General features: G+C 72.3%; 99 protein-coding genes (1 of these 99 cut by a window edge). 57 read left to right on the forward strand and 42 right to left on the reverse strand.

Going from position 1 to position 110,295, the window contains the following annotated elements; genetic code table 11:
- Positions 1–2,194 carry the 5' portion of a Tn3 family transposase gene (locus ACIHCX_RS32940; RefSeq protein ID WP_400036065.1) on the reverse strand. It extends 1,016 nt beyond the left edge of the window, so 2,194 of the gene's 3,210 nt are visible here — the first part of the coding sequence; its start codon is at positions 2,192–2,194; its stop codon lies off the left edge, out of view.
- A gap of 28 nt (positions 2,195–2,222) precedes the next feature.
- Here ACIHCX_RS32940 and ACIHCX_RS32945 point away from each other — a divergent pair, with 28 nt between their 5' ends.
- Entirely contained in the window at positions 2,223–3,287 is a 1,065-nt protein-coding gene (locus ACIHCX_RS32945; protein ID WP_400036067.1) for an amidase family protein, read from the forward strand.
- A gap of 30 nt (positions 3,288–3,317) precedes the next feature.
- Positions 3,318–3,914 (forward strand): hypothetical protein, encoded by a 597-nt coding sequence (locus tag ACIHCX_RS32950; protein WP_400036069.1) that lies wholly within the window; start codon positions 3,318–3,320, stop codon positions 3,912–3,914.
- 27 nt (positions 3,915–3,941) lie between these two features.
- Here ACIHCX_RS32950 and ACIHCX_RS32955 read toward each other — a convergent pair whose 3' ends face one another.
- Complete coding sequence (locus ACIHCX_RS32955) at positions 3,942–4,811, reverse strand: alpha/beta fold hydrolase (protein WP_400036071.1); 870 nt, start codon at positions 4,809–4,811, stop codon at positions 3,942–3,944.
- A gap of 1,152 nt (positions 4,812–5,963) precedes the next feature.
- On the opposite strand from ACIHCX_RS32955, the gene ACIHCX_RS32960 reads away from it, so the two are divergent.
- Entirely contained in the window at positions 5,964–6,662 is a 699-nt protein-coding gene (locus ACIHCX_RS32960; RefSeq protein WP_400036073.1) for a hypothetical protein, read from the forward strand.
- Between the two features lie 140 nt (positions 6,663–6,802).
- Here the strand turns inward: ACIHCX_RS32960 and ACIHCX_RS32965 are convergent, their stop codons facing one another.
- Positions 6,803–7,660 (reverse strand): alpha/beta fold hydrolase, encoded by an 858-nt coding sequence (locus tag ACIHCX_RS32965; protein ID WP_400036075.1) that lies wholly within the window; start codon positions 7,658–7,660, stop codon positions 6,803–6,805.
- Positions 7,661–7,737: 77 nt separating this feature from the next.
- On the opposite strand from ACIHCX_RS32965, the gene ACIHCX_RS32970 reads away from it, so the two are divergent.
- Complete coding sequence (locus ACIHCX_RS32970; protein WP_400036077.1) at positions 7,738–8,646, forward strand: helix-turn-helix domain-containing protein; 909 nt, start codon at positions 7,738–7,740, stop codon at positions 8,644–8,646.
- Between the two features lie 39 nt (positions 8,647–8,685).
- Here the strand turns inward: ACIHCX_RS32970 and ACIHCX_RS32975 are convergent, their stop codons facing one another.
- Positions 8,686–9,327 (reverse strand): superoxide dismutase, encoded by a 642-nt coding sequence (locus ACIHCX_RS32975; RefSeq protein ID WP_400036079.1) that lies wholly within the window; start codon positions 9,325–9,327, stop codon positions 8,686–8,688.
- 76 nt (positions 9,328–9,403) lie between these two features.
- Positions 9,404–10,567 (reverse strand): HoxN/HupN/NixA family nickel/cobalt transporter, encoded by a 1,164-nt coding sequence (locus ACIHCX_RS32980; protein ID WP_400036081.1) that lies wholly within the window; start codon positions 10,565–10,567, stop codon positions 9,404–9,406.
- 257 nt (positions 10,568–10,824) lie between these two features.
- On the opposite strand from ACIHCX_RS32980, the gene ACIHCX_RS32985 reads away from it, so the two are divergent.
- The 3 genes from ACIHCX_RS32985 to ACIHCX_RS32995 all read left to right on the forward strand — a co-directional run bounded on the left by ACIHCX_RS32985 (position 10,825) and on the right by ACIHCX_RS32995 (position 12,663).
- Positions 10,825–11,127 carry a hypothetical protein gene (locus ACIHCX_RS32985; RefSeq protein WP_400036083.1) on the forward strand — a complete coding sequence of 101 codons (303 nt, stop codon included), beginning with the start codon at positions 10,825–10,827 and terminating at the stop codon, positions 11,125–11,127.
- Between the two features lie 177 nt (positions 11,128–11,304).
- Positions 11,305–11,475 (forward strand): 50S ribosomal protein L32, encoded by a 171-nt coding sequence (rpmF, locus tag ACIHCX_RS32990; protein ID WP_400036085.1) that lies wholly within the window; start codon positions 11,305–11,307, stop codon positions 11,473–11,475.
- A gap of 6 nt (positions 11,476–11,481) precedes the next feature.
- A complete protein-coding gene (locus ACIHCX_RS32995; RefSeq protein ID WP_400036087.1) occupies positions 11,482–12,663 on the forward strand; it encodes a GTP-binding protein in 1,182 nt (393 codons plus the stop codon).
- 19 nt (positions 12,664–12,682) lie between these two features.
- Here ACIHCX_RS32995 and ACIHCX_RS33000 read toward each other — a convergent pair whose 3' ends face one another.
- Positions 12,683–12,901, reverse strand: a complete 219-nt coding sequence (locus tag ACIHCX_RS33000; protein ID WP_400036089.1) for a YozE family protein — start codon at positions 12,899–12,901, stop codon at positions 12,683–12,685.
- Between the two features lie 213 nt (positions 12,902–13,114).
- Between ACIHCX_RS33000 and ACIHCX_RS33005 the strand changes: the two genes are divergently transcribed.
- Together ACIHCX_RS33005 and ACIHCX_RS33010 are read left to right on the forward strand one after the other, a co-directional pair.
- On the forward strand, positions 13,115–14,215 hold the full coding sequence (locus ACIHCX_RS33005; RefSeq protein ID WP_400036091.1) for a Dyp-type peroxidase: 1,101 nt from the start codon (positions 13,115–13,117) through the stop codon (positions 14,213–14,215).
- 19 nt (positions 14,216–14,234) lie between these two features.
- Positions 14,235–15,071, forward strand: a complete 837-nt coding sequence (locus tag ACIHCX_RS33010; RefSeq protein WP_400036093.1) for a family 1 encapsulin nanocompartment shell protein — start codon at positions 14,235–14,237, stop codon at positions 15,069–15,071.
- A gap of 58 nt (positions 15,072–15,129) precedes the next feature.
- Here ACIHCX_RS33010 and ACIHCX_RS33015 read toward each other — a convergent pair whose 3' ends face one another.
- From ACIHCX_RS33015 to ACIHCX_RS33030, 4 genes are all read right to left on the reverse strand, one after another.
- A complete protein-coding gene (locus ACIHCX_RS33015; protein ID WP_400036095.1) occupies positions 15,130–15,447 on the reverse strand; it encodes a sulfurtransferase TusA family protein in 318 nt (105 codons plus the stop codon).
- Complete coding sequence (locus ACIHCX_RS33020) at positions 15,444–16,649, reverse strand: cysteine desulfurase family protein (protein ID WP_400036097.1); 1,206 nt, start codon at positions 16,647–16,649, stop codon at positions 15,444–15,446. The genes ACIHCX_RS33015 and ACIHCX_RS33020 overlap by 4 nt, the downstream gene beginning before the upstream one ends.
- Positions 16,646–17,314: an ArsR/SmtB family transcription factor gene (locus tag ACIHCX_RS33025; protein ID WP_400036099.1), complete on the reverse strand. Its 669-nt coding sequence runs from the start codon at positions 17,312–17,314 to the stop codon at positions 16,646–16,648. Before ACIHCX_RS33025 ends, ACIHCX_RS33020 begins: the two co-directional genes overlap by 4 nt.
- Positions 17,315–17,462: 148 nt before the next feature.
- Positions 17,463–18,725 carry an MFS transporter gene (locus ACIHCX_RS33030; protein WP_400036101.1) on the reverse strand — a complete coding sequence of 421 codons (1,263 nt, stop codon included), beginning with the start codon at positions 18,723–18,725 and terminating at the stop codon, positions 17,463–17,465.
- A gap of 300 nt (positions 18,726–19,025) precedes the next feature.
- On the opposite strand from ACIHCX_RS33030, the gene ACIHCX_RS33035 reads away from it, so the two are divergent.
- Positions 19,026–19,544 (forward strand): GNAT family N-acetyltransferase, encoded by a 519-nt coding sequence (locus tag ACIHCX_RS33035; protein WP_400036103.1) that lies wholly within the window; start codon positions 19,026–19,028, stop codon positions 19,542–19,544.
- A 247-nt stretch (positions 19,545–19,791) separates the two neighbouring features.
- Complete coding sequence (locus tag ACIHCX_RS33040; protein ID WP_400036106.1) at positions 19,792–20,019, forward strand: hypothetical protein; 228 nt, start codon at positions 19,792–19,794, stop codon at positions 20,017–20,019.
- A gap of 168 nt (positions 20,020–20,187) precedes the next feature.
- Here ACIHCX_RS33040 and ACIHCX_RS33045 read toward each other — a convergent pair whose 3' ends face one another.
- Positions 20,188–21,525 carry a dicarboxylate/amino acid:cation symporter gene (locus ACIHCX_RS33045; protein ID WP_400036108.1) on the reverse strand — a complete coding sequence of 446 codons (1,338 nt, stop codon included), beginning with the start codon at positions 21,523–21,525 and terminating at the stop codon, positions 20,188–20,190.
- 740 nt (positions 21,526–22,265) lie between these two features.
- Here ACIHCX_RS33045 and ACIHCX_RS33050 point away from each other — a divergent pair.
- Positions 22,266–22,790 carry a transglycosylase SLT domain-containing protein gene (locus tag ACIHCX_RS33050; protein ID WP_400036110.1) on the forward strand — a complete coding sequence of 175 codons (525 nt, stop codon included), beginning with the start codon at positions 22,266–22,268 and terminating at the stop codon, positions 22,788–22,790.
- Between the two features lie 280 nt (positions 22,791–23,070).
- Positions 23,071–24,333, forward strand: coding sequence for a glycoside hydrolase family 3 N-terminal domain-containing protein (locus ACIHCX_RS33055; RefSeq protein WP_400036112.1), 1,263 nt, complete (start codon positions 23,071–23,073; stop codon positions 24,331–24,333).
- Positions 24,334–24,405: 72 nt separating this feature from the next.
- Here the strand turns inward: ACIHCX_RS33055 and ACIHCX_RS33060 are convergent, their stop codons facing one another.
- The 3 genes from ACIHCX_RS33060 to ACIHCX_RS33070 form a co-directional block, all read right to left on the reverse strand.
- Positions 24,406–24,537 carry a hypothetical protein gene (locus tag ACIHCX_RS33060; RefSeq protein WP_400036114.1) on the reverse strand — a complete coding sequence of 44 codons (132 nt, stop codon included), beginning with the start codon at positions 24,535–24,537 and terminating at the stop codon, positions 24,406–24,408.
- 126 nt (positions 24,538–24,663) lie between these two features.
- Positions 24,664–25,287, reverse strand: a complete 624-nt coding sequence (locus ACIHCX_RS33065; protein WP_400036116.1) for a LysE family translocator — start codon at positions 25,285–25,287, stop codon at positions 24,664–24,666.
- A 122-nt stretch (positions 25,288–25,409) separates the two neighbouring features.
- Complete coding sequence (locus tag ACIHCX_RS33070) at positions 25,410–26,531, reverse strand: diaminopropionate ammonia-lyase (protein WP_400036118.1); 1,122 nt, start codon at positions 26,529–26,531, stop codon at positions 25,410–25,412.
- A 135-nt stretch (positions 26,532–26,666) separates the two neighbouring features.
- Between ACIHCX_RS33070 and ACIHCX_RS33075 the strand changes: the two genes are divergently transcribed.
- Complete coding sequence (locus ACIHCX_RS33075; protein WP_400036120.1) at positions 26,667–27,614, forward strand: LysR substrate-binding domain-containing protein; 948 nt, start codon at positions 26,667–26,669, stop codon at positions 27,612–27,614.
- 102 nt (positions 27,615–27,716) lie between these two features.
- Positions 27,717–28,445 (forward strand): MgtC/SapB family protein, encoded by a 729-nt coding sequence (locus tag ACIHCX_RS33080; protein ID WP_400036122.1) that lies wholly within the window; start codon positions 27,717–27,719, stop codon positions 28,443–28,445.
- Between the two features lie 82 nt (positions 28,446–28,527).
- Here the strand turns inward: ACIHCX_RS33080 and ACIHCX_RS33085 are convergent, their stop codons facing one another.
- Entirely contained in the window at positions 28,528–30,180 is a 1,653-nt protein-coding gene (locus ACIHCX_RS33085) for a phospholipase C (protein ID WP_400036124.1), read from the reverse strand.
- A 154-nt stretch (positions 30,181–30,334) separates the two neighbouring features.
- Here ACIHCX_RS33085 and ACIHCX_RS33090 point away from each other — a divergent pair, with 154 nt between their 5' ends.
- The 5 genes from ACIHCX_RS33090 (at position 30,335) to ACIHCX_RS33110 (ending at position 33,604) form a co-directional block, all read left to right on the forward strand.
- Positions 30,335–30,883, forward strand: a complete 549-nt coding sequence (locus ACIHCX_RS33090; protein ID WP_400036126.1) for a DsrE family protein — start codon at positions 30,335–30,337, stop codon at positions 30,881–30,883.
- A gap of 80 nt (positions 30,884–30,963) precedes the next feature.
- Positions 30,964–31,350, forward strand: coding sequence for a hypothetical protein (locus tag ACIHCX_RS33095; RefSeq protein WP_400036128.1), 387 nt, complete (start codon positions 30,964–30,966; stop codon positions 31,348–31,350).
- A 73-nt stretch (positions 31,351–31,423) separates the two neighbouring features.
- Positions 31,424–31,906 (forward strand): hypothetical protein, encoded by a 483-nt coding sequence (locus tag ACIHCX_RS33100; RefSeq protein ID WP_400036130.1) that lies wholly within the window; start codon positions 31,424–31,426, stop codon positions 31,904–31,906.
- 79 nt (positions 31,907–31,985) lie between these two features.
- Positions 31,986–32,747, forward strand: a complete 762-nt coding sequence (locus ACIHCX_RS33105) for a DsbA family protein (protein WP_400036132.1) — start codon at positions 31,986–31,988, stop codon at positions 32,745–32,747.
- Positions 32,744–33,604 carry a cytochrome c biogenesis CcdA family protein gene (locus ACIHCX_RS33110; protein ID WP_400036134.1) on the forward strand — a complete coding sequence of 287 codons (861 nt, stop codon included), beginning with the start codon at positions 32,744–32,746 and terminating at the stop codon, positions 33,602–33,604. Before ACIHCX_RS33105 ends, ACIHCX_RS33110 begins: the two co-directional genes overlap by 4 nt.
- 16 nt (positions 33,605–33,620) lie before the next feature.
- Here the strand turns inward: ACIHCX_RS33110 and ACIHCX_RS33115 are convergent, their stop codons facing one another.
- A complete protein-coding gene (locus ACIHCX_RS33115) occupies positions 33,621–34,199 on the reverse strand; it encodes a restriction endonuclease (RefSeq protein ID WP_400036136.1) in 579 nt (192 codons plus the stop codon).
- Between the two features lie 238 nt (positions 34,200–34,437).
- Here ACIHCX_RS33115 and ACIHCX_RS33120 point away from each other — a divergent pair, with 238 nt between their 5' ends.
- Positions 34,438–34,770 carry a putative quinol monooxygenase gene (locus ACIHCX_RS33120; RefSeq protein WP_400036138.1) on the forward strand — a complete coding sequence of 111 codons (333 nt, stop codon included), beginning with the start codon at positions 34,438–34,440 and terminating at the stop codon, positions 34,768–34,770.
- 52 nt (positions 34,771–34,822) lie between these two features.
- On the opposite strand, the gene ACIHCX_RS33125 is transcribed toward ACIHCX_RS33120, so the two are convergent.
- Positions 34,823–36,715, reverse strand: a complete 1,893-nt coding sequence (locus tag ACIHCX_RS33125; RefSeq protein ID WP_400036140.1) for an exo-alpha-sialidase — start codon at positions 36,713–36,715, stop codon at positions 34,823–34,825.
- Between the two features lie 256 nt (positions 36,716–36,971).
- Here ACIHCX_RS33125 and ACIHCX_RS33130 point away from each other — a divergent pair, with 256 nt between their 5' ends.
- A complete protein-coding gene (locus ACIHCX_RS33130) occupies positions 36,972–37,850 on the forward strand; it encodes an endonuclease/exonuclease/phosphatase family protein (RefSeq protein ID WP_400036142.1) in 879 nt (292 codons plus the stop codon).
- 23 nt (positions 37,851–37,873) lie between these two features.
- Here ACIHCX_RS33130 and ACIHCX_RS33135 read toward each other — a convergent pair whose 3' ends face one another.
- A complete protein-coding gene (locus tag ACIHCX_RS33135; RefSeq protein WP_400036144.1) occupies positions 37,874–38,596 on the reverse strand; it encodes a CBS domain-containing protein in 723 nt (240 codons plus the stop codon).
- Positions 38,597–38,809: 213 nt separating this feature from the next.
- Here ACIHCX_RS33135 and ACIHCX_RS33140 point away from each other — a divergent pair, with 213 nt between their 5' ends.
- Positions 38,810–39,859, forward strand: a complete 1,050-nt coding sequence (locus ACIHCX_RS33140; RefSeq protein ID WP_400036147.1) for an aldo/keto reductase — start codon at positions 38,810–38,812, stop codon at positions 39,857–39,859.
- A 30-nt stretch (positions 39,860–39,889) separates the two neighbouring features.
- On the opposite strand, the gene ACIHCX_RS33145 is transcribed toward ACIHCX_RS33140, so the two are convergent.
- Positions 39,890–41,032, reverse strand: coding sequence for an acyl-CoA dehydrogenase family protein (locus ACIHCX_RS33145; RefSeq protein WP_400036149.1), 1,143 nt, complete (start codon positions 41,030–41,032; stop codon positions 39,890–39,892).
- A 271-nt stretch (positions 41,033–41,303) separates the two neighbouring features.
- On the opposite strand from ACIHCX_RS33145, the gene ACIHCX_RS33150 reads away from it, so the two are divergent.
- Together ACIHCX_RS33150 and ACIHCX_RS33155 are read left to right on the forward strand one after the other, a co-directional pair.
- Positions 41,304–42,509 (forward strand): CaiB/BaiF CoA transferase family protein, encoded by a 1,206-nt coding sequence (locus ACIHCX_RS33150; protein ID WP_400036151.1) that lies wholly within the window; start codon positions 41,304–41,306, stop codon positions 42,507–42,509.
- Positions 42,510–42,645: 136 nt separating this feature from the next.
- On the forward strand, positions 42,646–44,070 hold the full coding sequence (locus ACIHCX_RS33155; protein ID WP_400036153.1) for a purine-cytosine permease family protein: 1,425 nt from the start codon (positions 42,646–42,648) through the stop codon (positions 44,068–44,070).
- A gap of 25 nt (positions 44,071–44,095) precedes the next feature.
- Here ACIHCX_RS33155 and ACIHCX_RS33160 read toward each other — a convergent pair whose 3' ends face one another.
- Positions 44,096–45,367: a helix-turn-helix domain-containing protein gene (locus ACIHCX_RS33160; protein WP_400036155.1), complete on the reverse strand. Its 1,272-nt coding sequence runs from the start codon at positions 45,365–45,367 to the stop codon at positions 44,096–44,098.
- Between the two features lie 301 nt (positions 45,368–45,668).
- Positions 45,669–46,592, reverse strand: coding sequence for a LysR family transcriptional regulator (locus ACIHCX_RS33165; RefSeq protein WP_400036157.1), 924 nt, complete (start codon positions 46,590–46,592; stop codon positions 45,669–45,671).
- Positions 46,593–46,816: 224 nt separating this feature from the next.
- Here ACIHCX_RS33165 and phnA point away from each other — a divergent pair, with 224 nt between their 5' ends.
- The 3 genes from phnA to ACIHCX_RS33180 all read left to right on the forward strand — a co-directional run bounded on the left by phnA (position 46,817) and on the right by ACIHCX_RS33180 (position 50,750).
- Positions 46,817–48,061: a phosphonoacetate hydrolase gene (gene phnA / locus ACIHCX_RS33170; protein ID WP_400036158.1), complete on the forward strand. Its 1,245-nt coding sequence runs from the start codon at positions 46,817–46,819 to the stop codon at positions 48,059–48,061.
- 144 nt (positions 48,062–48,205) lie between these two features.
- Positions 48,206–49,546 carry an MFS transporter gene (locus ACIHCX_RS33175; protein WP_400036160.1) on the forward strand — a complete coding sequence of 447 codons (1,341 nt, stop codon included), beginning with the start codon at positions 48,206–48,208 and terminating at the stop codon, positions 49,544–49,546.
- A gap of 70 nt (positions 49,547–49,616) precedes the next feature.
- Positions 49,617–50,750, forward strand: a complete 1,134-nt coding sequence (locus ACIHCX_RS33180; RefSeq protein ID WP_400036162.1) for a TIGR03364 family FAD-dependent oxidoreductase — start codon at positions 49,617–49,619, stop codon at positions 50,748–50,750.
- Positions 50,751–50,837: 87 nt separating this feature from the next.
- Here the strand turns inward: ACIHCX_RS33180 and ACIHCX_RS33185 are convergent, their stop codons facing one another.
- The 5 genes from ACIHCX_RS33185 to ACIHCX_RS33205 form a co-directional block, all read right to left on the reverse strand.
- The gene (locus ACIHCX_RS33185) at positions 50,838–52,295 is read right to left on the reverse strand and encodes an aldehyde dehydrogenase family protein (protein WP_400036164.1); all 1,458 of its coding nucleotides are present in this window, start codon (positions 52,293–52,295) and stop codon (positions 50,838–50,840) included.
- A gap of 160 nt (positions 52,296–52,455) precedes the next feature.
- Positions 52,456–53,553, reverse strand: coding sequence for a P1 family peptidase (locus ACIHCX_RS33190; RefSeq protein ID WP_400036166.1), 1,098 nt, complete (start codon positions 53,551–53,553; stop codon positions 52,456–52,458).
- 102 nt (positions 53,554–53,655) lie between these two features.
- On the reverse strand, positions 53,656–56,517 hold the full coding sequence (locus ACIHCX_RS33195) for a SpoIIE family protein phosphatase (RefSeq protein ID WP_400036168.1): 2,862 nt from the start codon (positions 56,515–56,517) through the stop codon (positions 53,656–53,658).
- 223 nt (positions 56,518–56,740) lie between these two features.
- Complete coding sequence (locus tag ACIHCX_RS33200) at positions 56,741–57,886, reverse strand: winged helix DNA-binding domain-containing protein (protein ID WP_400036170.1); 1,146 nt, start codon at positions 57,884–57,886, stop codon at positions 56,741–56,743.
- An 80-nt stretch (positions 57,887–57,966) separates the two neighbouring features.
- Positions 57,967–60,147, reverse strand: a complete 2,181-nt coding sequence (locus ACIHCX_RS33205) for an MMPL family transporter (protein ID WP_400036172.1) — start codon at positions 60,145–60,147, stop codon at positions 57,967–57,969.
- Between the two features lie 210 nt (positions 60,148–60,357).
- Between ACIHCX_RS33205 and ACIHCX_RS33210 the strand changes: the two genes are divergently transcribed.
- The 9 genes from ACIHCX_RS33210 to ACIHCX_RS33250 all read left to right on the forward strand — a co-directional run bounded on the left by ACIHCX_RS33210 (position 60,358) and on the right by ACIHCX_RS33250 (position 69,812).
- A complete protein-coding gene (locus ACIHCX_RS33210; RefSeq protein WP_400036174.1) occupies positions 60,358–61,482 on the forward strand; it encodes a sensor histidine kinase in 1,125 nt (374 codons plus the stop codon).
- Complete coding sequence (locus tag ACIHCX_RS33215) at positions 61,479–62,141, forward strand: response regulator (protein ID WP_400036176.1); 663 nt, start codon at positions 61,479–61,481, stop codon at positions 62,139–62,141. Before ACIHCX_RS33210 ends, ACIHCX_RS33215 begins: the two co-directional genes overlap by 4 nt.
- Before the next feature lie 396 nt (positions 62,142–62,537).
- On the forward strand, positions 62,538–64,268 hold the full coding sequence (locus tag ACIHCX_RS33220) for a CoA transferase (RefSeq protein WP_400036177.1): 1,731 nt from the start codon (positions 62,538–62,540) through the stop codon (positions 64,266–64,268).
- Positions 64,265–64,531, forward strand: a complete 267-nt coding sequence (locus ACIHCX_RS33225) for a hypothetical protein (RefSeq protein ID WP_400036179.1) — start codon at positions 64,265–64,267, stop codon at positions 64,529–64,531. The genes ACIHCX_RS33220 and ACIHCX_RS33225 overlap by 4 nt, the downstream gene beginning before the upstream one ends.
- Positions 64,521–65,525, forward strand: coding sequence for a UbiA family prenyltransferase (locus ACIHCX_RS33230; RefSeq protein WP_400036181.1), 1,005 nt, complete (start codon positions 64,521–64,523; stop codon positions 65,523–65,525). The genes ACIHCX_RS33225 and ACIHCX_RS33230 overlap by 11 nt, the downstream gene beginning before the upstream one ends.
- 130 nt (positions 65,526–65,655) lie before the next feature.
- Positions 65,656–67,248 (forward strand): class I adenylate-forming enzyme family protein, encoded by a 1,593-nt coding sequence (locus ACIHCX_RS33235; RefSeq protein ID WP_400036183.1) that lies wholly within the window; start codon positions 65,656–65,658, stop codon positions 67,246–67,248.
- 154 nt (positions 67,249–67,402) lie between these two features.
- Positions 67,403–68,080 carry a TetR/AcrR family transcriptional regulator gene (locus ACIHCX_RS33240; protein WP_400036185.1) on the forward strand — a complete coding sequence of 226 codons (678 nt, stop codon included), beginning with the start codon at positions 67,403–67,405 and terminating at the stop codon, positions 68,078–68,080.
- Entirely contained in the window at positions 68,031–68,825 is a 795-nt protein-coding gene (locus ACIHCX_RS33245; protein WP_400036187.1) for a maleylpyruvate isomerase family mycothiol-dependent enzyme, read from the forward strand. The genes ACIHCX_RS33240 and ACIHCX_RS33245 overlap by 50 nt, the downstream gene beginning before the upstream one ends.
- A 153-nt stretch (positions 68,826–68,978) precedes the next feature.
- On the forward strand, positions 68,979–69,812 hold the full coding sequence (locus ACIHCX_RS33250; protein WP_400036189.1) for a maleylpyruvate isomerase family mycothiol-dependent enzyme: 834 nt from the start codon (positions 68,979–68,981) through the stop codon (positions 69,810–69,812).
- Positions 69,813–69,865: 53 nt separating this feature from the next.
- Here ACIHCX_RS33250 and ACIHCX_RS33255 read toward each other — a convergent pair whose 3' ends face one another.
- Positions 69,866–71,674, reverse strand: a complete 1,809-nt coding sequence (locus ACIHCX_RS33255) for a glycoside hydrolase family 35 protein (RefSeq protein ID WP_400036191.1) — start codon at positions 71,672–71,674, stop codon at positions 69,866–69,868.
- A 244-nt stretch (positions 71,675–71,918) separates the two neighbouring features.
- Between ACIHCX_RS33255 and ACIHCX_RS33260 the strand changes: the two genes are divergently transcribed.
- Together ACIHCX_RS33260 and ACIHCX_RS33265 are read left to right on the forward strand one after the other, a co-directional pair.
- Positions 71,919–72,959 carry a LacI family DNA-binding transcriptional regulator gene (locus tag ACIHCX_RS33260; RefSeq protein WP_400036193.1) on the forward strand — a complete coding sequence of 347 codons (1,041 nt, stop codon included), beginning with the start codon at positions 71,919–71,921 and terminating at the stop codon, positions 72,957–72,959.
- A 253-nt stretch (positions 72,960–73,212) separates the two neighbouring features.
- Positions 73,213–77,265 (forward strand): endo-alpha-N-acetylgalactosaminidase family protein, encoded by a 4,053-nt coding sequence (locus ACIHCX_RS33265; RefSeq protein ID WP_400036195.1) that lies wholly within the window; start codon positions 73,213–73,215, stop codon positions 77,263–77,265.
- 62 nt (positions 77,266–77,327) lie between these two features.
- Here the strand turns inward: ACIHCX_RS33265 and ACIHCX_RS33270 are convergent, their stop codons facing one another.
- A complete protein-coding gene (locus ACIHCX_RS33270; protein WP_400036197.1) occupies positions 77,328–78,602 on the reverse strand; it encodes a DUF418 domain-containing protein in 1,275 nt (424 codons plus the stop codon).
- Between the two features lie 196 nt (positions 78,603–78,798).
- On the opposite strand from ACIHCX_RS33270, the gene ACIHCX_RS33275 reads away from it, so the two are divergent.
- On the forward strand, positions 78,799–79,467 hold the full coding sequence (locus tag ACIHCX_RS33275) for a response regulator (RefSeq protein WP_400036199.1): 669 nt from the start codon (positions 78,799–78,801) through the stop codon (positions 79,465–79,467).
- Positions 79,464–80,576, forward strand: coding sequence for a sensor histidine kinase (locus tag ACIHCX_RS33280; RefSeq protein ID WP_400036201.1), 1,113 nt, complete (start codon positions 79,464–79,466; stop codon positions 80,574–80,576). The genes ACIHCX_RS33275 and ACIHCX_RS33280 overlap by 4 nt, the downstream gene beginning before the upstream one ends.
- A 108-nt stretch (positions 80,577–80,684) precedes the next feature.
- Here the strand turns inward: ACIHCX_RS33280 and ACIHCX_RS33285 are convergent, their stop codons facing one another.
- The 4 genes from ACIHCX_RS33285 to ACIHCX_RS33300 all read right to left on the reverse strand — a co-directional run bounded on the left by ACIHCX_RS33285 (position 80,685) and on the right by ACIHCX_RS33300 (position 84,507).
- Positions 80,685–81,323, reverse strand: coding sequence for a hypothetical protein (locus tag ACIHCX_RS33285; RefSeq protein WP_400036203.1), 639 nt, complete (start codon positions 81,321–81,323; stop codon positions 80,685–80,687).
- Between the two features lie 97 nt (positions 81,324–81,420).
- Entirely contained in the window at positions 81,421–82,695 is a 1,275-nt protein-coding gene (locus tag ACIHCX_RS33290; protein WP_400036205.1) for an ATP-binding protein, read from the reverse strand.
- 102 nt (positions 82,696–82,797) lie between these two features.
- A complete protein-coding gene (locus ACIHCX_RS33295; protein WP_400036207.1) occupies positions 82,798–83,673 on the reverse strand; it encodes a class F sortase in 876 nt (291 codons plus the stop codon).
- Positions 83,674–83,811: 138 nt separating this feature from the next.
- The gene (locus ACIHCX_RS33300; RefSeq protein WP_400036209.1) at positions 83,812–84,507 is read right to left on the reverse strand and encodes a hypothetical protein; all 696 of its coding nucleotides are present in this window, start codon (positions 84,505–84,507) and stop codon (positions 83,812–83,814) included.
- A gap of 456 nt (positions 84,508–84,963) precedes the next feature.
- On the opposite strand from ACIHCX_RS33300, the gene ACIHCX_RS33305 reads away from it, so the two are divergent.
- Positions 84,964–86,208 carry an FAD-dependent oxidoreductase gene (locus ACIHCX_RS33305; protein ID WP_400036211.1) on the forward strand — a complete coding sequence of 415 codons (1,245 nt, stop codon included), beginning with the start codon at positions 84,964–84,966 and terminating at the stop codon, positions 86,206–86,208.
- 19 nt (positions 86,209–86,227) lie between these two features.
- On the opposite strand, the gene ACIHCX_RS33310 is transcribed toward ACIHCX_RS33305, so the two are convergent.
- Complete coding sequence (locus ACIHCX_RS33310; RefSeq protein WP_400036213.1) at positions 86,228–86,716, reverse strand: MarR family winged helix-turn-helix transcriptional regulator; 489 nt, start codon at positions 86,714–86,716, stop codon at positions 86,228–86,230.
- A gap of 193 nt (positions 86,717–86,909) precedes the next feature.
- Between ACIHCX_RS33310 and ACIHCX_RS33315 the strand changes: the two genes are divergently transcribed.
- From ACIHCX_RS33315 to ACIHCX_RS33375, 13 genes are all read left to right on the forward strand, one after another.
- Complete coding sequence (locus tag ACIHCX_RS33315; protein WP_400036215.1) at positions 86,910–88,274, forward strand: pyridoxal phosphate-dependent decarboxylase family protein; 1,365 nt, start codon at positions 86,910–86,912, stop codon at positions 88,272–88,274.
- A gap of 139 nt (positions 88,275–88,413) precedes the next feature.
- The gene (locus tag ACIHCX_RS33320) at positions 88,414–89,892 is read left to right on the forward strand and encodes a glutamate-cysteine ligase family protein (protein WP_400036217.1); all 1,479 of its coding nucleotides are present in this window, start codon (positions 88,414–88,416) and stop codon (positions 89,890–89,892) included.
- 274 nt (positions 89,893–90,166) lie between these two features.
- A complete protein-coding gene (locus tag ACIHCX_RS33325) occupies positions 90,167–90,895 on the forward strand; it encodes an MgtC/SapB family protein (RefSeq protein WP_400036219.1) in 729 nt (242 codons plus the stop codon).
- On the forward strand, positions 90,892–91,170 hold the full coding sequence (locus ACIHCX_RS33330) for a hypothetical protein (protein WP_400036221.1): 279 nt from the start codon (positions 90,892–90,894) through the stop codon (positions 91,168–91,170). Before ACIHCX_RS33325 ends, ACIHCX_RS33330 begins: the two co-directional genes overlap by 4 nt.
- A gap of 461 nt (positions 91,171–91,631) precedes the next feature.
- Positions 91,632–93,557 carry a DUF2264 domain-containing protein gene (locus ACIHCX_RS33335; protein ID WP_400036223.1) on the forward strand — a complete coding sequence of 642 codons (1,926 nt, stop codon included), beginning with the start codon at positions 91,632–91,634 and terminating at the stop codon, positions 93,555–93,557.
- A gap of 445 nt (positions 93,558–94,002) precedes the next feature.
- Complete coding sequence (locus ACIHCX_RS33340) at positions 94,003–95,205, forward strand: ATP-binding protein (RefSeq protein WP_400036225.1); 1,203 nt, start codon at positions 94,003–94,005, stop codon at positions 95,203–95,205.
- A 17-nt stretch (positions 95,206–95,222) separates the two neighbouring features.
- Positions 95,223–96,047: a roadblock/LC7 domain-containing protein gene (locus tag ACIHCX_RS33345; protein WP_400036269.1), complete on the forward strand. Its 825-nt coding sequence runs from the start codon at positions 95,223–95,225 to the stop codon at positions 96,045–96,047.
- The gene (locus tag ACIHCX_RS33350) at positions 96,044–96,421 is read left to right on the forward strand and encodes a DUF742 domain-containing protein (protein ID WP_400036227.1); all 378 of its coding nucleotides are present in this window, start codon (positions 96,044–96,046) and stop codon (positions 96,419–96,421) included. The genes ACIHCX_RS33345 and ACIHCX_RS33350 overlap by 4 nt, the downstream gene beginning before the upstream one ends.
- 3 nt (positions 96,422–96,424) lie before the next feature.
- A complete protein-coding gene (locus ACIHCX_RS33355) occupies positions 96,425–96,985 on the forward strand; it encodes a GTP-binding protein (RefSeq protein ID WP_400036229.1) in 561 nt (186 codons plus the stop codon).
- Positions 96,986–96,998: 13 nt separating this feature from the next.
- Positions 96,999–98,357, forward strand: a complete 1,359-nt coding sequence (locus ACIHCX_RS33360) for a cytochrome P450 (RefSeq protein ID WP_400036231.1) — start codon at positions 96,999–97,001, stop codon at positions 98,355–98,357.
- A gap of 89 nt (positions 98,358–98,446) precedes the next feature.
- On the forward strand, positions 98,447–99,694 hold the full coding sequence (locus tag ACIHCX_RS33365; protein ID WP_400036232.1) for a cytochrome P450: 1,248 nt from the start codon (positions 98,447–98,449) through the stop codon (positions 99,692–99,694).
- Between the two features lie 5 nt (positions 99,695–99,699).
- Positions 99,700–100,479, forward strand: coding sequence for an enoyl-CoA hydratase/isomerase family protein (locus ACIHCX_RS33370; RefSeq protein WP_400036234.1), 780 nt, complete (start codon positions 99,700–99,702; stop codon positions 100,477–100,479).
- A 229-nt stretch (positions 100,480–100,708) separates the two neighbouring features.
- Positions 100,709–101,638: an SGNH/GDSL hydrolase family protein gene (locus ACIHCX_RS33375; protein ID WP_400036235.1), complete on the forward strand. Its 930-nt coding sequence runs from the start codon at positions 100,709–100,711 to the stop codon at positions 101,636–101,638.
- Positions 101,639–101,714: 76 nt separating this feature from the next.
- Here ACIHCX_RS33375 and ACIHCX_RS33380 read toward each other — a convergent pair whose 3' ends face one another.
- Complete coding sequence (locus ACIHCX_RS33380) at positions 101,715–102,569, reverse strand: EamA family transporter (protein WP_400036236.1); 855 nt, start codon at positions 102,567–102,569, stop codon at positions 101,715–101,717.
- Positions 102,570–102,643: 74 nt separating this feature from the next.
- Between ACIHCX_RS33380 and ACIHCX_RS33385 the strand changes: the two genes are divergently transcribed.
- Positions 102,644–103,525 carry a MurR/RpiR family transcriptional regulator gene (locus ACIHCX_RS33385; RefSeq protein WP_400036238.1) on the forward strand — a complete coding sequence of 294 codons (882 nt, stop codon included), beginning with the start codon at positions 102,644–102,646 and terminating at the stop codon, positions 103,523–103,525.
- A 23-nt stretch (positions 103,526–103,548) separates the two neighbouring features.
- On the opposite strand, the gene ACIHCX_RS33390 is transcribed toward ACIHCX_RS33385, so the two are convergent.
- Entirely contained in the window at positions 103,549–104,085 is a 537-nt protein-coding gene (locus tag ACIHCX_RS33390) for a DUF2269 domain-containing protein (protein ID WP_400036240.1), read from the reverse strand.
- A 197-nt stretch (positions 104,086–104,282) separates the two neighbouring features.
- Here ACIHCX_RS33390 and ACIHCX_RS33395 point away from each other — a divergent pair, with 197 nt between their 5' ends.
- Positions 104,283–104,501: a hypothetical protein gene (locus tag ACIHCX_RS33395; protein ID WP_400036242.1), complete on the forward strand. Its 219-nt coding sequence runs from the start codon at positions 104,283–104,285 to the stop codon at positions 104,499–104,501.
- Between the two features lie 171 nt (positions 104,502–104,672).
- Here the strand turns inward: ACIHCX_RS33395 and ACIHCX_RS33400 are convergent, their stop codons facing one another.
- From ACIHCX_RS33400 to ACIHCX_RS33430, 7 genes are all read right to left on the reverse strand, one after another.
- Positions 104,673–106,079 (reverse strand): FtsW/RodA/SpoVE family cell cycle protein, encoded by a 1,407-nt coding sequence (locus tag ACIHCX_RS33400; protein WP_400036244.1) that lies wholly within the window; start codon positions 106,077–106,079, stop codon positions 104,673–104,675.
- Between the two features lie 158 nt (positions 106,080–106,237).
- Positions 106,238–107,155, reverse strand: a complete 918-nt coding sequence (locus tag ACIHCX_RS33405; RefSeq protein ID WP_400036246.1) for a serine hydrolase — start codon at positions 107,153–107,155, stop codon at positions 106,238–106,240.
- Positions 107,156–107,352: 197 nt separating this feature from the next.
- Positions 107,353–108,330, reverse strand: a complete 978-nt coding sequence (locus ACIHCX_RS33410; protein ID WP_400036248.1) for an ion transporter — start codon at positions 108,328–108,330, stop codon at positions 107,353–107,355.
- 201 nt (positions 108,331–108,531) lie between these two features.
- Positions 108,532–109,194, reverse strand: coding sequence for a zinc-ribbon domain-containing protein (locus ACIHCX_RS33415; protein WP_400036251.1), 663 nt, complete (start codon positions 109,192–109,194; stop codon positions 108,532–108,534).
- A 208-nt stretch (positions 109,195–109,402) separates the two neighbouring features.
- A complete protein-coding gene (locus ACIHCX_RS33420) occupies positions 109,403–109,588 on the reverse strand; it encodes a DUF5808 domain-containing protein (RefSeq protein ID WP_400036253.1) in 186 nt (61 codons plus the stop codon).
- Positions 109,589–109,683: 95 nt separating this feature from the next.
- Positions 109,684–109,827 (reverse strand): hypothetical protein, encoded by a 144-nt coding sequence (locus ACIHCX_RS33425; RefSeq protein ID WP_400036255.1) that lies wholly within the window; start codon positions 109,825–109,827, stop codon positions 109,684–109,686.
- 96 nt (positions 109,828–109,923) lie between these two features.
- Complete coding sequence (locus ACIHCX_RS33430; protein ID WP_400036257.1) at positions 109,924–110,130, reverse strand: hypothetical protein; 207 nt, start codon at positions 110,128–110,130, stop codon at positions 109,924–109,926.
- Between the last annotated feature and the right edge of the window lie 165 nt (positions 110,131–110,295).

A 110,295-nucleotide genomic window follows, 5' to 3' on the forward strand; every position in this document is an offset into this window, starting at 1 on the left:
AGATGTCGAGCTCGGCGTGAGCGTTGACGACGTCGGCGATGGCCTCGTTCAGCAGCGCGATGGAGAAGTGCCGGTTGGCGGCCAGCGACAGCTCGTGCCCGCTGACGCCGGGGATGTGCTTGGCGGCCTCGTACGGGCCCATGTTGGTGCCTTTGGTGAACGTGGTCAGCACGTACCGGCCGAAGGGGTCCTTTAACTTCGGTTCCGCTCCGGAGGCGGGGCCGAAGCGCCTCCACCACTCCACCCAGTACGCCGTCCGCGCGGTGATCCCCAGCAGCGTGCGCTCCGGCATCCGTGCCTTGATCGCCTCCTCCAGCCGCTTCGCCGAGGGCGTCTGCCCGTCCGCGTGGTGGCGTTTCAGCGATGGGATCCCGGTCTCCGGGTCGATGACCAGCCCCTCGTTGTCGGGGTAGCCGGCATCCGCTCCGACCGCCGCGGCGGTCAGCCTGTCCTGCAGCTGGGTGCGGAAGCTCGCCGCGTCGTACGACATCTCCTCGCCCGGCTCGGCCAGGCCGACCTCGGCCAGGAAGGCGGGCAGTTTCGCCTTCACCACGTCCATCGGCAGGAGCTGGTCGTTCCAATCGGCGTGATCCTCGGAGCCGGACACCGCCACGTCCCCGGTCCGCAGCGCTTCGGCCAGGGCGTGGAAGACCATCGCCTCGAAGTGCCGGCGTACGAAGCGGCCAGGCCGGTTCTTGTCCCGGATCGCCTTCTGCCAGTTCTTCGTGGCGAAGGAAACATCGACCTCCTCGCCATCCGCAGTGGTGTCGGGGATGAAGTCCCGGGCGAGCTTGTGCAGCCGCGCGTGCTCCAGGGCGTCCAGGACCTTCGTGTCGTCGGTGGTGGACACCAGCTCCACCAGCTTGGTGAAGTCGTACATCACCGCCCGGTCCTTGCGCAGGTGCCCGTACAGCAGCACTTCCCAGTAGTCGCCGTGGTGCGCGGAAACCTTCTCGATCTGCTCGTACTGCCCGTCGAACCCGCCGAAGCTGTCCACGGCCCGCAGCACCGCCGCCAGCCCGCCGGCCTGCGTGGTCACCGCAGCCGCCAGCGCATGCAGTGCGGGCGCCACCGCGCCGCCGAACTTCTCCGCCACCTGCTTGGCCCCGGTGTCCGCCTCGATGTCTCCGAGCACCTTGAGCACCTCGGCGGAAAGCTGCCCGGCCTTGGTCTTCGCCTGCTGAGCCGGGCCATCTGCGTCGACGTGCTGCAGCAGCGTGCGGTAGTTGACGATCAGCGCCTCGACCATGGCCTGCTGCTTCTCGTGTAGCTCGGCCAGCTCCTCCTTGGCGCGCTTGACCTGCAGCGCGACCCGCTTGGTGAACATCGCGGTCAGGTCGTCGCGGGCCCGCATCTGGGCCTTGCGTACCAGGCAGGCCAGCAGGGCGGCCCTCTTGAGGGGCTCGTAGTCGCGCATCCCCGGTGCGTCCGCCGCCTCGGCCTCGCCGGCGAAGTCATTCACCTTCGCCGCGGCCACACCGTCCAGCCACTCGGCGGTGGACCCGAGGCCGTCGACCCAGATCAGCTGTTCCTTCTGCTGGCGAAAGTGCGACCAGGTCGGCGACTTCGCCGGCTTCTTCAGCCCGTTGTGCTCCGTGGTGCCGTCCGAGAGCCGGTTGTCCAGCAGATCAGCCATGCGCTGGCTGCCTTCGGGTCCCATCCGCTCGTGGAGGCGGGCGAAGAGCGAGCCGTTCACCTCGGCGCGGATCCGGGCTGCCGCCCGGTCCAGCATCGAAAAGCCCGGGATCTCCAGGCCGGCCTCCACCACCTTCTCCAACCCGATATTGATCAGATCGGCGGGGCGGTTCTTCGACGCCGCCGCGTCCCGGATCGCCTCCTCGGCGACCTGCCGGGCCCGCGCGGGTTCGTAACGCGCGTCCAGACGACGGCGTACCCAACTGCGCTGTCGCTCCGCCGTGCGGCCCGTCGCGGCCGGCACGGTCCCTTCCGGGAGCTCCACCGCGCGGCGGACGAAGTCCACCACCGCCTCCGGATACTCCTGCGGCTTCGGGAAGCAGCCCATGCGCTGGTACGACTTCAGCGCCAACAGCAGCGCGAGCTGGTGCCCCTCGGAGTCCGTACGATCCGCCGCCCAGGCCGCCTCCTCACGGCTCGGCGCGAAGAACAGATGCAGCTCATGCGCACTGATCAGCCGCTTGAACCGCGGATACGCAGTCCGCTCGATCGAAGTCACAGCCCACCCCGGCCCGTACGACAGCCCAATGTCTCCACCAACGAGACAGAGCCGGACGGGTGACGGACGGAGCGATCAGCCGTCCAAGATCATCCCGTGGCGGGTTTGGAGCGTATCTGGGTCACACCCCTACCAGAACACCCGGCTGGTGGCAGTCGGGTGTGTGCCGGTCGGTGCGACCTCGGTGCCGCGTACCAGCCGTGGCTGGCAGACCTACGGGCACACGGACCGGGGCCCCACCCTCAACCCGCTCGCTCCGGCGTGGTCACCCGGCGGCTCCTCCGCGGGTTCGGCGGCCGCGGTCGCCGCCGGACTCGTCCCCCTCGCCAGTGGATCCGACGGTGCCGGATCGGTACGCATCCCCGCCGCATGGTGCGGCGTCGTCGGCTTCAAGCCCACCAATGGCCGGCTCCCGGCCCGCGATCGGGCGGGTTTGAACTCGCCCGGCGTCCTGGTGGGCGACCCGCGCGACGCCCTCGCCTATCTCGACGCGGTGGCCGAGCCGCCGGTGCCGGCCGTCCACTCCACGTACCCGCTGAGAGCCGTCTGGTCGGCCACTTTGGGATACGCGGACACCAGTCCGGCGGTCGCCGCCAGTGCCCGCCGCTCGGCGGAAAGTCTCGCGGAGGCCGGACTGATCACCCTCGCCGAAGACTCCGGCCTGACGCTCCTCGACCCCGCCCCTGCCTGGACGGCCCTCCGCGCGGGGATGCCTTCCTCGACCGAGGATGTCAGCAGGGTCGTCACCACCAACGAGGAGCGGCTGCGCGACTGCTTCCGGCGAGCCGACGTCGTCCTCACACCCACCACGCCTCACCCCCCGCACGGCCACGACGGACCAGGGGCACGGATGAGCGTCGCCCTTACCTGGGCGTTCAACCTCAGCGGGCATCCAGCGCTCAGCCTTCCGGCGGGGATCACGGCCCAGGGAGCACCCGTCGGTCTCCAACTCGTCGTCCGCCACCACGAGGAGCGACAACTCCTCGACATCGCCGACCGCGCCACCCGTCTTGGCGCCGTCCCCCGGTCGCTCGGGGCGGTTCCGGCACCCGAGCCGGGGCTGCGGCGTTGTCGGAGGGGGGTGGCACAGTGACGGACGACGATCGAGAGGAGCGGAAGGACGATGGGGGACTTCTTCGAGCGCATCGTCGATGTCGAGGTGACCGGCGAGGAGGCCGGGCCGCTCGCGGAGCGGATGGTCGACTGGATGGTCACCGAGGGTCTGATCACGCGTGAGACGTCCGGCGACGGGGTGTACAGCGCGAACGTGGACGAGGGCCATGTGCCGGGCCCGAACTGGGCGCGGGCCGTGGCCGACTCCTCCGACCCGAACTGGCGGCCGGGCCCGGTGGCCGTGATCGTCGGACGCGACCACCACTGCGGGGGCCAGGGAGAGGACGAGGCGGAGTACGCCGTCTGCCCGCGGTGCGAGACCAAGACCGTGATCATCGACTACCCCGAGTCGTTCGAGGCGGACGAGGAGGTCTGGCGGCCGTTCAGGGACGCCCTCTCCGCCTGGAAGGACACCGGTGAGGGCACCGTCCCCTGCTCCGCCTGCGGCGCCCGGGTCCCGGTCGCCGAGTGGCGGTGGGAGCCCGGTTTCGCGGTGGGTGCCCTCGCCTTCGACTTCTGGGGGTGGCCGCCGCTCTCCGCCCGCTTCTGCGCGGAGTTCAGCCGGCAGTTGGGGCACCGAACGGCGGAGCAGTCGGGCAAGTTCTGACACCTGCCCCGCCGGGAAGGCCGGCCGTCAGCGAGCCTCGTCGAGGACCTCGCGCAGCCTGCGTGCGAAGGCCTCGGGCCGGCCGGCGTAGCCGGACTCGCCGCCGAGGAAACCACCGTGGTGGCTGGGGAACACCGTCGCCTGCTGACCGAGCAGTTCGGCCGCCGCCTGAGAGGTGCGTCCGGTGAGGGTGTCGAGGGATTCCTCGCCCACGGCGATCAGGACCCGCGTCCGCGGCGCGGTCAGGGCGTCGACGTCGGGCCGGTAGCCGCTGACCGCCCAGGAGCGGTCGGACAGCAGCGGGTCGTCGCGGGAACCGTCGTCCTCGGCCGGCATCCCGAACGCGGCGGGGTCCGGGGCGGGTCGGGCGAAGTAGTCGTCGGTGAACTCGCCCCGCCACGAGGTCATCGCGACGAAGGCCGCCATGCCGGCACCCCAGCCCCGGTCCTGGTACGCCTGCCGGACGGCGGCCCGGGCGCGCTCGGCGGCCGCGGCGTCGGGAAGTACCGGGATGAGCGGCGGCTCGTGCGCCACCAGGGTGGTCACGTCGTCGGGGTACGCGGCCACGAGGGCGAGCGCGGTCACCGCGCCGCCGCTGCTCGCGAACATCTCGACCGGGCCCGCTCCGAGCGCCTCGATCACGGCGTGCACGTCGACGGCCTGCCGCTCGGGTGTGTGGTCGACCCGGCCGTCCTTGCGGACACTGCGACCGAGACCGCGCGGGTCGTAGGTGACCACGGTGCGGTCGGGGAAGTACGACGCCAGGGTGCGAAAACCGCCGGCGTCCATGGGCTGGCCGATCATGAGCAGGGGCGGACGTCCGTCGGCGGTCGGCAGCGGACCGTGGACGTCGTAGGCGAGGTCGGCCTCGGGCGTGGTGAGGATCTGAGTCGTCATGACAGTTGGACTGCCACGGCGTCCGGAACTCATCGCTCTACGTGCCGGAAATTCCACCGGACCCTCGCCCGTTTCGACCGCCCGCTGGAACGCGTCGAGCGCGTCCCGGGTCTCGGCCGGGGAGACGACCTCGCGCGGCCGGCGGGCCGGCGATGCTGACATGCGTCCATCTCCGCACGACCGAGGCCGGGTCGGCGATACGGCTCATCCTTCTCGCCGGCTCGCACGGGACGCTGCGACACACGAGGTTTCTCCTTACCGCGCTACGTCGAAAGAATTTGGATCAGGGTATCTAATGATGTTTTGTCATGATTATCTATCAGGTGTCCTGTCACGCCCGTGTCTTGTCGCGTGAGGGATGCGGGGCGCTTCGCTGTGAGGAGAGGTGAACCCGCGGATGAGTGCTCGTGGACAGGGTGATGTATCGCGCTCTGTGGGGGTGGTACGGGCGGGGTGCGCCCTGCTGTCCGGCATGGCGCTGTTGGCGGCCACGGCTCCACCGGCGGCCGCCACGTCGGCGGGGGCCGTGCCGGCGTGGGCACAGAGGGCTGATCCGTCGCAGACCTTCACCTTCACCGGCGCTCCGCAGACCTTGACGGTTCCGGCGGGGGTGGTGGTCACGATCACCGCGGACGGCGCCGGCGGCGCCGACAACACCGGCACCCCCTGTTCCGTCACGGGGACCGGTGGGACGGGGGCGCGGGTCGTCACCACCCTCCCGCAAACCGCCGCACCGACGACCTACACCGTCAACGTCGGCGGTACCGGCGGCCAGGGCTGCAACGGCAGCGGGGTGGGGGGTGCCGGCGGGTTCAACGGCGGCGCCCCGGGCGGGCCTTCCCGGCCCCTGGTTTTCGGTACGAAGGTCCGGGCGGGGGTGGCGCGTCCAGTGTCAGCGCGGGCGGCTCCTTGCTGGCGGTCGCCGGGGGCGGCGGTGCCGCCGGCGGCACCGGAGCAGGCTCTCCAGGGGGGAACGGGGGCAACGGAAGCACCGGCACGACGGCGGATGCCACCGCCGGTACCACGGGAAGTGTCACCGGCCCTGGGTCTTCACCAGGGCAGGGCGGGGGCGGCCGCAGCACCAGTACCAGCACCGGGGGTACTCCCGGTACCGCGGGCACCGGCACGCATTGTGGCGCCACGAACGGCGGGGTGGGAGGCGGGTTCTCCGGTACCACGGTCGGTACCGGCGGCAGCGGCGGCAGCATCGGCGCCGGCTGCGGCCTCACCATCATCGGGGCCGGTGGGGGCGGTGGGGGCGGGTACTTCGCCGGCGGGGGCGGCGGCAGCGCCACCGTCGACAACCGCGGCACCTCGGGGAGTGGAGGCGGAGGTGGTGGGGGCAGCAGCTTCGCCACCCCCACAGGTACCGGCACAAGCTACGCGCTGTCCACGATCGGGACGGCGAACAACAACGGCCGGGTGACCATCTCCTACAAGGTCCCGTCCTTGACCATCACCAAGACCCACACCAGGCACTTCATCCAGGGGCAGGACGGCACCTACACCATCACCGTGGGCAACGCCGCCGGGGCCGCCCCGACCAACGGCACCACGGTCACCGTGCACGACACCCTCCCCGCCGGGCTCCGCGCCGACCGCATCCGTGGCACGGGATGGAACTGCACCCTGAAGACCCTCACCTGCACCCGTAGCGACGTCCTCCTCGCCGGGAGCAGCTACCCTCCCATCACCCTGAAGGTCGACGTCTCCTGCAGGGCCCGCGCCCGGGTGACGAACACCGCCACCGTCACCGGCGGCGGTGGCACCACCACCCACACCGCCACCAACCTCACCAGGATCAAGCGTCACCAGCACGACAAGCGCTGCGCGCGCCACAGGCACTGGTAACCCGACCGGCCTGCGCCCACGGCGGGGCGTGTCCATCAGGGCAGCCCTGCCGTTGGGCTGCATGCCGGCGAACGCACCGCGCAGCAGCTCCTTCTGCCGGCGCCGGAGACGAGAATCCGCATGGTGCCCCTCCTTTTCCCTCAGTCCGCCCGTACGGCGTGGATCGCGGTGAAGGCCAGCAAGGGCGCGGCGGTCCGCGGCGGATCCTCGAGCAGGGGCGTGTGTCCGAGACCGGGCAGCAACTCGATCCTCGCGCCCGGAACCGCGCGGTACTCGGAGGCGGACGAGGATCGCCACCTGCGGTCGTCCTCGCCGAAGAGCACCAGTAACGGCTTGCCCAGGACCGCCAGCCGCTCCGGCAGCGCCCGCTGCTCCAGGTAGGAGCGGGTGGCCCGCATCGTCGTGGTGAACGTGTGGGAGGTCATCCCGCGCACGTCGTCCAGGAGTTCTTCCGGAAACTGGTAGCCCGCGCGGCTGAAGGCCGTGCTCGCGAACCGCCGGAGCTGCTCGTCGGACGGCGGCCACTGCGCGGGGCCGGTCGCGGCGGACTCCGGTGCGATGAAGGCGTCCAGGCCGGGTCCGGTGTTGACGAGCGCGAGCGCGGTCACCACCTCGGGCCGGAGTTCGGCGAGGGCGGTGGCGACCACGCCGCCACTGGAATGACCGACGACCACGGCGTGCTCGACGCCGAGCCGGTCCAGTGCCTCGCCGGCCCGACGTGCCTGGTCCGGGACCGCGTAGCTGCGGTCGGCCGGTTTGGCCGACCGGCCGTGCCCGAGCAGGTCGATCCGGATGACGCGGTGCGATCCGGTCAGCAGCGGAACCATCCGGTCCCACGAGCGGGCCGAGGACGCGGACCCGTGGATGAGCAGGAGTGCGGGGGCGGCGCGGGGGCCGTCCTGGCACACGTGGAGGTCGCAGTCGTCCAGCGACAGAGTGGAACTCTCGGTGGCCTCGGCGCCGCCGTTCACGTACGACTCGCCGTCAGAAACAGTCATGAGCCCAGTGTCGGCGCCGGTACGCGCCGGGGGATTGGACGAATGTTCCCCTTGGCCGGCTCCCCTAGCATGGGACGATGCGGACTGTTGCGCGCGGTGCGGCGGTGTGGGGCGTCGAGTGCCCGCGGCGGCCCAGCCGGACGGCCGGCGTCAGCATGGCCGGGTTCCGTGTCCGTGAGCTGGAAACGCTCCGGATCGTCCCGTACCCGGCCGTGACGCTGCTCCTGGAGTTCGGCACCGGTTCGCCGGTCCTCGACTGTGCCCCGGGGCGGCAGCAGCGGGGAAGCTTCGCCGCCGGGCCCGGGCTCGGGTCCGGCGGCGCGGTCCGGGCTCGGGGAGAGAACGTCGAGTGCGTGCAGGTGCGCCTGTCCCCGGTGATCGCACGGGCGATTCTGGGCACCTCCCCCGCCGACCTCGACGGCGCCGTCGTGTCGCTGGACGACCTGTGGGGGCGGGAGGCGGCACGGATCCGCGAGCGACTCGGCGCTGCCTCGTCGTGGCAGGACCGTTTCGAGTTGACGGACGCGCTGCTCGCCCGCCGGCATGAGGCGGGGCCGCCGGTGGACCCGGAGATGGCCTGGGCCTGGCGCCGGATCGTCGGCACCCGTGGGCTCGCCCGGGTCGACGGACTGGCGGCCGAGGTCGGGTGGAGCCGTAAGCGGCTGTGGTCCCGGTTCCGGTCGCAGCTCGGCCTGCCGCCCAAGCGCGCCGTGAAGCTGGTCCGCTTCGACCATGCCGCCCACCGCCTGGTCGCGGGTGAGGACGCGGCCCGCGTCGCGGCCGACACCGGCTACGCCGACCAGTCCCACCTGCATCGGGACGTCAAGGCGTTCACCGGGGCGACCCCGGCGACCGTGGGCGACGAGCTGTTTCTCGCCGTCGACGACATCGCATGGCCCAGTCGCAGAACAACCGCCATGCCAAGTGCTCCCCCGGGCAGCGTGCCGGGGGGAGCACTTGACCGTGCGCCTGCCGGTGAAGGGTGAGAAGACGATCACGAGCAGGACATCCGCGGGCCTAGGCCGTCACGGCGCGAGCAGCAGGCTGTCGCCGCGCTCCTTGGCGGCGGCGTAGCGCCTGGCCACGTCCTGCCAGTTGACGACCCGCCACATCGCCTCGATGAAGTCCACCTTCTGGTTCTTGTACTGGAGATAGAAGGCGTGCTCCCAGGCGTCGAAGACCAGGATCGGGGTGGAGCCCTGGCCGACGTTGCCCTGGTGGTCGTAGACCTGTTCCACGATCAGGCGGCCGCTCAGCGGCTCGTACGCCAGCACACCCCAGCCCGAACCCTGGGTCGTGGCCGCGGCCTTGGACAGCTGCGCCTTGAAGCCCGCGAAGGAACCGAACGATTCCGCGATGGCGTCGGCCAGCTCCCCCACGCCGTCCTTCTCCAGCGGCTCGCCGCCACCGTCGCCGGTCATGTTGTGCCAGTAGATGCTGTGCAGGATGTGCCCGGAGAGGTGGAAGGCCAGGTTCTTCTCCAGACCGTTGATCGAGCCCCACGACTCCTTGTCCCGCGCGTCGGCGAGCTGCTCCAGCGTGTCGTTGGCGCCCTTGACGTAGGCCGCGTGGTGCCTGTCGTGGTGCAGCTCGATGATCTCGGGGCTGATGACCGGGGCGAGCGCCGCGTAGTCGTACGGGAGTTCCGGGAGCGTGTAGACCGTCATGGCCGGCATCATCCTTCGGCTTTATTGCGAACGAGTTGCAAGTGCACCCTAGCAGCAATAATGACGCCGGCGGCGACTATTCGGCGGCCGGCTCCGCCGGCGCCGAGCCGGTCAGGCCCGCCTCCCACTTCTCCTCGATGCGACCGACCTTCCACACCACCACGGCAACGGCCCAGGTGGCGACGAACAGGCCGACGACGGCGTAGCCGATGGTGTTCAGGTCCAGGCCGGACACCCAGTCCCAGAAGCGGCCGTGCAGGTCCGCCTTGTCGGCGAGCAGGCCGAGGAGTTCCACTGTGCCGATGACGAGCGCGACGGCGACGGACAGTCCGGTCATCGTGAGGTTGTAGTAGACCTTGCGGACCGGCTTGGACAGGGCCCAGCCGTAGGCGAAGTTCATGAACGAGCCGTCGATCGTGTCCAGGAGCGACATACCGGCCGCGAAGAGCACCGGCAGGCACAGGATGGCGTACCAGGGCAGCCCTGAGGCGGCACCCGAACCGGCGAGCACGAGCAGCGCGATCTCGGTCGCGGTGTCGAAGCCGAGGCCGAAGAGCAGGCCCAGCGGATACATCTGCCACGACGTGGAGACGGCCTTCGTCAGACGCCCGAGCAGCCGGTTCATGAAGCCTCGGCTGTCGAGCTGCTTCTCCAGGGCCGCCTCGTCGAAGTGGCCGGCCCGCATGCGCCGGAAGACCTTCCAGATGCCCACCAGGATCAGCAGGTTGATGATCGCAATGATGTAGAGGAACGTTCCGGAGACGGTCGTGCCGATCCAACCGGTGATGTCGTGCAGCCCGGAGTCGCCGTTCCGGACGGGGTCCGCCAGCGCTCTCACCCCCACGGAGAGCAGGAGGGCCAGGACGAACACGACCGTGGAGTGCCCGAGGGAGAACCAGAAGCCGACCGACAGGGGCCGCCTGTCCTCCCCCATCAGCTTGCGGGTGGTGTTGTCGATCGCGGCGATGTGGTCGGCGTCGAAGGCGTGCCGCATGCCGAGCGTGTAGGCGGTGACCCCGATGCCCACGCCGAAGGCCTGGGTGCCCACGCTGTAGTGCTCCGGCGCGACGATCACGACCAGCGTGAACCAGCCGATGACGTGCAGCGCGAGGATGAAGGCGGCCATCCCGCCGACGCCGGCCCACTCCCTCCGGGTCATCGACGTGCGGACGCGGTGCCACGTGGAACCGCGTCCGGCGGTCGCGGCCGGGCGTGCGGGAGCGGAAGGTGCGGTGGGCATGGGGTACGGGCCTTGCTTCTCGGCGAGCGGCCGTCTTCAGCCGCACCCCATACGTTTCTGCACATGGTGTGCAACTAAAACAATTTGGCAGCAAGGGTCCGGTCAATTCGGTCGAGGGTGCGGGCCGAGCCGACCACACACCTCCACCGTCGCGACATTTCTGCCAGATGTTAACGAATCGCCCTATATTGATGTCGCGACGCACGGCCTGCGCCGCCACCATCCGCAGGCCGCCGACCAGACCCCAGGAGCAGCGCATGGCCACTGCCACTGAACACCGCACGCACGACGACCACACCCACACCCACGGCGAGGGTTGCGGACACGTCGCCGTCCCGCACGGCGACCACACCGACTACGTGCACGACGGACACCTGCACAAGCCCCACGCCGGCCACGTCGACGAGTGCGTGGCCGCCGGCCACGCCACCCACACCGACCACGACCACCAGCACGGCGAGGGCTGCGGGCACGTGGCCGTGCCCCACGAGGACCACGTCGACTACGTGCACGACGGCCACCACCACGCCGCCCACGAGGGGCACTGGGACGACCACTGACCCGACGGGACGTTCCCCCGCCCGACGGCCGGCGCCCTCGAGAGGGCACCGGCCGTCGCCATGTCACGACGCACAGCCGAATAGTAATGAGATTCATTTTCATGTAGCCTCCTGGTGCTCACCGAGGGCGCCCGCCGCAGGTGCCCGCAGAAGGTGCCCACCGAACCAGGAGGACCCATGGCCGTTCCCAAGCGGAAGATGTCCCGCAGCAACACCCGCCACCGCCGCGCCCAGTGGAAGGCGGCTACTCCCGCGCTCGTCCCGATCACCGTCGACGGCGCCACCTACCTCGTGCCCCAGCGGCTGGTGAAGGCCTACGAGCGCGGGCTGCTGCGCCCCGAGGGCTGACCGTTCATGCCTTCCGACCGACTTCCCGTCACCGTCCTGTCCGGATTCCTCGGCGCTGGCAAGACGACTCTCCTCAATCACGTCCTCGGCAACCGCGAGGGACTGCGTGTCGCGGTCATCGTCAACGACATGAGCGAGGTCAACATCGACGCCGCCCTGGTGCGGGGCGGCGAGGCGGCCTTGTCACGCACCGAGGAACGCCTGGTCGAGATGACCAACGGCTGCATCTGCTGCACCCTGCGCGACGACCTGCTCGAGGAGGTGGACCGGCTGGCCCGCGAGGGCCGCTTCGACTACCTGCTCATCGAGTCGTCCGGCATCTCCGAACCCATGCCGGTGGCGGCGACGTTCGCCTTCGCCCGCGACGACGGCGCCACCCTGGCGGAGGTCGCCCGCCTGGACACCATGGTCACGGTCGTCGACGCGGCCAGCTTCCTGCGCGAGCTGACCGACGGCGACGAACTCGCCGAGCGCGGCCTGGACCAGTACGAGGACGACGAACGCACCGTCAGCGACCTGCTGATGGACCAGGTCGAGTTCGCGGACGTCATCGTGCTCAACAAGCTCGACCTCGTCGACGAGGAGTCGGCGGACCGGCTGCGGGCCGCACTCACCCGCCTCAACCCGGTCGCGCGGGTCGTCACCGCCGTGCACGGCCGCGTGCGGTCCGCCGACGTCCTGGGCACCGGGCTGTTCGACCTGGAACGCGCCCAACAGGCTCCTGGCTGGGTGATGGAGCTGAACGGCGACCACGTTCCCGAGACGGAGGAGTACGGGATCTCCTCGACCGTCTTCCGCTCCGAACTGCCGTTCCACCCCAGTCGGCTGTGGACGTTCGTGACCGAGAAGCTCGACAGCGGCGCATTCGGCGAGGTCCTGCGCTCCAAGGGGTTCTTCACACTGGCCGGACGGCGGCAGGTGACGGGCCTGTGGTCGCAGGCCGGCTCCGTGGCACGCTTCGAGCCCTCCGGCGCCCGCGACGCCGACAGTCCCGAGGGCCAGGAACTGGTCTTCATCGGTACGCATCTGCACGCGGACGCGCTGCACGCGGCACTGACGGACTGTCTCCTGGCGGACGGCGAAGGCCTGCCGCCCGTCGACCCGTTCCCCGCCTGGGACACCTACGGCCTCGACGACACCTGCGCGCACGAGCACCCCGAACCCGTGGCGGGGGTGGCACGCGGCTGAGGAGCGGCGCCCCGTGCCCTCAGTGAGGCAGGTGCTCGAACTCGCTCCAGGCGCAGCGCAGGGTGTCGATCACCTCCGGGGCGGCCCCGCGGCCCTCCAGGTACTGCCGGTACGTCTCGACCGTGGCCGCCTCGGGCCAGTGGGGGTCGTTCGCGACGGCGCGGGCGAAGGACCCCAGGCGGTTCAGCTCGTCGGTGTGACTCGTGAGCCACCGCGTGAAGTCGGCTGTGTCGTTCATCGCATGTCTTCTCACCGAGGGAACGCCCACTGGTCCTGGCGCTGCCGTCCACCCCGTCGGCCGCCGTTCCTCCAGGCTCCCACGAGCGCGCGGCAAGTCAAACCGGTCGAATGTGGACGGCCGGCGGGCCGCCGAGGCCGCGGTGGCGGGTGCCGAGCCCGGGCCATACGGTGAACAGGTGCCCGCCCGTGACCCTCAGGAAGGGGCGTGCCCATGTGCGCGCACTCCCAGGACCCGCAGCCCCAGCCGGTGCTGTCCTCGCTGACGGTCGCGGCGATCTTCCTGGTCGTGACCATCGACCGGGGTGGCGAGCCGGTCGTACGGGATACCTTGTCGAAGCTGAACGGGCTCCGGCGGGCGGTCGGTTTCCGGGCGGCGGAGGGGCGGCTGAGCGCGGTCGTGGGCATCGGCTCGGATGCGTGGGACCGGCTGTTCGCGGGCCCGCGTCCGGCACAGCTGCATCGTTTCCGCGAGGTGGCCGGAGCCCGGCACCGGGCGGTCTCGACCCCCGGCGACCTGCTGTTCCACATCCGCGCGGCCCGCCTGGACCTCTGCTTCGCGCTGGCCGCCGAGATCATGGAACGGCTGCGCGGCGCCGTCACCGTGCGTGACGAGGTGCAGGGGTTCAAGTACTTCGACGTGCGTGACCTGCTCGGCTTCGTGGACGGCACGGAGAACCCGACGGGCCGGGCGGCCGACGAGGCGGTCCTGATCGGCGACGAGGACCCGGAGTTCGCCGGGAGCAGCTATGTGATCGTGCAGAAGTACCTGCACGATCTGGACACCTGGAACGCCCTGCCGGTGGAGGAGCAGGAGAGGGTCATCGGGCGCAGGAAGCTGTCCGACATCGAGCTGGACGACGCGGTCAAGCCGGCCGACTCGCACGTGGCGCTGACCACGATCGAGGATCCGGACGGGACGAAGCACGAGATCCTGCGCGACAACATGCCCTTCGGGACCGTGGGGCAGGGCGAGTTCGGGACGTACTTCATCGGTTACGCCCGTACTCCGGCGGTGATCGAGGAGATGCTGGAGCGCATGTTCCTGGGCGCCCCGCCGGCGGCTCACGACCGGATCCTGGACTTCTCCACCGCGGTCACCGGGTCGTTGTTCTCCGTGCCCACCAGCGACTTCCTCGACGACCTCCCTGACGCGCCGGCCGCGCGCGGGAGCCAGGAGGACCACGAAGAAGACGAGGCCGACGAGGTCGACGAGAACGACGGCGAGGCGGCCGAGGAGACCCAGCCCGTGCCCGCGGTGGTCCGATCGCCGGCCGTGGACGGCTCGCTGGGGATCGGCGATCTGAGGATGTGACAGGAGGCGAGCCCCCACGATGGACAATCTGCATCGTGAACTGGCACCCATCTCCGCCGCCGCGTGGGCCGATCTGGAGGAGGAGGCGCGGCGTACGTTCAAGCGGCACGTCGCGGCCCGCCGGATCGTCGACGTGCCCGAGCCGTGCGGCCCGGAGTCGGCGGGTGTGGGGACCGGGCACCTGCGGGCCGTGGCGGCGCCGGCCGAAGGGGTCGAGGCACGCCTGCGCCGGTTCCAGCCGCTGGTCGAACTGCGGGTGCCGTTCACCGTGGACCGGCAGCAGGTCGACGACGTCGCGCGCGGCGCCAAGGACGCGGACTGGCAGCCGGTCAAGGACGCCGCCCGGCAGATCGCCTTCGCCGAGGACCGCGCCGTGTTCGAGGGCTACCCGTCCGCGGACATCGCCGGTCTGCGGGAGAGTTCGTCCAACTCCGCGCTGACCCTGCCCGCGGAGGCACGCCAGTACCCGGACGTCGTCAGCAAGGCCCTGACCGCGCTGCGGCTCGCCGGTGTCGGCGGCCCGTACACGCTCGCGCTGAGCGCCGCGGCATACACCGCTGTCAGCGAGACGTCCGACTACGGATACCCCGTCATCAAACACATCGCCCGCGTGCTGGACGGCGACATCGTCTGGGCGCCCGCCATCGACGGGGCGTTCCTGCTGTCGACGCGGGGCGGGGACTTCGAACTGCGCCTCGGCCAGGACCTGTCCGTCGGCTACCTGTCGCACGACGACACCAGCATCCAGCTGTACTTCCAGGAGACGCTGACCTTCCTCGTGTACACCGCCGAAGCCGTCGTGCCCGCGCGGGGGCCGGAGCCCTGGCCCGACGAACACGCGAAGGCTCGAGCGTGAAGGCCGCCGTCACGGGGCCGACCGGACAGGCGGCGCGGGAGCCTTGCGTGACGTCCGGTCAGGATGACCGGCGGGATGCCGGTTGGGTGGTGTGCCAGGGGGCGTCGGGGCGGGTCCGGCGGGCGTTGCTGGTCAGGCGCAGCGCGTAGACCGGGTGTTCGGCGGCGCTCGGGACGGGGCCGAGGTAGTGGTGGCCGGTCATGTGGCACCAGGCGGGGAGGTCGAGCGGGGCGGCCGGATCGGTGGCGATGACGTGTACGCGGGTGCCGGGGGCGGCGCCGTCGATGGCGGCGCGCAGTCTCAGCAGGAGGGTGACGCAGAGCAGTCCGGTGCCGTCGACCGTGATGTCCGCCCCCTCCGCGTCGCCGGCGGTCACCGGGTGCCCGCCGTGGAGGGTTCCGTGGTGTCGGTGGCCGTGGCCGCCGCGGCGATCGCGGCCGCGGCCACCTCGATCTCGTCCCGGGTGGTCCAGCGGCCGAGGGAGAGACGTACGGCTTCCAGGGCCCGCGCGGGGTCAACGCCCATGGCGGTGAGGACGGGCGAGGGAGTGTGGGTGCCGCTGTGGCACGCGGAGCCGGTGGAGGCCGCGACGCGGGGGGCGCCGTCCAGCACGCGGTGGCCCGGTACGCCGTCGATGCCGATGTTCAGGGTGTTCGGCAGCCGCCGCTCCGCGGGGCCGTTGAGCCGTACCCGCCCGGGCAGGGCGTCGACGAGTCGGTGGTGCAGTTCGTCGCGCAGGCCCCTGATCCGCTGGTGCGCGCCGTCGGCGAGGTCGTCGGCGGCGAGTCGCGCGGCCGCGCCCAGGGCGACGGCGAGGGCGACGTTCTCGGTGCCGGCGCGCAGCGCGCGTTCCTGGCCGCCGCCGTAGACGACCGGCTCCAGTCGCACGCCGTCGCGCACGAACAGGGCGGCGGCACCCTTGGACGCGTACATCTTGTGCCCGACGACCGTGAGCAGGTCGACGCCCCACTCCCGTACGTCCAGGGGGATCTTGCCGACGGCCTGGGCGGCGTCGCAGTGGAACAGCGCCCCGGCCCGGTGGGCGGCGTCGGCGAGTTCCCTCACCGGCTGGAGGGCGCCGGTCTCGTTGTTGGCGGCCATGACCGACACCAGCACGGTGTCCTCGTCGAGCGCGGCGGTCAGCGCGGCCGGGTCGACCAGGCCCTCGCGGTCGACGGGCAGCACCGTGGTCCGTGCCTGGTGCAGACGCTCCAGGGCCCGGCAGGTGGCGAGGATCGCGGGGTGTTCGGTGGCCTGGGTGATGAGGTGGGGGCGGGTCCGGGCGGAGGCCAGGGCGGCTCCGCGCAGGGCGAACAGGTCGGCCTCGGAGCCGGAGGCGGTGAAGACGATCTCGTCCGGGCGGGCACCGATCAGTTCGGCGACCCGGGCGCGGGCCGCCGTGAGGGCGTGACGGGGTTCGCTGCCGTAGGGGTGGGTGCTGGAGGGGTTGCCGAAGTGGTCGGTCAGGTGGGGCAGCATCGCTTCCACGACGCGCGGGTCGACGGGGGTGGTGGCGTTGTAGTCGAGGTGGACCGGTCCGCCGGTCAGGCCCGGGTGCGGCGGCGGGAGGTGGGTCACGCGCTCGCTCCCGCGTCCACGGGCTGCTCCGCCAGGCGCCATTCGAGCATGCCGTCGTTGAGGCGGATGGCGCGGCGGCCGTTCTCGGAAAGCAGGCGGACGGCGTCGTGGGCGAGGACGCAGTAGGCGCCGCGGCAGTAGACGACGACCTCGGCGTCCTCGGGCAGTTCGCCGACGCGGTCGGCCAGTTCCTCGACGGGGATGGAGACGGCGCCGGGAATGTGTCCGGCCCGGTACTCCTCGACCGGGCGCACGTCCAGGAGCACCACCTGCCCTGCTTCCGCGCGGGTCCGCAGCTCGTCCCGGGTGACCGTGCGCCCGCCGCCTTCGCCGAGGTGGGCGTCGCGGGCGGCCGGAACGCCCGTCTGGTGGGTCTCGGCGACCTTGAGCAGCAGGGCGAAGAGCTGGGCGACGTCGTCGCCGGCGAGCCGGTAGTGGATGCGTACCCCCTCGCGCCGGGTGCTGACGAAACCGGCCTGCTTGAGGGTCTGCAGATGCGCGGAGGCGGTCGTCAGGTTGAGTCCCGCCGCCTTCGCCAGCGCGTCGACCGTGCGCTCGCCCTGGGCGAGGAGGTCGAGCAGTTCCAGGCGTTTCCCGCTGGCCAGCGCCTTGCCGCTGGCCGCGAACGCGTCGTAGAGCCGCGCCTTCGTGGGCGTCCCCGCCATGCTCTCCTCCCGTTCCCGCACCCATTCCTCCACAAATCTATGGAATATCGTACCCGAGCCGTCGCGGTCACCTGGGGAGCGTGGCGTTCGCCGCGCCGACGGCCGCGTTGTCCTCTTGTTCCTCTCCCACCGGCTGCTTCTTCGCTCCTCACCGGCTGCGCGCGGTGGCGGCGACGGCCGGGAGGACGGCCAGGGCGAGGACGCCACAGGTCAGGGCGAGGACGGGATAGCCGGCGAGGTCGACGACGAGGCCGGAGGCCAGTCCGCCGGTGGCGCCGGCGATGGCGATGCAGACGTCGACCATGCCCTGGGTCCTGGCGCGGGTGGCCAGCGGCACCGTGTCGGTGATGATCGCGGTGCCCGAGACGAGGCCGAAGTTCCAGCCGAGGCCGAGCAGCGCCAGGGCGAGCGCCAGCAGCGCGACGGAGTCTCCGGGGGCGAGGGCGGCGACCAGTCCCGCGACGAGGAGGGTGACCCCGGAGGCGCCGGCGATCGCGATCCGGCCGTAGCGGTCGACGAGGCGGCCGGTCAGCGGCGAGGGCAGGTACATGGCGCCGACGTGGATGCCGATGACCAGGCCGGAGGCGGCGGTGCCGTGGCCGTGGTCGTGCATGTGGACCGGGGTCATGGTCATCACCGCGACCATCACGAGCTGGGTGAGGACCATGACCAGTGCTCCCAGTACGACGCCGCCACGCTGCTTCGGCGGCGCGTCTTCGGCGGCCGGACCGGCCTGTGCCGCCCGCGCGGCGGGGGTCTGCTCCGCCTCGGCGAGGGTGCGGGCCAGCAGGAGGGGGTCGGGGCGCAGCCAGAGGGCCAGGACGGCGGCGGCCGCCGCGTACGCGGCCCCGGCGAGCAGGAAGGGGCCGGCCAGGCGGGGGATGCCGAGGGTGGCGGCGAGATCGCCGGTGGGGGCAGCGAGGTTGGGGCCGACGACGCCGCCGAGGGTGGTGGCGACCAGGACGGTGGACACGGCGCGGGCGCGGTGGGTGGGGGCGGCCAGGTCGGCTCCGGCGTACCGGGCCTGGAGGTTGGTGGCGGTCCCGGCGCCGTAGACGAACAGCGCGACGAACAGCAGGACGGGGCTGCCGAGGCCCGCGGCGGCGAGGACGCCGGCACTGCCGACCGCGCCGGTGAGGTAGCCGGCGGCCAGGCCCGGGCGGCGGCCTCTCGCCTGGGATACGCGGCCGACGACTATCGCGGCGAGCGCGCTGCCCGCGGTGAACAGGGCGCTGGGCAGTCCGGCAAGACCTGTGGTGCCGAGCATGTCCTGGGCCAGCAGGGCTCCGACGGTGATGCCCGCCGCGAGTCCGGCCCCGCTGAGGACCTGGGAGGCCACGAGGACTTTCAGGATGCGGCGCTGCACCTCGGGGCCGGCGGCGAGGGTGGACGATGCCGCTGTGCTCGTCACGGGTGGGGCTCCTTTCGGTGGCGGGAAGCACCCGCCGCCCGGTGGACGGGGTCGGCGATCAGGTCGGCGGGGACAGGTCTGCGGACATGGTCGTCGACAGGGTCGCCGACAGCCCATCCTCCATAAATCCATGGAATATCGTAGGCGATGCCGCGGGATGTGCGACCACACGCGGAGCGGCCACCGCCGGAGCCCTCGTCGCGGCGCCCCGCACCACGTCCCCGGAGAGGGGCGTCCCGTGCCGACCGCCGAGCGCCGCCCCGGACGCGGAAGTCGACGCCCGCATGGTTGGGTTGCGGCATGAGCACCCTCACGGCCCCCGCCATCAGCACCGGTCGACTGGACCTGCTGCCGCTGCACGTCGAGCATGCCGAGGAGATGGCCGCGGTGCTGTCCGATCCGGCCCTGCACACCTTCATCGGCGGCGCTCCGGACACCCCGCGGGCCCTGCGCTCGCGCTACGAGCGCATGACCGCCGGCTCTCCCGATCCGGCCGTCTCCTGGCTGAACTGGGTGATCCGGCTGCGCGACGAGTCCTGCCTGACGGGCACGGTCCAGGCGACGGTCGGCCCCTCGGGCCATGGCGCAGTCGCCGAGATCGCCTGGGTGGTGGGAACCCCGTGGCAGGGAAGGGGCATCGCCGGCGAGGCCGCACGGGCACTCGTCGACTGGCTGGACGGGCAGCGGGTGTGGACCGTCGTCGCCCACATCCATCCCGACCATCGGGCATCCGCCGCGGTCGCCACCGCGGCCGGGCTCGCCCCCACCGAGGCATGGCAGGAGGGAGAGCGCCGATGGTGCCGGAGCGTCAGGCGATGAATCAGGAGCCGGTCGCGCCCGGCGCGAAGGACGACAAAGACGCCGCGCGACTCGGTCATGACCGGGATTCCGCGGAAGTCGGCTGTGCGCGGCGCGTTCTCGTTCCGCAGCCGCTCAAGGCCTTGTGCACGCGGAAAGTTGGGGCACTCGGGGCGAGGTGGCCGGTGATCGAGATGCGGGTCGCGAGGAGCGGTGCCAAGAATCGAACGGAGAGGCAGTGACGCCGACTACAGAAAGGCTGCCGATCATGCGAAGCAGGATCATACGCGCTCTGACCGCCAGCGTCGCCGCAGGCATGCTCGCCAGCGGGGCAGCCGTGGCCTCTACCGGAACCGCCTTCGCGGTGCCGACGAACGCGAAGGTGGCCGACAGCGACCCCGCCGCCGCGCACACCAAGACGCCGCCCCACAAGAAGTGCCCCAAGGGTGAGCACTACAAGAAGGTCCACGGCAAGTGGGGCTGCCACAAGAAGTAGCCGCCGTGCCGGGCGCCGGGGACACTCGGCCGGGACGACCGTGCCGACTGCGCGGCTCCTCGGCGCCCGGCATCGCACCCGGGTAGCGCCGCTGAAAACGCGCCTCCGCCCTGCCGGCCAACGGCCGTCAGGGCGGAGGATGTTGTCGGCCCCGGAACGGGGTGGGCGTCAGGCGGACACCGGGGCGGCCTGCTGCGGCTCGTCGTAGAGGCTCTCCACGTGGTCGGCCGGGGAGGCCGAGGCGTTGTCGTACTTCGCGTGGTCCAGGATCTTCTCACGGGCGGAGACGAGCACCGGGACGAGGGCCTGACCCGCGACGTTGGTGGCCGTGCGCATCATGTCCAGGATCGGGTCGATGGCGAGCAGGAGGCCCACACCCTCCATCGGCAGGCCGAGGGTCGACAGAGTGAGCGTCAGCATGACGGTCGCGCCGGTCAGACCGGCGGTGGCCGCCGAGCCGAACACCGAGACGAAGGCGATGAGCAGGTACTCCTTGACGCCGAGTTGGACATCGAAGATCTGCGCCACGAAAATCGCGGAAATCGCCGGGTAGATGGCCGCGCAGCCGTCCATCTTGGTCGTCGCGCCGAACGGCACGGCGAAGGAGGCGTAGTCCTTCGGGACGCCGAGACGGATCGCCGACTGCTGGGTGACCGGCATGGTGCCGACCGAGGAGCGGGAGACGAACGCCAACTGGATGGCGGGCCAGGCTCCCTTGAAGAACTGGACCGGGTTCAGCTTCGCGACGGTGGCGAGCAGCAGCGGGTACACGCCGAACAGGACCAGGGCGCAGCCGATGTAGATGTCGACGGTGAAGGTCGCGTAGTTGCCCAGCAGGTCCCAGCCGTACTGCACGATGGCGCGGCCGATGAGGCCGGCGGAGCCGATCGGGGCGAGCAGGATCACCCACCACAGGGCCTTCTGGAGCAGTTCCAGGACGGACTCGGAGAGCGTGAGGACCGGCTGGGCCTTCGGGCCGATCTTGAGGATCGCGATACCGGCGACGACCGCCATGAAGACGATCTGGAGCACGTTCAGCTCGGTGAACGGCGTGATGACGTCGGTCGGGATGATGCCGGTGAGGAAGTCGAGCCAGCTGCCGGCGTGGTCCGGCTTGGCGCCGTCGGCCGCGGTGAGGGCCGAGCCGGAGCCCGGGTTGGAGACCAGGCCGATGACGAGGCCGATGACGACCGCGATCAGCGAGGTGATCATGAACCAGAGGAGGGTGCGGCCGGCCAGGCGGGCGGCGTTGTTGACCTTCCGCAGGTTGGTGATCGACACCAGGATCGCGAAGAAGACCAGGGGCGCCACGGCCAGCTTCAGCAGCTGCACGAAGATGCCGCCCACCTTGTCGAGGGTGGTGGCGAGCCAGGACACGTCATAGGTGCGGGCGACGAAGCCGAGGATCAGGCCGACGGCGAGGCCGAGCAGGACCTGGGCCCAGAAGGGGACGGGTATCCGGAAGCCTGAGTTCGCGGGCTTCGGATCAGCGGTGTTCGCGGACACGGACACACTCCAGTAGGGACGCGCGGAAAAATGAGTTTGAGCGGGGACTTACAGGAGCGGCGCCCGGAAGAAACGTCAACAGCGCCGCCGCATCGATGAGTTCGCGGTCAGGCGCGACAAGCCGCGGACACGCGGCGGCAGAGATCGACATGCAGACGCGACACGAGCGGTACGCCCATGACGACGCGGCAGACGCCGTAGGGGGCGTCTGCGCGGTACGCGGCTGCTGTGTTCACGGCAAAACGTTAACACTCCTCCTTTGGGAACCTCAAAGGGACTCTTTGGATCGAGGGTGTCCTTTTCCCGCCTTGTTCCCGGCCTGCGCCGGCGCCCTCCCTCCAGGGAGCCGACTCGGAGCCGACACCCGGTCCGCTCTGTGCGATTAAGGCCTGATTTGCGGCTCCAGAAGGCCCGTGGATGTGATGCCACCCATAGGAGCCAGATCACGTCCTAAGGCGCGTCGTAGCGGGCAGGCCGCCGTCAGCAGCAAAGAAAGCCCCACTCTGGAACATTTCGGGCATTTACTACGCGGTCGGGTAGTACGTCACATCTTTGCGTCCCTCTCGACCGGCCGCTAACCATGGCTGTCGTTGCTCCGAGCCACGAGACGGACGGCCTGGCGAACTCCGCCGGCTCCACCCGCTCCGGCCCGACGCAGCGCGGGGTCCCGCCCCACGCCCACCGCAATCGATTGCGAACGGCACCACCGACGACGTCCCCCACAGGAGAGTTACTTCCGCATGACCACGACCACTCGCACCAACCGCCTCGCCCGCCTGCGCACCCTCACCGTCACCGGCATCGCCACGACCGGCGCCGCGGCCGCCGCCCTGACCCTGATGCCCTCCCCCGCACAGGCCGCCGAAGCGACCCAGGTGCACGCCACCCCCGTGGTCGCGGCCCACACCACCGACAGCCGCGCCTACAGCGGCAAGACCGGCTACAGCAACAACCTGGACGGCTGGATCCGCCAGTCCCTGGCCATCATGAAGGCCAAGGGCATCCCCGGCACTTACGAGGGCCTGCACCGCAACATCATGCGTGAGTCCGGCGGTAACCCCACCGCCCAGAACAACTGGGACATCAACGCCCGCAAGGGCACCCCCTCCAAGGGTCTCCTCCAGGTCATCGCCCCGACGTTCAACGCCTACCACGTCTCCGGCACGGCCCACAGCCTCACCGACCCGGTGGCCAACATCACCGCGGCGGCCAACTACGCGGCCCACCGCTACGGTTCCATCGACCGGGTCAACTCCGCGTACTGATCCCGCGCACGACGCAGCGATCCTGCGCACGCGCGCGACAGGGCCGGTGCCGGCAGCGACAACCGCTGCCGGCACCGGCCCTTGCCATGGTCGCCCCGCCCTCCCCGGCCCCGCCCCACACCGACCCGTCGGCACCCTGCGTAACCATCAAAGAGCGGACAAATGCCCCATAAAGTACCGTGTGATGGACGTGGCGAGCACAGCTCGTCGTAAGGGAAACAGCCGCGAAGTCAGCGGCTTTCGGTAGGCCCTGCACGTGTCCAGGTCAGGAGACAAATCCATGACAACACGGGTCCGGCAGATCAGGAGCCGCCGCTCCACAGCTCTGCGCTGCGCGGCACCGCTGGTCACCCTGGCACTGGCCGCCACCGGCTGTGGTGCGTCGGTCACGGCCGGGCGAACAGGCGAATCGCCCCGATCCTCCACCACCAGCGGCACCGCCACCGACGTGCCCCCCGCCGCCGCGAGCACCCCCTCGCCGACAGGGACCGGCACCTGCACCGACCGCGTCTTCTCCGGCATGACCACCGCTCAACGGGTGGGGCAGCTGTTCATGGGCGGGATCTCCGCGGCCCACCCCGACCAGGCCCAGCTGAGCACCCTGCGCGACCACCATGTGGGCTCCATCATGCTGACCGGCCGCAGCACCGCCGGCGTGGCGGCGACCAGGAAGACGGTCGACGGCTTCCAGGGTCAGGCGGACAAGGTCGACGGCCGCCGGGTCGGTCTGCTGGTCTCCACCGACCAGGAGGGCGGCCAGGTGCAGGTGCTGAACGGCCCCGGCTTCTCGGCCATGCCCAACGGGCTGACCCAGGGCAGCTGGCCGACCTCGACGCTGCGCAGTCAGGCCGCCGGATGGGCCAAGCAGCTGAAGGACGCCGGGGTCAACCTGAACCTGGCACCGATCGCCGACGTGGTGCCGGCCAGTCTGGGCACCCGCAACGTGCCCATCGGGTCCTTCAAGCGTGAGTACGGCGACACCCCGGACATCGTGACCTCCCACTCCGGCGCCTTCGCCGCGGGCTTCGCGCAGTCGGGCGTGATGACCACGCTCAAGCACTTCCCCGGGCTGGGCCAGGTGATCGGCAACACCGACACCACCGCCAACGTCGTGGACTCGGTGACGACCGCGAGCAGTCCCAGCCTCGAGCCCTTCAAGGCGGGAATACGGGCCGGCTCCCCCTTCGTGATGGTCTCGTCGGCCACCTACACCAAGATCGACCCCAAGCATCTGGCCGCCTTCTCACCGACGGTGATCAGTCATCTGCTGCGCGATCAGCTCGGCTTCAAGGGCGTGGTCATCTCCGACGACATCGGGAACGCGGTGGCGGTGCGGTCCTTCACCCCCGCCCAGCGGGCCGTGAACTTCATCGCGGCGGGCGGGAACATGATCCTCACGGTGCGTCCGAGCACCGTGCCCGCGATGACGCAGGCCGTCGAGGCCCGTATGCGGCAGGACGCCTCCTTCCGGGCCAAGGTCGACGACAGCGTGCGCCGGATACTGGCCGCCAAGCAGTCCGCGGGACTGCTCGACTGCCACTGAGGTCCCCCCTGGGACAGCAGGTCTCGGGACGCACGATCAGGTGCTCGGGGTGCGCCCGAGGACCGAGGTGCCTCAAGCAGCGGCCGCCATCGGGTGGCCGCTGCGGGCGAAGGCGTTCCAGAGCTGGACGAGCAGACGGATGACGAGCGCCTCGATCACGGCGACCGCCACGTGGGTGAGGAGCGAGGTCAACAGGTGGGGCACGGCGTGCCGCCCTTCTTGTGCATGTTTGGGTCACTTACCTTTGTCCGCTGCCGCGACGTCGCGCGGACCGACCCCGGGTGACCGCGGGTTTAACGTTCGGTGTCACCTGGGGCGGGGCGCGCGGGATCAGCCGGCCGAGGTCGCGACCACGAGGCCGAGTCCGATCAGTGCGACGCCTGTGGTCCGCCCGAGCAGGCGGCGGGTCCCCGGCCTTTCCAGGACGCGCCCGGCCCTGGACAGCAGGAGAGCATAGCCGCCCAGCCAGGTGAGGGTCAGGGCGGCATGGAGGAGGACCAGCAGCGTCATGGCCCAGGCGGCGGGCAGCTGGGGCGGGGCCAGGGTGGGGAGCAGCCCGGAGTAGAAGACGGCGATCTTCGGATTGAGGGCGTTGCTGACCAGACCGGTCCGCCACGGGTTCCCGACGGCGGGGGAGCCGGTGCCCGTGCGGGTGGGGTGCGGGGCGCCGCCGCGGTTCTGCCACAGCGCCTGCGCGCCCAGGAAGACCAGGTACGCGGCGCCGAGGAGCTTGACAATCAGGTAGGCCCCGGGTGAGGCGGCGAGCACGGCCGCGAGTCCGGCCACGCTCAGCACGCCCCACAGCAGCAGCCCGGCCGTGATGCCGCCCACGGTGCGCAGCGCGTCCGCCGGCCCGGCCGCGAGGGCGCGCCGGGTGACCACCGCCATGTCCGGGCCGGGCACGACGGTGAGCAGCGCGAGGACACCGAGCGCGGCCGCGCAGTGGGTCAGCACGCCGCCGCACTTCTTCTGATCGGCCTGGTCGGCCTGGTCGAGCGGGTCGGGCTGGTCGGGCTGGTCGGGCTGGTCGGGCTGAGGGGAGTGGTCAAAGCGGGGGTCCTTCCGGTGTGGCGCGTTCAGTGGTCGGCGACGGGGTGCGGGTTGGCGGACCGGCCCTCGGTGCTCAGCAGCACGACCACCGAGGTCGCGTCGAGCCCCAGGGCCGTACGGCGCTCCTCGCCGCCGGCGCCGGTGAGCACTGTGTGAAGACCGGCGAGCGCGGCGGCCCCGCAGGGGCCCGAGGAGACGCCGAGGGACGCGAGGCGGGCGGCAGCCCTTGCGCTGTCGGCGTCGGACACGGCGACGGCGGCGTCCAGCCCGCCGTGCAGGTGGGGCCAGGCGACGCTGGAGGGGGTGCCGCAGTTCAGCCCCGCCATGGTGGTGTCGCCGCCGGTGACGGTGACGGGTTCGCCGCGGGTGAGGCTTTCGAGGACGCAGGCCGCGGCCAGCGGCTCCACCGACAGCAGCGCCGGGGCGCGTCCGAGGGGGCGGCTGCGGTAGTGGGTGACCACGGCCTGGGCCAGGGAGCCCACGCCCACCGGTATGCAGACGAGGTCGGGTCCCTCGGCGGCCCCCGCGGCCGCCAGTTGTTCGTCGATCTCCGCGCAGAGGGTCGAGTAGCCCTCGACGATCCACCCCGGGATCCGCTCGTAGCCCGGCCAGGCGGTGTCCTGGACCAGGACCGCGTCCGGCGCGGCGGCCGCCTCGGCGGCCCGGCGCACGGCCTCGTCGTAGGACCCCGGGACCTTGGTCACCCGCGCCCTCTCGACGGCTATGGCCGCCACGGCCCGCGGATGCACTCCCCGCGGTACGAAGACGTGGGCGTGCTGCCCGAGCAGGCGTGCCGTGCGGGCCACCGCACGGCCGTGGTTGCCGTCGGTGGCCGTCACCAGCACGACCGGCCCCGCGTCCGCGCCGCTCGCGGCGCGCTCGGCGAGGATCCGGTGAACCGCCCAGGACGCGCCCAACGCCTTGAACGCGGGCAGCCCCAGACGGCACGACTCGTCCTTGACGAGGACCCGACCGACCGTCAACTCGGATGCCAGTGAGGGGAGTTCGGTCAGCGGGGTGGGTAAGTAGCCGGGCAGCGCGGCATGGAAGCGCCGCACCTCGGCAGGTGCGGGTCCACACCGCCAGGTGCGGGCCCGGGGGCGTACGGACCACGGCGGCGGGAGGCGGCGGGAGGCGTTGTCGGACACACGTTCAGGGTCCGACGGCCTCCTACGATCGGTCCAGCAGACGTATCCGACCTATACTCGTCGGAGAAACCGACGAATCTAACCGACGAATCCGGTGAAGCGCGTCGCTCCACGACGGCGAGGAGAGCTCCGGCGATGTTCGATCTGCACCGGCTGCGGCTGCTGCGCGAACTCAAGCACCGCGGCACGCTGGCCGCCGTCGCCGCCGCCCTGTCCTACGCCCCCTCCTCCGTCTCCCAGCAGCTGTCACAGCTGGAGGCCGAGGTCGGCGTCCCGCTGCTGGAACCGGCCGGGCGGCGGGTACGGCTGACCGAGCAGGCCGAGATCCTCGTCGCCCACACCGAAGCGGTCCTCGAACGCCTGGAGCGCGCCGAGGCGGAGATCGCCACCTCGCTGTCCGATCTGACCGGCACGCTGCGCATCGCCTCGTTCCAGACGGCGGCCCTGGCTCTGATCCCCACCGCGCTCGGCCTGTTGCGCGACCTGCACCCGCAACTGCGCGTCCACGTGACGCACATGGAACCCGAAAGGGCCCTGCCCGCCCTGCTGGCCCGCGACTTCGACCTGGTCCTCGCCGAGGAGTACCCGGGCCATCCCACCCCGCGGCCTTCCGGACTCGAACAGGAGGACCTGCTCGACGACCCCCTGCGCCTCGCGCTGCCCCGACCCGCCGGCGGCCCGGGCGCCAACGGCCCGATGGCGGCGCTGCGCTCACTCGCGAACCACCCCTGGGTGATGGAACCCGAGGGCACGGCGGCACGGCACTGGGCCATGACCCTGTGCCGCGACGCCGGCTTCGAACCCGACGTACGGTTCGAGACCACCGACCTGCTGCTCCACCTCCGCCTCGTCGAGCAGCGACACGCCGCCGCCTTCCTTCCCGACCTGGTCTGGTACGGGCACTCCCCCACCGTGCCGCTGCGGCAACTCCCCCGCGGTCGGCGCGCACGCCGCATCTCCACCGTGGTACGCCGCGGCCGCAGCCGGCATCCCGCCGTCCTCGCCTGCCGCGACGCCCTCCTGCGCGCGGTCACCCTCCACCCCGTCCACACCGATCGCCCCGTACTCCGGCAGGAGAAGTGACGCCGCCGCCACGACCGTGCACTCCGGGCCGTACCACTCGTGCTGTGCCAGGTTGGGGGTAGATGTCGGCTTGACGGAGAACGTACGGGTCAGGAGGTGCGCGTGACGGAGCTGGCGGCGGGGTTGTGGGACTTGAGCGGGCAGGGCGTGCGGCAGTTGTCCGAGCTGGGGCTGGCGCTGCTGCTGTCGACCCTGATCGGCTGGGAGCGGGAGGCCAAGCAGAAGAGCGCGGGCCTGCGGACGCACACCCTGGTCGGGATCTCCAGCGCCCTGATGATGGAGGTCTCGCAGCACGGGTTCAGCAATGTCCTGGGCCTGGAGAACGTCTCCTTCGACCCCTCCCGGGTGGCGGCGCAGATCGTCTCGGGGATCGGGTTCATCGGCGGCGGGCTCATCTTCGTGCGCCGGGACGCGGTACGGGGGCTGACCACCGCGGCGACGGTCTGGCTGACCTGTGCGGTCGGCATGGCCTGCGGCGGCGGGCTGCCCATCCTCGCGCTGGCCACCACGATCGTGCACTTCCTGGTCGTCCGCGGATACCCGCGCCTGCTGTCCACCCCTCTGATGCCCGGCACGTCCACCCACATCTTCGAGGCGCGCCTGACCTACCGGACGGGCACCGCGCTGCTGCCGCGCCTGATGCAGGTCTGCACCAGCCGCGGCTTCCGCATCCTCCAGGTCAGAGTCGAGCGGCTGCCCGGCCGTACCGACGACGCGGCACAGGTGCTGCTGGAACTGGAGGGCACCGAGAATCCCGCGCGCCTGGCGTCCGAGTTCTTCCAGGAGGACGGAGTGATCGACGTGCAGATGGTGACCGGCGACGAGGAATAGCCGCGCGCCCAGGTCCCGCCCGCGCCCCCGTCCGCGAACCTGTCCGCGCCCCCGCCGGTGACCGGGCGAATACGGGATCCCGTCACGCCCGGCAGCGCAGGCAGCCGCCGGCGGCGACGGCCGGGGACAGGTCGTTGACGACCGCGTCGCGGGTGGCGACGGGCTCGAGGCCGTAGCCGCGTTCGATGGTGGCGAGGATCGAGGTGGTGTCGTACACGGTGTGGTCGACGGCCGAGCGCGGCAGCGAGCGGGAGACGACCAGGGCGGGGACGCGGGTGCCAGGGCCCCAGGCGTCATGGGCGCCACGCGTGGGCGAGCCCGGTCCGGGGGGCGGCAGATGGTCCCACTGGCCGCCGAACTCGTCGTAGGTGACGACCACGAGCGTGTCGTCGGCCTGCGGGCCCTCCGTCACCGCCTTGAGCAGGTCGACGAGGTGGTCGCTGCCGTCCGCCTCACTGGCGTAGCCCGGGTGCTCGTTCTCGGCGCCGTAGGGCTTGACGAAGCTGACGGCCGGCAGGGTGCCGGACCTGGCGGCGCGCAGGAACTCCGTCTCGTCACGGAGGTGGCTGCGGCCGGGCTTGCCGGGAGCGTAGTCGGCGAAGTAGTCGAACGGCTGGTGGTGGTACTGGAAGAGCGGTCCTGGATGCCCTGCTTCGGCGTCGTCCCAGCCGCCGGAGTACCAGTTCCAGGAGATGCCCGCGGCGGTGAGCCGGTCGCCGATGTTGGGGTACTTCGTGTCGTCGATCAGCGGGATCCGGGGGCCGCCGCCGTACGGTGCGCTGGACGGCTGCACCGTGTTGACGGCCAGGTTGCCGCAGGCGTGCGCGTAGTCGGCCGGATCGCCGTCCGGGCAGGTGGTGGTCAGCGCGCCGTCCACCACCGGGCCGGTCGCTCTGTACAGCGGCGAGGAGGCGGGCATGCCGCCCGCGTCCAGGACCGTGTTCTTCGCGCCGGACGCGCCGTCACTGGTGTCCTGCGGCGCCCGCGCGGCGATCAGGTACTGGTGGTTGAGGAAGGAGCCGCCGAACGCGCCCTGGAAGAAGTGGTCGGCCAGGACGTAGCGCGGGGCGCCGGGGGCGTGCAGGTAGCGGTGGAGCGGCAGTGCCGTGGTGTCGTAGTGGCCCATGGTGAGGCCGGTCGCGTCGGAGGCGGTGACGTAGCGGTCCTGCCGGCCGCCGTCGATGGCGTACCGGTTCTGGTAGAAGCGGTGCACCAGGTCCCGGGTGCAGCCGCCCGGCCGGGCACCCGGGGAGTCCCTGGCCACGCCGTCGTCCGCCTGGACCCCGGGCGCGGGGCAGGTGCGGTCCTGCGGCCCGATGTGGTCGTCGATGGTGAAGGGCTCGTTGGCGAACGCGCTCGCCGCCACCCCATGGGCGGCGTCGTGGCAGGTCGACGGCAGGGGCGGGCTGGTCAGGTTCACGTCGTTCTGGAGCAGGCAGCGGTACGCGGTGCCGTCCTGGGCGCGTTGGGTGCGCTGCCTGGCGCCGGCCCGCGCCAGGCCCTCGACCTGCCGGCCGCCGACCGGTCCCCAGGTGCCGTAGAGGTTGTCGAAGGAGTGGTTCTCCTCGTAGAGGACGACCAGGTGCTTGTAGCCGCCGGGCAGCGTGTGCGGCGCGACCTGCCGCGCCGGTGCGTCCGAGGGCGTCAGGGCCAGGATCACGGCGGCCGTCGTACCGACCGCGACAGCGGCCGGCCGGCGTCCGGCGGACGGCCGGGGTCGGGTGCTGCGTCCCATGGGGCTTTCTCCAGCGGTGTTCGACGACAGGTCAGGGGCGGGCCCGGGCGCACGACTCGGTCGGTCCGAGGCGGCCGGCGCGCAGAAAGGTAACGGGTCGAGGCGTCTTCCGGCGGGTGGCGCGCCCGGCCGTGGGCGTGCGGGTCGGCCGGCGGTGGGGGTCGAGGCCGGGCACGGGCTGTCCGACGGCCAGTGGCAGCGCCTGGCCTGCGGACGCGCGCTCTACCGGCGGACGCCGCTGCTGATCCTGGACGAGCGGGCCGCCTCGTCGGCCGCGTCGTGCCGTGCCGCGCGCGGGCGCGCGTCGCGGCGTCGTCCGGTGTGCGAGGGTTACCCCATGAACGCCGAGAACACCGCGAACGCCGCGTCCGGTCACCCCGCTCCCGTCCGTGTCGTCGTGTCGGCTCCCCGGCCGGACCGTGTGGTGCGCGCGGTGGGGAACCTGGTGGCGGCGGCGGACCGTCCCGTCGAGGTCGAGGTCGTCGTCCACGGCGCCGGACTGGACCTCGTGCTGGGAGAGGAGTCCGCCGAGCACGTCGCCCGGCTGCTGGAGACCGGGGCACGCGTCCTCGCCTGCGCCAACAGCCTCTCGGGGCGCGGCCTGACCGCCGACACCCTCGTGTCCGGCGTGGGAGTCGTACCGGCCGCCGTGTGGCACCTGGCTCTGCGTCAGCACGAGGGATGGTCCCTGGTCCCACTGTGATGACGCGCCCGGTCCCGGCTTCGATACGCCCGGGGGTACCTGGGCTAGGGTGTCGGGAGCGAGGAAGTGGAGGGACGGCGATGCGTGGCAAGCGGCACGGTGCCCTGGGCGCCGGCCTCGCGCTGCTCGTCCTGCTCGCCGCGCTGTTCTGCGCCACCACCGCCTCCCCGCCCGCGTTCCGGGCAGCGGCCTCCGCGGCCGCGGCCGGCCCGCACCTGACACCGTGTCACAAGATGCTGGACGACACCGGTCACGGCGCTCCCACCGCCGCGGGCAACGGCCCGTGTCTGAAGAAGGCCCAGCCGGAGCAGCAGCATCTCCGGTTCGGTGCGCCGCTCGCCCGTGCTCTGCCGGCGCACGCCGTCGACACGGCACCGGCGCCGGCCTCCGCGCACCGTGAGGTCCGGCGCCACGGGCCGGAACCCTCTCCCCCCGACCTGACCGAACTCTCCGTACGCCGGGTGTAGGCCCGCGCACCGCGTCCGCGCGCCCCTGCCACCTCCCTGTCACCCCGTACGACCGGAGAGTCATCCGTTGTCCGTGTCCCGCTCCCCCCGTGCGGCATGGGCCGCCCTGCGCCACTGGCCCCGACGCCGCTGGGCCGCCGTCGCGACGGCCACGCCCTTGGCGGTCCTCGCCCTGGGCGTGCCCACCGCCCTCGTCCCGACCCCGCTGTTCTCCCGCTCGGTGCCGCCGGTGTGGTGGAACTACCCGACGCTGGTTCTCACCGCCGCGCTGTCCTCCGTGGTGCTCGCCACCTATGTGCGAGCCCGGCCCGTCGCGGACCGTGACGACACGACGGGGCGTTCGCTCGGGTCGGCCGGCGCGGTCCTGTCCTTCCTCGCCGTCGGCTGCCCCGTCTGCAACAAGGCGGCGCTGCTTCTGCTGGGGGCCTCCGGCGCGCTGAGTTACTGGGCGCCCCTGCAACCCGCGGTCGCGGTGCTCGCCCTCGCGCTGCTGGCCGAGGCCGCGTTGCGGCGCCTTGCCGCGGAGGCGGCCTGCCCGGTGCGTCCCGTCGCCTGACCGCTGTCCTCGCCTTCCTCTTCACCCACTTCGCTTTCACACACTTCGCTGTCACACACTTCACTTTCGGAGGTGTTCCGTGTCTTCTTCCTCTCGTGCCCGCCGTCGCCGCCTGACCTGGATCGCCGTGGGCGGCGGTACGGCGGCCGTCGTCGCCGCGGTGGCCGCCCTCGCCGGCGGTTCCGGGGACTCCGCGCCCCGGGACCGGCCGGCGGCCGCCGTCCCGCCGTCCGCGGTCTCGCCGTCCGCCGGTGATGCCACCCCCGACGAACAGCAGAAGGCGCTGCTCGCCCTGGCCCGCAGGGACCAGCAGGACCCGCTGGCCCTGGGCCGCGCCGACGCGCCGGTCGTACTGATCGCCTACGAGGACTTCCAGTGCCCCTACTGCGGCAGGTTCGCGCGGGAGACCAAGCCGGAACTCGTCCGCTCGTACGTGGACAAGGGAGTGCTGCGCATCGAGTGGCGCAACTTCCCCGTGTTCGGCGCCGAATCGGAACGGGTCGCCCGGGCCTCCTGGGCCGCTGGACGGCAGGGGCGGTTCTGGCAGTTCCACGATGTCGTCTACGCCAAGGAACGCCCGCGCAACAAGGGCGCGTTCTCCTCCCCCCGGCTGCGCGAGATGGCCCGTGAGGCGGGAGTCGCCGACCTCGACCGCTTCGAGGCCGACCTGAAGTCCGAGGCCGCCGAGGTGTCGGTGAGCAGGGACCGGGAGGAGGGCTACGCGCTGGGCGTGTCCAGCACGCCCGCCTTCCTCGTCAACGCCACACCCGTCCTCGGCGCGCAGCCGCTGAGCACGTTCACCGCCGCCGTCGAGAAGGCCGCGAAGGAAGCCCGGCGGTGAGCGGGGTCACCGTCGCGACCGCCTTCCTCGGCGGCCTGCTGGCGCTGCTCAGCCCGTGCAGTGCGCTGCTGCTGCCGGCGTTCTTCGCCTACTCGTTCACCAGCCGCACCCGCCTGTCGCTGCGCACCGCCGTCTTCTACGCGGGGCTGTGCACCACGCTGGTGCCGCTCGGCGTGGCGGGCTCCTTCGCCAGCCGCCTGTTCTACGGACACCGCGAGGTGCTGGTCGCGGTCGGCGGCTGGACGATGATCGGGCTGGGCCTCGCGCAGATCCTGGGCCTCGGGTTCGGCTCGCGCCGCCTCCAACAGGCGGCGGGCATCCGCAGGACGGGATCCGCCGTGTCCGTCTTCGCCCTGGGCGCCGTCTACGGCTTGGCGGGCTTCTGCGCGGGTCCCATCCTGGGCGGCATCCTCACCGTCGCGGCGCTCGACGGCAGTCCGGCGCACGGCGGGCTCCTGCTGGCCGTCTACGCACTGGGCATGGCCGTTCCGCTGTTCGTCCTGGCGCTGCTGTGGGACCGCTGGGACCTCGGCCACCGGCGATGGCTGCGGGGGCGCGCGCTGCGGTGGGGACCGCTGACGGTGCACACCACCTCACTCGCCGGCGGGGTCCTCTTCGTCCTGCTGGGCGTGGTGTTCCTGCTCTTCGACGGCACCTCGGCGCTGCCCTCCCTCCTCGACATCGACACCGAGGCGGCCTGGGAGAGCGGCGCCAGGCGGATCGGCGAGGCCGTCTCCGACCGGGCTCTGCTGCTGGTGCTGGCCCTGGCCGGCGCCGGTACGGCGGCGGCCGCCGTGCTCCGGCTTCGCCGGCTCCCGCACGGGGAGGACCCGGACGGCACCGACTCCGCCGCCTGACCGGACGGACCTCCCGTCAGTCGCGGTCCGGGCCCAGTCGGCGGTTCGTTCCGGACCGGCCGATGTCCAGGTCCAGCAACGCGGTCAACGCGGTCCCGCTGTTCCAGAAGCCGAGCAGGTCGACGTCGACGAGGAACAACCGGTGCCGGGCCGCGAACGCGCGGGCCGGCCCGGTGAAGACGCAGGAGGCGACGAAGACCGGGACGTCGGCCCGGTGTTCGGCTCGTGCGGTGCCGTTGAAGGTCTGGAGGTCACGACTGCCGACGCTGTGGTGCCTGGCGTACCGCTTGCACTGGATGACGATGCGTCGGCCGTCGGGCAGGCGTCCGGTCACGTCCGCGCCCAGATCACCGGCGCCGCCGACCCGCCGGACGTCGGTGCAGCCGTCCCGGCGGCACAGGGCGGCGACGTGCTCCTCAAAGCGCGGGCCGTCCATCGCCCAGACCTCGTCCAGCGACCGGCGCGCCTGCCGCCGCGCCTCCTCGGCGAGTCGGGTCCGCTCCGCCCGGGCCTCCCGCCGCCCGGCCCGCACCAGGCCCGTCACGACGGCCGCGGCCACGACGACGGCGCACGCCACCAGCAGCGCGATCCCCATCGGGTTCCGTCCCCTCCCCCTTCCGGCGGTGCCCGCCGCACCCCCGGGCGGTCTGTTCCCCGTCGGCTACGATCATCACAGCCTGCCGTGTCCGACCTGTCACGGCTACGGCCGTATTCAGCCGACCCACCGCCGGCCCGTCCCGGCCCGCACAGCGGCACCCCTGTGGCGCCGCTCGCGCGTGGGACCGCACGGCGGGCGGCTCGGTCGCGTGCGGAGAGCCACCCGAGGGAAACCGATGATCTTCATCACCGCCAAGTTCCGTGTCCGCCCCGAGTACGCCGACCAGTGGCCGGGGATCGCCGCCGAGTTCACCGCGGCCACCCGCGCCGAGCCGGGCTGCCTGTGGTTCGACTGGTCCCGCAGCGTCGAGGACCCGACGGAGTACGTCCTGGTCGAGGCCTTCCGCGACGACGCGGCGGGGGCGGCGCACGTGCAGTCGGAGCACTTCAGGGCCGCGCAGCGGACCCTGCCGCCCCATCTGGCCGAGACGCCTCGGATCGTCAACGCGAACCTGGCGCAGGACGACTGGTCGCTGCTGGGCGAGATGGCCGTCTCCGGACAGGAGTGAGACACCGCCTCGCGGGAGTTCTCCCGCGAGGCGGTTCGCCCAGGGCGACGGGTCAGTCCAGTGCGACGCGCTCGCCGGTGTGCCCGACCACGGTGACGGTGCCGCCGGAGGTCGAGGTCCACTCGGTCACCGGGGTGAAGTGCCCCGCGTCCAGGTCCTCCTGCGAGACGACGTGGTACGGGAAGGCGCACGTGTAGGAGGCGTGCGCCCCGAGGTCGCGCCACCGGCAGTTGCGTACGTCGGTGGCCGGGTCGAGGTCGCTCAGGTTCCCGCTCGGCACCACCGTGGTGGTCGCGTCGGACAGGTTGGTGACGGTGTAGGTGAAGACCAGCGTGTCACCGGGCCGGTAGCCGTCGTTCCGCGGGGTGGTGAGGGTGCCGCCGGTCACCTGGATGCGGCCCGGCGTGCTCTCCTCGGCCGTCTTCGGCACCTCGACGGTGAAGGAGCCCCGCGAGGTACGTCCCTTGGTGTCCGTGAGCGTGGCGGTCACGGGGTGGCTGCCCCCGGTCGCGTCCTCGGGGACGGTGAGGGTGACGGTGACGGCCTCGGAGGAGTCCGGGCGGATCCGCTCCGGTGGCGTGAGCCGGTACGTCCAGCCCGCCGGCACCCCGAGGGCGAGGTCCTTCACCTGGAGGGCCGAGCCGCTCTGGTTCGCCACCGTGAGCGTGAAGGCCGCCGTGCCGCCGCGCTCGATGGTGAGGTCGTCGACCGTCAGCGGCGCGGCGACGCCCTGGAGCCAGGCGAGGTTGAACCGGGCGAAGCGGATGCCGCCGTTGCCGCCGTCGGGCTCGTAGAGCAGGCCGACGTCGCCGCCGGGCAGGGTGGCCAGGGTCGAGTAGGCCATGCCGTCCGGCTGGAAGACCCGCGCGACCGGCCATGTCCGGCCGTCGTCGAAGCTCATCCGGACGGTGCCGTCGGCCCGTTGGCTGGTGGAGCCCGCGTTGGAGAACAGCAGCACCTTGGCGCGGTCCGAACCCTTCGGCGCGTTGGGGAAGGCGCGGACGACGGAGGCGTTGTTCGCCGGGTCGGGCAGTTCCCGGTCGAGGGTCACCTTGCCGTAAGTGACGCCGCCGTCGTCGGAGATCGCGACCTTGCGGTAACCGGAGCGGTCGGAGTCGCGGGAGTTGAGCATGACGCGGCCGTCGGAGAGTTCCACGGTCTTGTTCTCGTCCATGCCCGCGCCGACCGGCTCGCCGACCTTCCAGGTCCTGCCGTGGTCGTCGGAGTACACGGACACGGCCTGGAAGACACCGGCGCCGTTGATGATCGTGTACTGCTGGAGCAGCCGCCCGGCGTGCGTGCCGTACTTCAGCTGGATGCCCTGACCCGACGCGGCGAACCGGGAGCGCCAGCCCAGGTCGGCGGTGACGTCCTCGGTGATGACCCGGTGCCGCCAGGTGCGGCCGTCGTCGTGGGAGACGCTCACCTCGGCGTGGAGCACATCGCGGTCCTCGGGGTCGACACCGGGCCGGGACCCGGCGAAGCCCTGGTCGAAGGACTTCACGTGGAAGTTGAAGATGTCGCCGGTGGAGCGGTCGACGAGGTAACTGGGGTCGGAGTAGCCCTCGATGGGCGCCTCGCCCTTGCCCCCGTGGACGGTCGTCTGCTTCTCCCATGTGGCGCCGTCGTCGGTGGAGCGGCGCTGGAGGACGGAGTTGGGGCCGGGCGCGTCGATCGCGGTGGGCCGGCCGTCGTAGGCGGCGAGGATGTCACCGCTGTTGGTGACGGCCAGCGCCGGAATGCGGTAGTTCGGGAACCCGCCCTCGCCGTTGGTCGCGAGTTGCTGCTCCGTGTAGAAGGGCTTGCCGGCCTGAGGGGGCCTGGCGTCGAAGTCCGGTGCCCGCTTGCTGGCCGCGGCCGCGGGCACGCCGCCCGCCAGCGCCACGACGGTGGAGAGCCCGACCAGACCTGCTCCCCATCGGAGCCTTCGCCGGAAGTGAGACATCGCTGTCCTATCGCTCGGAACGGCAGGGCGTCTGCCGCCGACGGGATCATAAGACGTCTGACGTCTTACGTGAACCCTCCAGTTCCACGGATGTGCCACGGCAGGGACGTCGGCCCGCCGTGGCACTGACCGCTCGTCAGGGACCGGGCGGAGGCGGTCTCGACGCGGACGGCATCGTCAACCACACTCGTCACAGCGGTTGTTCTGTGACTGGTGTTCTGTGACTGTCCGAGGAGACGGTGAAGGGGTCAACGGCATGAAGCCCACGTTCCGACGTCCTGTCCGGTGCGGCCTGGCCGCCGTGCTCGCCGCCACCGCCGCGCTCGCCGTCGCGGGTCCGGCGACGGCCGCGGACGCCGGCCCGGCCGGATCCCGCGCCCCGGCGGTGCCGCTGCGGGTGGCGACCTACAACATCCACGCCGGGGCCGGCGAGGACGAGGTCTTCGACCTCGACCGCACCGCGCGGGCCCTCCGTGATCTGCGCGCCGACGTGATCGGCCTCCAGGAGGTCGACGTCCACTGGGGCGACCGCAGCGACTTCGTCGACGAGGCCCGGGCACTGGCCGAGAAGCTGGACATGCGGGTGTTCTTCGCACCGATCTACGACATGGACCCGGCCACCCCGGGCGCCGAGCGCCGCCGGTTCGGCGTCGCCGTGCTCAGTCGCCACCCGGTGCTCGAGGCCGAGAACCACGAGATCACCCGGCTGTCCACCCAGACGAGCGATCCGGTGCCGGCCCCGGCGCCCGGTTTCGCCGAGGTGACGCTCAACGTCAGGGGTGCGCACGTGCACGTCTACGACACGCACCTGGACTACCGGGGCGACCCGTCGGTCCGCACGGCCCAGGTGGCGGACATGCTCGACGTGCTCGCCGCCGACCGCGGTCCGAAGATCCTGGTCGGGGACTTCAACGCCCAGGCGAACGCCGCGGAGTTGGCGCCACTCTGGCAGCACCTGAGGGACGCCGCCCCCGACGGCGGCGGGACGTACCCGGCGGTCCATCCGGAACAGCGCATCGACTTCGTGACCGTCTCCCCCGACATCACCGTGGCCGGTGCCCGGGAGATCGCCACGGAGGCGTCCGACCACCGACCCGTGGTCGCGGACCTGGAACTCCACCAGCGCGGCCGCTGACCCGCCTGATCCTGGACGTGTGGCTACCAGCGGCGTCCGAAGCGGAGCCGGGGCGGTGACAGCACCGACGACAGGCCGTGCCCACCGCCCGGCGCCGTGCTCACCCCGACCCCGGAGCGAGCCGAACCGCCGCGTACGGCGGGAGGGTTCACCGTGTCGTCCCGGTCGAAGCCGAGCCGGTTCACCACCTCCACCACGCCGTCGACGCTGTCGCACAGCCGCACGGTGACCGGGATCAGGCTCTTGCGCTCCACCGTGCCGCTGAGGACCACCCGGCCCTCGGCGACCTCGACCGCGAGCGCCGAAGGCCGCAGGCCCAACGTCCGTACGATGACGTCCTCCAGGATCTCCCGCTGAATCTCCCGGTCCCGGCGCAGAAACAGCCGCACCAGGTCGCTGCGGCTGATCACGCCGACCAGCCGGCCGTCGCCGTCCACCACCGGCAGGCGCTTGACCCGGTGCCGCTCCATCGTCCGCGCGGCACGCACGGCGTGCCAGCCGGGCTGCGCGACGACGGCGGGGCTCGTCATCAGCTCCCCCGCGTTCCTCCCCGCGCCACCGCGGGTCTGCTTGCGGAGAAGGTCCGCCTCGGACACCACTCCGATCGGCCGGTCCTCGTCGTCGACCACCGGGACGGCGGTGATGTCGTACTCGTCGAGGACGCGTGCGATCTCCTTGAACGCCGTGCCCGGTCGCACACTCACGGCGGTGGGGCTCATCAGCTCGCCCACACTGCGTCGTCTCATCACTCAGCGCCCTTCCTGTCACCTCCAGTCCACCCCACCCGCCGCCTTCCCGCTGAGGCCGAACAGTCCCTGCCGGGACCCCGAAAGTCCCTTCGTCCCCCGCGCGGTCACCCGCGCCGGCCGACGGCGGACTCCTGGGCCGCGCTTGCCTTGGAGCGGACTCCAGTTCGTAGGGTCGACCCGTCCAAGCAGGCGCCAGCCAAGGAGAGTCGTATGCGTCACCGCGTTCTGGGCGGGACCGGTATCAAGGTCAGCCCGTACTGTCTCGGCACGATGATGTTCGGGTCCGTCGGCAACGCCGACCACGACGCGTGCGTCCGGATCATCCACGCCGCGCTGGACGAGGGGATCAACTTCGTCGACACGGCCGACATGTACTCGGCCGGGGAGTCGGAGACGATCGTCGGCGAGGCGCTGAAGGGCCGACGCGACGACGTGGTGCTCGCGACCAAGGTCCACTTCCCCATGGGGGACGGCCCCAACCGCGGCGGCAACTCACGGCGCTGGATCGTCCGGGAGGTGGAGAACAGCCTGCGGCGGCTGGGAACGGACTGGATCGACCTCTACCAGGTGCACCGGCCGGACCACACCACCGACATCGAGGAGACACTCTCGGCCCTCACCGACCTGGTGCGCGAGGGCAAGATCAGGGCGTTCGGCTGCTCCACCTTCCCCGCCGACGAGATCGTGGAGGCGTACCACGTGGCCGACCGGCGGGGGCTCCAGCGGTTCCGCACCGAGCAGCCGCCGTACTCGCTGCTGGCCCGCGGCGTCGAGCGGCGGGTGCTGCCGGTGGCGGAACGCCTGGGGATGGGGGTGCTGACCTGGAGTCCGCTCGCCTCCGGATTCCTCACCGGCCGCTACCGCAAGGGCCTGGCTCTCGATCTGAGCAGCGGGCGTCCCACCCTGAACCCCGACCGCTTCGATCCGTCGGCGCCGCGCACGGCCGCGAAACTGGAGATCGTCGAGCAGCTCGTCGAAGTGGCCCGTGAAGTGGGCTGCTCACTGCCGGAGCTGGCCATCGCCTTCCCGCTCGCGCATCCGGCCGTCACGTCGGTGATCATCGGCCCGCGCACGATGGAGCACCTGCACAGCACGCTCAAGGGCAGGTCCGTGGTGCTGGACGACGCCGTACTCGACCGGCTCGACGCCATCGTGCCGCCCGGAACCGATGTCTACCCCCCTGACGGCGTGTGGACGCCGCCGTCTCTCGCCGAACCGACGCTCAGGCGACGCCCGGCCGCATCCCGGTCCGCCGTGTGAAGTCCGGCGGGGGCCAGGGCGCAACAGGCCCTACGGCAGGTTGCGGGCCACCACGATCCGCTGGATCTGGTTGGTCCCCTCGTAGATCTGGGTGATCTTCGCATCGCGCATCATGCGCTCGACGGGAAAGTCCTTGGTGTAGCCGTAACCGCCGAGCAGTTGCACTGCGTCGGTCGTCACCGCCATGGCGGTGTCGGAGGCCAGACACTTGGCGGCCGCCCCGAAGTACGTCAGGTCGGGTGAGCCGGCACAGCTGCGGGCGGCCGCGGCGTAGACCATCTGCCGTGCCGACTCCACCTTCATGGCCATGTCGGCGAGCATGAACTGGACGCCCTGGAAGTCGGCGACGGCCCTGCCGAACTGCCGCCGTTCCCGGACGTAGGCGAGCGCGGTGTCGAGGGCTCCCTGAGCGATGCCGAGCGCCTGGGCACCGACCGAGACCCTGGTGTGGTCCAGGGTCGCCAGCGCCAGCCGGAGGCCCCTGCCGCGCTCGCCGAGCAGGCGGTCGCCGGGGATCCGGCAGCCGTCGAAGTACACCTCGCGGGTGACCGAACCCTTCAGCCCCATCTTCCGTTCGGGCTCGCCGTAGCCGATGCCGGCGTCGTCCGCGTGGACGACGAACGCCGAGATGCCGCGGGAGCCCGCGTCGGGGTCGGTGACCGCGAAGACGATGAGGTACCTGGCCACGCCGGCCGAGGTGATCCAGGTCTTGACGCCGTCCAGGATCCAGCCGTCCCCGTCGGCCGTGGCCCGGCAGCGCATCGCGGCGACGTCGCTGCCCGCCTCCCGCTCGCTGATGGCGTAGGCCATCAGCGCGTCCCCGGAGGCCACTTCGGGCAGGTACCGGCGCCGCTGCTCCTCCGTGCCGGCCAGCAGCAGCGGTACCACGCCGAGCTTGTTGGACGTCTGGATGGTGGACGAGGACGCGCACACCCGGGCGACCTCCTCGACCGCGATGGCCGCGGCGAGGGCGTCGACACCGTCGCCGCCGTACTCCTCCGGGATGCCCGGTGCGTGCAGCCCGGCGGCCACCAGCGTGTCGTGGTTCTCGTGCGGGAAGCCGCCCCGCGCGTCGACCTCCGCCGCTCGGGGCCCCAGTTCCTTCTCGGCCACGGCGCGGGCCGCGGCGCGGAACTCGTCGTACATCGGGGGCAGCAGGTACGGCGTCGTCATGAGTGCTCCTCGGTCGGAATGTCGACACGTCGGGATGTCGGCACGCCGGCACGTCGCAATGCCGGGATGCCGGGTTGCCGGGATGCCGGAGTACGGCTCGGGTACGGGTCCGGCTCCATTGCGGCGCAGAACCGCCCGCCGCGCCAAGGTGCGCGCGCACGACGATCCGGCGGATCTTCGTGCAGCCGCACATCGACGCCCCGAAGGCCCCGCGCTTACGTTCCGCATGCCGCGGTGCGACGCCGCCGCCCCGACCGAAAGGCGTGAAGCCATGACTGTTCTGCACGGCCTGCGCGTGCTCGACCTGAGCCGGGTGCTGGCCGGCCCGTACTGCACGGCCCTGCTGGCGGACCTCGGCGCCGACGTGGTCAAGGTCGAGCCGCCGGGCGGTGACGACGCCCGGCACCTCGGACCGTTCCGGAAGGGCGAGAGCGTGTACTTCGCCCAGCTCAACCGCGGCAAGCGCAGCATCGTCCTCGATCTGAAGGATCCCGGCGACCACGCACTGCTGCTGCGGCTGGCCGAGCAGGCCGACGTCTTCGTCGAGAACTACCGTCCCGGGGTCGCCCGGCGGCTCGGCATCGACCACGCCACGCTCCGCGCGGCCAACCCGCGACTGGTGTACGCGAGCATCTCCGGCTTCGGGCAGAGCGGCCCGATGCGGGAGTATCCCGCCTACGACCTGATCGTCCAGGCCATGTCCGGCCTGATGGCCGGCACCGGCACCCCCGACGGGCCGCCCACCAGGGTCGGCGAGTCGGTCGGCGACCTGGTGGCCGGACTGTTCGCCTCCTGGGCCATCAACGCCGCGCTGTTCGACCGGGAGCGCAGCGGCCGGGGCCGGTACATCGACGTGGCCATGCTCGACTCGCTGGTGTCGCTGCAGGTGACCGCGATGAGCCTGCTCACGGCGACCGGACGCCTGCCGGGCCGGGTCGGCAACCGGCATCCGGTCTCCACCCCGTTCGACACCTATCGCACCGCCGACGGCCTCGTGGCGGTCGCGGTCGCGGGCGAGGCGGTGTTCGCCCGGTTCGCCCGGATGGTGGGGCGGCCCGACATGCCGTCGGACCCGCGCTTCCGTGACGACGCCGCCCGGGCGCGGCACATCGGGCAGGTGCGGGAGATCACCGAGCGGTGGTCGGCCGGACTGACCACGGAGGAGGCCCTGAAGGCGGCGCGGGCGGCGGGGGTTCCGGCCGCCCCGATCCGGGACCTGGCCGAGGCGGTGGGCAGCGAACAGATCCGCGGGCGGGGGCTCGTCGGCGAGTTCGACCACCCCGTACTGGGCCGCACGCCGTTCCTGCGCCAGCCGGCGCGGTTCGGCCCGGACGACGCGGCGGGCGGAACGGGCTCCGACACCGATACCGGCACCGAGGCCCACGGGACCGCGGCGTCGAGCCCCGCTCTCGGCGAGCACGCCGACGCGGTCGTCGGGCAATGGCTCCGCGAGAGCCGGGTCCGGAGCCGTCGGTGAGTCCGGGGCCCACTGCCTCCCCCGGACAATTCCCAGCCCATATTTTGCCGCCGAAGTATTGACCTCTCATTCATCCGATCCCATCCTGAATGACCTTATGCAGTTCACGAGCGGATCCGTGAAAGAGGGCATATCCATGACAGGCGTGGTAGAGCAACGCTCGATCGATGTCGTCCCCGACGCCGAACGGCACGGCAGCGCGTTCAGCCAGTTCACTCTCTGGCTGGGCGCCAACCTCCAGATCACCGCGGTCGTCACCGGCGCGCTCGCCGTCGTCTTCGGCGGGGGCGCGTTGTGGTCGATCATCGGCCTGCTGCTCGGCAACCTGCTGGGCGGTGCGGTGATGGCCCTGCACTCCGCCCAGGGGCCCCGCCTCGGCCTCCCGCAGATGATCTCCAGCCGGGCCCAGTTCGGCGTCCGAGGAGCCGTCGTCCCGCTGGTCCTGGTCGTCGTCATGTACGTCGGCTTCTTCGCCAGCGGCAGCGTGCTGGCGGGCCAGGCGGTCGGCGAACTCACCCACCTCGGCGACACCACGGGCATCGTGATCTTCGCCCTGGTCACCGCGGTCACCACACTCGTGGGCTACCGGCTCATCCACACCCTGGGCCGGGTGGCCAGCATCGTGTGCGCCCTCGCCTTCGTCTACCTCGGCATCCGCCTCCTCGATCACACCGACCTGAGCACCCTCCTCGCGAACCGCTCCTTCGACCTGCCGCTGTTCCTCCTCGCCCTCTCCCTCTCCGCGTCCTGGCAGCTCGCCTTCGGCCCCTACGTCGCCGACTACTCGCGCTACCTGCCCCGCTCCACCTCTCCCCGCGCCACCTTCTGGTGGACCCTCGGCGGCTCGGCCCTCGGCTCCCAGTGGTCCATGACCTTCGGCGCGCTCGCGGCGGCCGCGGCCGGCAGCGCCTTCGTCGACAACCAGGTCGGCTACGTCGTCGGCCTGGGCGGCGCCGGCCTCGCGGCCTCGTTCCTGTACTTCGTCATCGCCCTGGGCAAGCTGACGGTGAACGTGCTCAACACCTACGGCGGTTTCATGTCGGTGGTCACCGGCATCAGTGGCTTCCGCGAGCAGCGGGCGCTGTCCACCCGCGGCCGCGCCGCCTACATCGCCGGGATCATGATCGCGGGCACCGCGGTCGCCCTCCTGGGCAAGGACAGCTTCCTGACCTCGTTCAAGGACTTCCTGCTCTTCCTGCTCACGGCCTTCACCCCCTGGTCGGCGATCAACCTGGTGGACTACTACCTGATCGCCAAGGAGCGCTACGACCTGCCCGCCCTGAGCGACCCGCACGGCCGCTACGGCGCCTGGCGCGTCAAGGCACTCGTCGTCTACGGCATCGGTCTTCTGGTCCAACTGCCGTTCCTGGCCACCAGTTTCTACACCGGTCCGCTGGTGGCGCCGCTCGGCGGCACGGACATCTCCTGGATCGTCGGCCTGGCCGTACCGGCCGCCCTCTACTGGCTCACGGCCCGCCGGGACACCGCCCACGTTCCGGACCGCATGATCCTCACCGCCGAGCCGGCGACGAGGGCCGCTTCCCCCTCCCCCACCCCCTGAGGGCGGCGGGGCCGGGCGCACCCGTTCACTGCCCGGGCGGTGCGCCGGCGGGGTCGGCCTCCAGCGCCAGGAGGGCGAGCCACAGCTCCGTGCGGTCGGTCAGACGGTCGAGATCGCGGCCGGTGAGCTGCTCGATCAGCCGCAGCCGGTAGCGCAGGCTGTTGCGGTGGAGCGTCAGGTCCCGGGCGGTCGCGGCGGGCACGCAGTCGTGGGCGAGGTACGACCGCAGCGTGGGAACGAGTTCGGCCCGGTGCGCCTCGTCGTGCCGCAGCAGCGGCGCGAGCACGGCGTGACCCAGTTCCCGCAGCGGCAGGTCCAGATTGCCCATCAGCAGGCCGGCGATGCTCAGCGGCGCCGCCCGGTGCACCCCGGGGCCCGCCTGCGCCGCCTGGCGTGCCTCGAAGTAGCCGAGCCGCAGCCCGGCCACGCCGCGTCGCGGCTCGCCCACGCCCACCCGGACCCCCGTGTCCAGCACGGTCAGGCGGTCCGCGAGGGTACGGGCGGCCGACTCGGCGTCGACGCCGTCGGGCACGATCACCATGACGGTGTCGTCGATCAGGGCGGTGGGCAGCCGGTCGCCCTCACGCTCCAGGAGCGGCCCCAGGGTCCACGGCAGGCTGCGCAGCCGCCCGAGGGCGCCGCCGACCCGGGCGACCACGACCACGTGCGGCCCCTCCACCGCGAGGCCGTACGCCGTCAGCCGGCGGCGGGCGTCGGTGTCCGAGACCGTGCGGTGCAGGACGTCCTCGAGGAGCTGGCCCAGCAGCTCCCGCCGGCCGTTGAGCACGGCCTGGTGGCGGGCCACCTCCAGGCCGAGGATGCTCGTGGCGAACGACAGCACGTCCTGCCGCGCCGTGCCCAGCCGGGTGCGCAGCCACGCGACCGGCACACCGTCCACCACGATCGGCACGGACGTCCCCCCGTCGTCCGCCGCCTTCTCGTCCGCACCGGCCCGAGGCCACGCCGACGAGGCGGGGTGGCGTGCCAGCACGCGCCCGCCCGGCTCGACCACGGCCACCGGACCCGCCCCCAGTTCGCGGTGCAGCCGCCGCAGCAGCCCGCGCAGTCCGTGACCGGACAGCAGCTCCCTGACCAGCTGGTCCTGGAGGACGACGGCCGATCGCACCGCGTCGTAGCGCTCCGCGAAGATCCGGTCGGCCACCCAGCGGCTGATCTGCGCGAAGGGCACCTCCACGGGTGAGCCCAGCAGGGCCAGACCGGCCCGCTCGGCGGACTCGACGACGACGGGCGGCACCTCCTGGTGCACCAGCCCGGTGCCGAAGCAGAGCGCGGCCACCGGAAGCTCCGCCAGCCGGCCAGCCGGCTCCACTCGGCGTCGTCGCGGTCCAGCATGCCCGTCGTCATCACCAGGTCGTCACCGCGCAGGAACGGCGTCGGGTCCGGGAGCTCCGTGGTCGACGCCCAGCCGATCCGCCGGTCCTCGTCCTGGCAGTGGCTGGTCAGGGCGCGCAGCCTGAGGGCGGGTTCGGCGAGGAGGTCGGGAACCGAGACGGGCACACGACGATTGTGCACCAGCACGAAACGGCCCGTGCGGGCCGGGCCACGCCGGCTCCGGCCACCGCTCGGGGAGACACGGTTCAGGGCGTCAGGGACTCCGGAAGTTCGCGCGGCCACTGGCCTACCGAGCGCAGCAGTTCGATGAACGCGCGCTCCGCCGGGGACAGCAGACGGTCCCTGCGGCGGACGAGGTTGACGGGCCGGGAGCGCGGGGCCGGGTCGACCGGCAGGACGGTCAGGGTCCCGGCGCGTACGTCGTCCACCACGGCGTGCTCGGAGATGAGGGCGAGTCCGAGGCCCGCCGCCACGCACTGCTTGACCGCCTCGGGCCCCCAGACCTCGCCCCGTGACACCTCCGTCAACTCCCAGTCCGCGAGCACCTGTTCCTGAAGTTCCCGCGTCTGCGACCCCGGCTCGCGCAGCAGCACGCGACAGCCCTTCAGGTCCCGCGGGCCCACCTGGTCCCGCGCCGCCAGCGGATGCCCCGGCGCCGCGATCAGCACCAGGCGCTCGCCGAGCACCGTCTCGGGCACCAGTCGGGACTCCGCCGGAACGCCCGCGACCACGGCGACGCCGATGTCCCCGGCCAGCAGGCGCTCCAGCACGGCCTCGTTGTTGCCCACGAAGATGTCGCACTCGATGCCCGGGTGCCGCTGCTGGAAGCGGGCCAGGAGCGGCGGCAGCAGATACGTGCCGACGGTCGTCGAGCCGCCGACCAGCAGCCGCCCCGACACCAGGCCGCTCACCTGCTGCACCGCCGCGACGGCCTCCTCGGCCAGCAGGAACACCCGCTTGCCGTACTCGGCCAGGATCTCGCCCTCGGCGGTCGGCCGCGCCCGGGACCCCGAGCGGTCGATGAGGGTGACCTTGAGGGACTGCTCCAGCCGGCGCACCTGGTTGGAGACCGACGGCTGGCTCATGTAGAGACGGTGCGCCGCCGCCGAGAAGCCCTGGTGCTCCACGACCTGCATGAAGATCCACAATCGGTGCAGGTTGAGTTCCACACGCCTCCCCGTGCCGTCGCGAATCGCCCGAGCCGCCGACTCTAGCGCCCGAACACCCTGGTGGGGAGGGTGCGAGAGCCGGCGAGCGCACCGCGAGCGGCTATGAGCGCCATAGCGAATCCGGTGGTTCTGCCCGTCCACGGCGCGGTGCTACCCATGAAAAAGCGGGGCGGCCGACGCTACGGCCCTCCCGGCTCCTTCGACCTCCAGAGGTGGATCCGCACATGACCGAACCGCTGACAGTGAACGGACGCCGCTACCACCGGCCCCGCCGGCCCGTCGTCGTCGTGTGCATCGACGGCAGCGAGGACGCCTACCACGAGCGGGCCATCGCCGACGGCCGCATGCCCTTCCTGGAACGCATGCTCTCCGCGGGCAGCGACCTGCGCGCCGACTGCACGATGCCGTCGTTCACCAATCCGAACAACCTGTCCATCGCCACGGGGGTGCCGCCCTCCGTCCACGGCATCTGCGGCAACTACTTCTACGACCCCGCCCGCGGCACCGAGGTCATGATGAACGACCCCGAACTGCTGCGCGCGCCCACCCTGTTCGCCGCCTTCTCGCGGCAGGGGGCCAAGGTCGCCGTCATCACCGCCAAGGACAAGCTGCGCCGGCTCCTCGGCAGCGGTCTCGCCGACGGCATCTGCTTCTCCGCCGAGAAGGCCGACCAGGCCACGGAGGAGGAGAACGGCATCGGCAAGGTCCTCGCCAGGACCGGCATGGAACTGCCGTCCGTCTACAGCGCCGAGCTCAGCGAACTGGTGATGGCGGCCGGGACCGACATCCTCGACAAGGACCGCCCCGACCTCATGTACCTGTCGCTCACCGACTACATCCAGCACAAGCACGCCCCCGGATCGCCCGTCGCCAACGACTTCTACGCCATGCTCGACCAGTACTTCGAACGCATCGACGCGCTCGGCGCGGTACTCGTCGTCACCGCCGACCACGGCATGAACGCCAAGGCCGACCGCGACGGGAACGCCCGGGTCGTCCATCTCCAGGACGTCCTCGACGCCCACCTGGAGCCGGGCTCGGCACGGGTGGTGCTGCCGATCACCGACCCGTACACCGTGCACCACGGCGCACTCGGCTCGTACGCCACCGTCCACCTTCCCGAGCACGCCGACAGCGGCGCCGTCACCGCCCGTCTCCAGGCCCTGGAGGGTGTGGCGGCGGTGCTGACCCGCGACGCGGCGGCCGCCCGTTTCGAGCTGCCCGGCGACCGCATCGGCGACCTCGTCGTCATCGCGGAACGCAACACCGTGCTCGGTACGACGCCCGCCCGGCACGACATCTCCGGTTTCACCGAGCCGCTGCGCTCGCACGGGGGTCTGTCCGAGCAGAAGGTGCCGTTCCTCGTGAACGCGCCCGTCGCCGGCCTGCCCGACGGGCACCGCCTGCGCAATTTCGACGCGTTCTGGGTCGGCACGGCGATCGCGGCGGGTGAGCCTGTGTCCGCCTGACCGTCCAGCACCCCGTCGGCGACCGGCCCCGGCCGCCGGGGCTCGGCACGCCGAGTCCCGAGTACGAGCGTCCGGGGCCCTGCCATGCCCGCTGCCGCCCCCCACGCCAGCCCATCCGCCCCAGACGAGGGACAGGACACTGCCATGGCCGACCTCGCACCACCGCAACCGCACCGCACTCCCCTGACCGGCCCGGCGGAGGTCGTCGCCGTCCGCTGGCGCCGGCGGATCTTCGCCGTGACCTGGCTCGCCTACGCCGGGTTCTACTTCGTGCGCCAGGCCTTCTCCGTCGCCAAGCTCGGCATCCTCGACGACCCGTCCGTCAACACCGCGCTCACCGAACACGCCCTCGGCGTCATCGACGCGGTGTACCTGGCCGCCTACGCGGCCGGGCAGTTCCTGTGGGGCATGTGGGCCGACCGCTTCGGTCCCCGGGTGGTCGTCATCGGCGGCATGATCGGCGCCATCGCCGCGGCCTGCGTGATGGGCCTCAGCAGCGCCCTGCTGGTCTTCGGCGGCGCGATGGTCGTCCAGGGCCTCGCCCAGTCGGCCGGCTGGGCTCCGCTGTGCAAGAACATGGGCAGCTTCTTCCCCGTGCACCGGCGCGGCCGGATCCTCGGGCTGTGGAGCACCAACTACGCGTTCGGGGGCCTGGCCGCGCCCCCGTTCCTCGGCTGGATCGCGTACTCCCTCTTCGGCAGCTGGCGGGCCGCGTTCTTCTCGGGCGCCGCGACGCTCGGCGCCGTACTGCTGCTGTTCGCCGCGTTGCAGAAGAACTCTCCGCGGGACGCGGGCATCGCCGAGGACGACGCACCGGCCGAGGAGACGGCGCCGGTCGGGCGGCCCGCACCGGCCACACCGACGGGTGGGACGCACCACGGGATCGCCCTCTACCGTGAGACGCTGCGCGACCGCATGGTGCTGACTCTCGGCGCCGCCTACTTCCTGCTCAAGCCCGCCCGCTACGCGATCCTGCTGTGGGGTCCCGTTCTCGTCAGCCGGCGGCTGCCCGACCTCGACAAGGTCGGTGCCGTGCTCGTCCCGATCGCGTTCGGCGCGGCCGGCGTTCTCGCTCCGATCGCCGTCGGCTGGGTCTCCGACCGGCTGTTCGCCTCGCGTCGCGTACCACCGTGCGTGCTCGCCCTGGCCCTGCTGACGGCGGCCATGGCGCTGTTCATGCCGCTCACCGCGACCGGCAGTGTCCCCGTCATGATCGGCGTCCTGGCCGTGATCGGGCTGACCGTGTACGCCGCCGACTCGATGATCTCCTGCGTCGCCGCGGTGGACTTCGGCACCGACAAGGGTGCGGGCACGGCGGCCGGGCTGGTCAACGGCTGCGGCTCCGTCGGCGCGATCCTCGGTGGCCTGCTGCCCGGGTTCCTCTCCGGGGGCGTGCTGTTCACCGGGTTCGCCGTCGCCGCGCTGCTCGCCGGGCTGCTGATGCTGCCGCACTGGAACCGGACGCCGCGCGCGGCCGGTGGGTGAGCTCAGTCCTCCAGAACCCCGGGGCAACCCCTCGCCGTACCTTCCACCGTATTCAGAGAGGAACCGACCCATGACCGTCAACCGGGCCGACACCGTCGTCGTCGGCGCAGGCATCGTCGGACTCGCACACGCCCTGGCCGCCGCCCGCCGCGGCGAACGCGTCGTCGTCTTCGAACGCGACGACTTCGCCGTCGGCGCCTCCATCCGCAACTTCGGCATGATCTGGGCCATCGGCCAGGAACGCGGCGCCGTCTACCAACGTGCGCTGCGCAGCCGGGAGATCTGGCTGGAGATCGCCGCCAAGACCGGGCTGTGGGCCGAGCGGACCGGCTCGCTGCACCTGGCGCACCACCCCGACGAGGTCGCGGTCCTGGAGGAGTTCCTCGCCGCCTCGCCCGCCGCGCGGGAACACGGCACCACCCTGATCACGGCCCGGGAGGCGACCGAGCGCAGCTCGACCGCCCGGCCGGACGGCCTGCTCGCCGCCCTGTGGAGCCCCACCGAGGTCAACGTCGACCCCCGGCAGGCGATCCCCGCCGTCGCCGGACACCTCGTCGCCGAGTACGGGGTGGACATCCGGTTCGGCACCACCGTGCGCTCGATCGACATGCCGGCCGTCTCCACCACCGCGGGCGAGTGGCGCGCGGAACGGGTCTTCGTGTGCAGCGGGAACGACTTCGCGACGCTGTATCCGGACGTGTTCGCACAGAGCGGCCTGGTCCGCTGCAAGCTCCAGATGATGCGGACCGGCGTGCAGCCGGGCGGCCGGCAACTGGGCCCGATGCTCTGCGGCGGTCTCACCCTGCTGCACTACGCGGCCTTCAACGGCCTGGCCGCGCGTGCCGCGCTCGCCGAACGCATGGCCGCCGAGCTGCCGTTCCACCGCGAGCACGGCATCCACGTGCTGCTGTCCCAGACGGCGGACGGACGGCTGACGATCGGCGACAGCCACGCCTACGGCATGACGCACGACCCCTTCGAGAACGAGGAGATCAACGAGGCCGTCCTCGACTACCTGGGCACCTTCGCCGCCCTGCCCGACGCCCGCGTCACCGAACGCTGGGCGGGCTACTACCCCTCGCTCCGGGACGGACGCACCGAACTCGTCGTCTCCCCTGAGCCGGGCGTCACCGTCGTCAACGGTGTCGGCGGCGCCGGCATGACCCTGTCCTTCGGACTCGCGGAGGAGAACATCGGCGCCTGAGCGCGGGACGGTGAGGAGCCCCGGCGGGAAGTTCCCGCCGGGGCTCCTCACCGTTTCCGGTCCGGCCGCCGGGCCTGCGGGCGCCGGTCAGTAGGCGATGCAGGCCGAGTGCCACGCGGTGTAGAAGTCCCACACCTGGGGCGAACACTCCGGGGGCCCGTACTGGGACGCCTTCGCGCCCGTGTGGGGCAGGTGCGCGTACGCGCCGACACCCGGACGGTTCACGTGCAGCATCCCCGCCTCGAAGCGCTCCAGCGCCTCGAACGCCCGCGCCTGGGAGGCCGTGAACACCGTGGCGCTCATTCCGTACTTCACCGAGTTCGCGATCCGTATCGCGTCGTCGAACCCGTCCGCGTCGACGACGGCCAGCACCGGGCCGAAGACCTCCTCCTGGGCCAGCTCGCTGTTCCACGGCACGTCCCGGATCACCGTCGGCTGCACGTAGCACCCCCGGGGCAGGTCCGCCCGTTCGCCGGGGCCGCCTCCGCAGAGCACCTTGCCGCCGTCGCGCTGCGCCCCGGCGATCGCCGACAGTGCCGCGTCCCTGCGGACCGTGTTGACCACCGGGCACACCTGGGAGGCCGGGTCGTCGCCCGGCCCCACGCGCAGCCCGGCGACCCGTGGCACCAGCCGCTCGAGGAACTCCTCCTGCACCCGGACGTCCACCACCGCCCGGCTCGTGGCGCTGCACCGCTGCCCGGCCTGCCCGAACGCGCCGTGCACGACGGCGTCCACGGCCCGGTCCAGGTCGGCGTCGTCGCAGACCACGACCGCGTTCTTGCCGCCGAGCTCCAGCTGGGTGCGCAGCAGCCGGTGCGCGCCGGCGGTCTGGATGGCGGTGCCCACGGCGAGCGAGCCGGTGAAACTGATGCCCGTCACCGCCGGGTTGGCGACGAGCGCCTCGCCGGCCGCGACGTCGCCCTGCACCAGGTTGAGCACCCCGTCCGGAACTCCGGCCTGCTGGAACACCTCCACCAGCAGCGCCGCGGTGAGCGGGGTCAGCGGCGAGGGCTTCAGCACCGCCGTACACCCCGACAGCAGCGCGGGCGCCACCTTCCACATCGGGATCGCCAACGGGAAGTTCCACGGCGAGACCAGGCCCACCACGCCGATGGGGCGGCGGAAGGTGCAGGCGAACGTGCGCTCGTCCTCGGCGGGCGCCGTGACCCCGCCGAGCAGCCGCGCCTGTCCGGCCGTGAAGTCGAGTACGGACCGCGCCCGGGCCACCTCACCGCGTGCCTCGGTGAGCAGCTTGCCCTGCTCGCGGGTGATGACGGCGGCGAACTCCTCGGCCCGTTCGCCGAGCAGTGTCCCGGCCCGGGCAAGGAACGCGGCTCGCTTGACCGGCCCGAGCCCGCGCCAGCCGGGCAGCGCGGCCGTGGCGGCGTCGACCGCCCGGTCCACGTCGACGCCGCCCGACTCGGCGAACTCCCCGATCCGGTCGGTGACGTCGGCCGGGTTGACGTTCTCCCGGGTCAGCCCCGACTCGGCCGGGTCCCACCGTCCGTCGATGAAGTTGCGCCGAAGGTGCTGTGACTGTGCCATGCCCTCCCCTTCGCTGGACCACGCCGGCCGTGCCGCCGGACCTGGTCAGGCTCTCCGAAGGGCCGGGCCGTCACAATGCGCGATTGCCGAATGCGGCCGATAGCCGCGGCCTATCGCGTGCCGGGCACACGCCTGGCGCGTGCCGGGCGCGGATCCCGGGTCAGCCGGGCGGCTGTTTCCGGCCGTCGGGCAGCCGGGTTGCCACGGGATCCGTGAGGGCGTCGAGCAGCCGGTCCGCGGGCAGGGCCGGAACGGTGCGGCCGCCGAAGCCCGTGGTCGTGGTCGCGGCCAGCAGGGAGTTGAGCACCGCCTCCTCGACGGCGTCGAGTACGGCCTCGAACAGGGGCCCCAGTTCGGCGTCGGCCACCGTGGCGCCCGCCTCCGGGCGCGTGGCGAAGGCGATGGCGTAGTCGCCGCTGCCGTGGCTGTAGGCCGCGCCGGTGCGGGCCAGGGCGAACACGGCCCGCCGCGCGACGCGGGTGAGTTGGCGCGCGTCGAGCGGGGCGTCCGTGGCCACCACGATCATGCAGGAGCCGGTCTCCGCGAGCGGCGCCGGGTCGCCGGTCGGGCCCAGGGACCGCGGGGTGACGCGGCGGCCGAGCACCCGCAGCGTGCCGCCGAAGTTCGCCTGTACCAGGACTCCGGCCGTGTACGGCCGGCCTCCCAGGTCGGGTGTGCGCGAGGCGGTCCCGATCCCGGCTTTGAACCCCAGGGCGACGGTGCCGGTTCCCGCGCCGACGCAGCCCTCGGCCACCGGGCCGCCTGACGCCCCGTCGAGTGCGGCCCGGACGTGCTCCTCGTGCACCGGCCGGGCGCGGATGTCCGACAGGAGGCCGTCGTTGCACTCGCCCACGACCGGGTTGAGGCTCTGGGCCTCGCCGCATCCGGGCCGTTCGAGCATCCACCCGACCAGGGCGTCGGCGACCCGGAACGCCGACAGGGTGGAGGTGAGCAGCACCGGGGTCTCCAGCGTGCCGAGTTCGGTGAGCTGGGTGGTGCCGATGAGCTTGCCGTAGCCGTTGCCGGTGAACACCCCTGCGGGAAGCGGCGCGTTGGGGCCGACGGCACCGGGCACGACGGCGGTCACTCCGCTGTGCACCTCGGGGGGACGACGGACGGTGGTGTGCCCGACCCGGACGCCCGGCACGTCGGTGATCGCGTTGAGGGGGCCGGTGTCGCCGTGCCCGACGACGATGCCGAGGTCACGGGCCCGGCGCCGGGTGCCCGGTGCCGGCTGGAGGTGAGCCGTGGGTTCCATACGACCGGACGCTACGTCATGCGCGGCCGCGTCCGGCGCGCAGAGGGCGCCCCTGGGGCCCAGCAGGCGGCGGGAGAACGGATGTGGTGCGGCGAACGACTGTCACGGCAGGGGCTGTTCCGTCCAGATGACCTTCCCGTCGGTGGTGTAACGGGTGCCCCACCGCTCTGTGAGCTGGGCGACGAGGAAGAGCCCGCGCCCGCCCTCGTCCTCGCTCGTGGCGCGGCGCAGCCGCGGTGAGGTGCTGCTGCCGTCGGAGACCTCGCAGATGAGGGCGCGGTCGCGGAGCAGCCGTAGCCGGATCGGGCCGGTGGCGTACCGGACGGCATTGGTGACCAGTTCGCTGGCGGCGAGTTCGGTGGTGAAGGCCAGGTCGTCCAGCCCCCAGGCCGTGAGCTGGTCGATGACCGCCGCACGGGAACGGGAGACGACGGCCGGGTCGCTGGGCAGGTCCCACTCGGCGACGTGCTCGGGGCCCATCGCGCGCGTACGGGCGACGAGCAGGGCGACGTCGTCGGCCGGCCGGGCCGGGAGCAGTGCGTCGAGGATCGCCTCGCAGGTGTCCTCCGGGCCGCGGTCGGCGCGGGCCAGCACGGTGCGCAGCGTGTCGAGGCCGGTGTCGACGTCCCGGAGCCGGTCCTCGATCAGGCCGTTGGTGTACAGCACGAGTTGGCTGCCCTCGGCCAGCTCCAGCTCGACGGTCTCGAACGGCACGCCGCCGAGCCCGAGCGGCGGCCCCGACGGCAGGTCGACGAACTCCACCGTGCCGTCGGGCGCGACCACCGCGGGCTGGGGGTGCCCGGCGCGGGTGAGGGTGCACCGCCGGGACACCGGGTCGTACACGGCGAACAGGCAGGTGGCGCCGATGATCCCCGAGTCCGGTTCCGGGGTGTCCGCCGCCCGGCCCTCGCCCCGGTCGAGTTGGCCCACCAGGTCGTCGAGGTGGGTGAGGAGCTCGTCGGCCGGCAGGTCCAGGGAGCAGAAGTTCTGCACGGCGGTGCGCAGCCGGCCCATGGTGGCGGCGGCGTGCAGGCCGTGTCCGACCACGTCGCCGACCACGAGTGCCACCCGGGCGCCGGACAGCGGGATGACGTCGAACCAGTCGCCGCCCACTCCGGCCTGCGCGGGCAGGTAGCGGCAGGCGACCTCGACGGCGTTCTGCTCCGGCCGGCCCCGGGGCAGCAGGCTGCGCTGCAACGCCAGGGCGGTGTTGTGCTCGCGCGTGTAGCGGCGGGCGTTGTCGATGCAGATGGCCGCGCGGGCGGCCAGTTCCTGGGCCAGGGACAGGTCGTCGTCCTCGAAGGGGGCCGGTTTGCCGCAGCGGTAGAAGCTCGCCACTCCGAGGGTCGCGCCCCGGGCCCGCAGCGGCACGGTGATCAGGGAGTGGATGCCCGCCGCGAGGATCCGTTGCCCGCGCTCCGGGTCCTGGGCGAACCAGCCGCCGGCTTCGGACAGGACGGGTTCGAGGACGGACTGCCGGCTGTCCAGGCTGCGGACCTGCGGTGTGAACGGCATGAACCGGACCTCTTCGCCGAGACCGTACAGAGGGGATTCCTCCTCCACCGCGCCCAACGCCACCCGGCGCAACGCGGTGCCCGCGCGGAACGGCTCGGGCTCCTCGCCGCGCAGCACGGCATCGGGCAGGTCGACGGCGGTGAAGTCGGCGAACCGGGGGACGGCCACCTCCGCCAGTTCCTCGGCGGTCCGGGTGACGTCCAGCGTGCTGCCGATCCGCAGGCCGGCGTCGTGCAGCAGCTCCAGACGTCGGCGGGCCTGCACTGCCAGCCGGCCGACGCCGGGCTCGCCGACGAGCAGCGGCCAGCTTCCTCCTTCGTCGCCGTGATCGTCCGTGCCGGCCCGGGCCGGGGTGTGCGGCCCTTCGGTTGCGGGTGTCGCAAGGGGCGCGGTCACCGGCGTGCGCGGGGCGACCCGGGGTGTCCCGTCCGGCTTCGGCGCGACGAGGGGCGGCGCGGGCGGAATGGCGACGGGGGCCGCCGAGGAGGCCCGGGACGGCTCCGTCGAAGCACCGGGTCCGGTGACGCGCAGGCTCGGTCCGCCGAATACGCGGGCCTCGACGACCACACCGGCCTCGCCCGTCGGTCCGGTGACCGGGCGACGCCGCAGCGTGGCGACCCGCCCACCGGTCAGGGTCACCTCGTCGAAGGTGTGCTGCGGGGAGGCGATGAGCGCCTCGGCCTTCTCCCGCAGCAGGGCCAGATCGATCCGGCCGAGCCCGCTTCCCTTGTGGTCGTCGTCCTGACCCGGCGGTGCGCACGCGGACCAGGACCATCCGGCCGTGCCGTGGTGTGCCCGTCGGTACGCGGCGAGCAGGGCCCTTTCCCGCGCCGTGGCCTGCTCCAGCAGCTCCGCCTCGATGTCGTGTGCGGCTTCGCCTGCCAGCCGCAGCATGACGGGGTCGCTGCGCTCACGCAGGCAGGAGAGGTCGACGACCGCCTCGGTACGCCCGCTGAGCGGGTTGCGGACGGGCGCGCCCGCGCACGCGAAGGGCTGCAGACAGTCGGCGAAGTGCTCACGGCCCACGACGTAGAACGGGAGGCGACCGGCCAGCGCGGTGCCCACGCCGTTGGTCCCCGCGGCCGATTCGGAGGCGTCGCATCCGGGCGCGAACTGCACCTTGTCGAGACGCTGCAGGAGCTGCCGGCCTCCCCCGTGCCGCTGGACCATGCGGCCCCGCCCGTCGCACAGCACGACCGTCACGTTCATGTCGGTGAGCGACGCGGACAGGGCCTTCAGCACCGGCTCGGCCGCGCGCAGCAGCCGGTCGTCCGGGTCCAGCTCGATCGCGCGCGGAAACCCCGGCCGATGCGGCTCGAAGCCCGCGAACCAGCACCGCTTCCAGGAGTCGAGCACCAGGCCGCGGACGTCCGATTCGACCAGCGCACCGGTCAGAAAACGCTCGTGGGCATCGGCAAGCCCGCCGATGTCATCCCATGCGATGGGCACCGGGATCACTTCCTCACACGAAAGTGCTCCCCGGTCGTGTCGCCGTTCGGCCGGTCCGGGAACTCCTCCACATCCACTCACCGTAGACCTACTGCGACGCGAAGGACAACATGCGACATATGGGGCTAATTGTCACGGGGGCCGAGGCGGGTTCGCCGTGCGGACACGAGGGTCCCTCGCGGATGACGGACGGCGGCCCCGCGGCGGGGCGCGGCCCGTCGGCTCAGTCGCCGCGGAGCAGGCGTGTCTCGGCGGCCGGGAGGCCCTTCGTCCACCAGTGGCCGTAGCGCCGGTAGACCGAGTCCTCGCGGTCGGCGAGGAACAGGACGAGTGATCCGGCCTCCGCGGCCAGCCCGCGCCAGACGTGCTCGGGAAGCGGGTGGAAGGCGGTGGCCTCGATCCCTCCGTCGACGGGACGCCAGACGCCCGCGACGTAGCCGTCGACCAGCAGGGTGGGCAGCACGTCGCCGTTGACGCGCGTCACCAGCTTGCGGTACGCGGGTGGGATGACGCGGCTGCGGTCGGCGTAGGCCAGCAGGATGCTGTCCCACATCGCCATCAGCCTGGGCGGGGCCGGGGTGTCCTCGGCCGGCCGCGGCGCGCCGGGGATGTCGTACAGCACCGTGCCGCCGGGCCCTGCCACCTGCTCCAGTTCGGCGGTGAGCCCCTGCAGCGCCGCTTTCACCCTGGCTTGCTGGACCAGCGCGAACTGCGCCATGTCCGGCACCGAGGCCGGGCCGAAGCCCTCCAGGTAACGGCGTATCAGCGTGCGCAGCCCCGCGAGGGCGGCGTCCGGATCGGCCAGCGTCGGCGGTGTGGCGGCGGCGATGTACGACTGCCGGGTGCCGAACGACCAGGGGCCTCCGGTGGGCGCGTGCCACAGCGGCGCGTACTGCCGCAGCATGCGCCAGGCCGTCGGTTCCACCGGTGTGCCCAGGACCTCCTCGAGCCGGCCCCGCACCTCGGCGGCGGACCGCGGCCGGCCGGTGTACTCCAGCAGTCCCGGGACCAGCGCGTCGGCGTCGGCGGCGGTGAGCCCGGAGGCCGTGAAACGGGGGTCGCCGAGCCGGGAGCCGCGCAGGGTCGGTTCCATGGCCTCGCGGAACGCCCGGTAGTCCGCCGCGTGGACCATGTGCAGCGTGATCCGCATCAGTGTCGACCTGACCGCCCGGTGGCCGGTCACGGCGGCGTCGAGGCCGGCCGGGTCGAAGCCGCTGAGCCGGTTCCACAGCGCCAGGTACGGCGAGGCGGGCTGCTGTGCCTGGAGGGCGACCACGCGCCGCACCGCCTCGGCGGCGGTGAGCGGCTCCCGGGCGAGCAGCAACTGCCGGGCGAGAGTGGAGCGGTTGAGGGCGCGTGCGGTCACCATCGGGCCATCATGCCCCGCACGTCGGCCGGTTGTGCGGGAGACCCCCCGTGGGCCCCCCGCACTTCCACCGGAGGTCAGGGTCAGACCCTGACCTCCTCCCCGACCTCGGCGCTCTCGGCCGCGCTCGCCTTCGGTGCCCGGCGTCCGGGCATCCACCAGTTGGCCTTGCCGCACAGTTCCATCACGGCGGGAACGAGGACCATCCGGATGACGGTGGCGTCGATGAGGACGGCGACGGCCATACCGAGCCCTCCCTGCTTGACCGCGAGGTCGGGGCCGAGCAGGGAGGTGGTGAACACGGCGACCATGATGGCGGCCGCGGCCGTGATGACCTTGGCGGTCCGCGCCAGCCCGACGGTGACGGCGCCGCGGGTGTCGCCGGTGCGCTCGTACTCCTCACGGACCCGCGAGATCAGGAAGACCTCGTAGTCCATCGACAGGCCGAACAGGACCGGCATCATCATCATCGGCACCCAGGTGGTGACCGGCATGGCGGTGGGGAACCCCAGGGCCGGGCCGAACCATCCCCACTGCACGATCGCGACCAGCACACCGTAGGCGGCGCCGATCGACAGCAGGTTCATCACCGCGGCCTGGAGCGCGATCGTGATCGAGCGGACCATGGCCACCAGCAGCACCAGGGACAGCGCGATGACGACCGCGATCATCAGGGGGAGGCGGGAGCCGGCCTCGTCGGCGAAGTCGATCGTGCCGGCGTTCGGGCCGCCGACGTAGACCTGTTCGCCGGCGGACGCCTGGGGCAGCACGTCGTTGCGGAGCCTGTGCACCAGCTCGGTGGTCGCCGCGTCCTGGTACCCGGTCTTCGGGAAGGCCATGAACATGGCGGCCTGCCCGTCCTTGCTGACCTGGGGCGGCGTCGCGTAGGCGACCCCGTCGGTCCTGCTGACCGCTGCGACGACGTCGCTCAGGTCGCCGCCCCGGGAACCGACCTCGGTGGCGAAGATCAGCGGTGCGCTGTAGCCAGGCCCGAAGCCCTCGGAGAGGATCTCGTAGGAGATGTAGCTGCTCCGGTCGTGCGGCTGGACACTGGCGTCGGGCTGGCTCAGCCGCATCGACAGTGTGGGGGCGCTCATCACCAGCAGGATCCCGGCGGCCGCGACCGCCGCGACCAGCGGCTTGCGCTGCACCACCCCGGCCCAGCGCTCGGCGAGGGGACGGCGCCCCGCGTCCTGGGCGTCGTCGGCCTGCCGCCGACGGGAGGCACGACGGGGCAGACGCAGCGAGTTGATCCTGTAGCCGGTGAAGCCCAGGAACGCCGGCAGCAGGGTCACCGCGGCGATCATCGTCAGCAGCACGGCCACCGAGGTGGCGACGGCCACGCCGGTCATCAGCCGCTGTTGCATGACGACCAGGCCCAGCAGCGCGATCACCACGGTCGTACCGGCGAACAGCACCGCGTGACCCGCGGTGGCGAGGGCCTTGACGGTGGCGGACTCCGGCTCGTCACCCTCCTGCAGGGCGTCCTTGTAGCGGGTCACGATGAACAGCGCGTAGTCGATGCCGACGCCGAGACCGACCATGCCGGCGAAGAACACGGTGAAGTCCGGCGAGGGGACCACATGCCCCAGCAACTTGATCAGGGCCACGCCACCCAGGATCGCCAGCAGCGCCGTCACGATCGGCAGGCCCATCGCCACCAGCGACCCGAAGGCGATGAACAGGATCACCGCTGCCGCCAGCACGCCCACACCGTCGGCCGGGCTCTGCGCAGGCGTCTCGGCCTTCTCCGCCTTGTTCCCGCCGAGGCCGAACGTCACCCCGTCGCCTGAGGCGTCCCTGACCGCGTCCACCAAGGGCTTGACCTTGGCCTTGTCCACGTTCTTGTCGGTCAGCGGGATCGTCGTACGGGCGATGTGGCGATCCTTCGTCACCAGATTCGCGTTCTGGTACGGCGAGACCACCGGCCCCGTCTCGGGGGAGTCCGCCAGATCGGCGACCACCTTCTCGATCTTCCCGCGGGCGGCGGGGTCGTCGATCCCCTTCTCCGCCCTGATGGCGAGAGTCAGCGTGTCCCCTTGCCGTTCGGGGAAGTGCTTCTCGATCAGGGCCTGTGCCTTGGCCGACCCGGATTCCCCGCCGGTGAAGTCGTTGTCGGGGGCAGCGCCGAAGCGGAAGCCGAAGAACGCCACGGCCACCACACTGACGATCCAGGTCAGCAGGACCAGGCGGCGGCGCCGGTAACAGAACCGGGCCAGTCCCGCCAGGGCTCCTTCCGTACGGGGAGTGTCGGTTGCCGTCATCTTCTCCTCCTGCGACTGGACATCGCCCGATCATGTCCGCCGGACCCGCCTGGAGACGTCCCGCAGGCGCAGACACTTCGGGCTGCCGCCGACGGCGCAGGCGGGAGCCCGCGCATACCACGGGCGCCACCCCTGTACCGCGGGCGCGGTACAGGGGCGCTCGTCCGCGAGCGTGATCCGCCCGCGGCGGCATCCCGCTAGGGTGCGCCCATGGACAGAGGACGGTTCGGTGTTCCGGCCGGTGCCGGGGACTGGGCGATCGCCGTCGGCGTGGCGGGGGCGCTGCTGGCCACCGGGCTGTCCGGGCAGCACTCCGCCGAAGGCCTCGGCCTGCTCGGCTACGCGCTGCTGGCGGCCGGCGGCCTGGCGCTGGCCGCGCGCCGGCGGGCCCCGCTGCCCGTGCTGGCCGTGACCGGACTGTGCGCGGTGGGGTACCAGGCGGCCGGTTTCGATGTGCCCGCCGTCGCCTACCTGTTCGCGGTGTACGCCGCCATGCGGGCGGGGCACCGCACCGTCACGGTGGTGACGAGCGTGGCCATGCTGGCCGCCCTCCCCCTCGCGGCCCTGGCCTCCCTGCACGACCTCGGGGAGGCGTTCGCGCAGGCCCGCGGCGCCCTGGAGGTGGCCTGGCTGGTCGCGGCCGGCGCGGCGGGCGAGGCGCTGCGGCAGGCCGAGCGGCGGGCGGACGAGGCCGAGCGCACCCGGGAGGAGACCGCGCGGCGCCGTGCCGACGAGGAACGGCTGCACATCGCGCGGGAGTTGCACGACTCGCTGACCCACCAGATCTCGATCATCAAGGTGCAGGCGGAGGTCGCCGTGCATGTGGCCCGCAGGCGCGGCGAGCAGGTGCCGGCGGCCCTGCTGGCGATCCAGGAGGCCGGACGTGAGGCGAGCCGGGAGCTGCGCGCCACCCTGGAGGCGCTGCGCGACGACGACACCGCCCCGCCACGCGGCCTCGACCACGTTCCGGACCTGGTGGAAAGAGCCCGTGCCATCGGCCTGGACGCGACACTGACGATCGAGGGGAAACCGCACGACGTGCCCGCCGCGGTGGACCGGACCGTCTACCGGATCGTCCAGGAGTCGCTGACCAACATCGCCCGGCATGCCGCCGCGGACACCGCGTCGGTCCGGATCGACTGCCGTCCGGACGCGCTCACGATACGGGTCGACGACGACGGCAGGGCCACGCCGGACACCACCCCGATGCCCGGTGTCGGACTGCTCGGGATGCGTGAGCGCGTCACCGCCCTCGGGGGCCGGCTGCGGGCGGAGCCGCGCGTCGGGGGCGGCTTCACCGTCCAGGCCGAACTTCCCGTGGAGCAGACGTCGTGATCCGTGTCCTGCTGGTCGACGACCAGCCGCTGCTGCGCAGCGGCTTCCGCGCGCTGCTCGACCTGGAGGACGGCATCGAGGTGGTGGCCGAGGCCGGCGACGGGCAGGAAGGCCTGGCCCTGGTCCGGGAGCATCTGCCCGACATCGCGCTCGTCGACATCCGGATGCCGGTCCTCGACGGCATCGAGGTGACCCGGCGCGTCGCCGCGGACCCGGCGCTGTCCGGGGTGCACGTCGTCATCCTGACCAACTACGGCCTGGACGAGTACGTCTTCGACGCGCTGCGCGCCGGCGCGGCCGGGTTCCTCGTCAAGGACATCGTGCCGGAGGACTTCCTGCACGCCGTGCGCGTCGCCGCGCGGGGCGACGCGCTGCTCGCGCCGTCGATCACCCGCAAGCTGATCAGCCGGTACGTCACCCAGCCGCTCGATGGGGGCGTCGGCCCCGGCCTGGAGGAACTGACCAACCGCGAACGCGAGGCCGTCGCCCTGGTCGCCCAGGGGCTGTCCAACGACGAGATCGCCGACCGCATGGTGATCAGCCCGATGACCGCGAAGACCCACGTCAACCGGGCCATGGTCAAGCTCCGGGCCCGCGACCGCGCCCAACTCGTGGTCCTCGCCTACGAATCGGGCCTGGTGACTCCGCGGAGCCGCTGACCGCGTCCGGTCACCGGCGACCGCCACCGCTGTGCGTCGTGCACGGGCCGCCGCGGGTCCCGGAGACCGACGGGCCACGCGCCTCCGACCGGGCGATCGTGGTCACTCCGCGCAGTGAAACCCGCGGGCCCCCGGAACCGGCCTGCCCGGCGGCAAACCCGGGCCGCACTGCGGGGATGCCGCGGCGCGACCCAACACGGGCCGAAACGGAGAGCGAGATGACTGTCGCTCGATGTGATCTTCTGTGTGTGTCGTCGGGCAACGGGCCCGAGGTGTCCAAGGGGATCTCATGCACACATCCGCTGACGGCAGGCCCTTCGCCACCGCGCCCCTCGCCGGCGTCCTCGGTCCGGCCGGCTCGTGCGTGATCTACTCCGTGCAGGGGCGGCGATCCCGGTGAGCGTCGACGCGTGTGTACGCAGGGAGGCGCGGCGGGCGCCGGAACCGCACCGGCCGCTGGCCGGGATCCCGTTGACCGCCGCGGGCGGCTCGACGGCGCTCGCGGTCGCCGCCGAGCACCTGGCGCTCCTCGGCTGCGAACCGGCCACCGCGGGTCCGGAGCAGGGCACCGGTGACGCCGGTGACGCGGGCACCCTCGTGACCGCTTCGGGTTCCGGCAGCCTGACCTGTGCCCTCGACTGGGCGGGCCCGGTGGCGCTGCCCCTGGCGAGCGAGGCCGACGTGCAGGCCGCCTGCGGCATCGCCCACATCCACGGGCGCCGGTACGGGGCGCCCACGCCGCTAGGACTCGACTACGCCGGAGCGGTGACCGGCGTGCTCGCCGTGACCGGCATGCTCGCCGCGTTCCACGCCGCCGCGCGCGGCACCCGGATCGGCCGGGTGAGCACCTCGGTCGCGCAGGGCGCGCTCCTCGCCGCGGGCCAGTACCTGGCCATGGCGAGCGCCGCCCCCGCGCACCCGTCGGACGTGCCGGTGCCGGTGGCGCGCCCCGCCGCGGACGCCGGCGCCCCGCCGTTCACGAGCGCCGACGGGGTCAGGTTCGAGATCGACACCCTCGACGCCGAGGCCTGGCAACGCTTCTGGACCGTCCTCGACGCCGAGCGGACCGCGATCCGCCGCGGCTGGCCGCCGTTCCAGCACCGGTTCGCCACCGCCGTCTGCCCGCTGCCCGCCGCGCTGCACCGCGTCGCCGCGCGGCGTCCGTACCGGGTGATCCGCACCGCGGGCGCCCGGACCGACGTCAGCGTGCTGCCCGTCCACGGCCTCGACGCGCCGGAGCCGACCGCCCTGCCCGAGACCCCGTGGACCGTCAGCGCGCTGTCCGCATCCCGGCACGCGGTGCCCTCCCCCGCGGCGGCCGCCCCCACGGTGTCCCGGCCGCTCGCCGGGCTGGTCGTCGTCGAGTCCACAGGACGGGTGCAGGGACCGCTCGCCGGGAACGTGCTCGCCCGGCTCGGGGCCCGGGTCGTCAAGGTCGAACCGCCCGGCGGGGACCCCCTGCGCGGCACCGAGCCGATGGTCGGCGACTGCTCGGCCCGGTTCCTGGCGCTCAACCACGGCAAGGACGTGGCGGAGGCCAACCTGCGGACCCCGAGCGGCCGCGACACGCTCCGTGAACTCGTGCGCGACGCCGACGTGTTCCTGCACAACTGGGCTCCCGGCAAGGCGGCCGCGTGGCATCTCGACGCCACCGATCTGGCCGGGGTCCGGCCCGGCCTCGTCTACGCCCGGGCCTCCGGCTGGGGTGAGGCCCTCGGGCCCACCCCGCCGCTCGGCACCGACTACCTGGTGCAGGCGGGCAGTGGTCTGGCCGGGCTGACCGCGCGGCACGGCGAGCCGCCGACGCCGTCGCTGATGACGCTGCTCGACGTGCTCGGCGGGCTGGTCTGCGCCGAGGGGGTGCTGGCCGCGCTGGTGGCGCGGTCCGCCACCGGCCGCGCGGGGCACGTGAGCGCCCCGCCGCTGCGTGTGGACACCTCCCTGCTCTCCGCCGCGGCCGTACTGACCCGGCACGGATCCGGTGGCGCCGCCGCCTGCCGCCGTCCGGCGCCGTCGGTCCCACTGACGACCGACCTGACCGAACTCGCCGCGGACCCGCGGTTCGGCGCCGCACTGACCCGGGCCGGCTGCGTTCTGCCCGGTACACCCTGGGAGTTCACCGCATGACGGAGACCTGGACCACGGCCGGCGGCGTCGACGTGCCCGACCGGGTCCCGGCACGGCCGCGCCACCGGCCCACCGAACAGGGGCCCGTACCCGGCCGTGGCCTCTGCGCCCTCTTCCGCGCGCGGGCCGCGGCACACCCCGAACGGCCCTCGGCCGTCGGCCCCGAGGGCACCCTCGACCGGCGTGCCCGGCGGATCGCGACGGCGCGGGGTACCCCGCGGGCGCCCGGCGTCACGACCACAGGGAGCGTCCATGACCAGTGACCTCGGCTCCGAGACCGCCACGGAGCCGCCGCCCCAGGACGTCGGCGACGTCGGTGTCCGCCCCGGCCGGCATCCGGGGCCGCGGCTGCCCGCCTGCCTCCGGTCGGCCAAGCTCGGCATGGTCGACCACTACCTCAGCCTGGCCGTCGTCTGGTCGCTGCTCCCCGCGGCCCAGCGGTTCGACGGGGCGTCGTTGCCGACGCTGCTCGCGTTCCTGCTGGGCGAGGTGTGCCTGGTGGCGGCGGCCGTCGCGTTCGGCGACGTCACCGGCCACCGGGACGGGAGCGACGCCGCGCACTACGGCCCCGACGCGCCGGGGCGGGCACTGTCCCGCAAGCCACTGCCGGCCGAGGCGCTCACCGAGGCGGCCGCGGTCCGTTTCGCCTGGGGCGCGCTTCTCGCCGGGTGGCTGTGCTGGACGGTGGCGCTGGTCTGCGCGCCGCACCGCCCGGTGTGGGCCGTCCTCGCCCTCGCGGCCGCCGCCGTCCTCGTCCCGCAGTACTCGTGGGGCCTGCGGTTCACCTTCCCGGGCCTTCAGGAGGTGAACCTGGCCGTGGTCGGCTGGGCCTTCGTGCTGCCGCTGTTCGGCCTGCTCACCGGGGAGTTCACCGGGCTCGCGGTCGTGGAGGCGTTCCTGTTCGGGCTGGGGCCGGTCCTGTTCGGCGTGTACTCGAACCCCCACGACGTCGAGGGGGACCGCGTGGTGGGCCGGCCGACCGCCGCGCGTCCGCTGTCCCTCGCCGGCAACCGCCGGTTCGTCGGTGCGCTCTCGGTCGTCGAGACCACCGTGATCGTCAGCGCGCCGCTGCTGGGGACCGCCCCGTGGTGGTTCCCGCTCGCCTTCGTCCCGCTGAAGGCGACCCGCGTGAGGCAGTTCACGGTCGGCATGGTGCGCGGCGACGTCCTGCGCGGCCGGCTGATCGGCATCCGGGCCCACCGGATCCTCGTCGTCACGCTGGTGGCGGTCAACCTCCTGAACACCAGCCTCGCCTGAGCCGGAGGGCGGCGCGAGGACCCGAGCCGACGTCCCCGCGCCCCGCGCGGAGGCCCACCCGGCCCTCCGCGCCACGCCCGACCTTCCCACAGCTCCCGTGCGCGCAACGCGATTCCTCGGAGGTCACCCGATGAAACTCCTCGCCCCCGGACCGTTCTTCGACGTCCTGGCCGACCGCGGCACCGGGACGACGGTCCATCTGAGCCGGCCGCTGGACATCGCGGACGACGGCCGGACCACGTACGACATCCCGGACCTGGCCCATCTGGTGAGCCAGGCGGCGGGCTGGCTCGAGGGGCTGGGCGTGGCGCCGGGCGACCGGGTCGCCGTGCTCAAACCCAACCACTGGGACTACGTCCTGCTCGCCTGTGCCGCCGCCCGCATCGGCGCGGTGCCCGCGCTGATCTCCGACCGCCTCCCGGCGGAGACGCTCCAGGTGCTGCTCAAGCGCCTCGACGCCGCCGCTCTGGTCACCACCTCGGCCACGCTGGCGGCCGCGCGCGGTGAGGAGACCGACCTCACCGCCTTCACCCGCCGCACCCTGACCCTCGACGCCCCCGCACCCGGCGCGGTCCCGCTCGCGGACGTGCGCGGCCACCGGACGCCGCCGCCCCGCCCCCGCCCGGACGACCTGACCCTGGCCATCATGCACACCTCGGGAACCACCGGGGTCCCCAAGCTGGTCCGGCACTCCGCCAGAACGCTGATCCACCGGATCGCCGCGGCCGAGACCCGGCGCCTGCCCCTGGTGTCCACCCGACGCGACGACACCGTCGCCCAGGCGGCGTCGTACGCGCACGGGCGGGGCCTCGCCTGGACCATCAGCGTGTTCTGGCTCGCGCCGCGCGCGGCGGTGATCCTGGACGGCTACGGTCCCCGGCTCGCCGAACCCGTCCTGCGCGCCCACCCGCCGACCGTGCTGGAGGCCACGCCCTCGGCCTTCGTGCGCTGGCAGCCGCTGGCGGGGTCGCCGGACAACCCCTTCCACGACGTCCGGCTCTACATCAACACCTACGACGCCGTCCACCCGCCCACGGTACGGACGTTCCTGACCGCGACCCGGCGCCGACTGCCGCTGTGGGTGCAGGTCTGGGGGCAGTCCGAGACCGGGCCGCTCACCTTCCGCTGCCTGACGCGCAGGTCGGTGCGCGCCACGGGGGAACGCCATCCCACCACCCGTGACCTGGGGCGGAGCGTGCCCGGGACCGCACTGCGCGTGGTGGACCCGGCGACCCTCCAGCCCGTGGGGCGTGCCAGGCCCGGCCTGGTGCAGGCCCGCACGAGAACGCTGTGCGCCGGATACGTCAGCGAACCGGAGCGGATGCGCGCCAAGTTGTCCGGTCCCTGGTTCACCACCGGGGACCTGGGCCTCATCACCCGCTCCGGCCGGCTGCTCCTGCTGGACCGCGAGGTGGACGCGATCCCCGACGGCAGCTGCGTCGAGATCGAGGACGTGATCCACGACCGGCTGCCGGAGGTCGTGGAGGCGGTGGTGCTCGGCCGCGCGAGCGGACTGCCGCAGCCGGTCCTGGTGACCCGGGACGGCACGCTGGACATCGGCGCGTGGCGGCAGGCCGTGACCGACCTTCCGCCGCTCGGCGAGCCGACGGTGCTGCCCCTGGACCAGCTCCCGCTCACCGCGACGGGCAAGGTCCGGCGTCAGGAACTGCGCGACCGGCTGCTCGACGGCGCACCGCCGTACGGCACGGGGCGGTGGACCTGAGCCGGGACCCGGCTCCATCGGGCGATGAGGTGGGTAAGCGGTGCGGCCCCGGCGCGAGGACAGGGGCAGTCGACGCACGCCTGTGCCCCGCGTGTCCGGTCGCGGAACTGACGGGGTATTGACTCCCCTACGCCCATTAGGTTTTCTTAATGCCATGAGGGAGGACCGGAGGCTGCGCCGACGCAACGACACCGTGCGGGAGATCCTCGACACCGCGCTCGAGGTGATGACGGAGGAAGGCGTGGCCGCGCTGAGCCTGGCCGAGGTGGCCCGGCGGATGGGGATGCGGCCGCCCTCGCTCTACCAGTACTTCCCGTCCAGGACCGCCGTCTACGATGCCCTGTTCGAGCGGGGGATGCGTGAGACGGTCGGCGTGCTCGAGCCGTACCGGGCCATGCTGTCCCGGGATCCGCGCGGCGCCCTCCTGGCGGGCCAGCAGGCCACCGTGGCCTGGGCCATGGCCCATCCGGTGCTGGCACAACTGCTGTACTGGCGGCCCGTGCCCGGATTCGAACCGACCCCGCGGGCCTTCGAACCCGCGGTACGGCAACTGGAACTCCTGCGGGCCGCTCTCCGGGCCGCGGTGGGCGCCGGGCAACTGTCGCCCGCCGCCGCCGAGGAGGACGGGGTGGCCCTCTACACGGCGCTGATGGCCGGCGTGATCAGCCAGCAGCTCGCCAACGAGCCGTCCGCGCGGGTCGAGGAAGGCCGCTTCACCCGGCTCACCCGGACGACGGTGGACATGTTCTTCCACTTCTACGCCCCCGAGGAGGGCGAGTGCGATGACACAGACCTACGAGGAGGCCGCACGCCTGCCGCGTACCGACCGTGACCAGTCGGCCGCGGTCGCCGAGGCGGAGGGCCGGGCCGCCCTGGCCGTCCTCGCGAAGCTCGGCGACGACGACTGGCACCGCCCCACCGACTGCGTGGAATGGGACGTGCGGACGCTGGTCTCCCATCTCGTCGCCCAGTGCGAGGACAACATCTCCCTGGCCACCATGGTGCGCAGGGAGATCACGGGCCGGCTGCGCCACCGGGGCATGGGCCCGGTCGACGCGCACATGGCGGCGCAGGTCGCCGACCACGCCACCGCGTCCGGACCGGAGTTGGCCGAGCGGTTCGCACTGCTGTGGCCCCACGCCGTACAGGCCCGTCGGCGCCGCCCGGGACTGATGCGGCGTGCCAGGGTCGGCACCGGTGTGGCCGAGACACCCCGGATGTCCGTCGGCCACCTGCTCGACACCATCTACAACCGCGACCTGTGGATGCACCGCATCGACCTGGCACGGGCCACGGGACAGTCCCTCGTGGTGGGAGAGCACGACCGGCTCATCGTCGAGCAGGTGGTCCGCGACCTGGCCCTGGCCTGGTCGGGAGCGCCCGTCGCACTGGAGCTCACCGGGCCCGCCGGGGGCACGTGGCTGATCGGCTCGGGCGAGCCCGCGTCGGTCGTCCGGGCGGACGCCGTCGCCTGTCTGCGCTCCCTGGCCGGACGCGATCCGGACGTACCGCTGGAACTGGTCTCCGGAACCGACGCGGCTCTTGCGGCCGCCCGCCGCGCCCGGATCGTTTTCTGATCACTCGTCAGGCGCCCCGGCAGTGGGCCCTGCCGGGGCCATGGGCCGGCCGTCGCGGTACTCACCCGCCGGCCGACCGGCCCGGTACGCTCGGCGTCCCGCTGCCGGCGGGACTCGACCGCGCGCACGCGCGGCAGGAAGGAGCCGAAGGGCATGCATCCCACCATGAAGCAGGGCAGCGGGGGACGGCTGCCCGAAGAGCTCGCGGAGGCGATACGTGAGACCGCCGGTGACATCGCCGCACTGTTGCGGGGCGCGGCCGACTCGACGCGCGCGGTACCGCGATCCGCGTGGACGGTCGGCGAGGCGGCCGCCCATCTGGCGCTGGCCAACGAGTTGATGGCCGACCTCGCGCGCGGGCGGGAACGCCCCTACGGGGACGGCACACCGCAGAGCCTGGCCGGGGCCAACGCGCGGGCCCTCGCCGCCTTCGAGGAGCGTCGGCCCGAACCACTGGCGGCGATGATCGCGGAACAGGCCGAGGCGTTCCTGGACGCCGTGGATCGGGCCGCGGGCGAGGGCGCCGCGGACGAACCGGCGCTCGTCACGCCGTTGGGCCGCATGGGCAGGGCCACGCTCGCGTCCTACCTCCTGACGCACATGCTGGGCCACGGCTACGACCTGGCGCGGGCCCTCGGCCGCCCGCACATGGTCGACCCCGGACGTGTCGGGTTGTGCATGCCGTTCATGCTGCTGGTCATGCCGAGGGTCGCCGCGGCGTCCACGGCGGGCGTGACGGCGCGTTATTCCATCCGGCTGCGCGGGGGCGCCACGTTCGGCGTCGCTCTCGACGACGGCGCCGTGCGCGTGACCCCGCGGCCTCCGCTCCGGCCCGACTGCACCATCCTGATCGAACCGGTCGCGTTCCTCCTCATCGCGCTGGGCCGCCGCACCCCGTGGTGGGCCATGGCCAGGGGGCACGTCATCGCCTGGGGCCGCAAGCCCTGGCTCGCGCCCGGCTTCCCGAACCTGTTCACCGCACCCTGATCCGCCCGCCCGGCTCCGCCGCGTCGCGGCCCTCGGACATTGCGTCGGCACCGCTACGAGGAGAAGGTCTCGATGTACTCCTCGGCCTCCCCCAGTTCCGGCGCCTCGCGCAACTCGATCCGCTCCCCCAGGCGTTCGAGCTCCAGCAGGGTGACGGTGTTCTCGCCCGGCACCAGGAGCGGCGCCGGGAGGTAGAGCGTCACCTGGGGGCCGATCTCCCAGTACCGGCCGAGCAGGAAGCCGTTGATCCAGGCGAACCCCTTCGCGAATCCGGGGAACGCCAGGAAGGTGTCGGCCCGCTCGTCCACCGTGAACCGTGCCGTCGCGAATCCGGCCGGGCCCCGCGGGCTGGTGGCGGCCGCGGCGCGGGCGAGTTCCCGCGCCGACCACTCGTCCAGCGGCAGCGGCCGCATCGTCCAGCCGTGGACCATCCGGCGTCCCACGCGGACATGGCCGAGGATGCCCTTGCGCTGTCCGAGGAGCGGGCCGTAGTTGATCCGTCCCTGGTTCTCGACGAGGAGTTCCAGCCGTACCCGGCGGCCCGTGCCGTGGAGGGTGAGCGAGCCGGCCTCCCGGTCGACGACCCCGGCCGGGGCTCCGTCGACGAAGACCTGGGCGCGGTCGTGCAGCCCGGTGACGGCCAGTTCGAGGGCGCCTTCGGGGAGTTTCGGGTGCGCGCGGTAGAGCACCAGGCCGGAGGACTGCCCCAGTTCCTCGAAGCTCAGCGGGTGGGGTGAGGTCACCGGCCGGGACACGGCCTCCAGCCCGTCGAGCAGTGCGGCGCCCCGGACGACCGGGACGGCGCGGGGTGCCAGCAGCGCGGGGTCGGTGGGCGGTGGCTGCTCCGGGGGGCCGGTCAGGACGCTGAGCCGGTCGCGCACGGCGAAGAACTTCGGGGTGAGCGCGCCGTGTTCGGCGATCGGCGCGTCCGAGTCGTAGCTGGTGACGGTCGGCTGGAGGGCCTCGCCGTCGTGGTTGGCCCCTGCCCAGAGCCCGAAGTTGGTGCCGCCGTGGGCCATGTAGAGACTGACCGAGCCACCGGTGTCGAGGATGTCGCCGAGCGTGCCCGCCGCGCTCCGCGGCGACCGGACGTGGTGCCGCTCCCCCCAGTGGTCGAACCAGCCGTTCCAGAACTCCGCGCAGACGAACGGCTCGCCGCGTCGGCGCGTCCGCAGCAGCGCGGCGGCCTCGGCCGCCTGGGAGCCGAACGTCGCGGTCGCGAGCTCGTCGGGCAGGGTGCCGCCGTCGAGCATCAACTCGGTCGGGCCGTCGGCCGTGAAGAGCAGTTCGGTGATGCCGCGCTCCACCAGGGCGTCGCGGACCCACCGCAGATACCCGTGGTCGTCGCCGTAGCTGCCGTACTCGTTCTCGATCTGCACCGCGACGACGGGTCCTCCACGCGCCGCCTGAAGGGCGCCGAGGCGCGGGATCAACTCGTCGAACCAGCCCGCCACCGCGTCCAGGAAGGGGCCGTGCGAGCACCGAGGCCGCATCCCCGGGGTGCCCGTCAGCCAGGCGGGCAGGCCGCCGTTGTCCCATTCGGCGCAGATGTACGGGCCGGGTCGCACGATCGCGTCCAGGCCGGCCTCCTGCGCGAGGCGCAGGAACCGCTCGACGTCGCGTGGGCCGTCGAAGCGCGTGCGGCCCCGGTGCCGCTCGTGGAAGTTCCACGGCACGTAGGTGTCGACCGTGTTCAGGCCCAGGGCGGCGAGTCGCGCCAGCCGGTCCGGCCACTGGTCGGGGTGGACCCGGAAGTAGTGCAGCGACCCTGCGAGGACGCGGTGCGGGCGGCCGTTTCGCAGGAGTGCGCCGTCGGCGTGGGACAGGGCGGGCACCGCCGTGCGCGTGGTGGGCTTCTTCACGGCCTCTCCCTTCGGTGTGGGGTGGGGAGAGCGGAACCCGGCTCCCCCGCGGTCCGCCGCACGGCCGGACACGCTGACGTGCCGGAACTATGACACAGGATGTTAGCGATGCCAATGGCGGCCTGCTCCGCTCCTTTTTCCCCTCCTTCTCCGCCCCTTCTCCGCCCGGACAGGCACTCCGAGCAGCCCGGACACCGCCGTGCGGGCGCTATCATCGCCGTCGGAGGAGCGAACGAGGGAACCCATGAAGCAGCGGAGCGAGGGCGACGACGCCGCACGGCCCCCGGGCATGACCGATGTCGCCCGGCTCGCCGGGGTCTCCCCCCAGACCGTGTCGCGGACTCTGGCGGGCCACCCCAACGTGCGGGAGGGAACGCGGGCGAAGGTCCTCGCGGCCGTCGACCAGCTCGGATACCGCAAGAACAACGCGGCGCGGATGCTGTCGTCCGGCCGCAGCCGCACCCTCGGCGTGGTGACGCTCCAGACCACCTTCTACTCGCGCACCGCCGTCCTGTACGGCATCGAGAACGCGGCGCGCGAGGGGGGCTACTCGGTCTCCACCGCCACCACCGCCTCCCTGGACACCTCCGCCATCGAGGGCGCGCTGGCGCGGCTCGCGGAGCAGGGCGTCGAGGGGATCGTCCTCGCCGTCCCGCTCATCCACGTCAGCAGGCGGATCGAGCAGCTCACGGGCTCGGTTCCGACCGTCACCATCGACGGGTCGCGCACCTCCGCGACCGAGGTGGTGGCCGTCGACCAGACCCAGGCCGCTCGCCTGGCCACCCGGCATCTGCTGGATCTCGGGCACGAGACGGTCTGGCACGTCGCCGGGCCCCGCGCGTGGCTCGACGCGGTCAGCCGCACCCAGGGCTGGCGCGACACGCTGGAGGCGGAGGGCAGGAGCGTCCCGCCCGAGTTGGAGGGTGACTGGTCGCCCGCGTCCGGGTATCGCAACGGCCTCGTCGTGGGCCGGATCCCGGATGTCACGGCGGTGTTCGTGGCCAGCGACGAGATGGCCTTCGGAGTGATCCGGGCGCTGCACGAGCTCGGCAGGCGGGTGCCCGACGACATCTCCGTCGTCGGCGTCGACGACATCGCCCTGGCCGAGTACTGCTCGCCGTCGCTGACCACCGTGGCCCAGCCGTTCACGCAGATGGGAGCGCTCGCCGTCGCCCATCTCATGCGCCATCTGGAGAACCCGGGCGCCGCCCCCGACCCCGCGTCCGTCGAGCCGGCCCTGATCGTGCGCGCGAGCACCGCGCCGATGCGGAGCGGCGGCCAGTAGGAAGCCCCCCGCCCACGTCCGCAGCCGCGCCGGGTGACGGCCGCTCACGGCCGCAGCGGCCGCCGCGGCCGGCGGCGGACGTTGCCTGCCGGGATGCGCGGCGATGCCATGCCCACGGGTGAATCGCCGTCGGCGTCTGGTGTTATCGATGCCATTCCCCTACTGTCTCCCCCGCCCCATCAGCGTCATCACGGCCCGGCAAGGGCCCCGTCTTCCTCGCTCTCCCGTTCCGGAGTCATCAGGAGGCCCCAGCGTGGATGCCATCCACTCGCAACGTCCTCGACGCACACCCCGGTCAAGAACAGGCGCCGCCGCGACCGCCGCGCTGCTCGCGCTGGGCACACTGTCGGCCGGTGCCCTTCCCGCCCATGCCGACCCGGCCACCGCGACCGCGACGGCCGCGCCGGCTCCCCCGGACCACCCCGCGACACCGGTCGAGTTGACCGGACCCGGCCTGACGGTTCAGGTGGCCAAGGAGTTCCCGCAGGTCATCTCGTACACGATGGGCGGCAGAACGCTCGACGGCCAGGCCCGGGCCCTGGACACCTTCACCGTCAACGGCACGGCGCACACCGCCACCACGACCATGAAGGCGCACGGCAACCAGGCCGTCTACACCTCCGTGTTCGCCGATCTGCCGGACCTCACGATCACCTCGACGATCACGGTGACCGACCAGAGGACCGTCGTCTTCGCGGTGAAGAGCATCGAGGGCGCCGCCGCCCACACCGTCGACCAGTTGTCGATCCCCGACCAGTCACTCGTGTCCGCCGACTCCTCCTCCCCGGGCACGACCCTGGCCCGTACGAGGATCTCGACCGACTCGACCACCACGGCCGACGAGTTCGTCCCGGTCACTGCCGCGACGGCCCCCGACAAGGCCGCCGTCGGCACGCCGTACGGCTTCGTGAGCAACGGTGATCTGGCCGGCGGCATCATCACCAACGCCACCGACGACTCCGCCCAGGACAACAACGACAACGGGAACACCCGCCTGCAGTCGCGGATCGTGGACGCCGGCAACGGCGCCCGGCGCGCGGAGCTGTCGGCAGGCACCTACACCTACGCGCCCCGGGGCGCCACCGACCCGCGGGTGAGCACGTACGCCCTTCCCCAGGCGACCGTCGTGCTCTCCGCGGACGCCAACGGCGACGGCCGGGTGGACTGGCAGGACGGCGCGATCGCCTACCGCGACCACATGCCCCGGCCGCTCGGCGCGGACCGGGTGCCCGAACGCGTCGTGCAGCACATCCCCTTCAACTTCGCGAGCCAGGCGACCAATCCGTTCCTCAAGACGCTCGACAACGTCAAGCGCGTGTCGATGGCCACGGACAACCTCGGCCAGTGGGTCCTGGAGAAGGGCTACGCCAGTGAGGGCCACGACTCGGCCCACCCGGACTACGGCGGCAACTACAACACCCGGGCCGGCGGGCTCGCCGACCTGAACAAGCTCACCCAGGCCGGCGCCGGGTACAACGCCGACTTCGCCGTGCACGTGAACGCCACCGAGGCGTACCCGCAGGCGAAGAACTTCAGTGAGGCCCTGGTCAAGGGCCAGGTCAACGGCTGGGACTGGCTGAACCAGTCGTACCACATCGACCAGCGCGCCGACCTGGGCTCCGGAGCCGTCCTCGACCGGTTCGAGCAACTGCGCCACGAGGCCCCGGGCGTCAAGGGCCTCTACATCGACGTCTACTACTCCAGCGGCTGGCTGGCCGACTCGCTGGCCGCGCAGTTGCGGACGACGGGCTTCGAGATCGCGACCGAGTGGGCCTACAAGTTCGAGGGCACGTCGACCTGGTCCCACTGGGCGAGCGACAAGGGCTACGGCGGCGCCACCAACAAGGGCATCAACTCCAACATCGTCCGGTTCATCGCCAACTCCGACCGCGACGTGTGGAACGTGGACCCGCTGCTCGGCGGGGCCAGCGTCAAGGAGTTCGAGGGCTGGACCGGCCACGACGACTTCAACGCCTTCTACCGGAACATCTGGACCGACAACCTGCCGACCAAGTTCCTCCAGCACTACCAGGTCATGGACTGGGACTTCGGCAAGTCCGCCACCCTCACCGGCGGCGTCCGGGTCGCGATGGCCGACGGCAGACGCCAGGTGTCGATGGACGACGCGGTCGTGCTCGACGGCGACACCTACCTGCTGCCCTGGGGCGAGGCGAAGGGCGGCAACGGCACCTCCTCGCCGGGCCGGGCCGACAAGATGTACTACTACAGCGCCTCCGGCGGCACCCACACCTTCGACCTGACCCGGCAGTTCGCCTCCACCCGCACCTTCACGCTGTACAAGCTCACCGACCAGGGCCGGGTGAAGGCCGCCCAGGTGAAGGCCCAGGACGGGCGGGTGACGCTCACCGGCGACAAGGACCAGCCCTACGTCCTGGTCCCGAACGGGAACCAGGCCCCGCACCGGGACGCGCACTACGGCGAGGGCACCGGCCTGGTCGACCCCGGCTTCAACTCGGGCGGCCTGGACGCCTGGAACCCGCGGGGCGGGGCGGCGGTCACGCGCAGCGCCACCGGTGACAACGTCGTGCGGCTCGGTTCCGGCGAGTCCGGCATCTCCCAGCGGGTCAAGGACCTCAAGCCGGGGCGGCGGTACACGCTGAGCGCCGACGTCGAGGTCGCCGCCGGGCAGCGCCGGGCCGTCACCCTGGACGTGACCGGCGACGGGGTGCGGGCCGGCAACGGTTTCGACACCACCCCGCTGCGGAACACCATGGCCGCCGACTCCAAGCAGGGCACCTACGCGCAGCGCGCGTCCGTCGCCTTCACCGCGCCCGCCGACGGCAAGGCCACCGTGGCGATCGGCGCGGCGGCCGGGGACGCGGCGGTCACCCTCGACGACGTGCGGATCATGGCCGACACCTCCACGCCGCTGCCGCGGGGCAAGGACGGCCCGTCCGGTGGCACCGTGGTCGCCCAGGACGACTTCGAGGGCAACCAGCCCGGCTGGGGACCGTTCGTGAAGGGCGACGCGGGCGGCTCCACCGACCCGCGCACCAGCGTCAGCGACCTGCACGCCCCGTACAGCCAGAAGACCTGGAAGAACACCTACTCGCCCTACGCCTCGGGCACCCTCAAGGGCCAGGCCGTGGACGACGTCATCGGCGGGAAGCACTCGCTGAAGGCCCACGAGGAGAACACGGGCCTGGTGTACCGCACGGTCCCCGCCACGGTGCCGTTCACCGCCGGGCACAAGTACGCGGTCTCGTTCCGGTACCAGACCAACGTCGAGGGCCAGTGGGCCTGGGTGACGGGGGCGGACCGGATCGGGGACGGCAAGGTCGTCTCCCAGGACATCACCCGCGAGACCCTCGCCCCCGCGCTGGACACCGCGACGTACTCCAAGGAGATCGTCGCCGGCTGCGGCGACACCTGGGTCGGCCTGCGCAAGCTCGGCGGCGCGGCCGGTACGGACTTCGTCCTCGACGACTTCCGCGTGACCGACCTCGGCCCGGTGAGCGGCGGCGCCGCCTGCGCGAGCGTGGCCACCCCGGCCGGCACCGACCTGAGCCCCGGCGTGCCGGGCGAGTACGTCACGACGTTCACCAACAACGAGCAGAGCGACGTCACGAACGTCGCCCTGCGGCTCGACGGACTGCCCGACGGCTGGACCGCGATGGTCGAGAAGCGCGACGGCAACCTCTTCGCGAGCGTGAAGCCGGGCGCGACCGTGAGCACCACCTGGATCCTGACCCCGCCGGAGAGCGCGGCGGGGACGTCGGCGGCCTGGAAGGCGACGGCCGTCTACGCCGACTCCGGCGCCACCAAGACGGTGTCGGCGGACGCCAGGGCCACGGTCTCCACCGTCCCGGTCCTCTCACCCGGCTCGATGACGGCGACCGCCGACTCGGAGAACCTCTCCTCGGGACCGGCGGAGGGCCCGGTGTCCAACGTGCTGGACGGCGACCCGGGCACCATCTGGCACACCGACTACAGCCACGGGGACGCGCCGTACCCGCACTGGGTGACGCTGAAGCCGGCCGGTCCGGCCGACGTGGACGGCTTCGGCTACCTCGACCGGCAGAGCGGCGGGCCGAACGGCCGGGTGGCGGACTACGAGGTGGCCGTGTCCGACGACGGCCGCGCCTGGACCACGGTGGCCCGGGGCACCCTCGTCGACTCGCCGCAGATGCAGCGGATCTCCTTCCCCTCGGTGCGCGCCTCCTACGTGCGGTTCACCGCGCTGAACGCTCTCAACGGCCAGCCGTTCGCGGCCGCCGCCGAGATGCGCGTGTACGGCACTCCGGTGGACCTGCCCACCGGGTACCCGCCGGCCGACCGGCCGTAGCAGCGGCACCTGCCCGGGCCTGCCGCCACCGGTGTGTTCACCACCGGTGGCGGCAGGCCCTGCTACGGGACGTGCCGGGCCGGGCCGGTGGCCAGGTGGAGCAGGGACTCCAGGGGGCCGCGCCGGAACAGTCTGGTCCATGCCGCGGCGAGCAGCACGGCGGCGGCGATGAAGGCGAGGAGCACCGGCAGCGCGGACATGCCGTCGTCGTCGACCGCGGCCACGTGCCAGACGTCGGAGAGGAGCCACAGGGCGACGATGTGCAGCACGTACACGGTGAGCGCGATCATGCCGACCTCGGCGACGGGCCCGGTCAGGCGCGTGAGCCTCGGCAGCCGGTCGGCGACGATCAGGCACACGGCCATGACCACCAGGGCCACGCCCGTGTTGCCGAGGATGGAGAACGTCGTCTCACTGTGCGGCGCGGCCACCAGCAGCCAGGCGGGCGGGATGCGGTCCCCGGTCTCGCCGACCCGGTCGGACCACCACGCCGAGTTCGCCGAGCCGCCGTCCGTGGCGGCCGAGACGGCCGCCAGGGCGTGCGGGACCAGGCGCAGGGCCAGCCAGGAGCCGCCGTAGCCGAGCAGGGCGAGGGCGCCGCCGGCCGCGGCCAGCCGGGACCGGACGCCGGGCCGGGTGAGGTCGAGCCGGGCCACCGCCATGCCCGCGATCAGGAACGGGATCCAGGCGAGGACCGGATACCCCCCGGTGAACAGCAGTTCGATGACGCCGTCCGTGCCGGTGATCCGGGCCAGCGGGTCCCGGGCGACGACCGCGTCCGCCCAGTGTCCCTGCTCGATCGACATCCGCAGCACGTAGAGGATCTGGGGCAGGAGCAGTGCTCCGGCGGCGGCAAGGAGCGCCAGGACCCCGGCCCGCAACCGGTACAGCGGCAGGACGGCCAGGAAGAGCAGTCCGTAGAAGCTGAGGATCACGTCGACACCGGTGTCGAGGGCGGTCAGGGCGTAGCCGAGAACCACGAGCACGGCGGCGCGGATCATGATCCTGACCACCGCCTGGCGCCCGGCCCGCCCGATCCGGGGGCTCGGCCGGCCGGTCAGGATGATCAGCGAGAAGCCGGCCAGCAGCGCGAAGAGCGCCGAGGAGCGGCCCCGTGCCGCCTCCAGCAGGAACCCCACCGGTCCGCCCACGGTCACATCGGGTCCGACGTGGGCGGAGTACATACCGAAGACCGCGAGTCCGCGCGCGAGGTCGATGCCGATCAGCCGTCCGGTCGACGGCGGCCCGGCCCGGGTGGACGTGGGCTCGGCCCCCGGCCCGGACGACGTCTGTGACGGCACCTGCGACGGCCCGGTCGACAATGCGTTCTGCGTCATATCCCCAAACTCTTCGAAATACCCGAACCAGTGTATATGCCGCGTTTCCGGAGACACCCGGCCGACTGGCCGGAGCCGTCCCGGCCGGTCGGCCGGCACCCGCCGCCGACCAGCGGGAGGCCCCCGCAGTCCGCGAGCGGGCGGACACCCCGCGTGATACAGATCGAGCGAAGGGGCTGCGACGAGCGGAGCGCACGTGATCCGGGTAGTGGTGGTCGACGACGAGGCCCTGGTCCGCGGGGGCTTCACGCACATCCTCGACGCGGCGCACGACATCGAGGTCGTGGCGGCGGTCCACGGCGGCCGGGCGGTGCGGGCGGTGCGGGAGTCGCACCCCGACGTGGTCCTGCTGGACATCCGGATGCCGGACGTGGACGGGCTCACCGTCCTGGCCGACCTCCGGCGCCTGCCGGACCCTCCGGTGGTCGCCATGCTCACCACGTTCGACACCGACGAGTACGTGGCGACCGCGCTGCGCTCGGGCGCCGCCGGTTTCCTGCTCAAGGACACCGACCCCGAGCAACTGCCATCCCTCGTGCGTGCCTTGGCCGAGGGCGGCACGGTGCTGTCCTGCGAGGTCACCCGGACGGTGGTGGACGGCTACCTCGGCGGCGGCGTGCGCGAGCCGTCCGCCGTCCGGCTCACGGCCCGGCTGACCGAGCGGGAACGCGCCGTCCTCGTCCTCATGGCCGAAGGGCTCGCCAACGCCGACATCGGCGCCCGGTTGCATCTGAGCACCGGCACCGTGAAGGGCCATGTCAGCGCCGTTCTCGGCAAGCTCCGGGTCGGCAGCCGCGTCGAGGCGGCACTGATCGCCGAACGCGCGGGCCTGCTCACGCCGTCGCGGGACGGCCGTGCCGGATGAGTGCGCGACGGCCGCAGCCCGCTCTGCTCGACGCCGCCCTGGTCGTGGCCGCGCTGGTCGACGCCGCGGTCCACGTCCACGCCGGGGCGCGCGGGGGCACGACCTGCGCGCTGCTCGCCGCCCTGGCCCTGGTGCTGCGCCGCCGGCTGCCCTTCACGACGTTCGTGCTCACGCTCCCGAGCGCCCTGATCGGCGACGTGGTGATCGCCCCGATGGCCGCGCTGTACACGCTCTCCTCGCTCAGTCGCCACCGCCCGCTGCTGGCCGGCTGCGCCCTGGTCTACGCGACCACGGACTTCCTGCCCTGGCCGTGGTCGTCCCTGAAGGCCGCCGAACTCACCCGCACCGGCAGCCTGTTCCACCTCAGCTACACCCTGGCCACCGCGGCCGCGCCCGTCTTCCTGGGCCAGCTGGTGCAGGCCCGACGCGACCTGTCGCTCCGGCTCGCCGAGATCTCCGAGGCCCGCGAGTACGAACGGCTGCTGACCGCCCAGAGCGTGCTCGCGAAGGAACGCGCGCAGCTCGCCCGGGAGATGCACGACGTGGTGTCCCACCAGGTCAGCCTGATCGCCGTGCAGGCCGGGGCGCTCCAGGTGGCCGGCCCCGACGCCGAGACCAGGAAGGCCGCGGCGACCATCCGGCGGCTGGGTGTGGAGACCCTCGACGAGCTGCGCCACATGGTCAGCGTGCTGCGCGCCTCCGACAGCCGCCCCACCGAGCTCACCCCCCAGCCGTCCCTCGCCGACCTGCGGCGGCTGGTGGACGGCAGCGGCATCGACGCGGTGCTGAAGACGGACCTTCCCGAAGACCTCCCTCCCCCGGTGCAGCGCGCCGTCTACCGCACCGTGCAGGAGGCGCTGACCAACATCCGCAAACACGCGCCCGGCGCCCGGGCGACCGTCCGCATCGAGCACAGCGGCGGCACCCTGCGCGCCACGGTCGCCAACACGGCCCCCACCCGGAGCGCCCTCCCGCTGCCCAGCGCCCGGCACGGCCTGGCCGGTCTGCGTCAGCGCGCCGAACTCCTCGGCGGCACCGTCACCGCCGGGCCCACGGCGGACGGGGGCTACGAACTCCTCCTGGAACTGCCGACCGGCGACCCGTCGTGACCTCCACCGGCGGGTGGGCGGGCGGCCTGTGCCGGTGGCCTCCGACACGCGCCCGCGGGCGAGCGTGCCACGAGGGAACCGGGATGCCCGGACGACCGCCCCGCGCCGTCAGGACCTCCATCGCACATAGGACTTGAAGATCGGTCCGGGCAGCCGGGCGGCGAGGCGGTCCTGACTCTGGCGGGACAGACCGGCGAACGCGCAGCCGACCGCCGGGCCGGCCAGCAGGGTGATGAGGGTGGCGACCAGCACCGCGTCGATCACGCTCTCCCTCTGGTAGCCGCCGAGGGCCAGGGCGCGGACCCGGATCCGCCTTCCCGCCTTGCCCTCCGCCCAGTGCAGGGCCGCGGCCGTGTCGACGAGGCTTCCGTCCTCGGCGACGAACAACCCGGAGCAGGCCCTGCTCTTGACCCCCCTGCTGCCCGCCTCCCGATGGCACTCGCGGGCGGTGAACTCGCCCGGGGTGCCCGCCCATCCCACCGCGGAGGCCTCCACCGTCCCCAGCAGCAGGATGCCGATCAGGAGCGCGGCGGACCCGCACCACCACAGGAGGCGCCGGAGCGGGGAGGCGGCGGACTGGTCCGCTCGATCGGCCAGTTTCTGCAGGGTCCGCTGCCGTTGCGCACCGGTGTGCCACCCGGCGGTCCCCGGGGCGCCGGGCGCGCGGTGGGCGCTCGCGGCGGCGACCGCGGCCCTGCGGCGCCGCGCTCGCCGGCGCAGCGCCGCCCTGTGGTGGAACCTCGCCACACCTGCCTCCCGCCCGGCCGCGCCGTCACCGTCGGCGGGCCGGCTTGGTCGTCGACGTCGGCCCGTGGTCGGCGTCGGCCCGGCATCGTCGCCCGTCTCAGAGGCGACTGAACGTCTCGATGTCCTCGGTGAACTCCTCGATCGCCTGGGCGGTGAGCGTGGGCCGAGTGTCGGCGACGGCCTCGAGGTAGTCCTCGGTGGTGGCCGGACGGCCCTGCCGATGCGTGACCTCGCGTTCGAAGGCGGCCTGCGCCCCCTTGCGGGCGGCGAACTCGATGTCGGCCGGAGTGAACAGCTCACTGGCGGCCACCAGTTGCGCCACGTCCACCGGGTCGGTGGTCCGAAGGTAGCGGTCCCAGATCGCCGAGCGGGCCGTCGCGTCGGGGGGTCCGATCGGGATGACGTAGTCGAACCGGCCCGGCCGCAGGAACGCCGGGTCGAGGGAGCGCACCGAGTTCGTGGCGCAGGCCAGCAGCCGGGAGTCGTGCTCGCGGAAGCCGGGGATGAGCTTCAGCAGTTCGTTGGTGACCCCGTGTCCGGGGTCCACCGCCGTGCCGGAGCGCACGCCCGCGATCTCCTCGACCTCGTCGATGAAGAGCAGCACCGAGTCCAGTTCCGCCAGGTCCGCGAACACCTCCCGCAGCGCCGCCGCCAGCCCCTCGTTCGTGTCGGCGGCGAGCCGTGACGGGAAGAGTTCCACGAACGGCCAGCTGAGCCGCGAGGCCACCGCCTTGGCGAAACTGGTCTTGCCGGTGCCGGGCGGGCCGAACAGGATGACCCCCTTCGGCGGAACAACGCCGTAGCGGTCGGCGAGCGCCGGCTCCGCCAGCGGGAGCACGACCCGTCGTTCGACGACCTGCTTCTCCCGTTCCATGCCGGCCATCGCGTCCCAGAGTCCCTCGGGAAGCATGCGACCGCCCAGCTCCGTGAGGGCGCCGGCGTCGGAGGGTCCGTGCGGTTCGAGTTTCTCGTAGTAGACCAGGTCGTCCCGGAACCGGTAGCCGCAGTGTTCCAGGGCGGTGCTCCCGGCGGCGCCAGGGGGCAGCAGGGCGCTGACACGACGCACGCCCACGGCCCTCAGGCGCCGTTCCAGCTCGGTGAGCAGGGCGCTGCCGATGCCGCGCCTGCGCCACCGGGCGGCGAGCGCCACCAGGAGGACCCAGCCGCGCTGGCCGCTCGCCTGCGCCGCGGCCATGCCCACCAGTTCGTCGCCCACGACGGCGACCACGGCGTTCTGTCCGGCCCGGGCCTCGGCCATCACCTCCGAGACCGGGAAGACCGGATCCTCGTTGACCTGCCGGCTCTCCTCCCAAATCAGGATCGCCTGGTCCAGATCGTCGTCGCGATAGTCGCGCAGGTGCCATGCGGGCATCGCAACCACCTCACCGCTCCCGGCAGTCCATTGTCTCCGCCGGACCGCCGGGCGTCGAGCCAGGCAGGCCGGGCGGGTGCAGTAGGCGTCCACCCCGGTTCGTCAGCGGAGCGAGCTCGCGTCGAGGTGGGCGAACACGACCACGTTGTCCTGGTAGCCGTCCTTGGCGCGGTCGTACTTCCCGCCGCAGGTGATCAGCCGCAGCTGGGGAGTCGAGGTGTCCGCGTAGACCTTGTCGTCGGGGAAGGCCGCCTTGCTGAAGGAGTCGATGGCGTCGACCTTGAAGCGGGCCACGGTGCCGTCCGCGCGGGTGATGTCCACGACGGCTCCGCGTTCGAGCGAGGGCAGCTCGGCGAAGACCGCGGGACCGGTCTTGGTGTCCAGGTGACCGACGACGACCGACGCTCCGCGCTCGCCGGGAGAGGGACCGCCCTTGAACCATCCGACCAGGTTGGTGTCGGCGGCCGGCGGTGGGTTCAGTTGTCCCGAGGCGTTGAGGGACAGTTGGGTGAACGGCGCGTTCACCCCGATGTCCGGGATCGACAGCCGCGTCGGTTCCGAGCGGAGGAGTGACCTGCCGTCGGCTGCGGTGCGGGAGCCGGGGGTTCTGGTGCCGGCGCCGGGAGTTCCGGCGGTGATGCCAGGAATTGCGTTGCCGGTGCCTGGAGTTCCGATGCTGATGCCGGGAATTGCCTCGCCGACGCCGGGAGTTCCGTTGCGGGCGTCGGCGCTCGGCGCGGGCTGCGCCGGCAGCATGGGCGGCGCGGGCGGCGCGGGCGGCGCGACTTCCAGGGAGGCGACCGCCACCGGACGGTTCGTGTGCTTGGGATGCGCCACGGGCGCGGTGACGAGGGAGTTGTGAATGAGCGCGATGCCCAGCCCGACCGCTGCCGCGGGCCACAGCAGGCGGAGCCGGTAACGACGCGTGGCGGGCTTGGTCCCGCTTTGCTCCGTCTGGGGCGGCTGCTGAGAAGCCATGGACGGTGCCTTTCGTCAAGAGAGGTGGTACTGGCCGCGGGCGACGGTTCGGGTCGGCCGCCGCTGCCGCGGCCTGCTCTGCCCTCCGGGGGAGGTGACGCAGGCCGCGGCAGCCCAGCGACAAACAAGATCAGTCCATCAGGCCGCGGACGGACCCGACGCCTGACGGCGGCGCAGCATGTACGCACCGGCGCCCAGGCCGCCGAGCAGCAGCGCCGCCCCGACGCCGAGGGTGGTGGTGTCGGTGGACGACTGGGCGAGCCCGCCACCGCCGGCGTGCACGCCACCGTGCGGCCGGTGCCCGCGACCCTCGCCGCGGTCACCGCGGTCGCCCTGGTCACCGCGGTCACCGCGGTCGCCCTGGTCACCGCGGTCGCCCTGGTCACCGCGGTCACCGCGGTCGCCCTGGTCACCGCGGTCGCCCTCGTCGTCACGGCCACCAGAGTCGCCCTCGTCGTCACGGCCACCAGAGTCGCCCTCGTCGTCACGGTCGCCGTCGGCCTTCATCAGGGCCAGGGCTCCCCCACCGGCGTGCACGCCACCGTGCGGCCGGTGCCCGCGACCCTCGCCACGGCCCTCGCCGCGACCCTCACCACGGCCCTCGTAGCCCTTGTCATGGCCACCGCGGCCTTCGTCGTCGCCGCGTCGATCGCTCTTCCTGCCCTCGTCGCTGTCGTTGTCGTCGGAGTCCTCACCGCCGCGCTTGTCAGCCTTGACCGCGTGCTGCTGCGAGGAGGGGGACGCGGTCATGGTCACCGCGCTCGCAGCAGGGGCGGACAACGCCACGGCCGCGGCCAGGGCCGCGGAGGTGAACAGAGTACGGGTGATACGCATGGGTGTTCCTTCCGTCACGACTGCGAGAGCCGGCCCAACGCCCACTCAATCGGGAATCGCAGCAGCGACGTGATCACCTTCAGCGGAATCCTGACGCCCCACCACCTGAGCGCCGCATTCGGACTACTGACGCCCCCTCCATACCTCCGCGCGAGGGAACGAAGGCGGCCTGGGCCGCGGCCCGCCCTCCCTCGGCCAGGAGCGACCCAGGCCCCGCCCCCGGCCGGTCTCCCGCTGCCCCCGTCCGCCATCCGTTCGGCCCGCAGCCGATCGGTGACCGCACACTCCACCACCGATCAACTCCCTTGAGATGAACAGGGGTTGAAGGGCGACCCCGAACGGCTCCGGGCGCCGGCCGGCACCGACCAGCGGCCGCACAGGGGGTGCTTCCACCCAGCGAAGGAGTATAATTTTCATCAGTTGATGAATTACTGCTCTCCTGAGAGGCAGGGCGTGATGGAGCGGACCACGTGTTGTGTGGTGGGGGGCGGTCCCGCGGGCATGGTGTTCGCCCTGCTGCTGGCCCGCTCGGGCGTCGCCGTGACCGTGCTCGAGCAGCACGGCGACTTCCTGCGGGACTTCCGCGGCGACACCGTGCACCCTTCGACCTTGGCGCTGCTGGACGACCTGGGGCTGGCCGAGCGCTTCGCACGGCTGCCCCAGCGCCGGGTGCGCACCGTCCAACTGCCCGCCGGGCCCGGCGGGTCGATGGTGACGGTCGCGGACCTCGCGACGCTTCCCGGCCCGTACAACTACGTCGCGATGGTGCCCCAGTGGGACCTGCTCGACCTCCTCGTGGACGAGGCCCGGCGCGAACCGTCCTTCGAGGTGCGGATGAACACCGAGGCGACCTCCTTCCTGGTCGAACGCGGCCGGGTCACCGGGGTGCGCTACCGAACCTCCGACGGCCGCACCGGTGAACTGCGCGCGGTCCTCACGGTCGCGTGCGACGGCCGCGGCTCACTGGCCCGCTCCCGGCCGGAACTGGGGCTGCGCCGCTTCGCCTGCCCGATGGACGCCTGGTGGTTCCGGCTGCCGCGGCACGAGGGAGACCCGAGCGGACTGGTCGGCGGCGCGGGCGACCGCCTCCTGACCGCGATGATCGACCGCGGCTCGTACTGGCAGTGCGCCGCGCTCATTCCCAAGGGGACCGACGCCGAACGCCGCGCCGCCGGCCTCGACCGCTTCCTCGCCGACTTCGCCGCCGCCGTGCCCTGGGCCGCCGACCGCACGCGCACGCTGCGCTCCTGGGACGAGGTCAAGCTCCTGGACGTGCGGCTGGACCGGCTGCGCCGCTGGCACCGCCCGGGTCTGCTGTGCATCGGCGACGCCGCACACGCGATGTCCCCGGTCTTCGGCATCGGCATCAACCTCGCCGTGGAGGACGCCGTCGCCGCCGCCCGGTACCTGGTCGGGCCGCTGCGCCGAGGGACCGTGGGCCTGCGCGACGTACGCGCCGTGCAGCGCCGCCGCCGTCCCACCACCGTCGTGACACAGGCGCTGCAACGGGCCGCCCACGCCGGATTCATCGGGCCCGTCCTGCGGGGGCGGCAACCGCTCGGCGACGACCGGGCCCGGCGCACCGCAGGCCTGCTCAGCGGCTCCCGGGCGTCCCGGCGGCTGCCCGCGTACTTCCTCGCCTACGGCGCGCTGCGCGAGCGCCCACCGGAGAGCGCCGTCCGCCGACGGACGCGGACGTGACGCCGCGGGGTGCGGCGGCTCAGTCGGCGTCGTCGCGCAGTGCCCGGTGGATCTCCCGCAGCGAGCCGGTCAGCCGGGCGTAGTCCCCGCCCGCCACCGGTGTGACGAAGTGGCGCTCGACGACCCCCGCGTGTACGGCCGCGGCCCGGAGGAACACGGCACGGCCTTGTTCGGTCGCCTCCACCAGGACGCTTCTGCGGTCCCCGGGGGACGGCAGGCGCCGGACCAGGCCGGCCTCCTCCATGCGGTCCACCAGGCGGGTGATCCCGCCGCTGGTGAGGGTGAGGTCGGTGGCCAGTACCCGCTGGGAGACATCCTCGCCCGGCTGCCGGCAGAGCCGGATGAGGACCTCGAACATCGTGTGGCCGATCCCGCACTCCTGGCGCAGAGCGGTGTCGATCCGCTGCTCCAGGCGCGTGGCGACCTTGATCAGCAGGCCGAAGTCGCGCACCAGCGGACTGTTCGCGGCGCGGGCGCTCTCGTCGTCCTGCCGGGTCGCGTCGTCCACCTGCCTGATGCCCTCTCTCGCTTCGGTCCCGCGTGGTCCTGCCCCGCCGAGTTTACTGCCGAATCACCTACCGATGCCTCAACCACTGACCAATCAGCCGCTGACTGATTAATTACTGAGCAGTTGATTGCTGAGCAGTCAACAAAGTTCTATGGTGGCGGCGTCCGTACGACAGTCGGAGAGAGGGAGACCAGTGGACCTGCAGCGCTGGCTCGGCCGAGCCACCCAGTCGATACAGGAGTGGGCCGACACCTTCGCCCCCTACGAGCCGCACCCGTCGCTCCGGGTCGACGACGACCGGTTCGCCGCCGCCTTCGAGGAGTTCACCGGCCGGCTGAAGGACAACTACCCCTTCTTCCATCCGTCCTACGTGGGCCAGATGCTCAAGCCCCCGCACCCCGCGGCGGTGGCCGGCTACCTCACCGCGATGCTGATCAACCCCAACAACCACGCCCTGGACGGCGGTCCGGCCACCGCCCGCATGGAACGGGAGGCCGTCGCGCAACTCGCCGCGATGTTCGGCTACGACACCCACCTCGGCCACCTCACCACCAGCGGAACCATCGCGAACCTCGAAGCCCTCTTCGTCGCCCGGGAACTCCACCCCGGGCGGGGCGTCGCCTACAGCGAGGACGCCCACTACACCCATGGCCGGATGTGCCGCGTCCTGGGCGTGGAAGGCCACCCCGTCCCCACCGACGACCGGGGCCGTACGGACCTCGGCGCCCTGGAGGAGCTGCTGGGGACCGGCCGGGTGGGCACGGTCGTCCTCACCGCGGGCACCACCGGGCTCGGGGCGGTCGACCCGATCCACGAGGTCCTGCCCCTCGCGCGGCGCCACGGCGTCCGGATCCACGTCGACGCCGCGTACGGCGGCTTCTTCACGCTGCTCGCCGGCGCCGGCGGTGACGCGGGGCTGCCGCCCGAGCCCTGGCGGGCGATCGCCGGGTGCGACTCGGTCGTCGTCGACCCGCACAAGCACGGACTCCAGCCCTACGGCTGCGGTGCGGTGCTCTTCCGCGATCCGGAAGTGGGGCGTTTCTACTTGCACGACTCGCCGTACACCTACTTCACCTCCGACGAACTGCACCTCGGCGAGATCAGCCTGGAGTGCTCGCGCGCCGGGGCGTCGGCGGCCGCCCTGTGGCTCACCTTCCGGCTCCTGCCGCCCACGCCCGACGGTCTGGGCGGCGCCCTCGCGGCCGGCCGCCGGGCCGCGCTGAAGTGGGCGGACCTGATCGACGCCTCCGAGGTCCTGGAGCTGTACCAGCGGCCCGAGTTGGACATCGTCACCTACTTCCCCGCCGTGGAGCCCGCCACGCTGAGCGCCGTCGACACCGCCTCCGCGCGCGTCCTCGGCGACGGCATGACCGGCCCCGACCCCGTGTTCCTGAGCACGCTGCGGGCCGACCGCGAGGCGTTCACGACCCGCCACCCGAAGATCGTCGCGGACGCCGACGGCGCCCGCGTCCTGCGCAGTGTCCTGATGAAGCCGGAGACCGAGCACCACGTGGAACGGGTCCACGCCAAGGTCGAGCGGCTCGCCCTGTCGCGGTGACCGCCCGGAGGCGCCGTGACCGGCCCGTTCCGGTGCGCGGCGCGTAGGCCCTCCCGCCCTCGCCTGGTCAGGGTCGCCCGGTGGTGCGACGCTGGGGAGGTGAGGTGAGGTGTCCGAGGAAGGGATTCCGGGAGGGCCGATGGGACGTGACGTCCCGGCGCTGGTCTTCACCCGCGAGGACCGCCGCCGGTACCGGACCAAGATGCAGAAGTGCCTCGACGCGTTCGCGCAGATGCTGCGCGAGTCACGGTTCGAGTCCGAGCGGCCCCAGGTGGGGCTGGAGATCGAACTCAACCTGGGCGACGACGGGGCGGAGCCCGCGATGTGCAACAGCGACGTGCTCGAGGCGATCGCGGACCCCGCCTGGTCGACGGAGCTGGGCCGGTTCAACCTCGAGATCAACATCCCGCCCCGGCGACTGACGGAGGGCGGCCCGGACGCCTGGGAGTCCGAGATCCGCGCCGCGCTGAACCACGCCGAAGACCGCGCCGGTTCGGTCGGCGCGCATCTGATCATGATCGGCATCCTGCCCACGCTGCTCCAGGACGACGTCGGCGAGGCGGCGCTGTCGGAGAACCCGCGCTACCGGCTGCTCAACGACCAGGTCTTCGCGGCCCGGGGCGAGGACCTGCACATCGAGGTGGACGGCGTGGACCGGCTGCGGACCTACGCCGACACGATCACTCCCGAGGCCGCGTGCACCAGTACCCAGTTCCATCTCCAGGTCTCCCCTGAGGAGTTCGCCGGGTACTGGAACGCGGCACAGGCGATCGCCGGGGTCCAGGTCGCGCTGGCGGCCAATTCGCCGTTCCTGTTCGGCAAGGAGCTGTGGCACGAGACCCGTATCCCGCTGTTCGAGCAGGCCACCGACACCCGCCCCGAGGAGATCAAGGTGCAGGGGGTACGGCCCCGAGTGTGGTTCGGCGAGCGGTGGATCAACAGCGTCTTCGACCTCTTCGAGGAGAACGTGCGCTACTTCCCGGCGCTGCTGCCGCTGTGCGACGAGCAGGACCCCGTGGAGACGCTGGACCGCGGCGACATCCCGGAGCTGGCCGAACTCACCCTGCACAACGGCACGATCTACCGCTGGAACCGCCCCGTCTACGCCATCGCCCACGACAAGCCGCACGTGCGGGTGGAGAACCGAGTGCTGCCCGCGGGACCGACCGTCGCCGACACCCTCGCCAACGGCGCCTTCTACTACGGGCTCACCCGCGCCCTGGTGGAGGAGGACCGGCCGGTGTGGTCGCGGATGTCCTTCTCTGCCGCCGAGGAGAACCTGCACACCGCGGCGCGGCACGGTATGGAGGCACTGCTGTACTGGCCCGGCATGGGCGAAGTACCGGTGGCCGAACTCGTGCTGCGGCGGCTGCTTCCGCTGGCCCACCAGGGGCTGGAGCGCTCCGGTATGGACGACGCCTGGCGCGAGCCGCTGCTCGGGATCATCGAGCAGCGGTGCGTCACCGGTCGCAACGGCGCGATCTGGCAGAAGGAGATGTTCCACCACATCGACGCCACCGCCCACTGCGGCCGGCACGAGGCGCTGCGGCGCATGACGCGGCAGTACGTCGACTACATGCACCTCAACGCCCCGGGCCACACGTGGCCGGTGGACTGACGGGGGCGTCCGGACGGGCGGTGGCCCGGCGCTCCCGGGGATCCCGGGGTCGGGGTCCCCTAATTGCGTTGATGTGCAAGTATAGTGGAGGTCCGCCGCCGGCATCGAGGAGGTGAGAGACATGGACTCCAGTAGTAGTCCGGGTCGCCCATGGCCCTGCGTTCCCGTGTCCCCCAGCTCCTCGGGCATCCGGTAGCCCGCGGCCCCGCGCCGCGCAGGCGGCCGCCGTGCCCTCGTCCTGCCCCACTCTCCCGGGGCGAGGGGAGGTTCCCTCGTGAACCTGACCACGTTCGACTTCGCCCTCCGGCTCGCGGCCGGCGTCGGCTGCGGCGCCCTGATCGGCGTCGAGCGCCAATGGCGCGCCCGTATGGCCGGCCTGCGCACCAACGCCCTGGTGGCCTGCGGCGCCACCTTGTTCGTCCTCTACAGCGAGGCGGTCGGGGACTCCGGCAGCCCCACCCGGGTCGCCTCCTACGTCGTCTCCGGCATCGGCTTCCTCGGCGGCGGAGTGATCCTTCGTGAGGGCGGCGGCGTCCGTGGCCTCAACACGGCGGCCACGCTGTGGTGTTCGGCAGCGGTCGGGGTACTCGCCGCCTCGGGCCGGCTCCAGCTGTGCCTGCTCGGCACGGCGGTGGTCCTGGCCGTGCACCTGGTGTTGCGCCCGGCGGGCCGGCTGATCGACCACGTCCCGCAGCGCGACCCGGACCACGAGGGCGTACGGGCCACGGTGCACCTGGTCTGCGACCGCTCCGACGAAACCCATGTCCGCGCCCTGCTGTCGCAGGCCCTCACCGGCGGCGGGGTGGCCGCGACCGGGTTGCGGGTGCGGCGTGACGACGGCGAGACGACGGTGGTGCAGGCCGCCGTGTCCCTGGCCGGGGACCCGGCGCGCGGTCTGGAACATCTGGTCGCACGTCTGGCCCTGGAGCCCGGCGTCCGGGACCTGCACTGGCATCTGGACGACGCGCCCCTCGGCGCGGAGGCGAAGGTGGTGGCGGCATGAGCGACCTCGACGTGCTGCGCGCTCGCCGCGCCGTCCGCCTGGCGGCCCGGCAACTGGCCGAGGACGCCCCGAAGCTCGCCCGCGGCTCCGCGACCGCGTACCGGGCCGGCCTCGCCGTCCGCGCCGCCGCACTGCACAGGGCGGCGCTGGCCGCCTGGTCCTCCGGCATACCCGAGGACGTCATCGCGGCCGACGGACTCCTGCCGCGGGCCGTGGTACGCCGCTGGATCGCGGCCGGACAGCCGTCGCGACGCCCCTGCGACAGCCGGCGCTGACCGCCGACGCCGGTGCCCGCGCGGGCAGTCGGCACGAGTGGCCTCGCCCTGCCCGCCGAACCCCACGACAGACCTGTCGCGACCGACGGCGCTACGGCGAAGTACCGGCGAGCAACCGGACCGGTCCGAGCCGACGGCGCCCGGTGTCCCGTGCGCGAGTGGCGGATTGTGTCCGCCGCGACGCGCGAGCCCCCGCGGTCGGGGGGCCGGATCCCGTGACCTCGGTCGTCACGCTGTCCGAGGAACACCTGTATCCGGTGGGCCCCGTCCGGTAGATGTGGGACAGCTCCGCCCGTTCTCGTCCGCATCCTACCCGGTGGTGATCATGGAATCCCACCCCCACCGTGCCCGCGGCCGTCCTCGGCCCGCCCCGCCGAGCCGGTGCTCGCCGAGACCGCCCGCCGGGGCTCGGGCCCCGGCCGCCACCCTCCCGTCCCACGCGAAAGGCCGGCCTTCCCTGCATGAGCATCCCCATCCCTTTCGAACTCCCCGCCGAGGACCGCGTGTCGAGTCCCCACACCGGCTACACCCGGGCGCACTGGGAAGCGGTGGCGGACGGGCTCACGGCGGCGGCCTGGCGGTGGAGCACCCCCGGTGACGCCCTGCTCGACCTGCCGGGGCGGCCCTCCCGTTCGGGAACGCGGTCCGACGGTCTCGAGGGGTATGCCCGCACCTTCCTCGCCACCGCCTTCCGCGTGGCCGGTGCCGACGGCGACGACCCGCACGGCCTGCTGGAGCGCTACGCGCGCGGCCTCGCCGCGGGCACCCGTACGCCCGGCCGCGACGACACGGAGTCCTGGCCCTCGATCCTCGACCACCACGTACAAGGCCAGCCGATGGTCGAGTCGGCGTCGGTCGCGCTCGGCCTGCGGCTGACCGCGCCCTGGCTGTGGAAGCACCTCGACGACGGGGTGCGCGACCGGGCGGAGGCCTGGCTGCGCGGGGCGCTGCGGCACACGCCGGCGCCGAACAACTGGTACCTCTTCCCGTTCACCGTCGCGGGGTTCCTGGACTCGGTGGGGCGCGGCGACGCGGAGACCGCCCGGGCCCGGGAGCGCGCGCTGGACCTGCTGGAGAGCTGGTACGCGGGCGACGGCTGGTACTCCGACGGCGACGGCCGCGCCTTCGACCACTACAACGGCTGGGCGCTGCACCTGTACCCGGTGCTCGACGCCCACCTCGGCGACGACTCCGCGCTTCTCGCCCGCTGCGGGGACCGGTTGCGCGCGCATCTGGAGAGCCTCTCGCTGATGTTCGGCGGGGACGGTGCCCCCGTGCACTACGGGCGCTCCCTCACCTACCGTTTCGCCGCCTCGGCCGCGGTCGGGCTCGGCGCCCTGACCGGCCACACGCCGCTGGCTCCGGGCACCTCGCGCCGGCTGCTGAGCGGCACTCTGCGGTATTTCCTGGACCGGGGGGCGCTGACCGGTGACGGTCTGCTGAGCCTGGGCTGGCACGGTCCGCACGAGGCCACGCTGCAGGCGTACTCGGGGCCGGCCTCCCCCTACTGGGCGTCGAAGGCGTTCGTGTCGCTGCTGGCGCCGGCCTCCCATCCGCTGTGGACGGCGGTGGAGTCGCCCGCGCCGGTGGAGGAGTGCGACCGGGTGCTCACCCTGCCGGCCGCCGGGCTGCTGGTGCAGGCGACCCGCGCCGACGGGATCGTACGGCTGCACAACCACGGCAGCGACCACGTCGGTCCGCACCTGGGCGAGGCGGCGGCCGGCGACGACCCGCACTACGGGCGTCAGGCGTACTCGACCCGGACCGGCCCGACGGCGCCGGGGAACGTCGCGGACAACCATCTGTCGGTGGAGGTGGACGGCCGGCCCAGCACCCGGCGCCGCGTCCGTCCGCTGGGCGCCGGCCACGGCGACGGCTGGGGCTGGGCGGCGTCCTGGCACCGGCCGGTCTTCGTCACCGGCCCCCCGATGGTGCCGGGCCTGCGGGTGGAGAGCGTCACGGTGGCGTACGGACGTCACGAGCTCCGGGTGCACCGGGTGGTCGGAGCCCCGGCCGGCTCCCGCGTCACGCACACCGGCTGGGCCACCGGACCGGAGCAGGACGTCGTCTCCGCGCTGCACGGGCTGCACGGCTGGGACCCCTCCCCCGGCACGGTCCGCGCCCCGCAGGGCACCGCCTACACCCGGTGGGCCCGGGTGCCGCGCCTCACCGGTCGGGCGGAAGGCACGTCCGTGCACGTCAGTCTCGCCGCGCTGACCGCCGAGCGGGACCGGGCGCCCGCGGCGAACGCCGTGTCCCGATGCGTGGCCGACGAGACCGGTGTCGAGGTGACCTGGGCCGGCGGCGCACGCACCCGGATCGCCTTCGCCCCGCTGACCGTGTCGCACGACGGGAACCGTGAACTCCCGGGCGCCGTCCATGCGTAATGAACGTGAGCGTGGGCAGCGTCGTCTGTGAAAAAAGCAGTGCGGGGTTGTGAGCGTGTGGTGCGCCGAGCGCACGACAGACCGTCAGATTCACGCTCTGCAGCGGGACTTGACCGCCCAAATGGTAGATATCACGCAATCTGCCTTATGTAGCGAACACATAACGGTTAACGGGCCGGCGGCGGCAAGCAACACCCCGCATATCAGGGCGCAACCAAGTGGCGAACGCCGCTGGGCACTTGCCCTCATGGAGTTGCGGAGGGTGCCCTAAGTGAGTGATAGCATCCCCGCGTCTGTGACCTTGGTCCACTCGGCTCGCGCACCGCATTGAGGTCGGTCTGTTCTCAACGCAACAGCGGTCGGGGCGCTTTGAGCGGTTGTGCCACGGACTCCCACGAGGTGCCACCCACCCACGGCTGCAGACCAAACGCCAGGAAAGGTTTCCATGATTCGAGATGCACTTGTGTGGTGCCTGGTTGCCGCGGTGGTGCTCGCCGTCGCCGCGGCCCTGGTGCTCTATCGTCGAAACAATGCCATGACGACGAAAAAGAGCCAGGCCGAGGCCGCCTACACGCAGAAGTTGAGCGAGGCCGAGGGGCAACTTGCCACGGTGTGGCATGAATTGCAGCGCCACAAGGCCGAGCACGACCAGACCATCCGAGAGGCCGAAGAGGGGGCGGAGGAAAGCACCAAGGCCGTCCTCAAGGGCTCCGCGCGCTTTCTGCAGAGCCTCGCGGCCGAGCAGTTGGCACTTCTTGAGGAGATTCAGCGGAAGTACGGCGGACACGCCGTGCTGGCGGATCTGCTGGAAGTGAACCACGCCAATGCGCAAATGGCGCGTAAGGCTCAGGGCATTGCCGTGATGTGCGGTGCGCCACTGGGTCGCCGCAGTAAGCCCGCCAGTGTTTATGACGTGGTGCGCAGCGCGCAGGGTCAGATTCGCAACTTCCGCCGTGTCGAAATCATGCAGCAGACCGGTTTCGCGTTGAAGGCGTCCGCCGTTTCCCCGGTCGCTCTCGCGGTCGCGGAACTCCTCGACAACGCCGCCAGTTTCTCCCAGCAGGGTTCGCCGATCGAGGTGACCTTCCAGCGGGTGCAGAAGAACCTGTGCATCGTCATCGACGACGCCGGTGTCGGCATGAACGACGAGGACCGGCAGAAGGCGTCCACCCTGCTGGCGGGCGAGTTGCGCCCCCGGCTGTCCCAGCTGGGCAACCAGCCGAAGTTCGGTTTCCCCGTCATCGGCCTGCTCGCCCAGCAGTACGGCTTCCGGGTGGACGTCACCGGCATCTCCCGCTACGGCGGCGTCCGGGCGGTCGTCCTGCTGCCGGAGGAACTGTGGACCGAGGAGGACATCACGCCGCCCGAGATTTCCCAGGTCAGCCCGATCCGCAGCGCGACGGGCCGCTCCGAGGCCGGGACGCGTACCGCGCACGGTCTGCCCAAGCGGGGGTCCCGCCAGGTGCCCATAGCCAGTGTTCCCGACGCCGTTCCCGACGCCGCTCCCGACAGCGACCACCGGGCCGAGCCCGTCGCGCCGTCGGACGAGGCCGGCCGCGCCGGCCGAAGCCTGGGAGCCTTCCAGCGCGGCACGCTCTCGGGCCGGAACCTCTCCGCGGCTCCGTTCGAAGGGTCCGATAACGCATGACCAACGACCTGTCGTGGATGCTCGAGGACATCGTGAGCAACGTGCCGAAGGCGCGGCACGCTGTTCTGCTGTCCGCAGACGGTCTCCCCCGCGGAGCGACCGACGGCATGTCGGAGAAGGACGTGCGCACCATATCCGCCGCCATGGCGGGGATGCAGGCGCTGAGCCGGGCGACCTCCCACTTCGCCGGTCCGGGTGAGGACAGGCAGTGGAACCAGACGATCATCGAGTTCTCCCACGGCTGGATCTTCCTGATCGGGGCGGGGCAGGGTGCCTACCTCGCCGCGGCCGCGGCGCCCGACGTCGACATGCAGCAGATCTCCTTCCGCATGCACCGGCTCGTCGCCAGGCTCGGCAACAACCTCACCTCGCCGCCCCGGGTGAACGCGGAGGCCGCGGCCGAGCGTTCCGGCCGTGCCGGGGGCCACCAGGGCGCCAGGCGGGGAACCGGCCTCCCGATCGCCGCACTCGACGAGGCGGTCGGCGCGGTGCGGGGAGCCCGCCACGCGGTGCTGCTGGGCGCCGACGGTCTGCCCCGCGGGGCCACCACGGGCATGAGCCAGGACCTGGCGGACACGATCTCGGCGGCGATGACGGGCATCCACGCCTACAGCCGCGCCACCTCGCAGTTCGCCGGTGTGCACGAGCACGCCCGGTGGCGGCAGACGGTCATCGAGTTCCAGCACGGCTGGATCTTCCTGATCTCGGCCGGTCACCGCGCCTTCCTGGCCGCGGCGGCCGACCACGACGCCGACATCGAGGAGTTCACGACCCGGCTGCACCAGGTGGTGCCCCGGCTGAGCGCCCACCTGTCGCCGCAGGGGGCGGTGAGCAGCCAGTGAACAACGAGCCCGATCTCGAGCTGACCTCGGCATTAGTACCACTGTTCGTGGTCACGAACGGGCGTTCCCTGCCCCCGGACCACGCCTACGAGCGCACGACCCTGGTGTCCGCCGAGGACGGTGCCTCCGCCGCCGGCCTCATGCTTTCCCCGGAGGCGGGCGAGGTTCTGGAGATGGTCACGGACGGCTTTCTGTCCGTCGCCGAAGTGGCCGCTCATACGCACCTGCCGCTGGGGATCGTTCGAATTCTTCTGGCGGAGTTGGAAGAGGGCGGCCTCGTCATCACGAGGAAGCCCGTCCCCCGCGCCGAACGTGTCGATCGGGAAATCCTCAGCGCGGTACTCGATGGCCTCAAAGCCCGATTCGGAGCGTGATACGTGTACCTGGATTCAGCCGTCTCCACCGCGGTCAAGATCCTTGTGGTGGGCCACTTCGGAGTCGGGAAGACCACGTGCATCGGAAGTATCTCCGAGATCGAGCCTTTGCGGACCGAAGAGGAGATCACCGAAGCGAGTGTGGGATTTGACGATCTGTCGGGAACTCCGGACAAGACGACCACCACGGTCGCCATGGACTTCGGCCGTCTGACCATCAGCGACGAGGTGGTGCTCTACCTCTTCGGAACGCCTGGTCAGGAACGGTTCAAAGAGATGTGGGAAGAGCTGTCCCGGGGTGCTCTCGGCGCCCTGGTGCTGGTCGACCCCGAGCGGCTCTCCGAGTCCTTCCCGGTCCTCGACCTGGTCGAGCGCTTCGGCCTGACCTACGCCATCGGCGTCAACCGCTTCGAAGGCACCACCGACTACCCGCTCGCGGAGGTGCGCGAGGCGCTGAACCTGTCCGCTCAGACCCCCGTCGTCACCTGTGACGTACGGGACCAGAACTCCGCGGCGCAGGCCCTCATCACCCTCGTGCACCACCTTCTGTCCCTCATCTCTTAGGAGCCACCCGCACATGCAGCAGCGTCCCGGCATACAGGGGCCTCCTCCCGGCTGCCCCGCCCACGCCAACGTCCCGGTCTACGGACCGCAGTTCGGCTCCGATCCCGACAGCCTCTACGAGTACCTGCGCACCCTCGGCCCGAGCGCGCCGGTCGACGTCGCCCCGGACGTCCAGGTCGAGCTGGTCACCAGCTACGACGCGGCGCTGTACATCCTTCAGAACCCCGCCTCGTTCGTCCGGGACTCCCGGCGCTGGAACGCGCTGAACCAGGGACGTGTCCCCGAGGACAGCCCGGCGGTGCCGATGATGGGGTACCGGCCCAACGCGCTGTTCAGTGACGGCGCGGCGCACGCCCGGCTGCGCCAGGCGGTCACGGACAGTCTGGCCAGCATCAACGAGCTGCACCTGGTGCGGCAGACCCAGCAGTCCGCCGACTACCTGATCAGCCGGTTCAGCACCGACCGCCTGGGCCAGGCCGAGTTGATGGCCGACTACGCCCAGCCGCTGCCGCTGCTGGTCTTCAGCGACCTGTTCGGGTGCCCGCCGGAGATCGGCGACCGCGTCATCGTCGGCATCAGCGGCATCTTCGACGGCACCCCCAACTCCGACCAGGTGCTGGCCGAGGCGCTCGGGGAGCTGATCGCCCTCAAGCGGCGCCGTCCCGGGCAGGACCTGACCACCCGTCTGATGGAGCACTCCGCGGGGCTGACCGACGAGGAGGTGCTGCACCAGCTGGTGACCCTGCTCTCCGGAGGCACCGCTCCCCTGGCGGCGGCCATCGGCACGAGCAGCGCGCTGATCCTCGACGAGCAGTGGCAGGCCGGCCTGCCGATCGAGGACGCCGTCACCCAGGTCCTGTGGAACTACGCGCCGATCGCCAACTACGCGGCCCACTACCCGACGCACGACGTGGAGTTGGGCGGCAGGACGCTCAAGGCCAACGACCCGGTCCTGATCTCCTTCGCGGCGGCCAACACCGATCCCCGGCTGGCCGAACACCGTGAGCAGCTCAGCGCGAAGGCGCATCTGGCCTTCGGCGCCGGCCCGCACGCCTGCCCGGCCAAGGACCCGGCGTTCATGATCGCCGTGACCGCCGTCGAGTCCCTCCTCAACCGGCTGCCCGACGTCGAAGTGCGGGTGCCGTTCAAGGACCTGAGCTGGGTTCCGGCACCGTGGAGCCGTTCGCTGGTCGCGCTCCCGGTCCGGTTCACGCCCCGGGTCGTGGCGCCCACGCCCGCGCAGGCGCAGGCGCAGGCGGCCGCCCCCGCGCCGCTCGCCTCCACCGCACCGCCCCGACCTGCGGCGACGTCCGCGGCCAAGCCCAAGGCCGGCATGTTCAGCCGCTTCCTGGCGTGGACTCGAGGGGAGTGACGAAGGCAACCCCGACCGGCATAGTCATCTCGTATGTTCAACCCACCGCTGGGGTATGCATGGCGGCTGATACCTAGAAAGGAGCCGTCGTGGAGACAGCGGTAACTCCGCCCCCCGACAGACGTTTTGCGGTCTCGCTCTTCTCTCGTCTACGGACAGCGAAGGGCCAGGCCAACCCCTTTCCGATCTACGCGGAGCTTCGGTCGAGGGGCGGAGTCGTCGCAGCGCCGTGGGGAGGTCATCTCATCACGCGCTTCGACCTGTGCGATCAGGTCCTGCGCAACCGGGACTGGCTGGAGCCGGATTCCCGCTGGCGTGAACAGCAGGGGGACGGCACCCGTTGGACCGCCCCCTCCTCACGTGAGATGAGCAGGACGCTGCCCGCCCTCAATCCCCCCGAACACACCTGGGTGCGCCGGTCGGCCGGCATGTTCGACCGCACCTCCCTGGAGCAGATCCGTGGCACGGTGAGCCGTATCACGGGTCGGCTCATGGACTCCCTCGCCGATCAACTGCGCGAGGGGGAGGCCGATTTCAACGCCCTGGTCAGCGAGGAACTGCCGGTCGCCACCATCGGGCACTGGCTGGGCCTGCCGAGCGCCGACTTCCCGCGGCTGCGCGAGCTGACCCACGACCAGGTCTTCACCCAGGAGTTGCTGCCCTCGGCCAGCCAACTGGCGCTGTCCGACGCGGCCACGGCCGAACTGCGCACCTACTTCCTGGATCTGGTCCGCGAGCGGCGTGCCCACCCGGGCGACGACCCCGTCTCCCGCTGGATCACGCTCTGGGACGACATGGAGAGCGACCGGGACAGGGCGGACGAGGCCGTCTACTTCCTGGCGCTGTTCGTGCTGCTGGCGGCCCTGGAGACGACGTCCACCCTTTTGTCCACCATGACCCTGCTGCTCCTCGAACACCCCCGGCAGTGGGACCGGCTCACCATCACGCCCGACCTGGTGCCGGCCGCCGTGGAGGAGTCGTTGCGCTACGACCCGCCCACCCATGTGATCAGCCGGGTCTCCTCCAGGGACACCGAGCTGGGCGGTGTCGAGGTGCGCAAGGACGAGATGGTCCACCTCATGGTGGGAGCGGCCAACCGCGATCCCGCCAAGCACGAGGATCCCGAGTTGTTCAACCTGCACCGCAAACCGGCACACCTGGCCTTCAGCGGCGGCATTCACTACTGCCTCGGCGCGCCCCTGGCCCGGCTGGAGGCCCAGACCCTCCTGCACCACCTGGTCGGGCGCTTCCCGAACCTCACGCTCGTGCGCCGTCCCACGTGGGCGCCGCGGGTGGCGTTCCGGCGCCCGCTGAACCTGGATGTCGCCCTCATATGATCGAAATGACCAATATCTTCGATACCTTCCCTTACAAAGCGATACACGTCGAGCAGGACGGACCGGTGCTCCGGGTCCGGCTCAACCCGTCGGCGCAGGACAGCTCGCTGACCGTCGCGGCTCTCGACGACCTCCTCTCCCTGCTCAACAGCCTCCACGACCGGCCCGACATCCGGGTGCTGCTGCTGTCGGCGGTGGGCGACGACTTCTGCCTCGGTGCCGATCGCGACGAGTTCCGGGCGGCACTGGCGGAAGACCCGACCGGCGGTGCCATGCGCCGCATCGTGGACAAGGCCTACCGGGTGTGCGACGCCCTGGAGAACTCGCACGCGGTGACGATCGCCAGACTCCACGGCAAGGTCGTGGGCGCGGGACTGGCGCTCGCCTCCTTCTGCGACCTGCGCGCGGGAGCGGACACCTGCCGGTTCCGCATGCCGGAGATCGCCCTCGGTCTGCCCCCTGCCTGGGGAGGGGCCATGGGCCGCCTGGTCGCCGAGGGCGGGTCCGCCAGGATCCGCGAACTGATGCTCACCTGTGAGCCGTTCGACGCGGCCACCGCCCACCGGCTCGGGCTCCTGCACAAGGTCGCGCCCGTGGAGGAGCTGGACGCGGCCGTCGACACCTGGATCAGGCCCCTCGTCCGGCGCGCGCCGGAGGCCCTCACCCTCACCAAGCGCATGCTCGCCGGCTACGCGCGGGCGGACCGCACCGCCGATGTGGCGCTGCTCGACGCCCATCTCCTCACCGCGCAGCTCAACCAGGGCCGTGCGGTGGCCCAGCGCTGACCGCGTTCTCGGTCCGTACGCGCCCGACGCCTGCCCGGTGTCGGGCGCGTACGGCGTTTCCGGCGTCCGTGACGACGACGGGCCGGCCGTCGCCGTGCGCTCGCCGTCGCCGCGTCACACCTCTGGCCCCGGGGACCTACCGAACGGTATACAAGCCCGGTCGAACGTGCGACGGCGGCGCCGCCCGGTGCCGGCCGCGTGCGACGTCCCGGCCCAGGGGGAGGAACTGATGGTTCATCGGGAACGTTCGGGTGCGGCGGCCGCGAAGCGGCGGTGGCCGGTCGCGGTGGGTGCGGCGCTCGGCGGATGCGCGCTCGTCGCCGCCTCCGCGGTGCCCGCCTCGGCGCACGGCACCGGGCCCGGCGCGGGATCCGGCCCTGGCGGGCACTACGTGTCGCTCGGGGACTCCTACACCTCCGGCCCCGGAATCCCCGGGCAGGTCGATGCCGACTGCGGGCGTTCGGACCGCAACTACCCGTCGATCGTGGCGGCCGAGCGGAAGGTCGCCTCGTTCCGGGACGTGAGCTGCGCCGGGGCGACGACCGAGGAGATGTGGAAGCCGCAGGGCGCCAACGACGCCCAGCTCAACGCCCTGCGCAAGGACACCGACCTGGTGACGGTCCAGATCGGCGGCAACGACGTCGGGTTCGGCTCCATCATCGCCACCTGCGCCGCGCTCGGCTCCCAGCAGCCGACCGGAGACCCCTGCCGGCGCCACTACGCCTCGTCCGGCATCGACCGGCTGACGCTCGACATCGCGCGGACGGCACCGAAGGTGGACCGTGTACTGCGGGCCGTGCACGCCCGGGCGCCGCACGCCCGGGTGCTCGTCGTCGGCTATCCGGACCTGCTGCCCGACGACGGCAGCGGCTGCTTTCCCTCGGTGCCGTTCGCCTCGGGGGACTTCCCCTATCTGCGGGACACCGAGAAGCGGCTGAACACGATGCTCCGCCTGGTGGCCGCGTGGAACCGCGCGGAGTACGTCGACACCTACCGGCCCACGGTCGGCCACGACATGTGCAAGACCCCCGCGGACCGCTGGATCGAGCCGTTGCAGCCGGCCTCCCCCGCGGCCCCGGCCCACCCCAACGCCCAGGGCGAACAGGCCATGGCCCGCGTGGTGCTGGAGGTGCTGGGCAAGCGGCACGGGCGAGGCTGAGCCGCGACGGCGGTGTACGGCGACCGGGCACCCGCCGCACACCGCCGTCGGCGCGTTCAACCGACGGACCGGGCGTTCAGGTGTGTGCGAGTTGGAGCACGGCGATGCCGGCCACCACGGTGACGCTCGCGGCCAGTCGTCGGCCGCCCAGTCGTTCGCGGAAGAACACGGTACCGAGCAGCGCGGCGATGACGATGCTCGTCTCGCGGAGGGCGGCGATGGACGCCAGGTCGCCGTGATCCTGCGCCCATACCACCAGTGCGTACGCGGTCAGTGAGAGCAACCCACCGGTCAGTCCGCGCATCGTGGCGCAGCGCAGCCGGGGCACGAGTGCGCGCCCGCGCAGCGCGAAGGCGCCGGCGCAGAAGAGCATGCCCTGCAGCAGGAAGCTCCAGGCTATGTAGCCGAAGACGCTGTCCGAGCGCCGTACGCCCGTGCCGTCGACGACCGTGTACGAGGCGATCATGACGCCGGTGCCGAGGGCAGCCGTCAGTGCCGGCACCTGGGTGCGGTCCGGCAAGCCGTCCGCCAGAGCGAGGGCAACCAGTCCGGCGGAAATGACCAGGACGCCGGTGAGTTCGGGGGCTGACAGCTCCTGGCCGAGAACGCTCACCGAGACGACGGCGACCAGCATGGGTGCGACGCCGCGCGCCACCGGGTACATCTGGCCGAAGTCACCGAGCCTGTACGCCTGGAGCAGCAGCGTCTGATAGGCGACCTGGAGCACGGCCGAGGCCGCGATGAAGGGCCAGGCGGCGGAGTCGGGGAGCGGGGTGAAACAGACCCAGACCGCACTGACGCCGACGAAGACGAGGTTGATCAGGGTGAAGCCGGCGAGCTTGTTCGGCATCGCGTGCGCCAGTGCGTTCCACACGGCGTGCAGCACCGCTGCGGCGAGCACCACTACGGGCACGGCTGTGCCTGCTTGCATGAACACATCCATGAGCGTCGACCGTTCCAGAAGCTGAAGCGGTGGGGAATCGGATTCCGTATTATGCTACTCACATGGAACACCATTCCCCGACCGGGAGTCCTTCGGCCGACGCACGGGCCGTTGACGTGCGGAATCTCGCCGCCCACGTACGCGCCCGGTTGCCGCAACTGCGCGACGCGGAGGCCAGGGTCGCTCAGGTCCTGCTCGATCAGGGCCCCGAACTGGTCCGGCTGAGCGTCAGTGACGTCGCCGCCATGGCGCACACGGCTCCCTCCTCCGTGATCCGCGCCTGCCAGCGGCTGGGCTTCCGCGGCTATCAGGAGGTGAAGATCACGGCGGCACGGGAGGCGCCCCGGCCCACCCCGCCGGAAAGCGCCGACCCCACCTCCCGCGCGTTGGCCGACACCGTGCAAGCGGCACGCGAGGCCCTGGACGGGCTGTCCGCGACCGTCTCCCCCGACCACCTGCGCACCGCCGCCGAGGCCCTGCACGGCGCGAGCCGGATCCTGGTCGTCGGTGCGGGCCTGTCCACCGCCGTGGCCACCGACGCGGCCTACCGTCTCAGGGCCCTGGGCTGCGCCGTCGACTCCCCCACCGACCCCCTCACCGCCGAGGTGGCCGCCTCGTTGCTTCCGGCGGACGCCGTCTGCCTGGCCGTCAGCCACACCGGCGCCACCCGTACCACCGTGGACGCCGCCCGGCGGGCCCACGCGCGCGGAGCCACCGTCATCTCGCTCACCAGCTACGCCCGTTCACCGCTGACCGAGACCAGCCAGTGCACGCTGCTTGCCGGCGGCCAGGACCTCACCCTGGGCCTCGAAGCCGTCGCGGGCCGCCTCGCTCATCTCGTCGTGGTCGACGCGCTGGCCCTGAGCCTGCTGGCCCTGCGCGGTTCGGACGCCCAACAGGCCCTGGCGGTTTCCGCAGAGGTCACCGCGGCTCACGCGTACTGACCTTGCGCATCCGTCCGAACGGGTCAGACCGGCCGGCTCAGGGGGCGGGCGGTGTGGGACGCGCGCTGAGAGGCGCGGTGCCGTCGGCCGCGGCGGGTCAGGCCCCAGGGTTTGAGCACGGAGATCACCGTCATGAAGACGTACGAGGTCAGGGACACGATCGGGCCCATCAGGACTCCGCGGGAGTCGGCCGGCGGCTCGCCCGCGGCGACGTCGTGGACCATCGAGTTCAGGCCCGGGCGCAGCACGAGGACCGTGGCGGCGGTCGTGGCCAGGGTCAGCCAGAACTTCGTGTAGACCCACCGGTGCCGTGCCAGCCCCCACGGGGTACCCAGAGACAGCACCAGACCGCTGAGCAGGGTGAGGAACGCGACCGGCAGCAGGAGCCAGTCGGCGAAGAGTTTCATGGCGCGGACGGAGGTCTCCACGGTCACCGCGGAGTGCGTGGTGACCGCGGCGATCCCGAGGGCGAGCAGTCCGAGGGAGAGTCCCAGCCAACTGGCGGAGGCGACCACATGGACCACGAGGAAGGCACGGCGTGCGGGGCGGCTTGTTCTCACCCGCCACACGGTGCCGGACGGCGGCGCGACCGGCGTCCGACGTGGGGAGTAACCCGGTGTACCGGCCTCGGCGTACACGGCCGGGCCTGCTCCGTTCGGGTGCGCGTGGGCCACGGCGCCGACCGCGGGGCCCGCCCGCCGCTCACGCTGGGGACAGCGCCCCACCGGGCCGGCACCCCCTGACCAAGGAGAGCGACATGCCCATCGACACCGTCGAGCGTTTCCTGACCGCCCTCGACCCGCACCACCGGGAGCGCGTCCAGGGCCTGTCACGCAAGGAACAGGAGAGCCTCGCCGCCGCCTGGGAGGCGGAGCTGCGGCAGGACACCGACCTCGACACGCTGAGCGAGCTCTCGCCGCCCGCGGCCGAGTGCGAGGCGGCGGCGCGCGTGGCCAGGAGGCTCCTCGAACGCTGAACGGCGGCTCGGCCCGGCGCCCCGGCGACCGGCCGGCCTCCGACGGGGCCGCCCGTACGAGCCCCGTACGCACTCAGGGTCGGCGGCCGCGGGAGTACGTGGCCGCCGACGCCGTACTCCCCCCGTCGTACGGCCGTGTCGCTCAGACCCCGGTTGCCCCGGGGCGCCGGGTCACCGGCGGACCAGTTGGGTCTCGGCGGCGTCCAGGTCCGCCACCGGGACGGGCTCGGGGCGGCGTGCGGTGTCGCTGACCTTGAGCAGGAGGGCGACGAGCAGCCAGTTGGCGACCATCGCCGAGCCGCCCTGGGCCAGGAACGGCAGGGCCTTGCCCGTGAGCGGGATGAGCCCGGTGACACCGCCGACGACGACGAACACCTGGAGCACCAGCGTGGTCGCCAGACCGGCGGCCAGCAGCTTGCCGAAGGGGTCGGTCACGGTGATCGCGGTGCGCAGGCCGCGTTCGGCGAGCAGCGCGTACAAAAGGATCACCGCCATCACGCCGACCAGGCCGAGTTCCTCGCCGACGGTGGTGAGGATGAAGTCGCTGCGCCCGGCGAAGCCGATGAGCTCGGGGTGGCCCTGGCCGAGGCCGGAACCGAACATCCCGCCGGAGCCGAAGCTGAACAGCGCCTGGGCCGCCTGGTCGGAGATCAGGCCCGCCGGCCGCTGCTCCGGGGGGAGGTAGATGTCCATGGGGTGCAGCCAGGCGACGACTCGGCCGTGGACGTGCGGTTCGAAGGAGCCCACGACGAAGGCTCCGACGGCGAACATGGCGACGCCGAACACCACCCAGCTGGTCCGCTCGGTCGCGACGTACAGCATGATCACGAAGGCGCCGAAGAAGATGAGCGAGGTGCCCAGGTCCCGTTCGAAGACCAGGACGAGCAGGCTGATGACCCACACGGCCGCGATCGGACCGAGCTGCCGCCCTCGCGGCAGGTACATGCCCATGAAGCGTCGTCCGGCCAGCGCCAGGGCGTCCCTGCGGAGCGTCAGGTACCCGGCGAAGAAGAGCACGATCACGATCTTCACGAACTCGCCGGGCTGGAAGGACAGCGGCCCGAGGAAGATCCAGCGCTTGGCGCCGTAGACGTCGCCGGGATAGAAGGCCGGAGCCATCAGCAGCACCAGGCCCACGGTGACGGCCAGGTAGGGGTAGCGCTGGAGCCGGCGGTGGTCCTTGAGCGTGATCACGACCGCGATGAATCCGGCGACCGCGAGGGCGACCCACATGACCTGCCCGCCGACCGCCGTGGGCGAGCGGTACCGGGCCTCGTAGGCCATGTCGAGGCGGTGGATCAGGACGATGCCCAGGCCGGTGAGCAGGGTGGCCAGGGGCAGGATCAGCGGGTCGGCGTGCGGGGCGAACCGCCGTACCGCCAGGTGGCACAGCAGCGGCAGCAGGGCCAGGAGGATGACGTGGACCACCATGCCGGGCGGCAGGCTGCCCGTGATCGCGAGGGAACTGCCCGCGTAGCCGAATCCGCAGATGAGCACGGCTCCCAGCAGCAGCGCCAGTTCCAGATTGCGGCTGCCCTGATCGCCGCCCCGACTCGCCGCTCGGACTCGGCCGCCCATGGCCTCTCCCCCCGTCACGTTCTGCCGGTCTCCCGTCTCGGGACCCGGTGACATCCGGCACGACTATACAGTTGCGCAATGACGCAACTAACCGTCGAGGGGCGGGGATGGCCGGGGTGGCGGTGCCGGGACCCGCGGGGCCCCGGCACCGGCGCCCGTCAGGTCCCGGTGGTCGCCGCCACGGCCTGCCGGGCCGCCCGCTCCACCAGCGAGACGCCGTCGGTCATCGACGCACTGCCGTCGGACAGCACCGCGACGAGGCAGCGATGTCCGTGCACCGTGATCCGGCCGACGCTGTTGACGTCCCAGAGCCCGGAGGTGGTGCGCTGGAGCCAGCCGTTCTTCAACTCGTACCGGGCACCGGAGGCCGCCGAGACACCCCACGCCTGCTCGCCGACGACCTGACTCATCAGCGTCCGGATGTAGGTCCGGGACTCCTGGTTCAGCGGAGAGCCGGTCTTCGACGCCCCGGCGTTGTCGAACACCGACAGCAGCAGGCGGATCTGGTCACTGGCCGTCGTCCGCGTCAGCCCCCACTTGGCACCGGGACCGCCCTTGGTCGAGGTCAGCCCCAGGCGCTTGTTGGCCGCCTCCAGACCCGGAGCCATGCCGATCTCACGCCACAGGGCGTTCGCCGCCGCGTTGTCGCTCTTGCGGATCATCGGCTCGGCCAGGGCGCGCTCCTGGGCGGTGAGGTGCCGGCCCTCGTCCTGGGCCTGGAGCAGCAGCGCCGCGAGGATGTCGACCTTGATGATGCTGGCGGTGTCGTACGGAGTGTCCTCGCCGTACAGCAGCGGCGTCCGGCTCGGGCCGTCGAGGTTGAGCACCGCCGCCGTCACCCGCGCCTTGCTCTGCGGCTGGGGTGCCGCGTGCACGGCCGGCGCGGCGTGGGCCTGCCCGCCCGGCGCGGGCGCGGCGACCGCGGGTGCCGCGTGCAGCGCGCCGAGGGAGAAGAGGGTCGTCACCGAGGCCAGGAGGGCACCGGCGCAGGCACCGGCGCGGCTGACCCGGCGCCTGGCCGGGGTCGCCGAAGCCGCCGAGGTCTTCGGATGCGACAGGGAACGCGGATGGGACATGGTCGGACAGGCCTCCGCAAAGGGTCGGCAAACGGGGGAAACTGCTTCGCGAAGGTAGACAAAATGCGCGCCGAGCGAAGTGGCCGCCGTCACTACGAACCCGTTTCGACCCGAATTGTGAGAAGGCCCACCCCTGTCACCGACCCCCTGTCGCCCCGCTCCGTCAGGCCTCGTTCACCGCGAGCGGCGCGGCCCGCTCAGCGGCGTCGCCGGGACGTTCTGCGCCGCGCCCGGGCGGGGCCGGACGCCGGGCGCCCGACGACCGTCGGGACCACGAGCGCGGCCTGCCTGGCCCGTGGTGCCGCCACCTGCCCGAGGTCGCGCTCGAGCTCGTCGAGGGCCCTGCGGGCCGCCGCGATCCGGCCGGCGAGGTGTTCGCCGTCCGGGGGGTCTCCGGCGGCCGCCGCACCGGCGGGCTCGTCGTTCTCCAGCTCGCGGGCCTCCTCCAGGGACGTGATGACCACACCGATGAGGACGTTGACCAGGACGAAGGAGGCCAGCAGGACGTAGGACGCGTAGTAGAGCAGGCTCCAGCGCGACACCTCGAGGCCGCTGTGCACCGCGTCGCCGATGCCGTCCAGGGTCATCAGCAGGAAGAGGGTGAGGACGGCGCGGCCGATGGAACCGTAGTGCTCGGGGTCGTGGCGGCCGAAGAAGACCCAGCCGACCATGGCGTACACGTACAGCAGCAGGGCACCGACCAGGAGGAAGCTCAGGGTGCCGGGCAGACTGCGGACCACCGCGACCAGCACGATGCGCACCTGCGGCAGGAAGCGGGCGGTGCGCAGTACGCGCGCCAGGCGCAGCAGCCGCAGCACCGTGGCGTTCTCCCGCACGACGGGCACGAAGGCGCACAGGACGACCACCAGGTCGAAGGAGTTCCACGGGTCCTTCCAGAACTCCCGCGGGCGGTCGGCGTAGGCCAGCAGCCGGACGAGGATCTCCGCCGTGAAGGCGGCCAGGCAGACGTGCTCGGCCTGCCGTAACCAGTGGTGCCACTGGGCCGCCAGACCGGAGTACGTCTCCACGCCCAGCAGGGCGGCGTTGAGGAGGATCACCGCGAAGACGGCGAGGGCGAACCAGCGGGCCTCGGTGACGGCCCGGCAGCGGCTGGCCAGTTCTCGGCGCAGGGGCCGTGAGGCGATGTCGGCGTGTCGATCGTGCTGCTCCGGCATCTGCTGCCCTTGCTCCTTCACATGCGGTGGCCCTCCCGGCCGACCGGGCGGGAAGGGCGGGCGTGTCGAGTGATGATCATCCTCCAACACGGACTTCCACCGCACCGTGGATCGGGGTACGTTCGCGGACCGCGTATCGCACGTCGTGGGTGCGGTACGCGGTCTCCGTGGGCGCTCAGTCCCGGGGTCGCGGCGCGGGGGTCACCTTCGGGTGCCGCAGGACGGGCAGAAGGCCGCGCCGTCCGGCAGCTCCTGGTGGCAGGAGGAGCAGCTGTCCGTCTGGGCGAGGCGGTGTCCGCAGGCGGGGCAGAAGGTCGCGCCCCTGGCTTCGGCGTGGCAGTGCGGGCAGACCAACTGGCGCGGCGTGGTGACGTCGTAGCCCTGGCCGCGCTGCTGCCCCGCGTCGTAGGCGCGCTGGGCCACCATGTCGTTCAGGCCCCGCTGCTGGGCCGCCTGGGCCTCCGCCGCGGTGTCCGGGGAGCAGGTGAGGCAGAGGCCGAGGCCCGCGTTCCAGCAGCGGCCGCAGACGTAGGACGTGCAGCGGGGGCAACGGTCGAAGTGGCCCTGCGCGTTGGCGATGGCGCGGGTGAACGCCGCGTCCCGCTGGGTTCCGTAGTTCGCTCCGGCCAGCCCGTCGGCCGCGTTGGAGACGCCTTGGGCGGCGCTGCCGCCGATGACCGACCAGGCCGCGTTCACCCCCCGCGACAGCCAGCCCGCCATCTGGCCCGCCCGGAAGGGCTCGAACGGGGAGCGCCAGGTGTCGGAGCAGCGGGAGCAGTAGAACTCGAACTGGAAACCGGCGCCGGTGCCGTGTTCCTGACACAGGTCGCGGTGGTTGTTGTTGAAGTAGATCTCGGTACTCACGGTGCGTTCCCCCCAGGGCCGACCTCGGTGATGGTGTTCCGCACGCGACGCCCGTCCTCGTCACGCGGGTGTCCGGAATTCTGCCAGGCGCGCGGGCGCCCCGGCACCTGCTGTCCGGCGACTGGTCCCGGGACGAAAAGGCACGTGTGTGATGAACGGACACGACCGAAGACGCAGGACAGCGGCGGCCTGCGGGCCGCCGCTGCGGTCAGTGCCTGCCGAGGTGGGTGAGAATCCCGACGGCCGCGGGCGCGCCGAAGGTCCAGACCCAGGCCATCGGGCGACCGTAGTTCAGGGTCCGCCCCCAGCCAAAGCGCTTGGGGACCACGACCCGGGGGTCGTCGCGATTGCAGTAGAAGACCCCGAACCAGTGGCGTTCGTCGTCCGGGTTCATGGCCCGCCTCCCTCTGTCCGGCGCGGGCGTCACCGTGGCCCGTGCGGGGAGAAGGCGGTGGACGCCCACGTCCGGCCAGCTTACCGATCCGGCGTTCAGCGGGCGTGGCCGGCGCCGCGGCCGGACATCCGCCAGATCCTGATCTCGCGCAGGAGCCCCGGCATCTCCTTGATCAGCACGGCGAGCACCAGCCCGCCCACCAGGGCGGCCTCCACCGCCAGCAGCTGTTTCGCTGTCATCCCGTTCCTCCTTTCCGTCCTGTCGGTTCCGACCCGATCCTTCCGCCTTGCCCCAGTCTTTCCGTCCTGCCCCGGTCGCGCCCCTGGCGCGCCCCGTCAGCCGGGCGAGATGTTCGGCATGGCCTTCGTGATCGCGTCGTGCTTCTTCCAGTGGATGCCCGTGGACCGGCGGGCGTCGGAGGTGCCGTCCTTGTGGTGTCCCCTCTGCCCTTCGTACGGACCGAAGTTGCCCTGGTGCAGTCCGTTGACATGTCCCGGGGTGTCGGGCTTCACGTCCCGCCTGCCGACTCTGATCGTGCCCATGGTCTGCTCCTCGTCTCCCCCGGTGTCCTCCCCGGTCCCGGCCCGGCCCGCGTCCCGCGCGGTTCAGCCCTGGTCGGTTCCGTAGGTGGGGGTGTGGGTGGTGGTGAGGGTTTTGCCGTTGCCGAGGTACATGTGGACGCCGCAGGGGAGGCAGGGGTCGAAGCT

Source organism: Streptomyces sp. NPDC052043, assembly GCF_044548235.1.
Lineage (GTDB): Bacteria > Actinomycetota > Actinomycetes > Streptomycetales > Streptomycetaceae > Streptomyces.

What these genes read in the sequence shown, in the direction of transcription:
- ACIHCX_RS32945 (WP_400036067.1), top strand. Translation starts at nt 2,223, where the DNA reads ATGTCTCCACCAACGAGACAGAGCCGGACGGGTGACGGACGGAGCGAT.
- ACIHCX_RS32950 (WP_400036069.1), top strand. Translation starts at nt 3,318, where the DNA reads ATGGGGGACTTCTTCGAGCGCATCGTCGATGTCGAGGTGACCGGCGAG.
- ACIHCX_RS32955 (WP_400036071.1), bottom strand. Translation starts at nt 4,811, where the DNA reads ATGACGACTCAGATCCTCACCACGCCCGAGGCCGACCTCGCCTACGAC.
- ACIHCX_RS32965 (WP_400036075.1), bottom strand. Translation starts at nt 7,660, where the DNA reads ATGACTGTTTCTGACGGCGAGTCGTACGTGAACGGCGGCGCCGAGGCC.
- ACIHCX_RS32970 (WP_400036077.1), top strand. Translation starts at nt 7,738, where the DNA reads ATGCGGACTGTTGCGCGCGGTGCGGCGGTGTGGGGCGTCGAGTGCCCG.
- ACIHCX_RS32975 (WP_400036079.1), bottom strand. Translation starts at nt 9,327, where the DNA reads ATGACGGTCTACACGCTCCCGGAACTCCCGTACGACTACGCGGCGCTC.
- ACIHCX_RS32980 (WP_400036081.1), bottom strand. Translation starts at nt 10,567, where the DNA reads ATGCCCACCGCACCTTCCGCTCCCGCACGCCCGGCCGCGACCGCCGGA.
- ACIHCX_RS32985 (WP_400036083.1), top strand. Translation starts at nt 10,825, where the DNA reads ATGGCCACTGCCACTGAACACCGCACGCACGACGACCACACCCACACC.
- rpmF (WP_400036085.1), top strand. Translation starts at nt 11,305, where the DNA reads ATGGCCGTTCCCAAGCGGAAGATGTCCCGCAGCAACACCCGCCACCGC.
- ACIHCX_RS32995 (WP_400036087.1), top strand. Translation starts at nt 11,482, where the DNA reads ATGCCTTCCGACCGACTTCCCGTCACCGTCCTGTCCGGATTCCTCGGC.
- ACIHCX_RS33000 (WP_400036089.1), bottom strand. Translation starts at nt 12,901, where the DNA reads ATGAACGACACAGCCGACTTCACGCGGTGGCTCACGAGTCACACCGAC.
- ACIHCX_RS33005 (WP_400036091.1), top strand. Translation starts at nt 13,115, where the DNA reads ATGTGCGCGCACTCCCAGGACCCGCAGCCCCAGCCGGTGCTGTCCTCG.
- ACIHCX_RS33010 (WP_400036093.1), top strand. Translation starts at nt 14,235, where the DNA reads ATGGACAATCTGCATCGTGAACTGGCACCCATCTCCGCCGCCGCGTGG.
- ACIHCX_RS33025 (WP_400036099.1), bottom strand. Translation starts at nt 17,314, where the DNA reads ATGGCGGGGACGCCCACGAAGGCGCGGCTCTACGACGCGTTCGCGGCC.
- ACIHCX_RS33035 (WP_400036103.1), top strand. Translation starts at nt 19,026, where the DNA reads ATGAGCACCCTCACGGCCCCCGCCATCAGCACCGGTCGACTGGACCTG.
- ACIHCX_RS33040 (WP_400036106.1), top strand. Translation starts at nt 19,792, where the DNA reads ATGCGAAGCAGGATCATACGCGCTCTGACCGCCAGCGTCGCCGCAGGC.
- ACIHCX_RS33050 (WP_400036110.1), top strand. Translation starts at nt 22,266, where the DNA reads ATGACCACGACCACTCGCACCAACCGCCTCGCCCGCCTGCGCACCCTC.
- ACIHCX_RS33055 (WP_400036112.1), top strand. Translation starts at nt 23,071, where the DNA reads ATGACAACACGGGTCCGGCAGATCAGGAGCCGCCGCTCCACAGCTCTG.
- ACIHCX_RS33075 (WP_400036120.1), top strand. Translation starts at nt 26,667, where the DNA reads ATGTTCGATCTGCACCGGCTGCGGCTGCTGCGCGAACTCAAGCACCGC.
- ACIHCX_RS33085 (WP_400036124.1), bottom strand. Translation starts at nt 30,180, where the DNA reads ATGGGACGCAGCACCCGACCCCGGCCGTCCGCCGGACGCCGGCCGGCC.
- ACIHCX_RS33095 (WP_400036128.1), top strand. Translation starts at nt 30,964, where the DNA reads ATGCGTGGCAAGCGGCACGGTGCCCTGGGCGCCGGCCTCGCGCTGCTC.
- ACIHCX_RS33115 (WP_400036136.1), bottom strand. Translation starts at nt 34,199, where the DNA reads ATGGGGATCGCGCTGCTGGTGGCGTGCGCCGTCGTCGTGGCCGCGGCC.
- ACIHCX_RS33120 (WP_400036138.1), top strand. Translation starts at nt 34,438, where the DNA reads ATGATCTTCATCACCGCCAAGTTCCGTGTCCGCCCCGAGTACGCCGAC.
- ACIHCX_RS33125 (WP_400036140.1), bottom strand. Translation starts at nt 36,715, where the DNA reads ATGTCTCACTTCCGGCGAAGGCTCCGATGGGGAGCAGGTCTGGTCGGG.
- ACIHCX_RS33130 (WP_400036142.1), top strand. Translation starts at nt 36,972, where the DNA reads ATGAAGCCCACGTTCCGACGTCCTGTCCGGTGCGGCCTGGCCGCCGTG.
- ACIHCX_RS33135 (WP_400036144.1), bottom strand. Translation starts at nt 38,596, where the DNA reads ATGAGACGACGCAGTGTGGGCGAGCTGATGAGCCCCACCGCCGTGAGT.
- ACIHCX_RS33140 (WP_400036147.1), top strand. Translation starts at nt 38,810, where the DNA reads ATGCGTCACCGCGTTCTGGGCGGGACCGGTATCAAGGTCAGCCCGTAC.
- ACIHCX_RS33145 (WP_400036149.1), bottom strand. Translation starts at nt 41,032, where the DNA reads ATGACGACGCCGTACCTGCTGCCCCCGATGTACGACGAGTTCCGCGCC.
- ACIHCX_RS33150 (WP_400036151.1), top strand. Translation starts at nt 41,304, where the DNA reads ATGACTGTTCTGCACGGCCTGCGCGTGCTCGACCTGAGCCGGGTGCTG.
- ACIHCX_RS33155 (WP_400036153.1), top strand. Translation starts at nt 42,646, where the DNA reads ATGACAGGCGTGGTAGAGCAACGCTCGATCGATGTCGTCCCCGACGCC.
- phnA (WP_400036158.1), top strand. Translation starts at nt 46,817, where the DNA reads ATGACCGAACCGCTGACAGTGAACGGACGCCGCTACCACCGGCCCCGC.
- ACIHCX_RS33175 (WP_400036160.1), top strand. Translation starts at nt 48,206, where the DNA reads ATGGCCGACCTCGCACCACCGCAACCGCACCGCACTCCCCTGACCGGC.
- ACIHCX_RS33180 (WP_400036162.1), top strand. Translation starts at nt 49,617, where the DNA reads ATGACCGTCAACCGGGCCGACACCGTCGTCGTCGGCGCAGGCATCGTC.
- ACIHCX_RS33185 (WP_400036164.1), bottom strand. Translation starts at nt 52,295, where the DNA reads ATGGCACAGTCACAGCACCTTCGGCGCAACTTCATCGACGGACGGTGG.
- ACIHCX_RS33190 (WP_400036166.1), bottom strand. Translation starts at nt 53,553, where the DNA reads ATGGAACCCACGGCTCACCTCCAGCCGGCACCGGGCACCCGGCGCCGG.
- ACIHCX_RS33200 (WP_400036170.1), bottom strand. Translation starts at nt 57,886, where the DNA reads ATGGTGACCGCACGCGCCCTCAACCGCTCCACTCTCGCCCGGCAGTTG.
- ACIHCX_RS33205 (WP_400036172.1), bottom strand. Translation starts at nt 60,147, where the DNA reads ATGACGGCAACCGACACTCCCCGTACGGAAGGAGCCCTGGCGGGACTG.
- ACIHCX_RS33210 (WP_400036174.1), top strand. Translation starts at nt 60,358, where the DNA reads ATGGACAGAGGACGGTTCGGTGTTCCGGCCGGTGCCGGGGACTGGGCG.
- ACIHCX_RS33225 (WP_400036179.1), top strand. Translation starts at nt 64,265, where the DNA reads ATGACGGAGACCTGGACCACGGCCGGCGGCGTCGACGTGCCCGACCGG.
- ACIHCX_RS33230 (WP_400036181.1), top strand. Translation starts at nt 64,521, where the DNA reads ATGACCAGTGACCTCGGCTCCGAGACCGCCACGGAGCCGCCGCCCCAG.
- ACIHCX_RS33235 (WP_400036183.1), top strand. Translation starts at nt 65,656, where the DNA reads ATGAAACTCCTCGCCCCCGGACCGTTCTTCGACGTCCTGGCCGACCGC.
- ACIHCX_RS33240 (WP_400036185.1), top strand. Translation starts at nt 67,403, where the DNA reads ATGAGGGAGGACCGGAGGCTGCGCCGACGCAACGACACCGTGCGGGAG.
- ACIHCX_RS33245 (WP_400036187.1), top strand. Translation starts at nt 68,031, where the DNA reads ATGACACAGACCTACGAGGAGGCCGCACGCCTGCCGCGTACCGACCGT.
- ACIHCX_RS33250 (WP_400036189.1), top strand. Translation starts at nt 68,979, where the DNA reads ATGCATCCCACCATGAAGCAGGGCAGCGGGGGACGGCTGCCCGAAGAG.
- ACIHCX_RS33260 (WP_400036193.1), top strand. Translation starts at nt 71,919, where the DNA reads ATGAAGCAGCGGAGCGAGGGCGACGACGCCGCACGGCCCCCGGGCATG.
- ACIHCX_RS33270 (WP_400036197.1), bottom strand. Translation starts at nt 78,602, where the DNA reads ATGACGCAGAACGCATTGTCGACCGGGCCGTCGCAGGTGCCGTCACAG.
- ACIHCX_RS33280 (WP_400036201.1), top strand. Translation starts at nt 79,464, where the DNA reads ATGAGTGCGCGACGGCCGCAGCCCGCTCTGCTCGACGCCGCCCTGGTC.
- ACIHCX_RS33290 (WP_400036205.1), bottom strand. Translation starts at nt 82,695, where the DNA reads ATGCCCGCATGGCACCTGCGCGACTATCGCGACGACGATCTGGACCAG.
- ACIHCX_RS33295 (WP_400036207.1), bottom strand. Translation starts at nt 83,673, where the DNA reads ATGGCTTCTCAGCAGCCGCCCCAGACGGAGCAAAGCGGGACCAAGCCC.
- ACIHCX_RS33300 (WP_400036209.1), bottom strand. Translation starts at nt 84,507, where the DNA reads ATGCGTATCACCCGTACTCTGTTCACCTCCGCGGCCCTGGCCGCGGCC.
- ACIHCX_RS33305 (WP_400036211.1), top strand. Translation starts at nt 84,964, where the DNA reads ATGGAGCGGACCACGTGTTGTGTGGTGGGGGGCGGTCCCGCGGGCATG.
- ACIHCX_RS33320 (WP_400036217.1), top strand. Translation starts at nt 88,414, where the DNA reads ATGGGACGTGACGTCCCGGCGCTGGTCTTCACCCGCGAGGACCGCCGC.
- ACIHCX_RS33330 (WP_400036221.1), top strand. Translation starts at nt 90,892, where the DNA reads ATGAGCGACCTCGACGTGCTGCGCGCTCGCCGCGCCGTCCGCCTGGCG.
- ACIHCX_RS33335 (WP_400036223.1), top strand. Translation starts at nt 91,632, where the DNA reads ATGAGCATCCCCATCCCTTTCGAACTCCCCGCCGAGGACCGCGTGTCG.
- ACIHCX_RS33340 (WP_400036225.1), top strand. Translation starts at nt 94,003, where the DNA reads ATGATTCGAGATGCACTTGTGTGGTGCCTGGTTGCCGCGGTGGTGCTC.
- ACIHCX_RS33345 (WP_400036269.1), top strand. Translation starts at nt 95,223, where the DNA reads ATGCTCGAGGACATCGTGAGCAACGTGCCGAAGGCGCGGCACGCTGTT.
- ACIHCX_RS33360 (WP_400036231.1), top strand. Translation starts at nt 96,999, where the DNA reads ATGCAGCAGCGTCCCGGCATACAGGGGCCTCCTCCCGGCTGCCCCGCC.
- ACIHCX_RS33370 (WP_400036234.1), top strand. Translation starts at nt 99,700, where the DNA reads ATGACCAATATCTTCGATACCTTCCCTTACAAAGCGATACACGTCGAG.
- ACIHCX_RS33375 (WP_400036235.1), top strand. Translation starts at nt 100,709, where the DNA reads ATGGTTCATCGGGAACGTTCGGGTGCGGCGGCCGCGAAGCGGCGGTGG.
- ACIHCX_RS33380 (WP_400036236.1), bottom strand. Translation starts at nt 102,569, where the DNA reads ATGCAAGCAGGCACAGCCGTGCCCGTAGTGGTGCTCGCCGCAGCGGTG.
- ACIHCX_RS33385 (WP_400036238.1), top strand. Translation starts at nt 102,644, where the DNA reads ATGGAACACCATTCCCCGACCGGGAGTCCTTCGGCCGACGCACGGGCC.
- ACIHCX_RS33395 (WP_400036242.1), top strand. Translation starts at nt 104,283, where the DNA reads ATGCCCATCGACACCGTCGAGCGTTTCCTGACCGCCCTCGACCCGCAC.
- ACIHCX_RS33400 (WP_400036244.1), bottom strand. Translation starts at nt 106,079, where the DNA reads ATGGGCGGCCGAGTCCGAGCGGCGAGTCGGGGCGGCGATCAGGGCAGC.
- ACIHCX_RS33405 (WP_400036246.1), bottom strand. Translation starts at nt 107,155, where the DNA reads ATGTCCCATCCGCGTTCCCTGTCGCATCCGAAGACCTCGGCGGCTTCG.
- ACIHCX_RS33410 (WP_400036248.1), bottom strand. Translation starts at nt 108,330, where the DNA reads ATGCCGGAGCAGCACGATCGACACGCCGACATCGCCTCACGGCCCCTG.
- ACIHCX_RS33420 (WP_400036253.1), bottom strand. Translation starts at nt 109,588, where the DNA reads ATGAACCCGGACGACGAACGCCACTGGTTCGGGGTCTTCTACTGCAAT.
- ACIHCX_RS33425 (WP_400036255.1), bottom strand. Translation starts at nt 109,827, where the DNA reads ATGACAGCGAAACAGCTGCTGGCGGTGGAGGCCGCCCTGGTGGGCGGG.
- ACIHCX_RS33430 (WP_400036257.1), bottom strand. Translation starts at nt 110,130, where the DNA reads ATGGGCACGATCAGAGTCGGCAGGCGGGACGTGAAGCCCGACACCCCG.